We start from the raw sequence: 115,343 nt of genomic DNA, 5'->3' as shown, positions 1-115,343 counted from the left end.
TCAGGTCGTTTTTGTAGAGTTCTTCTATTTCGTGAAGAAAGCAGAACGTGCGGCTCCTGGCAATGTCATTTTGAAAATCTTCGAGCTTATTGAGGGAAGCATGCTGGCTCCCCAGTACTTTGGAGCTATAGTCTACCATCACGGTCACGCGGTAATCATCCAGCGGAAGAGCAGCAATCTCTACTCCCAGACTTTTGTCCTGATAAAAGATGCTTTCCGGGATTTCATAAAAGTTACGCTGGGCGTTTTGCTCTTCGATCCCCACTTTGAGGAAGGCGTCCACGAAAGGCCCCGCGCTTCCATCCATGATCGGCGTCTCCTGACTGTCCAACTGGATCAGGATATTGTCTATTTCCATTCCCACCAATGCCGCAAGTACATGCTCTATGGTTTGAACCCTTGCTCCATCTTTTTCCAGCGTTGTTCCCCGGTTCACATCGATCACATAGTCCACATCCGCTTCTATGATAGGTTGGCCTTTGAGGTCGGTACGTTGAAACTTTATGCCATGGTTGGGTCGGGCAGGTTTGAACGTAATGTTTGCCGCCATACCTGTATGTAGTCCCACTCCTGAGAGGGTTATTGGCTTCCTGATGGTCTGTTGGTAAACTTTCATTTTGGGCTGTTGGGGGTCAAATTTAGGATTTTTTGCTCAAGTTCCTGAATGCACGCCATCAGCTCTGGAAGCTTTTTGTAAATGGCGTATGATTTCAGGTACCCATGACGATCCATGGCTGGCACACCAAACAGAATTTGATCAGATTTGGTGCTTTTGGTAACCCCCGATCGGGCGCCGACTTTGGTATGATCGGCTATGTGAATGTGCCCCACCGTACCTACCTGCCCACCGATCATCACGTGCTTGCCCACCTTGGCAGAACCTGAAATGCCTGTTTGGGCAGCAATCACCGTATGCTTTCCTATTTCCACATTGTGGGCAATCTGTACAAGGTTGTCGATTTTCACCCCATCCTCAATGCGGGTGGTGCCGAGGGTAGCACAGTCAATGGTGGTATTGGCCCCGATATCTACATGGTTGCCGAGCTCCACATTTCCAGTTTGCGGGATGTTTTGATAAGAACCATCCGGCTTGGGGGCAAATCCAAACCCGTGTGAACCGATGACCGCCCCTGCCTGAATGTTGCAATAAGCTCCGATGATGGTTCTTTCGTAGATCTTAGCTCCGGGATAGATGATCGTGTGATCACCTATGGTGCAATGGTCCCCAATGTGTACCTGAGGGTGTATTTTCACATTCTTCCCGATGGTGACATGGTCGCCTATGTAGGCAAATGCACCGAGATAAAGCCCATCAGAATGTGAGAAGTCTGTTCCCAAATGTACAGGAGCCTCTATTCCGGTCTTCTTCAGGATAGTGAGTCGTTGGTACTCTGCCTGCAGCGCAGTGAAACTCAGATAGGGATCATTCACCCTGATGAGGACTGTTTTAGTCGATTGCTTGGGTACAAAATCCACGCCTACAATCACCGCGGCAGCATGTGTATTATATAAATGCTGTTCATATTTGGGGTTGGCCAAAAAAGAAACAGAATCGCACTGAGCGTCCTCCAGACTAGAAATGCCCAGAATAAGGATATTCGGATCGCCGGCTACTTCTCCATTCAATATCTCCGCAATTTGACCTACCGTTAAATTCATAAGTGTGGTTTTACACCTGGCGTTCAGACGGGTAAAGATAGGTTTTTGGGGAAGCAGAGATAGTATTTCTTCACGATTTTGCTCATGGCTTTGATGTTGGGTAGATCGGTAGCCTGAGCCACGTCCACTACCTCTCCACTCTTCATCAGGATATTGATGCTGCCGCCTTTGGCAATATAGGCTGCATTACTGATGGAGCCCTTTTGGATAAAATACTTAGCCTCCTGGGCAGAGTAGCCCTGTGCGAGTAATTGCTGCAGGACCTGATCGATTTGCTCTGAGCTGAATTTGTCATTGGACAGCCGAATGCCGAAAAGCCTGCGGTTGAGCAGATCATTGCTTAGTTTGCTCAACACCACGTCATCATGAGACTGCCACATTTTGATGGAGCCCCACACATCCATGTCGTCCAGCATGGCAAATACATCCAGGAGGTCTTTATCGTCGAAGAACTCCTGCTGGGTGATGTTGCGCTCCAGAAAAATCCTGAAGGCAGGCGTTGCGGGAATATCTTTCCCACTTTGAGTGAGTTTCTTAGCACGCTTAATCAGCGAGATGAGCATGGCCTCTGCCGAAACAGCCGTTTTGTGAAGGTACACCTGCCAATACATCAGGCGACGGGCACTGAGGAAGTTTTCGATGCTGTAAATCCCTTTTTCTTCTACTACCAACTGATCGTTTTCGACGTTCAGCATTTTGATGATCCGCTCCGCACCTATGGTGCCCTCGTACACCCCGGTAAAGAAACTATCGCGCTTCAGGTAGTCCAGCCGGTCCACGTCCAGCTGGCTGGAGACCAGCTGATGAAGAAATTTCCGATGATATTTTCCCGTAAAAATCTGCTTGGCCAACTCCAGTCGGCCGCCAAATTCTTTATTGAGTTTATCAAAAATCCAAAGCGAAATCTGCTCATGCTGCACGTCTTTAAATAAACTGAACTCCAGGGTGTGAGAGAACGGCCCGTGCCCAACATCATGCAAAAGGATGGCCACCAGCGCAGCTTCATACTCTGCATCAAAGATCATGACCCCTTTGCTACGTAGGGTGTCAAGGGTTTTTTGCATGAGGTAGGTAGCCCCTATGGCATGGTGAAACCTGGTATGCAAAGCACCCGGATAAACAAAGTCTGTGAGACCGAGTTGTTTGATCCTACGCAATCTTTGAAAATATGTGTGTTCAATAATATCAAAGACCAGTTCGTTGGGTATATTGATAAACCCGTACACGGGATCGTTTAAAATTTTCTTTTTGTTCAAATTGAAAAAGCGGTTTGATATTTGTTCACTTACGTCAAAAATAGATGAATGCAGAAATATAGAATTTTATGGGCTGATGATGAAATAGATCTCCTCAAGCCACACATCCTTTTTTTAAGTAACAAAGGATTTGAGATCACTCCGGTCAATAGCGGATCGGATGCACTGGAGGAAATAGATCATCACACCTTCGATTTGGTTTTTTTAGATGAAAATATGCCAGGGATGTCCGGTCTGGAAACCCTCAATTACATTAAATCCACGCACCCGAACCTGCCAGTGGTCATGATCACCAAAAGTGAAGAAGAACACATCATGGAGGAGGCCATCGGTGCGAAAATAGCCGATTACCTGATCAAACCACTGAACCCGAATCAAATACTCCTCTCGGTCAAGAAAATTCTGGACAATAAGCGCATCGTATCTGAGCATACCAACCAAAGCTATCAGCAGGAATTTCAGAAGTTGAGCATGACAGTGCAGGATCTGGATGATTTTGAGGGGTGGGCAGATCTCTACAGAAAGCTGGTGTACTGGGATCTGGAGATTGATAGTACAGATGATAAAAGTATGTTGGAGGTGCTGAATACTCAGCGCTCGGAGGCCAATCAGCGGTTTTCTGACTTCATCGTGGACAACTATCGCGATTGGATCACCGATCCTGATGTGGACAGGCCTTTGCTTTCTCATCAGGTACTCAAGAAGAAGGTATTCCCTTTACTGAAAAGTGAAAAGCCGGTTTTCCTCATCGTCATAGATAATCTCAGATTTGATCAATGGGAAATATTGGAACCCGAAATATCGGAGTTATTCAATATTGTGAACAAAGACTACTACTATTCTATATTGCCAACTACTACGGCTTACGCCAGAAATGCCCTTTTTGCAGGACAGATGCCTCTGGATATTGCCAAAAATCATCCTGACCTGTGGGTGGGTGAAGATGATGAGGATGGAAAGAACCTCTATGAGGAGCAGTTGTTAATGAAAAATCTGGAGAAAGAGCGTCTTCAGGTAAAAGCCAGCTATCACAAGATCATCAAGGCCAGTGATGGTAAGAACCTCACGGACAATGTGAAAAACCTGATGAAAAATGACTTCAACGCTATTGTATTTAATTTTGTAGACATGCTGTCGCATGCCCGCACAGATATGCAGATGATCCGAGAGCTGGCTCCAGATGAATCAGCGTATCGGTCTATCACCAAGTCGTGGTTCTCACATTCATCGCTTTATGACCTTTTGCGCTACTTATCGGGTAAAGATGTGAAGGTGGTGATCACCACGGATCATGGGACCATCAGGGTGAAAAAACCCTATAAAATAGTGGGTGACAGAAACACCAATACCAATCTGCGGTATAAAGCCGGGCGAAATCTTGCCTTTGAAGAGAAGGGAGTACTATTCACCAGAGACCCCGATGAATTCAGGTTGCCAAAAGTAAACGTGAGCACAGCCTTTGCATTTGCGCGCGAAGATTTTTTCTTTGCCTATCCAAATAATTACAATTACTACGTCAACTTCTATAAAGACACCTTCCAGCATGGTGGGGTGAGCATGGAGGAGATGATCATACCTTTGGTAGAGCTGGCACCTAAATGAAAACAATTTTAATTAGTGAAGAAGGGGAGTTGAATGCTGTGGCTGATGCATTGCTGCCACTGCTCACAGCGCAGCGCATCGTTTGCTTCAATGGAGAGATGGGAGCGGGTAAAACCACCCTCATCAAGGTGATCTGTGAGCGTCTTGGTGTACAGGATCCTATGAGTTCGCCTACTTTTTCCATTGTGAATGAATACCGGGATACTGAGGATGACCCCATTTATCACTTTGATTTTTATCGGGTAGAAAAGCTGCAGGAAGCGCTCGATATCGGAGTGGATGAATATTTTTATTCAGGAGATATTTGTCTGATAGAGTGGCCGGAGATGATAAAAGAATTGATACCTGAAAATCACCTTGAAATAAGTATTAAATTAGTGGGAGACAATGGACGTGAAATAACCATAGCTTCACATGGCGGATAAAATGAAATCGGGTTTTGCGGAATTAGCCCGTGAGCGGAGCATGTACCCACAAGAGGCACCTGCAAAGATTAAGAGAGGATCAAAATCATTGTTTATAGGGGTACCTAAGGAGATTTCGCTACAGGAGAGCAGAGTGACCCTCAAGCCAGAATCAGTGGAGGTGCTGGCTGCCAACGGACACGAAATCTGGGTAGAAGCAGGAGCCGGGAAGTCCGCGCATTATTCAGACAGAGAGTATAGTGAAGCTGGTGCTAAAATTGTAAACTCCGCCAAGGAGGTTTTTAAAGCCAATATCATTTTGAAAGTGGAGCCGCCCACACTGGAGGAAATAGAATACCTCAATGATGGAGCTACCATCATTTCCGCATTTCAGTCGGGTCGCCAATCAGTAGAATATATTCATGCACTCAATGCAAAGAAGATCACTGCCATTGCCTACGAGTTCATCGAAGACAAAGTAGGGGGGCTTCCGCTTGTGCGGGCCATGAGCGAGATAGCCGGTAGTGCGGTGATGCTCATCGCGGCAGAATTGCTCAGCAATACCAATGGTGGGCAAGGGGTGATCCTGGGTGGGATCACAGGTGTGCCGCCAACTCAGGTGGTCATCCTGGGTGCAGGTACCGTGGCAGAATATGCCGCCAGAGCTTCCATAGGGCTCGGTGTGGATATCCAGATTTTTGACAATCATATTTATAAGCTGAGGCGAATCAAACATGCTCTTGGGCAACAGATTCATACGTCTACGATTGACAATGCTACACTGGAGGGCGCCATTAGCAAAGCAGATGTGGTAATAGGCGCCATACGTGCTGAAAAGGGTAGAAATAAGTGTGTCATCACAGAAGAGATGGTGGCTAAGATGAAATCCGGTTCGGTCATAATAGACGTGAGCATTGATCAGGGAGGCTGTATCGAAACCAGCGAGATGACCAGCCACAAAAAACCGACCTTCAAGAAACACGACGTGATCCACTACTGCGTGCCCAACATTGCTTCCAGGGTATCACGTACAGCTTCCATAGCCATTTCAAATATTTTCACACCTATTCTGTTGCACGTGGCAGACGCAGGAGGGGTGGATGAAATGATCTTCAACCACCCCTGGTTTATGCGAGGGGTTTATACCTATCGTGGTAGCATTTGCAATATTCACCTGGCTCGCAAGTTCAATTTGGGCTATAAAGACCTGAACTTGCTGATGGCCGCCAGGTTCTGATTTAGCGCTTGATGAATTTGATAAGTTGAGCACCTCTGCCTTGAATAGAGATGAAATAGATTCCCGGGTTCAACGCTGAAATGTCGAGCTCCATCAGTTCCTGACTGATAGGGAAATTGGCTATTGTCTTTCCTGATACATCTGACAGGCTCAGCGTATGAGAGATATAGTCTTTCCTGAGCGATACCCTCAGAAGCTGATCAGCCGGATTGGGCCAAATACTCATTTCCAATTCACCTCCCATATGTAGAGGGTCACAGTTTCCTACTACTATGACATTCACTACTTCAGAGGTCTCATTCCCCGATAAATCAGTCAAGGTTACCGTGATCTCCTGGGTGCCAATGTCATCACACCCAAAAGTTTCTTTAGAGAGTTTGATCTGATCCAAACCGCAATTGTCCGAACTTCCATTATCCACCGCTTCAGGGGTGAGGGTGGCTGTGCCCAGGGGATCTAGCTGGATAGTAAGACCTTGAAGAATGGCCGTGGGGGCATTGCGATCCAGAATGGTAACAATGGTGCTACCTACAGTAGTATTACCATCTTTGTCCGTGAGAGTGATTACCACTTCGTTATTTCCTAAATCATCACAGGTGAAAGTGTCCTTACTGAGGACAAAACTTTCAATGCCGCAATTATCGGTGCTGCCATCATCAATGTCCTCGCTTGAGATAGTTGCGGTTCCGAGATCATTTAGGTCTAGGGTGAGTTCTTTCAGGTGAGCTGCAGGAGCCATTTGATCGGTCACGGTCACCAGTGTGGTGGCTGTGGTTACATTCCCGCTGGCATCCTCCAGCGTTATCGTGATTTGGTTTTCACCGAGATCCTCACAGGTGAAAGTGTCCTTACTGAGGATAAAGCTTTCAATGCCGCAACTATCGGTGCTACCATCATCAATATCCTCGCTTGAGATACTTACGGTTCCCAGATCATTTAGGCTTAGGGTGAGTTCTTTCAGGCGAGCTACAGGGGCAACTAGGTCGGTTACGGTCACTAGTGTGGTGGCTGTGGTCACATTCCCGCTGGCATCCTCCAGCGTTATGGTGATTTCATTTTCGCCAAGATCCTCACAGGTGAAAGTGTTCTTACTGAGGATAAAGCTTTCAATGCCGCAATTATCGGTGCTGCCATCGTCAATGTCCTCGCTTGTGATAGTTACGGTTCCGAGATCATTTAGGCTTAGGGTGAGTTCTTTCAGGTGAGCTACGGGGGCCGCTAGGTCGGTTACGGTCACAAGTGTGGTGGCTGTGGTCACATTCCCGCTGACATCTTCCAGCGTCACGGTGATTTCATTTTCACCGAGATCATCACAGGTGAAAGTGTCCTTACTCAGGATTGAGCTTTCAATACCGCAATTGTCCAGGCTTCCGTTGTCCAGGTCTGCAAATGTCATTGTGGTCAGTCCATCGGCTTTCAGCTCCACTGTGGCTGTTTTCAGCGAAGCGATAGGGGCCAGGGTATCAAGTAGGGTTACCTGTATAGGTGCCTGTGTGGAGTTACCACTGTGGTCTTCAGTGGTAACGGTAATTTCCTGAGTACCCAGGTTTTCACAGCTGAATTCGGATTGGCTGACACTGGTGCTCATAATACCACAGTTGTCAGAAACAAGGGCCATAGACTGATCCAAAGTGATGATGGCGGCACCAGCAGCATTCAGATATAAAGTGAGCGCACCATCCTGCACTTTTGGACTTAAGGTATCGGCAATGCTGATAGTAACCTGCTCACTGGTGGTGTTGTCATGGGCGTCAGTGGCCGAAATGCTGACTTCCTGCGGGCCCACGTCTTCACAGTAAAAGTTTCCCCGTTCCATGCTCATGGTTATGGTTCCTGAATAGGGGTCATAGCTTTCTCCTGCTATGTTATTGGCTGTGAGCGTAACTGCCCCTGTTGGATCCAGGTAGAACAGGGTGTCCGAAGGAATAAGAATTGGGGGAACATCGTCTATTACCGCCACTACTAAGGTATTTTCGAATGTTCCCCCGCCGCTATCACTAACCTGAATGCGGATAAAATATTCACCAGCCGCCAGATGAGCATTCAGGATGATTAGGGCATTTTCTTGAATTTTGAACAGTGAGTTATGCGTACTGCCTTCACCCTCTATCAGGGTGTAAGTGTGCAGGTTATCTGCGTCAGCATCTTCTGTGCTTAGAAGACCCACTTGAGTATTTTCTCCCGATGACTGCAATACGATTGTATCTGACAGCCTGAGGGCACTGGGGCTACGGTTAGGGTTGATGGTATTGAGCCAGTATTGGGTGAGTGCAAAGTCCGAGCTGATTTCATTTAGCCCGGTGACTAGCACGTCCAGGTCACTGTCGCCATCCACATCGGCCCATTTGGCAACACCGAAGGTCACTTGGGGTAGATAGGCTTGGGTATCAGTGAAGCCATCACCGTCATTTCTTAGTACAGTGGAGATGTACTCGGAGTTGCCAGTATCACCTACCAGGAGGATATCAAGGTCACCATCATGGTCATAATCTCCCCATTCGGCATGTCCAAAGCTTACGCCCGGAAGAATTGCCTCTGTGTCCACGAAAGTGTTATTCTGGTTTTGATAGATGATGGTTCGGGGGGTTAGATCAATGTTTCTGCCAGCAGCGAGCAGGTCCAGGTCGCCATCGTTATCATAGTCGCCCCAGTTCAAGGCAGACTCAGAGAGGCCCTCCAGGCTTATTGTTTCAGAAAAGGTGTTGTCAGTATTGAGGTAAATGATGGTGTAAAGAATAAACCGCCCGTCACCAGATAGTGCCAGGTCCAGATCACCGTCATTATCATAATCGCCCCAGGCCAGGTCTCCATAGGATACTCCGGTGAGGGGACTATCAGTGTCCACGAAGATGCCGTCATCGTTACGGTATATTTTACTTATTTTATCGCTAGACGCTGTGATGCCTGATAGTGCCAGGTCCAGATCCCCATCTCCGTCGTAATCGCCCCAGGCCATCGCCCCGGATGAAACTTCAACTATGTTGGCTTCTATGTCTACAAAGGAGCCTTCATCATTTCGATATATTTTACTCGAGCCGCCCACTGCCAGATCAAGGTCTCCATCTCCATCAAAATCACCCCATTTGACGGGGCCATCTTCCGCCATTTCCAGTCCGGCTTCTATATTGGTGAATACACCCTCATCATTCCGGTATATGCTGATGGTGGCTGGCGTTCCGGTGATTACCAGATCCATGTCTCCATCCCCATCATAGTCACCCCAATCTGCTTCGCTGAAGAAGAGGTTGGGAAGTATAGCGGAGTTGGCACTATCCAGAACAAACTCATCAATGGGTATTATGTCGTCAACCACCTGAATGTTGAAGGTATCTGTAAGTGTAAGCTCCCCATCAGTCACGCCTATGATGATCGGGAAGGTACCGGCCCACATATTGCGTGTATTGTTCACATACAATTGATTTTCGGAAATGTGAAATGCGCCATTGTAGATTCCGGACGCTTGCGCATTGTACACAAGGCTAAAGGTGAGTACGTCGGAGGTGTTGAGGTCGTGGCTTGATAAATCACCTATGAGGGTGTTTTCTCCTGCAGATAGATTGACTTTAAGGTTGCTGAGGTGAAGGGAATCCGGACCAAAGTTGGGGTCGGTGCTGTTCACCCAAAACTCGGAAAAGGGGGTTGAAAATTCCTCACTCAGGCCGGTGATGAGTACGTCCAGGTCAAAATCATTGTCATAATCTGCCCATTTTACTTCACCGTAGTAGGTGAGGGGAAATTCTTCGCTCAACGCATAAAAAGTGCCGTCAATGTTTTCGTAAATTCTGGCGATGGAGGTTCCCTGACCGGTGGTGTCGCCGGCGATCAGGATGTCCAGGTCATCATCTGCATCAAAATCACCCCACTGGACGGAGCCAAATAAGGTGCCTGTAATGGGTGCTTCTATATTGATAAAGTTGCTGATGTCATTTCTGTAAATGAAGCAAACCACGTCCAAATCCACTGTTTGCCCGGAAATGAGGAGGTCAGGATCTCCATCCCCATCATAGTCTGCCCAATCCTGATAGGCATTCGTAAGGCCAGTGAAAGCAAACTCTGTGTCTGTGAATGTGTCATTGTCATATTGATACAATCGAGCCTCTATGTTAAAATACCCATCACCGCTAATGAACAAATCAAGATCACCATCCAGGTCATAGTCAACCCAATGGACCGTGCCGGCGATTTGTTCCAGGTTGGTCTCTGTATCCACAAATACACCATTGTCATTTCTATAGATATAGGCGTCATTTTCAAAGTCGATATTGCTACCGCTCATGGCTATGTCCAAATCGCCATCTGCGTCATAGTCACCCCATCTGGCATCACTGTATCCGGTTTGTCCAATCGGAATGAGGTTGGCTTCAATGTCCTGAAAAATACCGTTAGTGTTCTGATAGATGATAGACAAAGGCCCATTGTCACTCATTCCGGTAATCAGGAGGTCAAGGTCACCGTCTCCGTCAAAATCGCCCCAGTCCATAGATCCTCCATAGAATGGGGCGATTTCTGCTTCGATATTCAGCAGTGTTCCGCCCTCGTTTCGGTATATTTCACAGGTATTTCCTGCATTAGAAATTCCATTGATCACCAGGTCTTCGTCTCCATCCTGGTCGTAGTCCCCCCAGGCGATGTTGCTGAATCCGACATCCGTGAGTGCGGAAGAGAGGCTTTCTGATTTTGTGAAGGTTTGTGCTGTGGAAAAATTGAGAGCGATCAATACGCTAACAACAAGTACTGAGTATTTCATGATCTGGCTATTTGGTTTGGTGAGACAAACCTCTGAAGATCATGGTGGGGTGGGTGTCAGTTTTGTTGCAAAGACTTCCGCTTTTGTAGCAAAAGGGGTATTTATTAGGATTTTCCTAAGAATTGATCGGTTTTTTACCCACCTCACCAGGGGTGATTCCGAACTCCTCCCGGAAGGAAGATGCGAAATATCCCGGACTGGAGAAGCCGGTCATATAGGCGATTTCAGAGACATTCCCAGCTTGCTTTTTCAGTAGGTCGAGCGCCCTTTGCAGTCGCATGGTTTTGATCATTTTCTTTGGAGACTGCCCAATGATGGCTGTGAGCTTGCGGTGGAGCTGGCTCCTGCTCATGCCAATGAGCTCACCGAGTTTTTCTACTGTAAAGGTGTCATCAGCCAGATGCTCTTCCATGAGGCCGAGCACTTTATTGAGAAACTGTTTGTCAAGTGATGGTACGTCCAGGTCGTCAGCTTTTGTGATGAACGTATTGGAGAATTTATTTTGGATCTTCCTGCGGTTGATCAGCAGCGTGGAAATCCTGGCCATCAGTTCTTTTCTGTCAAAAGGTTTCACCACGTAATCATCTGCGGTAGATTCCAATCCCTTCACCTTGCTGGATGAGTCCCCCTTTGCGGTAAGCAGTACGATAGGGATATGACTGGTAAGTTCATGGGTCTTTAGGATCCTGGTGACTTCTATTCCATCTTTTTCGGGCATCATCACATCACAAAGGATCAGGTCGGGAAGTTGCTGCAAAGCCACGTCTATACCCTGTTTACCTGTTTCGGCAGTGAGAATATGGTAGGTGCCCTTCAGTAGATCCGTCAGATAGGCCCGGATCTCCTCATTATCATCGATGATAAGTAATCGGTCCGCCTCAGCGGGTTGGAGATCGATAGGGCTGCTTGCATCATCTGTGCCAAGCGCCACGGGGGATGTCTGGTGGTTAACTTCAGTTTGTTCTTGGATACTTGCTTCAGGGAAGTCATGCTTTCCAGCAGGCAAGGTGACCTTGAAGGTTGAACCGGAACCTGATGTGCTTTCCACTTCGATAGAGCCATTCAGACGATCCACCAGAGCTTTTACAATGCTCAGCCCAATGCCAGAGCTCCCTTGCAGGTCGCTCTCGGTATGATAAAACCGCTCAAAAATGTGCGCGAGCTGATCTTCAGAAATGCCACGTCCTGTGTCCGCCACGGTTAGAACGGCCTGTTCGTGACTGTTGGTTTCCAGTCGCACTATGATGCGTCCTCCATCAGAAGAAAACTTGAAGGCATTCCCAATGAGGTTGATCAAGATTTTCTCAATGCTGTCCTTGTCAAACCACACCTGGGTAGACTCCTCGGGTGTTTCCACAATCAGGTCTATTTTCTTGACCTCACTCAGGGCTTCAAATGAGCTGGCTATTCCTCTAACAAAAGCGCTCAAGTCTGCCTGAGCCATGTGGAGGGGCAAGACTCCTGCTTCCAGTTTAGAGATGTCCAGGATTTGTTCCACCAGATTCATCAGGCGTTTCCCATTTTGATCAGCAAGCCTTAGTTGTTTAAGCTGTTCGTCGGTGAGGTTGTTGCCAAAGTCTATCAACTGGCGCACAGGTCCGGAAATGAGGGTAAGAGGGGTTCGGATTTCGTGAGAGATGTTGGTGAAAAAACGCGTCTGCAGAGCATTTACTTCCTTGATCTGCTCAGATTGTCTGGTGATCAGTTCTTTGTCGTGCTCCAGTTGCTGATTCTTTCTATTGATCACACTCAGGTAGTATTGGTTGGTGGCATAAAAAACCTGAAAAATGAGCAATAGCATCAGAAAAAGAAAAACAGGGTTGTAGTTAAATTCTGCATCTACCTGCTGGTTGATCAGTTTTGGGAGGTGAAAAGAAACCAGGCCTGCTACGAAGAAGAAATAAATTTTCAGTTTGCTGGTGAATAGCATGACGGCTGAAACTGACCAGATCAAAAAGTAGTATTCGTAGGAAAAGAGGGGATTGATAAAAGTGGCCAGCACAAAAATGATGCTCCAGGTGATCAGGTGGAAATTGAACCTGCAAAGTCTGAAACTCCATTTGAGGAGAAAGAGGTTTCCAATCATCAGGGCAATCAGTCCTAAATCAATAAAAAAGGGTTGCCGGTCAAATGGCCTGATGTTTACAATCATTCCCAACACACCGGTGAGCACGGTGACCATGTGGCCATAAATGAGGTACTTGGCTTTGCTGGATACCACCCAATCGGACGTGTCGAGTCTGTCGGGTAGAAAGTATTTCAATAGTTGGTTGACCATGGATGCATGTGGGTTTCAGGCGAAAACAGTATATGCAAGGTCAAATATCATGATTAATCCTCAAATGGATTGATAAAACAAAGAGGGGCCACACTTCATTGTGGCTCCTCTTTCTCTACGGATGATTAACATTAGTCCTGGCTACCCAGAGACGCTATGCTAGCCTCTAATGACGCAATTTTGGCTTCAGCATCTGCCAGCTTTTTCTTTTCCATGGCTACCACCTGCTCAGGTGCTCCGCTCACGAAACGTTCATTGCTGAGTTTTTTCTCTACCGAATTTTTGAACCCTATCGTATATCCCAGCTCTTCTGTTAGCTTCTTGCGTTCAGCTTCCACATCGATTTGCTCAGTCACCGGCACAAATAACTCATGCGACTGTACTACAAAGCTGAAGCAGTTGTCCGGTTTTTCTTCCGTGAAGTCCAGGGATGACACATTGGCCATTTTCTGAATGGAGGCAGAAATCTGTTCGAAAAGTGCATGGTCGGAGGTATTGACCATCAGGGCAAGTTCTTCTTTCGGAGAGAGCCCTTTGCTATTGCGCAGGTTCCTGATGTTGGTGGTGATTTCAAATAACAAATCACCTGAAGTCAACACACTTTTGTCAAAAGGCTTACTTTCAGGCCATGCCGCTTTGATCAGACAATCGTTTTCGTCTCGCTCCTGTATGGTGTGCCAGATCTCTTCGGTGATGAAAGGCATAAACGGGTGCAGCGTCTTCACCACCAGCTCAAAAAAGGCGATGGTTTGATCATAGGTCTTCTGATCTATGGGCTGCTCAAATCCCGGCTTGATCCATTCGAGGTACCAGCTGCAGAAGTCATTCCACACCAGCTTGTAGGCTGTCATGAGGGCGTCAGAAAGGCGATACTTGGAGAAGTGATCCTCCAGCTCCTCTTTGGCGGCATAGAAACGACTCTCAAACCATTTGGCCGCCAGGGCGTTTTCCTCACTTTGAGGCTGATCCACTGTATTCCACCCTTTCACCAGGCGGAAAGCATTCCAAAGTTTGTTGGAGAAATTTCGACCTTGCTCAACCAGCTTTTCGTCAAAAAGCAGATCATTTCCGGCAGGAGAGGAGAAGAGCATCCCGGTGCGAACACCATCTGCTCCATATTGCTTGATGAGATCCAATGGATCTGGGGAATTACCCAGCGACTTGGACATTTTCCTTCGCTGTTTGTCACGTACTATACCGGTTAAATATACATTTTTGAAGGGTTTGTCACCCTTGTACTCATAGCCGGCAATGATCATTCTGGCTACCCAGAAAAATAGTATCTCGGGGGCAGTCACCAGCGTGTCGGTAGGGTAGAAGTAGTCCAGCTCAGCGTTTTTGCCGTTGATCACCTTACCAGTTTCTTTATCAAAGCAGTTCTCATTGAAACCATCAAACACCGCCAGAGGAAACAACCACGAGGAGGCCCAGGTATCCAATACATCTTCATCTTGCTTTAGGTCTGATGCAGTCAGTTGCTTTCCGGACTTTTCACAGGCCAGGATCACCGCTTCTTCCAGCGACTCAGCCACTACATAGTCCTCTTCTCCTTCGCCATAGTAATAAGCGGGGATTCTCTGTCCCCACCATAGCTGTCGGGAGATACACCAGTCACGTACATTCTCCATCCAGTGGTTGTAGGTGTTCTTAAACTTTGGTGGATAGAGGAGTATTTCGTCTTCCATCACCACCTTGTGGGCGGTGCGGGAGATTTCTTTCATTTTGATGAACCACTGCAGGGAAAGCTTGGGTTCCACCACGGTGTTGGTACGCTCGGAGCGACCTATTCTGGTGACGAAATCCTCTTCCTTAAGCAGAAACTCCGCGGCTTTCAGGTCTTTTACGATTTGCTTTCTCACCACAAACCGATCCACGCCCACAAACTTGTCGATGCCACAGTTTTCATTGAGGGTGCCATCCAGGTTGATGGTGTCTATCACCTCCAGTCCATGGCGCTGACCTATTTCATAGTCATTGGGGTCGTGGGCCGGAGTTACCTTCAGGCAGCCTGTACCAAAGTCCAACTCCACATAGTCGTCCCCGATGATCGGAATCTCACGGTTGACAAACGGCACAATGGCCTTTTGGCCAATGAGATGAGCATGACGCTCATCCTTGGGGTTGACAGCAATGGCTGCATCACCCAGAATGGTTTCAGGGCGCACCGTGGCGATCGTCACGAAATCATCAGAACCAGCAATTTTGTATTTCACATAATAGAGTGTGGCATGTTCGCCGCCCTCTTTGTAGATCACTTCTTCATTGGAAAGGGCAGTCTTGGCCTCACAGTCCCAGTTGATCATTCTAAGGCCCCGGTAAATAAATCCTTTCTTATAGAGGTCATTAAATACCGAGATCACGGCTTTGTAGTAGCCTTCATCCATGGTGAAAGAGGTGCGGTCCCAGTCGCAGGAAGCTCCCAGTTTTTTGAGTTGCTCCAGGATGATGCCTCCATATTTTTCTTTCCATTCCCAGGCATATTTGAGGAATTCATCGCGAGACAGGTCACTCTTTTTAATGCCTTTTTCACGAAGCATGGCCACTACTTTAGCTTCTGTAGCGATGGAGGCATGGTCTGTACCAGGTACCCAGCAGGCTTCTTTACCTTCCATTCGTGCCTTTCTGATGAGGACATCCTGGATGGTGTTGTTGAGCATATGACCCATGTGGAGCACACCAGTGACGTTTGGAGGGGGGATCACAATGGAGTAAGGTTCTTTTTCAGGATTTACCTTGGCTTTGAAAAAACCTTTTTCCATCCAATGGCTATACCATTTGTCTTCTGTTTGTGCCGGGTCGTATTTATTAGAAATCTCCATCGAGAAGTGTCGAATATTTTGATATATGATTTAAAGAGCGCAAAGTTAATTCTTTAATTGGAAGGAGAAACCGGGTTCTGCGCCATGAAAATATTTTTGAACAAACTAAATCCGATAATTCTTTATGTTACGTACGTTAGTCAGATTTCTGCAAATGGAATCTTTTAAAAAAACTGAATCAATCAACCTATTTTAAAAAGATATGATAACTAACCCTGCGATTACCCACCGTTCAAATTCACAAGTTAGACAAGAGGAAAAAAGAGATGTAATGTGGAAACAGCTACTGAGCCTCACATTGCTTTATGCTTCTGTCATTATTGGCTGGATTGCATATTACAACTATCAGCCCAAGCTTCTGGAAGCATACAATTTCACTGACCTTACTTTATTCCTATTTGTGGTGCAAGGGATCATTATGGTTATTACACCGATGATTGCGGGACGTCTGGGAGACAGATTCCGTGGTAAGGCGGGTAAACGTCTTCCGATCATTTCAGCGGGTGTGAGTTTTGCAGCTATGATTTTCATGGCCACAGCTTTTACCTTGTATACTGAACCAGGGCCTGTTTTCAAATGGATCCTGCCGGGACTGATTACCCTTTGGTTGTTTTCCATGGCGCTTTTTACCAGTCCGGCTATTTCTACTATCGAGCTCTTCGTTCCGGTGAAGAAACTACCAACCGCCATGGCAATGCTAACCATTGTCTACGGGTTGTTGTACTCTATAGAGCCCATTATTGTAGATATTATCGATTTTCTGGGCGCTCCTCTGACCTTTGTAGCTGGTGGTGTTGCTGTGTTTTTTAGCGGATTTTTAATGAGGAAAAACACCAAAATAATGGTGGATGTTCCCAAGAAGACGGAGCTGGCCAAATCTGACTATACCTATGCATTCGTGTTGGGAATTGCTTTGGGCCTTGCTACTACTTTGCTATTCAATATGTTCCCGGATTGGTTTGAGGCGAAGAACTTCCATTTATTTGGGATATCGGGTAATGGCGCCGTATCGGTAATTCTGGCCGTGGTGGCCATCTTGTCCCTTCCGCTGAGTAAGTTTACAGAGAGCCGGTCTATTTATTTCACCATCCTCCTGAGCATTCTGGCCTCCTTTGCAGTGGTAGCAGGTATTTATTTCACAGACAATTACGCACTGCTGGTGATCCTTATTTTACTCTTCGCCATGTTTTATAGCATGATGTCCGTAAGCTTTTTGCCATTGGCACTTACAGTCATTCGTGACCAGCACAAAGTCTTCGGAGTGGGCGTGTTCTTTGCAGGGTTCGAACTTCCCAACGGTATTTTGGAAGCCATCTTAGTCGCACAGGGTAATTTCTAAACGGCTTTTTTGATAAGGCATTGTAACCTTATATCATTGCATCTGTTAATTCAAACAAACAACAGGATAGCATGATAAAAGCTAACAACCCCCAATTGAAATCATGGATACCCACCAAGGCAGATTCTGACTTCCCCATTCAGAATCTGCCTTTTGGTATTTTCAAAAATGGAGATGATCACACCGGCGCGGCCTCTGCCATTGGTGATTTTGTCATCGACCTGAAAACCCTTTACGATTTGGGATACTTCGATGGGCTTTCGCTGCCCAAGGAAGTGTTTTCTAAAAACACACTCAATGAATTCATCGGTCTTGGAAAAGAAACCACCCGTAAGGTAAGAGAGAGGCTCTCTGACTTACTGGAAGTCTCCAATACTGAGCTTCAGCATAATGAAGCCGTTCGGTCTTCCGTCTTTATTCCCATGGATCAGGTGCAAATGCTGTTGCCGGTACATATTGGAGACTACACCGATTTCTACTCCAGCGAACAGCATGCTTACAACGTTGGTTGCATGTTTCGTGACCCGGATAATGCCCTCATGCCCAACTGGAAGCACATTCCCGTAGGCTATCATGGCCGGGCTAGCAGCATTGCCGTTTCGGGTACCGACTTTCATCGGCCCAAAGGACAGACCATTGCTCCTGATGCCCAGGCTCCGGCTTTTGGTCCCACCAAAAGACTCGATTTTGAATTGGAGATGGGTTTTATCACCGGGAAGGCCAACCCACTGGGTGCCTCTATTCCAGTGGCTGAAGCCGATGAGTATATTTTTGGTTTTGTACTCTTCAATGACTGGTCGGCCAGGGATGTGCAGAAATGGGAGTATGTTCCGCTGGGCCCCTTTTTAGCCAAGAATTTCTTCTCATCAGTCTCACCATGGATAGTTACCATGGATGCTTTGGAGCCATTTCAGGTGCCTGGTCCGGTGCAGGACCCGCAGGTGCTTCCTTACCTGGAGCTCCCAGACAGAAAGAATTTTGATGTAAACCTCAAGGTGTTTATTCAGCCGGAAGGGTCAGAAGAAAAGCAGGTGTCGCATTCCAATTTTAAGCACATGTACTGGAACGTGAATCAGCAGCTGGCACACCACACTGCGAACGGTTGTAACATCAACGTAGGGGATTTGTATGCCAGCGGAACCATCAGTGGGCCTACCCCGGAAGCTTACGGAAGCATGCTGGAACTGGCCTGGATGGGAACCAAGCCCATTCCAATGCCCGATGGTACAGAACGTAAATTTATCCACGATGGTGACACGGTGATCATGCGCGGATATGCTGAAAAGGATGGTGTGCGCATAGGTTTCGGTGAAGTAAGAAACAAAGTTTTACCTACACTTTAGCACCATGGCAAAGATCAAACCTTCTGACGTCTCCGTTCCTGAGTTTCATCAACTCCTGCTGGGGACTATAGCCCCCAGGCCCATCGCTTTTGCCAGTACGGTGGACAAAGAGGGGCACGTCAACCTGAGTCCTTTTTCTTTTTTCAATGTGTTCAGCGCCAACCCTCCGATATTGGTCTTTTCACCTGCCAGAAGGGCTCGGGACAATTCCACCAAGCACACCCTGGAGAATGTATTGGAGGTACCTGAGGTAACCATCAGTATTGTGAACTACAGCATGGTGGAGCAGATGTCGCTGGCCAGCTCGGAGTATGACCGTGGAGTGGATGAATTTGTGAAATCAGGCCTGACCGCCGTGGCTTCAGACACCGTGCGGCCACCACGAGTGGGGGAGGCTCCTGCCGCTTATGAGTGTAAAGTGATCGAGGTGAAACCTTTGGGTGAAAATGGTGGTGCCGGCAATCTGGTGATCTGCGAAGTGCAACTTGCGCACATTTCAGACGATATTTTCTTGAATAGTAAAATTGATCCTTTTAAATTGGATGCTGTCTCCCGTATGGGGGGTGATTGGTACTGCAGGGCTCAGGGAGACGCACTTTTCGAAGTAGTAAAACCAATTAAAACCAAAGGAATGGGAGTTGATAACATACCGAAGAGCATTAGAAACAGCAAAGTACTCACAGGCAATCACCTGGGTAAGCTTGGAAATGTCGAAAGCATACCCTCCGAGCAGGAGGTGAATGATTTTGCCAATGAACCCGAAGTGAGTGCGATTCTCCAGTATGTAGACCATGAGCCCGATCGCATTCAGGAGGAGCTTCATAAGCTTGCAGCCCAGCATCTGGATGCAGGTGATCCACTGGCTGCATGGAAGGTCCTTTTGCAGGAATACTAAGCCAGAGTGGGCTTTTTGAAAGTTTTTGCCCCTCACCATGTGATTAACACATTGATCTTGGTGGATTTACCCCTTATTAGGTAGTGCGATTAACAAGGGAATTGCGGAAGTTTACCGATGTATCTTCCGGAGTCCCTGAAACAAGCTATTAACCGGTTGTTTTTTAGCAACTGTGGCATTTCGGGTTTAATTTTAGGAAGATGTTTCTTAGCGAAACTTGGAGGTAAAATTGGCGAAATGAAAAAACTTTTACTTACTGCACTACTGGGCGGTGCAATGACCTGCCTTCAGGCACAGGATGTCAGGTTTACACAGTTCTATCAGGCACCGGTCTATCTCAATCCCGCTTTTACGGGAGCCTCTGGCGCTGCAAGGGCCGGGATCAACTACCGCAAGCAGGGCAACTCAGAGGAGGCGGCTTATACTACCTTTTCTGCCTATGCCGATTATTACTTCAAGGATTTTTATGCCAGTGCGGGACTCCTTTTTATCTCTGATGAAGATGCGTACAGTGGTTATATTTCTCAGACTGTGGCCGTTCCATTGAGTTATGATTTTTCTATCAACAAAAAGGTGACCGTGAAGCCGGCACTTCAGGCTTCCTATACCCGTCAGGGGATCGATTTTAGTAAATTTCTTTTCTCAGATCAGATAGATTCGGATGGCAATGTGAGTGGAGGCGGCACCTCAGAGCCACTGGCTGTCAACGACCGCATCAGCTTTTTTGATGTCTCGGCCGGAGTGCTTACCTATGGCGCTAACTGGTGGTTTGGCTACTCCATGCACAATATGCTGGAAAACAACATCTCTTTCGTGGAGGGCGGAAACGCCACCCTGCCCATCAGATACTCCGTACATGGGGGTGTGAGCGTGAGCCTGGCCGAAAAGGGCCGAAAGTCCAGGTCAAAGCTGAGAAGATTCGTGATGCCCACCTTCAACTACGTGGCTCAGGGGGGCTTTAGTCAGCTGGATGCGGGAGCCATTCTGCAGTATGAACCAATCCTCTTTGGAGCACTTTACCGGGGGATACCCAATCCATTTAGCGAGGGTGAATACTCCGCAGTTTCCTGGATCATCGGTGTGACCAAATTTGATTTCTCTGTGGGCTACAGCTATGACATGCCCCTCAATAACAGAATCAATCCGGGAGGGGTGCATGAAATATCAATTTCGCTCCTGTTTGATCCCTCTGATCCCAATGCTACCCCACGCTCCGCCAAGCGTCTGAAGTGTCCGATCCCATATTAATACCAAACCAGATCATGAAGAATTTATTGACTGCAACCATCGTTTTTCTACTCTTCAGCTCCTCTGCTGTGGCTCAAAACTGGAATATTGGACTTACAGCGGTGAACGAAACTTGTTTTGGAGCCAATGATGGAGAGATTGAACTTGTACTGACCGGGAGTGGGGTTTCCGGATACTCTTTTACCTGGGAAGTGTTTGAATCAGCTGACCTGGTCACTCCTTATGCCTCCGGTACGGTGGATAATCCTTTTGGGACCAATGTTATTGATGGTTTGTTTCAGGACGACTGGACAGTGACGGTGACCAGAAGTACAGCTAATACGCCCAAAACCAGGACTTCCTCCATTACCGTAGGCGGTTCCGCATCCCTTCTTTCAGTCACCAAAACAGTGCTGGATCAAAACTTGTGTAATGGAGATGCCTCAGGGTCAGTGCAGATATCAGCTACCGGAGGGACTGCTCCCTATGAATATGGTCTTGGTATAGGGGCTGGAGCCACTTCACCCTCCTATTCTGGGGGTTACACCGACAATGGAGGCCTGTTTGAGAGCCTTGCGGCAGCTACTTATGTGGCTTTCGTGCGGGATGCCAATGGATGCGTTAAGGCGAATACTTCAGGAGACTTTCAGATTACCCAGCCGACGGCTATTTCTATTGATTTTGATACGGTCAATGCAGATTGTAACAATCAAAATGGTCAAATTATCATTAATTCTATTTCAGGAGGTACTCCTTATTCAGCAGGGGCCGGTTTTCCACTGAATTTTGAAATTGAATGGCAAAATGCGGACGACGCTTCAGTGATTGCTACCAATGTGTCAGCCATTACCGCCCTGGACTCAGGCTCTTATCAGGTGATCGTCACCGACAAGAATGGCTGCACGGGAAGTACGCAAATGGATATCTACAAGGGATTCAATTTTGTGGTCAATGACCAGCAGGATGTGACGTGTACCAGTGACAATGATGGCTCCATACAGGTGAGGTTGGATACTGACTCGGAAGATGATGAGACTCCTTTTGAACTGAGAATCTACGATGGAGACATGACAGAAATTACCCTGATGCGCCAGACTGGGGTGGGTGTAGGAACGGCCGACTTTACGGGGCTGGGGCCGGGTACTTATACGATCAGAGCCTTCGGTCAGACAGGATGTACTTTGGATGTAGAAACTACATTGGCAGAACCTCTAACTCCCCAACTGGTAAGCGCCACACAAACACCGGTGATTTGTAAAACCGATGCCACCGGCGCCATTACATTCGTAGTGACCGGCGGATCAGGATCTTACTCTTACTCGGTAGATGGTGGTGCGAACTACTTTACTACCCCCACCATTAGCAACCTGACGGCCGGAGTGTACGATCTCTGGATCAGGGATTCCAACGGATGTCCGGTGGATGTGGCTGATAAAGAAGTGACAGAGCCAATCAAACAATGGGGGATGTCGTTTGTCAGTACCAGTAATGTCTCCTGTGCCGGAGCTGGTGATGGATCATACACTTGGGAGTTTGATACAGGCTTGGATACAGATCCGATAGTGGAGCCGGAGAATATAGTCTGGGTAGATGTGAATTCGACGGATACCGTGGCTACTGGTGTGTTTTCCAAAACGGATTTGGAAGAAGGGGAGTATCGCATTGACGTCACTGCCAATTCGGGATGTTATCGTTCATTGACCTTTGATATAAGCGAACCGGCAGTGTTGGCTATTAGTGGTGTATCGCCTGAATTTTTGTGTCCTGCGGATCTAAGTCCAGACCCTACGGAAATCAACGTAACTGTGACCGGCGGAACCACACCTTACACTTTTGAGTGGAAAAGAGATGGTGGCGCTTTGGGGGCAGAGTCTGTGACCGACCTGGCTACCAGCTCCAAAATAGAAGATGTCACCAATGATCACGTGTATTCTTTTCATGTAACCGATGCGGAAGGTTGTACCACTTCCAAGTCATTTGATGTGACCATTCCTGATCCCATTAGCAGTCAGCTCGTGTCTGAGACAGATATTGCTTGTAAAAATGAGACCACCGGCGCTATCGACATCACCGTGACCGGTGGGACGCAGACCAGTGGTGGATCTTATTTTTTCAACTGGGCTAAGAACGGCTCGGCCGGATATGCCAATACGGAAGACATCAGCAACCTGGGACCTGGAACTTACCAGGTGACCATCATCGATGACAATGGGTGCGAGAAAATCGACCCCAATACCTACACCATCACCGAGCCAGCCACTACCTATTCACTATCCGGCACCATCACTGATGTGGTGTGCAATGGCGCCAATGATGGGAAGATTGTGGCGCTCTATACGCCAGAATCCGGTCACCCAAATGTGGCCAGCGTTTCCTGGACGAAGGACGGAGCGGCTTACCCGGCTGGCGATGGCATGACGACCATTACGGGATTGGCCCCGGGTACCTATGTCATGACCACTATAGATAATACATATGCTTGCTCCAAGTCCATATCATTTGATGTATTGGAATATCCTGTGCTGAGCGTAAATCCTACTGTCACCCAAAACGAATGCTTTGGTGATGCAAATGGAGTCATAGACATTAGCCCGAGTGGTGGGTTGGAGCTAGGTACTTTCATGGTCAGATGGACTCGTAATGGGGTGGCTCAAGCCGCATACAACGATCTGCTGTCTGTTTCCAACCTGGATGATGCGACCTATAAAGTCACAGTGACCGATGATCTGGGCTGTGCTAAATCGTCCACCATCGTGATGGCCTCACCAGATGAGCTGATTGCAACTGCTGAGATTGTCAATGTGGCCTGCAAAGGCGAGTCTACTGGGTCTATCGATGTGACCATTACCGGCGGAGTAGCTGCGGGAGGCACGTATGACCTGGTCTGGACCAAAGACGGGAGTTCTTTTGCACCCATCACGGAAGATCTGTCCAACCTGGCAGCGGGGGTTTATCAGCTGACCATCACCGATGACAATGGTTGTGTCTCCGATCCTTTTGATTTTACCGTCACTCAGCCTTCCACAACCTATAGTATCTCAGGGGTATCTACTCCGGTTACCTGCAATGGCGCCAATGATGGTACCATTGACATTACCGTCAATCTGGGCTCACCCACGCACCCCAACCCCACAGACATCACCTGGACCAAAGACGGGGTGTTCTTTGTGTCCAATACCCTCGATTTGAAACAGGGCAACCTGGAGCCAGGCACCTATGAGTTGACCACCGTAGATACCTACGGATGTTCCCGTTCGCTATCGTTTGACATAGTGGAGTATCCGGAGCTGGTGATGAATCCTACCATCACTCAAAATGAGTGCTATGGTGATGCCGCGGGTTCCATAGAGATTGACCCCTCTGGAGGCTATCTCGGCAGCAACGTCAGCTATTCCATCCGATGGTATAAGGATGGCACTGCTGTACCTTCCAAAAATAACCAGACCAGCTATACGGACTTAGCTGATGGGGTATACCGCGTGGTACTGAGTGATTACGCCGGGTGTTCCCTGGATTCTACCATCACTCTGGAAGCTCCGGAGCCAGTTTCAGCCACCGCCAATATTCAGGAAATTAAGTGCCGCGGGGACGAAACAGGCTACATCGCCCTGGACATTACGGGGGGCACTTCTCCTTATGTTATCACCTGGAAAGAAAATGATGCCAGCGGCGCATCATTCAGCAGTGCCGATTCCATTTTTGATTTGGCACCGGGCAGTTACTTTGTCACCATCGAGGATCAGAACGATTGTGATCCATTCACGGCCACTTATGTGATCACGCAGCCAGCCACGGATTTCAATATTTCGCTTGATCCTACACAGATCAAATGTACAGGGGAGAAAAATGCGGCAATATCCCTGGTGATCGACGCTGGTGCCGGGCACCCCGATTCGTATAACCTCACATGGTATAAAAACGGAGAGGTGCTGAGTAGCCAGACGGGTGTGGGTGAGTCAGGCATTGTGCCTATACAAAATCTCGGGCCGGCCACCTATTCGGTACTTGTGACAGATGCCAACGGTTGTGAGCGGTCAGATGAATACACCATCACGAACCCTACTAAAATCTATTTCCGCCCTGAGATCTCCAATGTCACCTGCAATGGCTACAGCGATGGATCCATTACACTTGACCCTACAGGAGGCTATGGAAATTACACTGTTTCCTGGAAGAGTGAAGCAGCCGGTACGCTATCTGATACTGATTTTGACCTGGGGGATATCCCTGCGGGTAAATACACCGCCACCCTGACGGATAGCGAAGGGTGTAAGCTGGATACGATCATCTTCATGGATGATCCACTGCCTATCGTCTTGGCGTCTACCATTAAAAATACCTCATGTGTGGGTGGGGCTGATGGTGCGGTGACCATCACACCGAGCAATGGCACACCGCCTTACAGCTATCGGTGGTTGCTGGACGGGAAGCTCATTAGTACTGAGCAAAACCTGACCAACCTTGAAGCAGCTACTTATGAGTTGATCATTACCGATCAGTTTCAGTGTCAGTACAATTCATCTGATTTTACAGTTGCCGATCCGCCTTCCGAGTTTTTCATAGAAGGTACCATTACCCGGGTGACCTGTCATGATGATTTCAATGGGGAGATCGATGTAGAAGTGGAGATCACAGGTGAGCCTGATCTGGATTACTCGGTGTATTGGGAAAAGAACGGTGTACTTTTCTCTCAGAACACAGAGGATCTGAATGGAATAGGAGCCGGGACTTATGAGATTTTCATTGAGGATGAGTATGGCTGTATTAAAAGCAAAACGTTCAGTCTGGAGAATCCTGATGAGCTGGCGTTTGTCTTCGACATTGTAGATGTCTCCTGCTTTGGGGGCAATGATGGCAGTGTGTCGGCTCAGGTGAGCGGGGGCTACGGTACGTATCAGTTTAGCTGGCAAAAAGATGGTCTTCCCTTTAGCTCCACCAGTTCATTTGCCACCAACCTGGAAGCGGCCTTCTACAAAGTGACCGTTACAGATCTGGAAGGTTGTGCGCTCACGCGCACGGTGGAGGTGGCTCAGCCTGATCCATTCAGGATAGCAGTCACTTCTGTGAGTAACACCTGTGCCACCCCTTATGATTCTGAAATTGATGCCACCGTGACCGGGGGAATCATGCCATACAGTTTGCAATGGCTGAAAGACGGACTTCCTTATTCCAAAGTAGAGGACCTGACGGGCATTCCTGCTGGGGTTTACCAGCTCCTGGCTGTGGATAGCAACTTCTGTGAGACGTCTTCCGTGGAGGTGACTATCACTTCACCGGAGCGACTGGGTGTGGATGTGATCACTCAGAAGAATAACCTCTGCCCGAATACGGAAAACGGAGCCATTACCTTTCAGGGGACAGGCGGCTCTTTCCCGTATACCTATTCGTTTGATAGCGGTGCATATGCTTCCAAAAACAACTTTGTGAACCTGGCAGGACGTAAGTACCTGGTGAGTGTACTGGATGATGTGGGCTGTACGTTTGATACCCTCCTGACCATCGATACGGACTATGAACTGGAGGCGGAGTTTAGCCTTGAAACTGAAGAATTTGCCATCGATTTTCCGATTACCCTTACCGATGAGTCACTGGGTCAAGGCATCGTGAAGTGGTTTTGGGATTTTGGAGATACCCGAGCTGATGAGAACCAAAACACCACCGTGACCTACACCACGCCAGGCGTCTATGTACTGAAGCTTACCGTGGAGAATGAAGTGGGCTGTACCCTGTCCAAAAGGGATACCCTTGACATTGTGCGGGGATATAATTTTGCAGTGCCTACGGCCTTTACGCCCAATGGTGATGGCAGTAATGAGAACTTCCGTCCGGGCTTCCAAAACGTAAAGGCCATGAGCATGCGGGTGCAGGACAGAAATGGTCTCCTCGTCTTTGAAAGTGATGAGCTCTCAGCTTCGTGGGACGGTAAGTTTAATGGCCGTCCGGTACCACAGGGTCCATACTATTACGAGATCAGCTATACTGCCAAGTCTGGAGTGACCAGAAAGCACACCGGGAAGATCTTTGTGCTGAGGTAGTAGAGGGACCCTTGAGGGCCTTCATCCCATTTTTGAGGAGCGGAGCGAGTCAAAATATCGGAATCTCAAACTATAAAGGAGACTCCAGCCCTCCACTGCGCTGCAGCTGGATGACGCCACAGACTCATCATGATTGCTTGAAAGTTGATTCAGGTTTTAGCATCAGATATGTAACACCTGTGTGTCATCGAAGCTGAGATACCTTCTTCCATTTCTGTCTGGCCAGAACTTAGAAAGTAGTAATTCGTATATTTCCAACATGGTAACTGTTATAAAAAAGGGCTCACCAATACAGGAACAACTTAAGAAGCTCAACGAAGTGGTATCAAAGGAGCACAAGGGTATTTCTACCTCTAAATACAGTGGTATCCTTAAAGGTAAAATTGACCCTGTTAAGTACCAATCTGATCTAAGGGATGATTGGAAATAAGCTGTTTGTTGATACCAATCCTGATTTATCTTTTGAATGGAGATAAGGAAATTACACAAATTCTTGAAGGGAAACAGCTGGTAATATCTATAATAACAGAACTCGAGTTACTGGCTATTCCGAATTTGTCAGACAGTGAGCACAGACGGTAATCGAAGAACTCATTGGTGAGTGTCAAATAATTAATATCAGCTCAGGTATTAAGAAGGGAGCAGTTGAATTTCGTAAGACCAGAAAACTTAAATTACCAGACGCCATTATAGCAGCTTCTGCTTTCTATAGCAAATTGCCTCTGTTAACAGCCGATAAGGCATTTGACAGAATTCAGGAATTAGATGTAATTATATATTCGGCAGAATAAAAAGGAGTTGGCGGGGCATCACTCCTTCGAATGCGGGGGTGCCATCGCTATCGATCCCGCTGGCCATACTGGAGATTCCAGCACCCCACTGCAGCCGGAATGATGCCACGGGTTGTAAACTCTCAGTAAGTGATGCCTGTTTCTAATCAACTACAGATTTATCCAATGTAACTTTACGGTGTTTAAGCAGCAAAGTACCCACTCAAATCATCGTGTAATGACACCCGATTACGATCAAATCATCAATGAAATTTACAATGAGCTGAAAGATGCTTCGGATGAAGGGACGGTCGCCGACTATATTCCCGATTTGGCGCACATTGACAGAACCAAGTTTGGTATTTGTCTGACTACTTTAGATGGCGAACAAAACAAAGTAGGGGATGCCGATGAAAAATTTTCCCTTCAGAGCGTGACAAAGGTGCTGTCACTGTCCCTGGTGTTCAGTCAATTGGGAAATAAGGTTTGGGACAGGGTGGATGTGGAGCCCTCCGGGAATGGGTTTAATTCGATCATTCAATTGGAGTATGAAAATGGTTTCCCCCGAAATCCATTTATCAATGCCGGAGCGATTGTCATCGCCGATATGTTGGTCAGCTTGCACAAAGATCCCAAGGCTGTCTTTCTGAACTATATTCGGGGGTTATGTGGCAATACGGACATCCAATACAATGAAAAGGTGGCTTTGTCTGAAAAAAGTGTCGGCTATGGAAACTATTCTCTGGCTTATATGATCAAATCCAAGGGGAACCTGGTGAACGATGTGGATGAGGTGCTGGACTTTTATTTCTGGCAGTGCTCCGTAGAGATGACCTGTGCAGAACTGGCACAGACCTTCCTGAACTTTGGAGAGACAAACGTTCCATTTGGCCATGGGAATTATATGCTCACGGCAAGTCAGTCCAGAAGAATGAATGCGCTCATGCTTACCTGTGGGTTCTATGACGAATCGGGTGAGTTCGCTTTTGAGGTGGGACTACCAGGCAAGAGTGGGGTAGGTGGCGCTATTGTGGCACTCAATCCTTTGAGGTATTGTGTAAGTGTATGGAGTCCTCCTTTGAATGTAAAAGGGAATTCGTATAAAGGAATGAAAGCGTTGGAAATGCTAACGACCAAATTAGGCAGATCCATTTTTTAGTGGATTTGGTCTCGTTTCCTTCTTCTGGCGGCAAGTCTTTGTGGGGCTCACGTCCTATTTACCGTCATTCCGGTTTTTGAGGAGCGCAGCGATTCAAAATACCGGAATCTCAACCAACGAAAGAGATTCCGGCCTTCCGCTACGCTGCAGCCGGAATGACGTGTCTGGCTCGTTGGTGTGATTGTGCGGTCATTTGGGGTTTGGGTTATCAGGGACTCAGTTCACACTTCATTTTAGTGTTTGTTGTGTGTCGTTGCTCTTTTCTGTCCTGTACTTTTTTTTGGTTTACGCTTATACTCGGCAATAAACTTGCTAATTTCCTCTCTGTCCTTTTCGGTTAGGGGTTCACTCTCAATTATGAAATCCACACCCTTTGGTTCCTTTATAAAGCTCATATCTTCTACGTTTTAAAATATTTCTCTACCAGTTTCTTTGAAGCATCAGTGGGTATAATCATTTTATGTCCTCCAAAATGATACGCACCTAAAGTTGTTTCATAATGTTTGATCAACTTGGTCTTAGCGGTGAATGCCACAAAACCTTCATGACCATGTCGAAATGAGAGTTTACAGGCATATGCAACCATGTTGCCAGGGACTCCTTCGTATAGCTTGCCTTCTCCTATGTTGAACGGCGCACTTTCAAGCAAGTTCATATAAATATGATCACTTTCAATAGTTAAACTCATTAAACCTTGGATCACCGATGGGTTATTAACAATCGTCAGTTTGAAAACTTCTCGTGAGTTATCCATCAATTCTGTATGCCAACTGAAGTTCCATCCTGCCTTCTTAGTTATAATTTTTAGATCGTTTTTCGTCAATCTGGAAACTTCTGTTTGAAAGCTGTCTCCTGAAATTCTATTGCGAATAGAATCGGTCAAGTCATCAATCCAAAAATCAAGTTTTTCCTGTCCCATTGCCATTGAGTAAATTTAACAATTCTGAAGGGAGAAATATACTTATTTGGTTGGAACCAAACTTGACACACTTAATGTAACACTCTCTGTTAGGCTTCTGTTAATTTGTTCCAAAAAGTTGTTCAGTGCTAGGAAAAGCGGGTTCGCTGCTGGCTTCTTCTTGTTCGTTAAGCTGTTTTCTTATTACTAAGCTCTCTCGGTATTCCTGTGCTTCGGGCACTTTGGTAAATTCGATTTCCTCGTTGTTCTCACGAACTACATCAGCAATTTCGTCTAAAGAAATATCAAAATACTCTCTTCTTTGATTTACTAGGTTAAGTCGCTTGTGGTTAAACGTCTTGTGCAGCTGGCTTTCCAACTCCGGAGCATTTTCGGAGTAAATCATGGCATGAACATCAAATCTAAATGGCACAGATGCACCACCGAGTTCATAGACTCTGTCAAGTGGTTCCAAACGTCTTGTCATTCCTATTTTATATATGTTTTCACCAAATGAGCCGATATTGGAGATTACATAAACATGACCTGATTTTGTCTGTTGAGCCATTGAAATTGCTCTTTCGCTTTTTTCCTCTGCGGCTTTTAGCTTCTCTTCCATTTCGGCTAATTGAGCTTCATATTTTGTTCTCTCTTCTTCCGTGGATTTTGCAACTTCTTCTTGGGCTTTGGCCATGGCTTGTCTTAACAATTTTTCCTCTTTTTCAGCCTCTTTGATGGCTCTTTCAAAATCCCTTTGTGCCTTTTCCTCTTCACGCATTAGCTCTTGAATTCTTCGCTGCTCCTCTTTCTCTTCATATTTTTTCATGTGGTATTCATAAGTGAGTCTTATTTCCTCGATTTTTAGATCAAAGAATTCTGGTTGAATATGAATATCATTTGATTTATTCAGTCTATTGATAGCAGCAAAAGTCTTTTCAATTCTCTTTTCTGACTGTTCTATGTTATTCCATTTAACCTTTGCCACCATTGAATCACATTCGCCGTTAAACGCTCGTGTGGTCAATTGGATTGCTCGCCGAGTCATGATCTCTCCTTGTTTTCTACTTGTTCCAACTGACCAATCGGTGAAGCATCTCACTGCGATCTCATTTTTAATAAGTATCTTTTGTTTCTCCTTGTTTTCAAGCAGCTTGATCTTGTAGGTTTCAGAAGTGTCAAAGTCAAAATGAGGTTCATAAACACCAAATTCTGCTAAATCCAAAGTGTCTTTTAGTAGATTGTTTTCGCGAGTTAATTCGTCAAATACGTCTTTTGCACTATGGTACTTGGTTTTTAGTTCTTCAAGGGAGTTTCTAGTTTCTTCGATACGCTTTTTGAATTCTTCTTCATCAACCTCAAATTGTTTGTTCCTACGTTCAATCTCTTCTTCGACATTAATAATGCCTCCATATTTGGATGTTAGTTCATTCAGTGAGTTCTCAAGAAGTTTGCTGGATTTAATTCGTTGAAAAAGTAGATAAGCAAGTAGAATAGAAACCGTCAAAGTAAAAGTGACGATGATAAGAAGAATAGAACTCGTTTCCATGCGGTAGTAAATATGAAGCCTAACAACTGATCAACAATCACCCGCTGTTACTGTGTATATGCAGTTTAATTATCTGACTTGGGCCACCAGCAGGAGTAAGCGGTTACCATCGGGGCAGGCCTTTCAGTTTGGTACAACAAACTAGTATTTCTTCACGTGATTTGCAATAGCTCGCCCGGCACGGGGTAGGGCTCACGTCTTATTTACCGTCATCCGGTTTTTGAGGAGCGAATCAAAATACCGGAATCTCAACCAACGAAAGAGATTCCGGCCTTCCGCTGCGCTTCAGACGGAGTGACCTACCTGGCTGGAGACAACTCTAAGGGCGGAAGTTTGATGGGTTTTTAGGACACTTGTGTTTTTTGTCCAACATGCCATTATTTAAAAGCAAAAAGAATCACAAAGACGATCAGAATCCCAATCATATGATATGCGCTGCTTATGATACCATACATAATTGGCTTAGGGATGTTGGGATTGATAGCGATGTTCATTGTGTTGGCAACCAAATAACCAATCCCAACAAGCACAGCCAGTGCCATAGCCGAACCATAACTATCGATAGGAAGTGCTGACATCAATAATGCTGAAGCAATGGTAATGACCAATGTGCATAGAGCAGGTCCTACGATGAAAATAGGAGCTGGTTTCTCGGGCATGTTGTTCTCCTTGCCGAGAGAAATCGAGTAAGGTTTCTTGAAAAATACGGTAAACCAAAGCCCACCAAGCATAAAGTACGGAACAAAAGCAGCTACAACAGATAGCCAGCTTACGGAAGAAAATAAATCCATCATGTCTTTTTTTAGTTTTAGCAAACATAGAAGACGTATGTGACAGCCCTATGTCAGGGGTGGTTTAGGAATTAATGGTATTTATCAAAATACTCCTGGAGTGTCATATCATGAGGGGTGAACTTTTCCGAAAGCACTTGCATTTTGGCGATCCGATCCAGTCTGAAATACCTGAATTCCTCTCTTTGTTGACACCAGGCGATGAGTAGCCAGTTATCTGTACTTAGCAAGGCAAAAGGTTCTATGATTCTTTGAGATTGCTTGTTTGCTTCGTTTACATAGTCGATTTTGACCAAGCAGTGATTTGTCAGAGCATGTTGTAAGATGGTGAGGTTGTTACTCGTTCTTTCCGTGTTTAGGTTCAGTTCGTTTCGGGTTCTGTCTGAAAGTAAATTGGCTTTGTCCTTCACCTCATTTTTGAGGACGGCTTTAATCTTTTGAATAGCTTCTGTGTACTCTTTAACCAGTGAAGCATCTTTGTTTTTGAGCACCAGTTGTTCTACGAGGATTAATGCATTGGCTTCATTCTCTGTGAACATGACGGGAGGTATTTTGTATCCTTCCATTAGTTTGTATCCTTTGCCTTCTTCAGTGAAGATTGGTACACCTGCCTGTTCCAGAGCTTTGATGTCTCGATAGATGGTTCGGATGCATACACCAAATTTTTCAGCAAGATTTGGTGCAGTTAATAAACGTACAGTCTGTAGTTGTGTGAGTATTGCTGTTAACCTTGAAATTCTCTTGATGTCATTGTCTATCATCTTCTAAAGCTTCGGGTTGGCTCATGTCTTATTTACGGTCATTCCATTTTTGTGGAGCGAAGCGATTCAAAATACCGGAATCTCAACCAACGAAAGAGATTCCGGTCTTCCGCTACACTGCAGCCGGAATGACCTACCTGGCTGGAGACAACTCTCAATAAGGGCGGAGTGCCTGCTGTGATCTTTTTTTATTCGTTTTCAAGCCGAGATATTTTCTGCTCCAGCCGTTCGATTCTAGCTTGTTGAGCCTGATTTTGCTTGTTTTGTTCGATTAAGTAAAGAGTTAGCTCCTCAATCTTTTGTAGAAGTTTAACATTCATCTTACCAAGGTTGATACCGTTCTCGGTTACTTCTGCTTCACTCGGAATTTCAGGAAGATGGCCATGTTTTTTTATGTGTTGTTCGACTTCTTCAAGTGTTCTGAGTTCGTAATCATTCTCAAAAACAAAATCTGACCATCCAGTTGCTTCGACTTTGATTTCTCTTGCACCGATTGAACCTTCAACAGCCATTTGATGAGATCCAATATCTTCCGTACCGATTCCAATTTTTTGCTTAAAAAACATATTGCCGTCTTGATGAACTTTGTATACCATCAAATCCGTATTGGATTGATTATTTGACCATAATTCTAAGTCATTTAAGTTTCCAGCTCCAGTTCCTTTATAGCGCCAGTAAAAACCATGCGTCGTTCCATTGTGACCTATATGAAAATCTATATCTAGATTATCACCAATCAGTCTTAATGACTTACCACTTGCACTTGACATTATGTCTAATCTAGACTGAGGACTAGTAGTTCCAATACCAATATTCCCCAAATTATTTATCATTAATTTGGTATTGCCATCAATTCTAAAATTATGACTATTAACTCCAATCATACCTGATAACTTTCTACCATAATATACATCGGTACCATTCCAATAAAGCAGTTGAGTGGGCCCATTCTCTCCGACAATTGCACTCCCTGAGCTTAAAGGAATATCTTGCGAAAAAAGGGTCAATGGTAATGTAAGAGTAGATAGAAGTAATATTTTTTTCATGATTTTATGGGTTGAGAATATGCTTAAAAATACGGCAGTTGATCATAACAACCACCCGCTGTTACTGTGTACATGCTGTTTAATTTATCTGATTAGGGCTACCAGCGGGAGTATGCAGTTACCATCGGGGCAGGCCTTTCAGTTTGGTACAACAAACTAGCATTTCTTCACGTCATTTGCAATAGCTCGCCCGGCACGGGGTAGGGCTCATGGTACTGTTTAGCCCTATTTTACTTTCTGAAAATCGATGGTCTTCAGCATGGATTTTACATCCTTATCCGGCAGGAAGCTGATCTTGAGACTGTCTATGTCTCTGGAAGTCACCGCCTCTGGGGTGTCCTGGCCTTTGCTCCGGGCATGGATGCTAAATGTCCCCACACCATCCAGTCGCACATTCATGCCACTGCCCAGCAGCTCGGGGATGATGGCTCTGAGGCTTTCGAAGACCGCCACTACATCGGCGCCACTCAGGGTGGAGTTCTTGCTGATCCTGTCTATAATCTTCCGGGTGTTGGCCACCTTCCGTTTGGTGAGCACAGGGTAATATTTGGTCGGTTTATCCCCGGCTATACCGGCGGGTCTTTTGCTGACTACTTTATAGTTGATGGCCATGATAGGTAGAAGTTGTTTGGTTTTATACCATGTTTTATCCAATGGTAAGCTATTGCTTTCTAAAAAGATACGTATCTAAAATAAAAAAGATACCTATCTTATTAAAAAAAGATATGTATCTAAATAATAAAAAATACGTATCTTTTTACTCTTTCTTAGCCTTCTGTAGAGTGATTCATAGGCAGCTTTAGGGTAAAAACACGGTTTCTTTAGGATAAAAGGGGGTGTGGATGACGTAACGCCGGACGGAGGAACTCCAGGGACTACCATGCGGCTTGCGGGACGGCCTACTCAGAAGTGATCATTCCTTGTGCCAATTGGCCAGTGGTATTCGCTTATGGGCCATACTCCGGAGTGATGTAGCAGGCCAGGGCAGGCATTGAAAATAGGTCAACTAATTATCACTTTTGGTGCAACCAAAACCAACCTTTGCCAGTTTGATAACAATATTTTAATTTGCAAAGGCATTCTGAATAGTTATCTTGGTGTACTTTTGCCGCTTCGATGATAAAGACATTGATCAAATATCTTCTATCTCTGTGTATCCTTCTGCTGATTGGCCATGGTCAGCTGTATACACCTATCGATGACAATACCTTCAACGAAAGTTTCAGTGAGTTTGACAGCCAAACACTTGGCGTCCCATACCACGAGCAGGGTTTAGTTTTTGCTCCTGCGACATCTGCTACCAAAAAAGAGGTGGCTATTATGGATGCTGCGGAGTATGAGGAAAAGGAGGATGAAAAGACGTCTTCCCGAAAACACCTCGGACCCAACAGCCATTATGCGAGCCATTTTTACACCCAGCTACCCGGGGACTATTTTCGCTATCTCAAGAAAAGTCTGGCGCTTCGCAACTATTTCAACTTCTTCTCATCCTATGAGTCGCTCAATATCCTGCTCTGCGTGATCAGGATATAATACTTGTTTGGGTTTTCTAATACCCAAAATCCCATCGGTTACTTCTTACAATGCTTTGCCTTCTTTGGATTCATCCAAATGAAATGTGTGCTTGTATCTATTACACCGTCCAAAGAATCAATAATACCTTCTTAAAAAAGTTAAAAACTAACATGAATCGAATTTTCATTCTCATGAGCTTCTGTACAGTACTGCTCTACACAAGCTGTGAATCGCACAAAGAACATCACCACGAGGAAACTAAATTTTTGGTCACCAGTCCTATCCGAATGGACACCTCTATCACCAAGGATTACGTATGTCAGATCCGATCTATCCAGCACATAGAGCTGCGGGCTTTGGAAAAAGGCTACCTGCAAAACATCTATGTTGATGAGGGGCAGTTTGTGAAAAAAGGCCAGCTAATGTTTCAGATCATGCCCAGACTATATGAGGCCGAGCTGAGAAAGGCACAGGCTGAAGCCAGTTTTATCGAAATAGAATACCAAAACACCAAGCGGCTGGCAGAGAGCAATGTAGTGGCTCCCAATGAGCTGGCCCTGGCCGCAGCGAAACTCGAGAAGGCGAAAGCTGAAGTGGCTTTGGCGGAAGTTCACCTCAGTTTCACCCAAATCAGAGCCCCGTTTGATGGCATCATGGACCGGTTTCATGTGCGGCTGGGTAGTCTGGTGGATGAGGGAGAGCTGCTCACAGAGATTTCCGACAACAGTGCGATGTGGGTATATTTCAATGTGCCGGAGGCTGAATACCTCGATTTTGAATCCAATGTGAAGGCTACCGAAAAGACTGTGGTAAAGCTCCTGATGGCCAATAACAAACTGTTTGCGCACGAAGGAGTGGTAGAAACCATTGAAGCGGAGTTCAATAACGAAACAGGCAACATTGCCTTCAGGGCTACCTTCCCAAACCCCAAAAGGCTGCTGCGACATGGCGAAACGGGCAACGTGCTCATGACCACCCCGCTCAAGGGGGCGTTGCTGATCCCTCAGAAATCTACTTTCGAGATCCTGGATAAACGATACGTTTTTGTGGTGGATGAAGAAAATAAGATCCGCTCAAGAGCAATCAGTATTGTGGCTGAGATGCCGCACATCTATGTGATCCAGGATGGTCTGGATGAAAACGACAAGATACTTCTGGAAGGTCTGCGTCTGGTAAGGGAGAACGACGAGATCAGCTATGATTTCATGGAGCCCCTGTCCGTGATATCAAATTTGGAGCTGTATTCTGAATAATTGGAGACCTAAAAAACAGAGAAAATGTTTAGTCAAATCATACATAGGCCGGTTTTTGCCATTGTCATTTCGGTCATTATCGTTTTTGTAGGTTCACTGGCCATCAAACAGTTACCTATTTCGCAATTTCCCCAAATTGCCCCGACTACCGTAAGTATTTTCATTGCTTACCCCGGATCCAGTGCCGATGTGCTGGTGAAGTCTACACTGATCACCCTGGAAAACTCCATCAACGGTGTGCAGGGTATGAGGTATATGGCCACTGATGCTACCAGTGCAGGAGAGGCCACCATTAGTGTCATTTTCGAACCGGGTACGGATCCCAACCAGGCCGTCATTAGGGTGAAGACCAGGGTGGATCAGGTGATGCCGCTGCTGCCGGAGCTGGTACAGCGAGAGGGCGTCATTATCACTCCTATCCAGCCCAGTATGCTCATGTATGTCAACCTCTATAGTGAGGGCGAGGACATGGATGAGAAGTTTCTGTACAACTACGCCAACGTGAAAATGATCCCCGAAATCAACAGGATCAGCGGGGTGGCCAGGACACAGATATTGGGTAGCCGTACCTATGCCATGCGTATCTGGCTCAATCCGGATCGCATGCGGGCCTACAATATTTCCATCGATGAAGTGATGGAAGCCCTGGGTGAGCAGAGTATCATTGGCCGCCCGGGAAGGATCGGTCAGAGCTCCGGTATTGCTGCTCAGTCGCTGGAGTATGTGCTTACTTACAAGGGCCGATTCAATAAACCCGAGGAGTACGAAGGAATCATTATTCGTGCCAATGCAGAGGGCGAAAGCATTCACCTAAAGGACATAGGCTGGGCTGAGCTGGGTAGTGAGTTTTTCGATATCTACTCCAATCTGGATGGTCATCCTTCGGCCGCCATTGTATTGAAACAAAACTACGGGAGTAATGCCAGTGAGGTGATTGAAGATGTGAAAGCAAAGCTGGAAGAGATGAGGGCTGATTTTCCTCCCGGAATGGATTACAAGATCAGCTATGACGTCTCTAAATTCCTGGATGCCTCTATCGAGCAGGTGACACATACGCTGCGTGATGCATTTGTGCTGGTAGCCCTGGTGGTATTTCTCTTCCTCGGCGATTGGCGATCTACCCTCATCCCGATTCTGGCCGTTCCGGTATCGTTGATCGGAGCCTTCTTTGTGATACAGATGTTTGGGCTTTCCATCAACCTGGTTACGCTCTTTGCACTGGTACTGGCCATTGGTATAGTGGTGGATGATGCCATTGTGGTGGTGGAGGCCGTCCATGCCAAAATGGAAGAAGAGAACCTGTCGCCGTACAATGCGGTGAGGAAAGTGATGGGGGAGATCAGCGGAGCCATCATCGCCATTACCATGGTGATGGTATCAGTGTTCCTGCCTATTTCCTTCATGACAGGTCCCGTGGGTACCTTTTACCGACAATTCTCCATCACCATGGCGAGTTCCATCGTGATTTCGGCCTTGGTAGCGCTCACCCTCACACCGGTGCTCTGTGCTATTCTGCTGAAAAACAACCACGGACAACCGCGTAAGAAAAACCTACTGAACAAGGTGTTGGATAAGTTTAATAGCGGGTTTGACAGGCTGACCGGAAAGTATACAGGTCTGCTGCGCGTGATCGTGAATAAAAGGGCGCTCACTTTCGTGATCCTGTTCGTCTTTGGTCTGGGAATCCTCTTTGAAAATCATATCCTGCCAGCTGGTTTTATTCCGAGTGAGGATCAGGGCACCATCTATGCCATTATCCAAACCCCTCCCGGGGCTACATTGGAAAGAACCAATCAGGTGTCTCAGAAACTCCAGAAAATTTGTGAGGAAATAGAGGGTGTGGAGTCCGTGTCTTCTTTGGCGGGCTATGAGATCATGACCGAGGGGCGGGGCTCCAATGCAGGTACCTGTCTGATTAACCTGAAGACCTGGTCTGAACGTGAGCATTCCGTGACGGAAATCATGGAAGAGCTGGAGGAGAAATCGAAGGGCCTCGGGGCCATTGTGGAGTTCTTCGAGCCGCCGGCCATCCCTGGTTTTGGATCTTCCGGTGGGTTCTCCATGCGATTGTTGGACAAAACCACCGATACGGACTATCAGGAGTTTGATAAAATCAATAAGCAGTTCATGGATGATCTGAGCAAGCGACCTGAGCTTACCGGTCTGTTTACCTTCTTCGCTGCGAACTATCCTCAGTATGAGTTGGTGATAGACAATGAGCTAGCCATGCAAAAAGGGGTTTCGATCGGGAGCGCCATGGAAAACCTCAACATCCTGATAGGCAGTACCTATGAGCAGGGGTTTATTCGTTTTGGACGTTTCTTCAAAGTATATGTCCAGTCTGCTCCCGAATTCAGAAGACTTCCTTCTGATATCCTGAAGCTCTTTGTCAAGAATGATCATGGGGAGATGGTGCCTTATTCTTCATTTATGAAAATAGAGAAGAAGCAGGGCCCCAATGAAGTGACCCGATACAATATGTACAATTCGGCAGCTATCCGTGGATTGCCCGCAAAGGGGTATACCACTGCTGAGGGGATTCAGGCCATCCGTGAAGTGGCCAGCGAAACCCTGCCTAAGGGCTACGACATTGCCTGGGAGGGACTTTCATACGATGAAGCCAGAAGGGGGAATGAGTCCCTTTACATCTTCATTATCGTTTTGGCCTTTGTTTATCTGGTGCTGGCAGCGCAATATGAAAGTTTCATTCTGCCCCTGGCTGTGATCTTTTCACTTCCGGTAGGGGTGTTTGGTTCCTTTTTCATGCTGAAGCTGATGGGACTTGACAATGATATATATGCCCAGATCGGATTGATCATGCTGGTAGGTTTGCTGGGAAAAAATGCCGTACTGATCGTGGAGTTTGCCGTGCAGAAGCACCGACATGGAGCCACCATTTTTGAGGCGGCCATTGAAGGTGCGAAGGTCCGTTTCAGACCGATTTTGATGACCTCATTTGCCTTTATTGCGGGATTGATTCCATTGGTGATAGCTACTGGAGCCGGAGCCATTGGCAACCGCACCATTGGATCCTCTGCCCTGGGCGGGATGTTACTGGGAACCATTTTCGGGGTAATCATTATCCCGGGCCTTTATTACATTTTCGGAAGTCTGGCGGATGGTCGTCAAATGATCCGTGATGAATACGACAGGCCTTTGTCGGAAGTACCTCAACACAAAAAATCAAATGAAAATGACCACAGCGCTTAGTAAAACGATTTATAAATATTTAGGAATAGCCTCTTTTGTGGTAAGTGTTACGGCTTGTACTCCTGACCTGGCGATGAAAAAAACCGCCAATACGGCACTTCCTGAGGCTTATAAAAGTTCTCAGGACACCACCAATACGACTACCAGAATTAATTGGCGGGAGTATTTCACCGATCCAAATCTCATCGCACTGATTGATACAGCCCTTAATAACAATCAGGAGCTGAACATCACCCTGCAGGAGATCGAGATCGCCAGAAATGAGGTCATGGCAAGGAAGGGAGAGTACCTGCCCTTTGTGGGGCTGGGAGCCGGTGCTGGCGCTGACAAGGTAGGTCGATATACGCGAAACGGGGCATTGGAAGCCAACAATGACATCAAACCCGGCAAGGAGTTTCCTGAGCCGCTTGGCGATTTCATGGTAGGGGCTTATGCCACCTGGGAGCTGGACGTCTGGCGAAAGCTGCGCAATGCTAAAAAATCTGCTTATACGCACTACCTCTCTACTGTGGACGGCAAAAACTTCATGGTTACCAACCTCATTGCCGAGATTGCGAATTCTTATTATGAGCTCCTGGCACTTGACAATCAGCTGAGGATCGTGCAGCAGAACATAGACATCCAGAGCAATGCCCTGGAAATCGTGAAGCTGCAGAAGGAAGCGACCAGGGTGACAGAGCTGGCCGTGCGACGGTTCGAAGCGCAGGTGCTGGACACCAGAAGTCTTCAGTACGGCATTCAGCAGCAGATCATAGAAACTGAAAACCGGATCAACTTTCTGGTGGGTAGATATCCCCAGCCTGTACTCCGAGATTCGGAGGTTTTCATCGGGCTGATGCCTGATAGTATTCAGTCGGGCATTCCGGCACAGCTACTGGAAAACCGCCCCGATGTGCGGCAAGCAGAGCTGGAGCTGGAATCAGCGAAGTTGGATGTGAAGGTGGCCAAGGCCAGGTTTTACCCGGTTGTTGGGATCACGGCGGGTATCGGCTACCAGGCGTTTAACCCTACCTACCTGGTGAAAACACCCGAGTCACTGATCTATTCGCTGGCGGGAGATCTGGCAGCCCCGCTGATCAACAGGAATGCCATTAAGGCCACTTATTACAATGCCAATGCGAAGCAGATTCAGGCCGTTTACAATTATGAGCGGACCATTTTGAATGCCTACATAGAAGTGGCCAATCAGCTCTCCAATATCAATAACCTGAGGAGCAGCTACGAACTGAAAGAACGTCAGGTGCAGGCACTTACCGAGTCGATTGAGATCTCCAGCACACTCTTCAGGTCTGCACGGGCAGACTATATGGAGGTGTTGCTGACACAGCGCGACGCGCTGGAGTCCAGATTTGACCTGATAGAGACCAAAATGCAGCAGATGCACGCCTGGATCGATATCTACCAGGCCCTTGGTGGCGGCTGGCGCTAATCAGGTAGCTATTGGTTAACGTTTAAGGTAGAAAGCCATTTTGCATGACTGCAAAATGGCTTTTTGTTTTCATGCTAATGGGTATATCCTTCTCAATAGCAAACTATTTGTCCCTTGAGACAATGGGGTTGTGTACAGATGACTTTGTGAAACGGTTTGGAATCCGGTAACTTGTTAGAGCAGGTGTAAGTCATAAGCTCAGCTAATGAGTGTATAATATTTATAAATATATGTAATCGCATATTTGTCTATAAGTAATAAATCTTTAATCTCTCAAAAATGGAAAACAGTAAACATTCAGGTGCATCGGTAGGCGACATGAACGATGCAAGCAAATGCCCCTTTCATGGCGGATCATTGAAACAGGGAGCCGGTGGTGGTACTTCCAACCGCGACTGGTGGCCTAACCTATTGAAGTTGAACATACTGCGTCAGCACTCTTCTCTGTCCAATCCTATGGGTGAGGATTTTAACTATGCTGAGGAGTTCAAAAAGCTGGATCTTAAAGCTGTGAAGAAAGATCTGTTTGAGTTGATGACCAAGTCCCAGGACTGGTGGCCGGCAGATTATGGTCACTATGGTCCGTTCTTTATCAGGATGGCATGGCACAGTGCGGGTACCTACCGCATTTCAGATGGCCGTGGCGGTGCCGGATCCGGCACTCAGCGATTTGCCCCACTCAACAGCTGGCCGGATAATGCCAACCTGGACAAGGCGCGTCTATTGCTTTGGCCTATCAAACAGAAGTACGGCAAAAAGATTTCATGGGCAGACCTAATGATTCTGGCGGGTAATTGTGCGCTAGAATCCATGGACTTTAAAACATACGGTTTTGCAGGAGGCCGTGAGGATGTATGGGAGCCCGAGGAAGATGTGTACTGGGGATCTGAGTCCGAGTGGTTGGGAGACAAGAGGTACACCGGTGATCGGGAGTTGGAAAACCCTCTGGGAGCGGTGCAGATGGGACTGATCTATGTGAACCCCGAGGGACCTAACGGAAAACCTGATCCAATAGCTGCCGCACGCGACATCAGAGAGACTTTTGGCCGCATGGCCATGAATGATGAAGAGACCGTGGCACTTATCGCTGGCGGACACACATTTGGCAAGACACACGGAGCTGCCGACCCAGGCAAGTATGTGGGTCCGGAGCCTGCTGCGGCGGGCATAGAAGAGCAGGGGCTTGGCTGGAAAAATACATTGGGTAGTGGGAGTGGAGTCAACACCATTACCAGTGGTCTGGAAGGCGCATGGACCACCACACCTACGAAGTGGAGTAACAACTTTTTTGAGAACCTCTTTGGATTTGAGTGGGAGCTGACCAAAAGCCCGGCCGGAGCACACCAGTGGAAGCCCAAAGGTGGAGCTGGAGCGGGTACTGTGCCAGATGCACATGACCCATCGAAAAGCCACGCCCCATTTATGCTGACTACTGACCTGGCCTTGAGAATGGATCCAATTTATGAACCCATCTCCCGACGGTTTTATGAGAACCCCGACCAGTTTGCAGATGCTTTTGCAAAAGCCTGGTATAAGCTGACGCACCGTGATATGGGGCCTCTGGCGCGCTACCTGGGGCCTGAGGTGCCTTCAGAGGAGCTAAGCTGGCAAGATCCTTTGCCCGCCGTGAAGCATAAACTGGTGGATGATAAAGATATCGCTGCACTAAAAGGTAAAATTCTGGATTCCGGCCTCACTGTGTCACAGCTGGTGGCTACGGCATGGGCCTCGGCTTCCACTTTCCGGGGCTCGGATAAGCGTGGTGGAGCCAATGGCGCACGCATTCGTTTGGCACCGCAAAAGGATTGGGCGGTGAATAACCCTAAACAATTGGCGGCAGTGCTCCAGAAGTTGGAAGGAATCCAAAAGGAATTTAACAGCTCCCAGTCAGGGAAGCAGGTGTCTCTGGCCGATCTGATCGTGCTGGGTGGTAGTGCCGGCATAGAGCAGGCGGCTAAGAATGCCGGTCACTCGGTTACGGTACCATTCACTCCCGGGCGCGCTGACGCCACTCAGGAACAAACAGATGTAGAGTCGTTTGCCGTGCTGGAGCCAGGCGCAGATGGTTTCCGAAATTATTTTGAACCGAAACATCAAGCCTCTGCAGAGGAAATGTTGGTGGATCGTGCACAGCTATTGACGCTGACTGCTCCTGAAATGACTGCTTTGGTAGGAGGGATGCGTGTGTTGAATACGAACTTTGATCAGTCTAAGCACGGGGTATTCACCAAACGACCTGAGACCCTCACCAACGACTTCTTTGCTAACCTGCTGGACCTGAGCACCACATGGAAGGCCACATCAGCTTCAGAAGCTGTTTTTGAGGGACGTGATCGTGCCACAGGGGCTGTGAAGTGGACAGGCACCCGGGTAGACCTGATCTTTGGTTCTAATTCTGAACTGAGGGCCATCGCTGAGGTGTACGGATGTGCGGATTCTGAGGAGAAGTTTGTACAGGACTTTGTAAAAGCCTGGACCAAGGTGATGAACCTGGATCGTTTCGATCTGGCGTAGATTTCAGAAGAGATTATCGTACTATGGAATGCAAAAGGTGACCAGGAAACTGATCACCTTTTTTGATGCCATGGGGATTGAGAAGCGATCATGCCAAGGGGGTCTGTTGAGTCTTTCTGCCTGGTTTGACAGGTGAATGACGCTTTTGATTACCCTTGGGGCTCTATGTGGATGGATACGTGGCCTAGCGTGGGGATCTTTTCACACAGGGTGTCTTTCAGCAGGTGAGCAAGATCGTGGCCTTCAGTGACGCTAATTTGACCATCTACACGGGCATGTAGATCTATGTGATATTGCATGCCGGCTTTTCTGATCAGACACTTTTCTGTGCTCAGGATCCCTGGAACCGTCAGGGAAACTGCTCTGATTTCTTTTTGGAGGTCATCATAGAGGTGTTCATCCATGATCTCACCGAGGGCAGGTCGGAAAATCAGGTAGCTGTTGTACAAGATGAAAGCAGAGGCGACAAGTGCTGCCCAGTCGTCGGCGGTTTCATAGCCCTTGCCGAAGATGATGGCGATGGAGATACCAATAAATGCGGTCACGGAAGTAATGGCGTCACTGCGATGGTGCCAGGCATCGGCGCGAAGCGATGAGCTGTTGGTTAGCTCACTCTTTCGTATGACGATGCGGTAAGAGACCTCCTTCCATACGATGATGCCGCCCAGTACAATCAATGTCCAGGGTTGGGGCACCTTATGGGGTGTTTGGATGTGAAGAATGCTTTCGTAAGCAATGATGGTGGCAGAGGTGACCAAAAAGGCCACCACCAGAAAGGTGATAAGGGGCTCTATCCGACCATGTCCGTAAGGATGGTTTTCGTCGGCGGGCCTGCGGGCATACTTGAGCCCGAAGAGTACCAGCAAGGAGGAGAAGATATCAGTGGTAGACTCAATCGCGTCTGCTATGAGCGCATACGAATTGCCAAAAAAACCGGCCAATGCTTTGATGATCGCAAGGCTGGTGTTACCAATAATGCTGAAATAAGAGGTTTTGATAGCTGTTTGCTCGTTGTCCATGCCGAGTATGGTTCCCACACGGTGCTCCATGCACAGCGCGCCTCGAAGCTAAAGTATTTCAGGTTTTTTAATGAAGCTTTTTCCCGGGTATTGGGTAAAGAGCTGGGCTGTGGCTTTCCAGGCCAAAATTTCGAATGCCATTAGAGGGTGACCATTAGAGGCTTTGTTCCCAACAGTGTACCTTATTCATCTCTCAAGGCCTCCACTGGGTTTTTTGTAGCCACTTTGACCGATTGAAGCCCAATGGTAATCCAGGAGATGAGTAGTCCTGCCGCACCGGCCAGAGCGAAGACCCAAAGATTGATGGATGTTCGGTAGGGGAATTTGGACAACCAGGTATCCACGAAATACCAGGCAATCGGGCTGGCAATCAAAAAACCAATCACTATCAATTTGGTGAAGTCTCTGGAAAACAGTGTGACGATTTGCAGGACACTTGCACCCAGCAGTTTTCTGATACCTAATTCTTTTGTTCTTTTCTCTGCGGAGAATATCGCTAAACCATAGAGTCCGATACAAGCGATGATCAAAGCCATAAGGGTGAAGGCATTCATGATTCTTTTTACTCGTTGTTCGTTTCTAAAGCTGTTTTCAAACTCCTGATCCAGAAAGCTGTATTCAAAAGGGAAATATGGATCCATATTCTTAACCTCATCTCGTATGGAGGCAACAAGTGCACTCATCTCATTGGTCGAATGGATTGCATTGGGATCGATTCGCAGAGAAAGCACCGATGGGCTTGTGCCACTATCGGGAAGGTATTTGTTGTCAATGTGATAGATGACCAGGGGTTCAACCTGATGTTTAGGACTTTTGTAATAGAAATCTGCGGTCACGCCTATCACTTCCATTTTCTGGCCATTGCTATAAATGTACTTCCCCACGGGAGACTCTTTTGAATAGTCTTCTGGAGTTCCCCAGCCTAGCATTTGTACCGCTTCCGCATTCAAAATCACTGAATGATGAAGGTCGGTAACCATCGTTTCATTAAAGTTGCGCCCTGTGATGAGCGCTACATCCAGTAAATCAAGATAAGGTGCATCCACTTTCATTCGGCTTACCTCCATTTGATCCTTGTCCATAAGCCTCGCACTTATGAGGTTTCCACGCATGACGTTTGGGGGTGACTGATGGGCTTCTCCCACCAGTTGGATGCCGGTCTGGCTCATCAATGTGTTTTTTAGTACCTGGCTATCTGCGCTGAATTGTTCAACATTATGCAGTTGAAGTACGTGCTCTTTATCGTACCCTAGATCGAACTGTGTCATATAATTCAATTGCCTGGCGATAAACACCGATCCAATGATCAGGCCGATGGAAATGGTGAATTGGAATACAATCAATGCATTGCGGATGCCTTTTCCGCTAATTCCCATGCTCAAGATACCCTTCATGCCATTGGCGGGTTGAAAAGAAGAAAGATAAAGGGCAGGGTAGCTCCCGGCCAGGAGTCCAAGAAAACCACAAAAAACGATGATGGTGATCAAAACGATCGGTTGTGATAGCTGCTCGAAAAGGTTGATCGATTTACCGGAGAAGTGGTTGAAACTGTCCAGGAGTACGCCTGTGAGGGCAATACCTACCAGTGTACTGATGACGACAAGGAAGAAGGCTTCAAATAGAAACTGTGCAATGAGTGCCTTTCGTTGAGCTCCAAGGGCCTTGCGAATGCCCACCTCACGGGCACGGTTGGAAGATTGAGCAGTGGAGAGGTTCATAAAATTGATACTCGATAGTATCAAAATTAATAGCCCTATGGCCGTAAATGAGGCAATGGTGCTCCGCTGACCCAGCGGCCCCAGAATGTTTCCCATCGTGTTGGACCCTAAGTACACATCGCCGATGGGCTGCATGAAAAGATCCCATGATTTATTGTCCGCATGCAATTCGTCAAATGTGAGCCCGAAGATTCTTTGCAAGGTGCTGGCTGCCCATTTGGGAGGGATGGTTTTGAGTGCGGATTCCAGCTGTGCTGCATCAACGCCTTTTTTGAGCAGGGCATAGTTTGCAAAAGCCGTCCACGTCCATAGTGATTCGTTTTGTGTGATGTCAATAAAACTGGCGGCAGAAGCCACCATATCAAACTGGATATGTGACTGATCGGGAATGTCTTCAATAATGCCACTGATCGTGAAATTCAGCGGTGTGTTATCCTCTTCTTGCCGGCCTTCCAAAATTGTGCCGCGCAGTTGAAGGGTTTTGCCTAAGGCTGATTCTTTCCCAAAATATTTGATTGCCGCTTTCTCAGTGATGACGATTTGGTTGGGTTTGGAAAGGGCAGAGGATTTGTCACCCTCAACCATAGGGAATGAAAAGATCTTAAAAAAATCAGCATCAGCGATCAGCAGGTCGTCTTCCAGGAAACTGTTTGGTTGACTGGCTTCATCCAGTGATGTTACCACAAATCCTTCGGGGTGCAAGATCCTGGTAATGGCCTCTATCTCCGGTACATCGGCTTTTAGCGCCAGCGCTACATTGGGGCCTGTTGTGGGCATTTGGGAAGCCCAATCCCCCCAAATCATGGATTGATTGATGCGATAAATTCGATCCGATTTTTCATGGAAGGCATCGAAGGCATACTCGTAGTGCACATACAACCCGACCAGCAGGCAAACCATCATTCCTACGGACAGACCAATTATGTTGAGTAAGGTGAAACTGGTTTTTCTTGTGGCCATTCGCCAGCTCACCTTCAGCATGTTGTAAATCATAGGTGTTTCAATAATTCATGGCTGTTTTTCAATAATGGTGCCAAGGCAGCGAAACCTCTCTAAGCGGTTATTGAGTGCTTTTTATGCAATCAATATACTGTTTATTGTCCGAAAATGACCAGTCCGACTTTAAAAACGGCCACTTGAGGGATTGGAGTATTGACGTTTCACGGGAGCTTTGTCTTACCCTTCGACGGATGGAATAGCGTATGTGGGCATAAAAGGACTAGCGGAGGATTGCTTCGTCCCGATAGTCATCGGGCCTCGCAATGACGGTACGTTGTATTACGTCATTGCGAGAAGCGACCATAGGGAGTGCCGAAGCAATCTTCCTTCAGTTGGAGCTTCCCATCTGATTTGCCAATTGATTTCTTATCGAGAGTCTGCTGAATTATAGAAGTAAACACGTAAACCTTTCAGAGCTTTACGTCGGATTGCTTCACCCGATAGTCATCGGGCCTCGCAATGACTTCACCGATTATCATTTGCACGTGAGGGAAGGGATTGGTGAGCAATGATTTCTCTGGGAGCTTTGTCTTACCCTTCGACGGAGCTCAGGGTGACAAAGCATTGGAAACTGGCGAGTCGCGGAATGGACGGGATGTCATGCAAATTATGTAATTGCTTATCGGCCGTCTCCCCTTTGATGAGCATAGGCATCCAGTAAAGATTCTCTTAATAACCGCTTTTTTATTCCATCAAGGGAAATTGGCATTACAATCAAACAAGCACTTAAGTAAAACTTGCCAGAATTTGTGTTTTTCATGAATTCCGCGCCAATGTTTGGAGTATTGTCAATTATTTGGTTTGCTAATATTGAGATTCCGATAAATTGAGATATACGTTGAATGGCAATAAGGGCTTTAGTCTGCCTAATTTCACTATTGGTAATCCCGCTTGTTTTCAAATCATTTTTAACATTCTTGAAATTCAAATTTTTGAAATCATGAGTGTCATAGGAGTAATATTCTCTTACCATTTCCTGAGGAAACTCATTGGACAAACCAAAAAGCAGTTGATCTTGGTATAAATTTAAATTCCCGGTTTTATTTTCAATATGCTTCCATTGAGTGAATTGAATGCCCTGATTTTGTTGAAATACTCTAAGCATTATGAAATTGCCATTTTGGTCGTATCCCTTAATGAAGTCAATTTCATCTAAAGGGATTATTTTCCCAATCTCGCTATCAATCCTGACGAATGGCTTTTGCGAAAAAGGGAAAGGGTTTAGCTCTAGCCACGTAACAACACTCTCTGCACCCTTTGATTGAAAGATTATACTGTTCCTCTGAGAGAATGCAATAATTGAATTTGTCAGAAGGAATAAATAAAAGACTATTTTCACTCTTTAAGTTTTTAATACCAGATACGGCCCCCCACTAGGTTTCAAATATCTCTAAAGTTTCGGTTTTATCCTGTCTCTGTAGGTTTTTTTACCAAGAGACTTAATTCACCCGATAGTTATCCGGACTCGCAATGACTTCACCGATTATCATTTGCACGTGAGGGAAGGGATCGGTGAGCAATGATGTCTCTTGGGAGCTTTGTCTTACCCTTCGACGGAGCTCAGGGTGACAAAGCATTGCCAACCTGCGTGCCGATTGTCATCTATGGTAGGTGGTTACAAACCACTGTGTTGAGGGATGGAATAACGTTGTGGGCATAAAAGGACTATCGGAGGATTGCTTCGTTCCTATAATTATCGGGACTCGCAATGACGGTACGTTGTAGTACGTCATTGCGAGAAGCGACCATAGGGAGGCCGAAGCAATCCTCTTGAGTTGAAGAGTAAGCTTCCCATCTGATTTGCCAATTGATTTCTTATCGAGAGCCCACTGAATTTATAGAAGTGAACATGAAAACCTTTCAGCTTTACGTCGGCTTGATTCACCGATAGTTATCGGGCCTCGCAAATGACTTCACCGATTATCATTTGCACGTGAGGGAAGGGATTGGTGAGCAATGATGTCTCTTGGGAGCATTGTCTTACCCTTCGAGGGAGCTCAGGCTGACAAAGCATTGCCAGCCTGCGTGCCGATTGTTATCTTCGGTAGGTGGTTAAACCACCGTGTTGAAGGATGGAAAAGGGTATGTGAACAATACATTAGGGACTAGCGGAGGATTGTTCTACGTCCCCGATTGTCATAGGGTCATCGGGCAATGAACGTAACTGCACGTCATTCCCGTGCATGCGGGAAGCTTATCTGGTTGTGCTTTAATGTATTATGAGGGCTGATAGCTTGTTTGTTGGTCACTCATACTTGTTTCGATGGGGGAGAAGCCAACAAAGGCGGATGAGTAGTTTAAATTATATTAAAGTAGCTTCGGATCATCAGAAGGTTATGCTCATCAAATTCATGATTTTCTAGAAGTTCAATTGCTCTGTCTCGATAATCATTGTCTCCAGTTATTAAGTATGCTCTCCTAAAATAGTCTATGGATAACAGAGGTTTTGCATTAAGATTCTCTGCCATTATTCCATAATACTCTGCTTGATCGAAGGTTTGATCTAGGAAATTTTCAAACTTTACTATGAAGTCAGTCCCATAGCTGATGTATTCAGTTCGAACAAAATCGGAAGGTACTCTGAATCCTCTTGTTTTGATGACGAGAGTCTCTTTACCAAGTGCATTCATAAGACCTATTTCATAATATATATTGGCTATAGTAGTCTGTTCCATTGTTTCAGAAACCACAGCTATTCCTAAAGGAACCGATAATGCCAGTTTCCAAATTTTGGTATGAAAGTCTCTTCCGGTAATGTGAGAGTTGGCATCCAATGAGTTAATAGATCTGGATGTCAGGGCTTCATTTATTTGATCGAGAATGGTTGTGAGTTCATTTGATCTTGTTCCTCCTAACTGAGTCATAATGAAAGCACTTCTCGGATTATATCTAATCCACTGAGTCAGAACATCATTGTCAGTCGGGTTGTAATAGATCATTAATTTCTCTTACGAGCAACGGCAACTCCTTTGAATGGCCCTTCAGATTTTTTATGAGCAACTATTCTTCCCTTCTCACGATCAATTTTGACGTACTTCCCAGTTTTTGGATTTTTGACTTGTACTATTTTTTTCTTGTCGCTCATGCCTACAAAATAATTTATATCTAATCTACAAACAAAGCGCTGGTAAAAATAGTGTTTGAATAATTCATTTTTTTTTGGATGTACATACTAATCAACATGATGAGTGTGCGCATCTTAGGTTATTGAGAGGGGCTGGTAAATCCCGACGGGTACATGCAAGGTGTCATAAAACATCGTGCGAACCTTGTTCCTTTATGTTATTTACTAAGTCGAAATCACTCTTTGATGAGTATGCCATAAATGTCACCTGTCTGCTTCTCATTAACTATATTCGCAAAAATGGAAGTTTGATTCGGAGTGGTTTTGTACCGAAGAAACCTTGAAATCACTTAAAAACTCCCTCATCTCCTAGTTGAGAATGAAATTCAAGATAGTCACCTATTGATGGGACATCCGCTAAACTATTGACAGGGGTTAGCGAATCAAGAAGTGGTCTTGCGTCATCTGGTCTGGAAATCCCATCTCCCTGCTGAAAATTGATTGTAACAATTGTTTTCATTTTGAATAGTTAAATTATTATTAGGGTGAGAAACTTCAGAATATCCATTTCTTTCACCCCTCCAAAATAACGGAATAATCCATCCAAAGCAAGCACCAAAATTCAGCATTCACAGAGTACGGTAGTTGACTGACCGGGCACAAAAAAAGCCCGCTTCCCTCCCGCGATCTATGGCGGGAGGGAAGCGGGCTGAATCAAGGTCTTTTGCTGAGAGTTTACTTCGTCAGCTTATAGGCCACCACCTGGTTGCCAAAGAAGGTAGGCACCAGCAGGGTATTGGACTTGGCGATAAACTCTATATCTGCTGCGTTGGATCCGTCTTCACTAGTGTCCAACAGCTTGGTGGTTTCACCCGCTGCAGTTATATAAAACACCCGGCCATGCCAGCTGGAGACCAGGTAGTCTTCGCCTGTTTTCTCTATCCCGTCGCCACCCTGTAGTGAGTCTGCTATTTGTGTGATGGTGCCGGAGGCATAGTCTATGGTATTGAAGATGCCCTTGCCGAAGGCCACCATCATCATCTGGTCACCATCATCCAGCAGGCCATTGGGTCCGCCAATCTCCGCATCTTCTATCCACAGGGAAAGCTCCCCGTCGGCTGACAGTTTGTGGATCCTGTTGGCACCAGAGTCGGTGAAGTACAAGTTGCCTTCATCGTCTGTGGTGATGTCATTGAGGAATACCGCATCGGGTACGTTTATCTTCTGCGTGATTTCTCCGGTAGTCACGTCTATGGCCACGATATCATCTATATCCGTCACATACAGGGTACTGCCGATGAGCCCCAGTCCTTTGGGTGCATCCATGCCGGTGACCCACTGCAGTTCTATGATGGAGCCATCTGTTGGAGACACTTTGGCAATAAATCCATCTTCATCCCGGGCATCTGGCGGCGCGCCGTTGATGCAAGAGACATAGAGTACGTCGTTGGTTTCGTCATAGATGACTGACTCGGAGGTGGTGAGTAGCGTATCGGTAGCCCAGAGCTTTTCCAGCCCCAAAGTAGGTTCGGCTATTTCTGAGGAGGCCGTTTCGCCCTCATTTGATTTTGGCTGACTGCAGGCCACCACGAGGAGCGCCAGTGCCAGGTAGATAGTTTGTTTCATGATCATAGGTGTTTTGTAGGTTTTGTGGATGAACAAGCGGTGTATTTGCAATGTTTGGTTTCAATTTACTGATTTTAACCATTCAAAGTAAAATTCAGGGGTTCATGGAAGAGAATTTTAGTCTCTTGAAAAAAATGAGCAAATTCCGGAAGCAAAAATGAAAAGCACTATGAAGAAGTACTATGGTTTATTGGTTTTGGGAGGGTTGATGGCCTGTGAAGGTTCTCAACAGACCACAGAAAAGGTTCTTGTGGATACGGTGGCTATGGCCAACCATGTGCGGATCCTCGCTTCCGATGATTTTCTGGGAAGAAAACCTTTCACGGAAGGGGAGACCAAAACCCTGGCCTATTTGGAAAATGAATTTAAAAGTTACGGACTGGAGCCTGGCAATGGTGATAGCTTCTTTCAGGAAGTGCCTATGGTAGAGCTCAATGCAAGCCCTTCACCTACACTTGAGATTAGCGGTGCTAATGGTAGCGTATCACTCAATGTAAGTGATGAGTTTGTGGCTTATACAGAACGAGTGGAGGAGGTCAGTGCCCTGGAGAACTCTGAGTTGGTGTTTGCCGGCTTTGGTGTGGTGGCACCTGAGTATGGCTGGAACGACTATGAGGGACTGGATGTGAAAGGAAAAACAGTGATTGTGCTGGTAAACGATCCCGGATTTGGGAGTGGCGACAGCACTTTTTTCAAAGGACAGACCATGACCTACTATGGTCGTTGGACTTACAAATATGAAGAAGCTGCCCGACAGGGTGCAGCAGGGATATTCATCATCCACGATACGGCACCTGCAGGATACCCCTGGTTGGTGGTGAGAAACTCCTGGTCGGGCGCGAGCTTGTACCTGGATCAGACTGCTGGTCAGTACAAGCCTTTGGTACAAGGATGGGTCACCCGCGAGGCGGCCATCAAGATCTTTGAAGCCTCAGGTAAGGACATGAAAAACTACGTGGAGAAATCGCGCAGTGCAGATTTTACACCTACAGCGCTGGATATGACAGCCAGTGTTACCATCAAAAATGAAATCAAAAGAGCCTCATCCAAGAACGTAATTGCCATGGTGAGGGGAACAGAGAAGCCCGAAGAGTATGTGCTCTACACGGCTCACTGGGATCACCTGGGCGTAGGCCAGCCTATTGATGGAGACAGCATCTATAATGGTGCACACGACAATGCCTCTGGTACTGCTGCGCTTTTGGCCATCGCCAAAGCATATGCCTCCAATCCCGAGAAGCCTAAGCGTAGCGTGTTGTTTTTGGCAGTAACTGCCGAGGAGCAAGGACTTTTAGGTTCTAAATATTATGCAGAGAATCCGATCTACCCACCAGCGCAGACGGTGGCTAATATCAACATGGATGGGCTGACCTATTATGGCCCCATGAAGGATTTTACGGTAGTGGGCTATGGACAGTCCGAGCTTGATGACCTGGCGGGAGCCATCGCTACCCAACAGGGGAGGTACATCATGCCTGACCAGGAGCCGGGCAAGGGGTATTTCTTTAGGTCAGATCATTTTCAGTTTGCCAAAGTGGGTATCCCGGCCATGTTTGCCAGTGGTACCTACGAGCACATGACCAAAGGCGTGGAGTATCTAGAGGAGATGTCCAATGAATACCTTACCAACCGATATCACCGACCTGCAGACGAGTTTGATGCATCCGAGTGGCGCTTTGCAGGTATGCTGCAAGATGCCAGCTTGTTTTATGAGCTGGGTTGGCAGTTGGCCAATTCGGATCAGTGGCCCCAGTGGAAAGAAGGTTCCGAGTTTAAAGCCATCCGTGAAGGAAATTAGTGGATCAAGAGATCTGGCCTCTGGGGCCTAGCTCTACCACTTCCAGATTTTGAATTTTACCCTCCTGTATCTCCAGACGCAGGAGGGTTTTTATTTTGTGAAAGCCATGCTTTCCGGCGGCTCCGGGATTGATAAAAAGCAGGTTGTTGGCCTTATCCGGCTGCACTTTCAATAGGTGCGAATGTCCACATACCAGCACATCGGGCTGATGGGTCTTGATTAGGTCACGCACCCGGGGATTGTAGCGAGGCAGACTCCCGGCAATGTGCGTCATGAGGATTTTCTTTCCCTCACGCACAAACACCTGGTCTTCGGGGCTGGCAGCTCGCACATCGTGCCCATCTATATTGCCGAATACGGCCATGGTGGGCTTGAAGGCTTCCAGCTGCTGGAGGACATCCAGTGTGCCGATATCTCCGGCATGCCAGATCTCATCGCATTGGCTGAAATACTTAAAGACGGACGGGTCCAGGTAGCTGTGGGTATCTGAAATGATGCCTATACGCATGTTGATAAAAGATTGAACTGCAAGTTAGATAGGAAAAGACAAAGCCGGTAAAAGCTTGCCAATGAGCAAACCTTTTACCGGCTTTTGTAATAAATAGGATTTGTTACTCCACAGTGAGCGTGAGCGCCACCTGATTAACGAGTCCGTCACGGTTGGTGACCGTGAAGGTGAAAGTGCTGGTCTGACCACTCAAACCTTCTACTTTCGCGCTATAATCATACTCAAAATTATCACCATCACTGCCAGACAAGTCCTGAGTGTACACTGTGGAGGCGGTGCCGCCATCCACAGATTTGGAAATATTAAACTTCTTGAGAACATCCTTATCCTCCGTTTTGGAGGCGGTGATGCCTATGACTACATCCGTGCCCGCAGGCAGGGTGGCATCGGTACTCACATAGTTGGTAGCGGTCTTGAAACTAATTTCGGGAAGTATTCCCTCATCCTTTTCGCAAGCGCACAAAAAGGTCACTATAGCCGTCAAAGTGGCCATTATCCATTTGTTTTTCATGTTGATTTGAATTAATATATTTGATTCAATAAAGTAAACTATCGGTTCATCATGACCGTAACAAGTGTGAATCCGGGGGCGGAGCGTCTACTTCCCCGTAAAGAATCGGTAAAGGGGTGGATATGTAGGGTGAGAATGGCCGGATCACCACGTGATGAAACGTGAGAAAAGGCGGGGTTTGGAAAAACTGGTGAAGCTTTCTCAGGGTTTTGATGAGCAACGCCTGGTGGTCTGCTGACCGACCCTGGGCTTTTCTCAGTCTGTCCTCTTTATGGTCGCGTTTACATTTGACTTTGATACGTCCATCTTCTGTGGACATGCTCATCACATCATACATGTGACCATCCAGCACAAATTCCCGACCCGGCTTTTCCCAGTGAATATTAGTTCCATGTTCAAAATAGAGTGTGACCACTTCCAGTGATTCCTGATGGTTGCTGATTCTGCTGATTTTTTCCCATTGCGTGATCCTGTGCCACTGCAGTGCTATGTATGGCGCAATACTCTGGAACATCCAAAGGCTGATGATCAGTAGACAAAGGATTCGTGTTTTCAAAGGCGATCGTTTTGACGTTCGAAGGTTATTTTCACGATGAAGGATATATTCCGACCGCTGTTGAGTAACCCGAAATATTTGAATCGGGAGAGGTGATCATAATAGGCTTCATTCATCAGGTTTTTCCCGGATAGGCTTATCTGATAGCGATGACCGTTTCGTTGAAAAGAAGTGGAGACGCCTGCATTTACCAGCCAGTAGGCTGGTGTAGAAAGCTCCTCCGGCGCTGCCTGGTTTTGTGCAAAACAGTGCGAGGCCTCTGCATAGAATTGAACAGGCAGTTCCTCCCATATAGAGGCACTATACCGAATGCCGGGTGTGAGTTTCTTCGCAGGGGTATAAGGTGTGTAATGTCCGTTGGAAGTTTTGCTCATCATGCCCTCATAGGTCAGGCTCAGCTGGAGTGGGTCAGAAGGTGTGAGCCTTATGGTGGATTCGGTACCATACTGTATGGCATCCTGCTGACGATACCTGTACACCGGAAATCCATACCACTCTTCGTTAGTGGGAGCCAAGTAGACATAATTGAAGAAGTGGTTGTAGAATGGACTGATGGAAAGGCTGACCCATTCTCTATGGTAGTTGGCCACAAGATTAAGAGCCAGGTTTTGTTCATTTTCTAACGCCGGGTCACCGATCTCATACGTGAAAACACCCTCATGGAGCCCGTTAGAAGAGAGTTCGGCCAGGTTGGGAATCCGCACTCCTGTGGCTACATTCAGTTTTATGTTGAATCGGGCAGATGGAAAGTAAGTGATTCCGCTGAATAGGTTGTAATACGGTGCAAATTTCGAAAAGGGGCGGACTTCCTGCTCAGGGCCGTTCACGTTTGGGGTAAAATACGTTTTGATCCATTTTTCTCCCAGCCCAGCTCCATTTTCAAGGATGAGTCCCGGCCTCAATACCGTTTCAATAAACGCAGAGAGGTTGGCTTCCTGTAGGTAGGCATCGGGTACAATCTTGCGTGCACCGAAATTGGTATTGTCTTCAAATGATCCCAGGTGTGAGATGATGAGTCTGCTACGAGTAGAGACTTGTTTCTCCAGTTTCAATAAATACTGAAAAGTCAATAAATGCATATTTAGACTGATTTTACCACTGCCTTCGTTTTCCATCCGTTCGTTGGACTGCACGCCCACGTTGATGCTCAACCTGTTATTGTTTTTCAGCTGGAGCTTATTTTCGGAAGAGAATATATTGAGCAGCACCATATGAGCCGGGTTGTTCCCGAGATCTCGACTCCAGCGCTTATCTGTTTCTATGAAGCTATAGGCATCGTTGAAGATGAAGCCGAATCTGTTGTAGGAGCTCATGAAGTTGTTAGTAGAGGTCCAGCGGTTTCTCTGGAAGCCGTAGGTGCCCTTCAGATAGTATCCATCGAACCGACTGTTTAATACCCGATCTTGATGGCCATCGGTGTAGTCCGCGTGATTTTGGCTGCCAATTCTGAGTCGCCACCAGCTCGAGCCATTGTTCACTTTGTAACCTGCCTGTACCATGCCGCCTAGTGTGTTGGAGTTGAGCCGGAGGCCTATTTCTGATTGAGACTGGTGGAGCGCAGGTTTTTTTTCTTCAATCAGGTTAATGACTCCACCCATGGCTTCTGACCCATAGAGCACACTCATCGGACCTTTGATTAGCTCTACTCTGGAGAGCCCAAAGTCAGTCAGCCCAAGCCCATGCTCTTCCTGCCATTGCTGGTTGTCGAACTTTAGTCCTGATAGCAGTACTAGGGTTCTGTTGCCATAGAGGCCGCGGATGACTGGTTTGGAGATGCCCATTCCCGTGGTGAGCATGCTCACGCCCGGTGTTCTGGACATCAGTTCCGTCAGGTTGTGATGACTATAGCTCGTCAGGGTGTCCAGACCTATCGATGTGATGTGAATGGAGGTTTCGCGCTCAGGAATCTCCTGATAGGCCGTGATGGTGAGGTCCTCAAGTAGAATAGTTTGAGTGGAATCGGGCTCTTGCGCCTGAGCGAAACACATACCAATAAGTAGCAGGAAGGAAATGACTCCTCTCATCAGGGAAATGTAACTGCTAACTACAATTGATGCGGCGTGTCAATGTTAGCTTGTTTGCTATCGTAACCTGGGGTACCGAAAATCTTGGTCGACTTTTCTGTACTTCCGCAAGTATAACATTCGCCTATTTTTAGTCCAATTGTAGCGGTGATTTTGTTTGAGGGAAAATTTAATGATCAGTGCTGAGTGTAAGCTATTCTTTTATCTGCTTTGCGGGGTCTCTGAACTTCTTCTTGCTGTTTCTAAAATCCATTTTAAGTCCGATCATCAACCAGTTATACCGATCATCGGCATCCGGTACCAATCGATTGGCGTAGGTGATTTGAAACCCCAACCCCCGTTTGCCGGGCACCTCCGAGCCGATCCCGATGACTTTAGCCGCCGGGTAGTTGGTGAAGGAGGTGAAGTCCACATTGACTCCCGCCATTCCATAAAACTTTTGGCTCCCAAAGAGCAAGTCATATTGCAGCCCGAAAGGTCGTAAGGCTCCACCATAAAGTGCCGCATCACCTGAAAAAGTGAAGTTGCCATTTTGATAAAACTGATGCTTCAGATCTATGACGGCTCCAGGCAGGTACACCCCGTAGAGGGTCACACCCAGTTCGTTTCCTTTGCCGAGGCCTGCCCGATAACTGATGATGGGCTGAAAGCCAAATACTTCTCCATCGTCACTGGCCAAAATGGGGTCAACTACCAGTCCGTAGGTCCAGGATTGCTGCTCTTTTGGTAAGGCGACAGGGGAGGTCATCCTGTTGTGCATCACACAGCCCCCAAGAAAGAGAAGGAAGGGAAGAGCCTTTAAGCATGCAGAAGTTCTCATCGCGTAGATCAAGGTTATACAAAATAACGGATTGCTTTGAGATTTCCTATTAATGGGAGTTGGTGAAAAGGTCACTGATGTTAAAAACGAGTGGTGGTTTTGTGACCAATCCGCATCGGTAAAGTGGCGATTCATTCATTTATTAACACTTTTTAACAGGTTTTTCGGCTTGACATAAACAGGTAGGAATGTTATACTTGCGGGCGATATTATTAAAGTTCTTAGTGATTATTAGTTAGATAATTCTATGATTAATTCAATGAACCTATGTCAATAATAGTAGAGAACCTTACCAAGAAATATGGTGAGCAGAAAGCAGTGAATGACATATCGTTTGAGATCAAAACGGGCGAGGTAGTGGGTTTTTTGGGTCCCAATGGAGCCGGAAAAAGTACCACTATGAAGATCATCACTTGCTTTATGGCACCGTCTTCCGGAGATGTGCGGCTGGATGATGACTCCATCCACACCAATCCAGAAACGATCAAGCGGAAGATTGGCTATCTGCCAGAGAATAATCCCTTGTACCTGGATATGCCTATCATCGACTATCTGCGTTTCACAGCGGAAATTCAAGGGGTGCCGAAGGGTGCTATTGCCGGACGCATCGGAGAGATGATAGAGCGATGTGGCCTGGATCGGGAGAAGCATAAAAACATCAATGAGCTGTCTAAGGGATACCGTCAGCGAGTGGGTCTGGCGCAAGCGATGATCCATGATCCTGAGGTGCTTATTCTGGATGAGCCTACTACTGGTCTTGATCCTAACCAGATCGTGGAAATCAGGAAGCTGATCAAAGACCTGGGCAAGGAGAAAACAGTGATTCTGAGCAGCCACATTCTCTCCGAAGTGGAGGCCACCTGTGATCGCATTCTCATCATCAACAGGGGTAGGATCGTGGCTGATGGTACTTCAGACACACTCAGAAGTCAGTCTCAGGGGCAGGAGTTGTTAAAGATTCATGTGGAGGCTGATCCTGCCAAAGTAGAGACAGCTGTCAGAGGGCTTCCTTCTGTGGAGAAGGTGATGCCGCTGGATGGCAAGGCGGGCTGGTTCAATGTGCAAAGCAAGCCTGACCTGACTTCCAGGAAGGAGATTTTTGATCTGTGTGTACAGAATAAGTGGTATCTCATGGAAATGAGCGGTCTGGAGACCAGACTGGAAGATGTATTCCAAAAACTAACGAAATAACTATGAGCAAAGTCTGGATAATAACAAAACGAGAACTTGCGTCATTTTTTGATTCGCTGATTGCGTATGTCATGATCGTCCTTTTTCTGGGACTGAGTGGCACTTTTACCTGGCTGGTGGGCACCAATGTGTTTTTAATCAATCAGGCCAGTATGCAGGTTTTTTACAGCATCGCTTTTTGGTCTTTGTTTTTCTTCATTCCGGCCATCACCATGCGGATGATCGCTGAAGAAAACAGGGCCGGCACCATAGAATTACTGATTACTAAAGCGGTTTCAGATAGCCAGATCGTCTGGGGAAAGTTCCTGGCCTGTTTCATCCTGGTGATCATTGCACTGGTTTGTACACTGCCTTATTACATCACCATTTCTCAGCTGGGCAACATTGACGATGGAGCCGTGCTGGGAGGGTATTTGGGACTCATCCTTCTTTCTGCCAGCTACATCAGCATTGGACTTTTTGCAAGTAGTATCACTCAAAATCAGATTGTAGCCTTTCTGATGGCCATGTCCATTGGTATTTTCTTTCAGTTGCTGTTTGATGTGATTGGAGGATCCGTGAGGGGCTTCTTCGGTGCGCTTTTTAGTTACCTGAGTATGAGTACACATTTTGAGTCCATGAGCAGGGGAGTGGTGGACAGTCGGGATCTGATTTACTTCTTTTCCATTATTGCATCGGGCGTGATTCTCTCACAAGTGATGCTTTCTAAAAGAAACTGGCAATCATAAACACATTTAGAGATGAACCGAAAAAACATAATTATACAATTGGGTATTGTGTTGGCGATCATCCTGGTGGCCAATCTGATTTCCAATGAGCTTTATTTCAGACTCGATTTCACCGAGGACAATAGATACACCTTCAGCGAAGCGACCAAAGAGGTCATCGATGAGCTGAATGGGGTGATTACGGTCAAAGCCTATTTTTCTGAAGACTTGCCGCCTCAGCTCATGAAGAACAGGCAGGATTTTCAGGATCAGTTGGTGGAGTATGAAAATCGTTCGCAGGGTAACATCGTTTTCGAATTTGTAAACCCCAATGAAAATGAGGAAGCTGAGCGCGACGCCCAACAAAATGGGGTGAGTCCGGTAATGATCAACGTGACCGAGCGGGATCAGGTGCAGCAGATGCGTGCCTACATGGGCGCTGTACTAAAGATGGATGACCGCACAGAGGTAATTCCCCTTGTGCAGCCGGGGGCGGCCATGGAGTATGCCATTACTACTGCTATCAAGAAAGTGTCTATAGCGGATAAGCCAAAACTGGGACTGATCCAGGGCTACGGTGAGCCTACCTTACAGGCCCTCCCACAATTAATGGATCAGCTCTCAGTGCTCTATAAGGTAGAGCCATTTCGGCTGAGGGATACTGCAGCAGTGCCGGGGTATTATCGGGCGCTGATTTGGATTAATCCCAAAGACTCTGTGAGCACGGGTGACTTTGCCAAGCTCGATCGTTACCTCAACCAGGGTGGAGGGATTTTCATAGCACACAGCTGTGTGGAGGGAGATTTGCAACAGGGCTTACTCTCTAAGACGACCGATGTAGGCTTGAAAGGGTGGCTTGGCCGGAAAGGGTTAGTGCTGGGTGATCAGTTTGTGGTGGATGCACAGTGCGCTTCTGTAAACGTGCAGCAGCGTCAGGGATTTTTCACCATCAATTCGCAGGTGGAATTTCCTTTTTTTCCCATGGTCAACAATTTTGCTGACCATGCCATTACCAGTGGACTGGAGTCCGTGATGTTCCCTTTTATAAGTCCTCTTTCTTTTAGCAGTTCTGACACCTCATGGGCGCAGGTACCATTGGTCTACTCTTCGGAGAACTCCGGTCTGATCACACCGCCATCCTACATCGATATTCAAAAAAAGTGGGCACAGCGGGATTTCCCTCAGGGTGCACAAATACTGGTAGCTGGTCTTGATAATGGCAAAGCCAGAGTGGGTGTGGTTGCCAATGGTACTTTCTGTGTGAATGGAGAGGGACAAAGGCCTCAGCAGCAGAATCAGGACAATATTAACCTGGCATCCAACATGATCGACTGGATTGCAGATGATACCGGACTGATTGATCTTCGTACCAAAGGGATCACCTCCAGGCCGCTGGAGAGCGTAGAGGACAGTAGCAAGGCCATGATTAAGTATGGTAATGTTTTTGCCCCAATTTTGCTGATATTGATCTATGCTTTTATCAGAAAGCAAATGAATCAGCGAAAGCGCCAGAAGTGGATGCAGGGCAATTATGAATAGAACTTGAATTCATGAAAAGGAAAAAACAATTGTAGCATGAAAGGAAAGAAAATAGTGAGGTTATTGGTGGTGTTGGTGGTGCTGGTAGGTGTGTTTTTGGTGGTGAAATATACCGGCAATGCCGGACGCAGCAAAACCTTCCGGTCCAGCCTGGTGGAGATAGATACTGCCAAAGTGAGTAAACTGGAAATTCTGAGTCCTGGTGACACTACGGTGCTTACCAGAGAGTCAGGAGAATGGAAGGTTAACCAGCTTAAGAAAGCTGACAAAAACACTGTCAAGGCATTGATGAACAACCTGAAGCAGATCAAGCCCAGCAGGCTGGCATCACGCACAGAGGACTCCTGGAAAGATTTTCAGGTGGATGACGCGGGTACCAGGGTGATCGCCTATGAAGGATCAGACAAAGTGCTGGATATCATCCTGGGTCGCTTCAATGTGGAGGGGCAGCGGTCGTTCTATTCATACGTCAGGCTCAATGAGGAGGCAGATGTGTATGTGGCGAAGGATTTTATGAAGATGAGCGTTGGCACAGGTTCTGCTGACTACCGCAATGATGACGTGGTGAGGTTAGTGAAAGATTCTGTTTCCAGCATTGCTTTCAATTACCCGGACAGCGCTTTTACATTGGATAAAGTGGATGGAAAGTGGCAGCTTGGTGAAATGGCTGCGGATTCAGCTTCCGTTGCAAAGTATCTGCAGTCCTTGACATTTGTTAATAGCAAGAACTTTGCTGAGCGCAGTGGAGCACCTGTGCTTTACGACCTGGTGATTGGCTTAAATGGTGGGAACGATATTCAGGTGACGGCTTACGGTAATGATCAGTTTAGCTCTTCGTACAAGGAAGATGAATACTGGCAGGACTCTGCCGTGACCGACAAGATTTTCAAGGGAAAATCTTATTTTCTGGGAGAGTAGCGCACAATCATTCAACAAAAAAAAGGCCCGGATCAGCTTTGCTGATCCGGGCCTTTTTTAATCCCCTCCATTGAAGAGATCAGTAGAAACTTGGCTTTACCGTGGTGGTGTTAGGGAGCACTCTGCAGTCATCAGGATATATAGGCAATACTGCGATCCTGTCCAGCATGGAGCTCTCGATGGTTAGTGTATCCAACGCCACATCCGAAGCATAGAAATAACCCACTACCAGCTCGTCAATATCATTAATGTTGATAATATTCCCCGTGATAGAGGCCGGCGGTGGATCGAAGATGTCACCATCAATACTCAATTGGTTTTGTATCAATTCATAGAACTTATACGCTCCAAGTGACAAAGAATATCGTTTAAGCGTCATCACATACTTATCTATAAACCGATACCCATTATCCGAGAGGAAAAACAGTTTAGCATCGGTTTCATTATTTCCCAGAGGGAATGATGAAATGATAATGCTGGTATTTTCCTCATATTTATAGCAATCTGCACAGCAGTCTTTGGGTGCTGGTACAGGACCTCTTCGTGTTGGGCGCTCATAGAGTTCAGGAAAGGTCTTGATGTAGTGAGTACCATCATAATCCCATAAGTAAAAGTTGGATGTGTTTTCCTGCTTTTCATAATTCGCGTAAACGTCCACTCCAATTTTGTAATTGAGTATATCATTTTCATTGAGATATGGATACTCATTGTACACAGTGTAGAGCGTGTCCAGTACATTCACAGACTCCACAGTCTCCGGTGTGGAATTATAGATCTTGTCACCAATTTCAATATTAAGGATATAGCTTTTGCCGATTACCGCCTGAAAATCAGATGGGGTAGCGTACAATCCGTTTCCCTGAAAGGTCAAAACGGTAGTGTTTCCTTCATTGTCTCTAATGGCTACATCTGCGCGATCCACCGGGGTGATTACGCCTTCAAAAATACTTCCGTATTTGGCGCTTTTGGTGATGTAGATCAGATGAGGCCCTGGCTCTGTGGTGATTCTTCCCTCTACCACCAGGACTTCCTCAAAAGAGTCGGTCTTGACGTCCAGGGGATCAACACAGGCATTCAATCCGATGATGGTGACTAGTGTTAATATATATGTTAAGTTTTTCATCTTCTATTCAAGACTTAAAGGTAAAAGGTAAATGAAATCGATGGGAACGGAACCCCGAGTACTGCCAGCTGGTAGGCCTGAGGAGGACTTCCTACGACATCCTGTGTAAATACTGAGAATGGATTTTTTCTTCCATAAAGATTATAAACGGAGAAGTTGAATTCTGCATTCTTGTTTTCAAAGACATAAAACTTCTTCGTGAAGGAGATGTCCAGTCTGTGGTACAATGGAGCTCTTTCTGTGTTTCTGTCAGTGTACAAGGACAGAACACTGCTTCCGTATTCAAACTTACCCGCCGGGTAGGTGATAGGCTGTCCTGTCTTAAAAGTGAAGGTGGATGAGAATTCCCATTTCTTAGGCAGTTGATAGATAAGCACGTTCGTGAAATTGTGTTTTCTGTCGTAGTTGGCAGCATACCAGTCACCGCCGTTGATGGTTTCAGTTTTATAAGGTCCTTCGATCTTTCTTAAACTTCGGGAGTAAGTATAACTGATCCAGCCTTTGAGCCTCCCACCAGAATTCTTTTTAAGGTACAGCTCGAGTCCGTATGATCTGCCCTGACCTGAGTTGAGCTCTGTTTCTATGTGATCGTTAAGGAACAGCGCTGCACCGTCCTTATAATCTACCACATTGTCAATCTCTTTGTAGAAGCCCTCTATCGAGGTTTCAAATTTGTTTTTGTTAAAATTCTGGAAGTAGCCCAAGGAGAGTTGCTCGGAAATCTGTGGTTTCAGGTAGTTGTCACTGAGTTTCCAGATATCATTTGGAGCAATGGTCGTGGTGTTGGAGATCAGCTGAATGTACTGATACATCCGGTTGTAGCCCAACTTGATCGAAGACATGTCGGAGAGGGTGTAACGTGCCGTGAAGCGAGGTTCCCAACCAGAGTAGGTCTGTATGGATTCATTGTCACCGAAGTGTAGCGAGTCCACGATGGTTTCTTCTATTCTTTCACGATATGGTTCGTAATAGTAGATCGTGTGCCCTCCAAGATAATTGTAGGTATTGTACCGAATTCCTCCGGTTACTGACAGCCTGGGTGTGATCTCGAAAGAAGCATCCAGGTAGTAGGCAATTTCATTGGCCTTTTCCTCCTGAACTTTTTCTGCGTTAATTGTGCTCGTTTCAGGGTCGTTGGGTTTTAATTCCCCGGGCTGAAGCATCGTCCGGTTGAAATTTACACCCGCATTAAGGGAAGCCTGATCATTGAAAATATACTCCAGGTCCAGGTTGAGAATCTGATTGTTGATCTCAGTATTGAGCTTGTAAGGGTTGACCAAACTTCTGTTTTCAATGGTATTGGAGTAGGTGCTCAGGGCTCCTGTAGCCTTCAAGCTGAATTTATCACTGAAGCTGTGATACCAGTTGGCAGCCTGATAGAAGTTGACCCATTGGTAGACTGTGTCACCAGCCAGATTGAAGTTATCAGAACTCTTGTAAATGGAATAAGTGAGCTTATTTCGGTTGTTCAGTTTGAGGTTGGCGATTACGTTGAAATCATAGAAACCTGCAGAACTTTCCCGAATATCCGGATCGTCAAATGCTTTAAGTGTGTAGTTGAGATAAGATCTTCTCACACTACCCAAAACCGAAAGTTTTTGTTTGATGATGGGCCCTTCAATGGCCAGTTTAGAGCTTACCACGCCAATCGATAGGTTGCTCTTCCAATTGTCGTAATCTCCATCCCGATACTTCACATGAAGTACTGATGAGGCACGACCACCATATCGTGCTGGTACCCCACCTTTGTAGAGAGATACATCGTCCACCACATCTGCATTGAATGCGGTATAAAAGCCGAATAAGTGAGCGGGATTGTAAATAGGTACATCACCAAGAAGGACCAAATTTTGATCTGATCCACCTCCACGTACGTTGAAACCCGTGGAAAGCTCAGAATTGGTACTAACTCCGGGAAGCAGGGTGAGTGATTTAATCACATCTACTTCACCCATGACCATGGGAAGTTCCTTAATAGACTCTATAGAGAGCGAGTTTTTGCCGATATCTGTACTCTTCACATTGGCATCTCCCTTACTGCCGGATATCACCACTTCGTTCAGCTGTGTCATGGCTGGCTTAAGGTACAGTCGGAAGTTACCAGAGCCCAGGACCCTGGCTCTGAAGGTACTCACTTCAAAACCTACCGAAGTAGCCTCAAGGATGATTTCGCCCTTTGGAGACCTGAGTCTGAACTCACCGTTAATATCTGTGACGGTAGCTTCCTTTTCTGCAGGAATGGAAACGATCGCACCTATGATGTCCTCACCGGTTTCCTTGTCCATGAGTTTACCGTAGATATATCCCTTGTTGCCGGAGAATTCCTTTCCATTGATGGTGATGATATCCTGACCCACTGCCGTCATGGACAGACTGATGAATAAGGTCAATGCTAAATATTTTATTTTCATTTTCTAGTCTAGTAAGTCAGCGAAACAAGAGCCATAGGATGGGTTTTTTCGATTACCATATTCAATTGAAATAACTATTGCTTAAAAGTAAACGGTTGGTACTTCCAGAATTCGGTAGTTTCAGTACTGGAAGCACCTCTGATAACGTACAGGTCTCCACCTTCCGTAAATTGAATGTCGGTGGAAAGTGATGCCATTCCTTCAAAATTGTTCTTTATTAAGACTTCACCGTTTTCCAGATTCAATTGGTACATGGTTGATTGGAATGGGAAAAGGCCGAATATCAGGAATTTACCGCTGAGGAAGTAGGCAGCACCCGATTGAACATTCATGCTCAAATCAGTGAATTTAGTGAACTCCAGTGTAGAAAGATCATACATCCAGACCGTGTTGTCCTCAGTGTTGAAGAGGTAGATTGAGCCGTTGAAATAAGCATTTGGTATTGTGGTGTTGATTGCAAAAGGTAGCTGGCCCAGGTAAGACCATTCGCTATCAGCATAGCGCCAGATGGCCTCTCCACTGTTAATACCACCCAACACGATCAAATCCTGATCGACGTAAAAGGCCAGAGGTTTTACGCCCGAAGCTGGTGTTGACCCAAGATCCGTAATGGTGCCATCGCTTTCCAGTTTACCAAACTGATCAGTGAGGGTATATATAAACCCTGAGAACCCTTCAATGATGCGTGTAGCACCAGCGCCAAAAAAGCCATTGGGCGTGTAGAATGCCCCTTCTACAAAGTATTCTTCGTCCGCAAGTGCAGTAGGCGCTCCCCAGCTATTGGCTGTAAAATCATAGTTGTAGATGTCACCATTTTTTTCACTCTGAGAAAATGCACCCAAGTAAATGGATGCCGAGTTGCCATTGTACCTTACGGCTGCATTGGTCATTCTGCCAAAGGGAAGTGCGCTCAACTTGGTCCATTTGCCAGTTTTATACTCAAATGTATCGACCAGTACCTTTCTTCCATCAAAATTGGCATAAACAGGTACACGATGGTCTGTTTGATGTTCAGGAACTTCTATTTTTAACTTATAACCACCAAGTCTTGACTTAACAACGGCTGTAGTTTCACCAAAAAGAATACTCATCTCAGTCGTGAAGTTGGTGCCGATGATTTCAATCTGATCACCTGATTCTCCGTAAAGTGACGATACAGTATTGACGGAACCTTCAAAGGTGCTAATGCTTCTGATGTCACTGTAGAACTTATTATTGCCGGAGATGACAAAGGCACGGTAGTAATAGGCTGTTTTTTCTTCCAGCAGGTTGAACTCCGAGAAGAATAAACCAACCGTCTTTTTCTCTCCCAAAGAAACTACCTCGGGAGCAGAGAATGTCTCATCTTTCGAAAATTCGAATCCATGATCGCTTGCGGTACCTTCCAGAGAATAGAGTCGTCCAAGAAGACGAATGTCATTGCTTGATATGTAAATCACATCCTCTAAGAGCACCACTGTTTCTGAGTCGGTGATTTCATTGAAAAAGCAGCCACTGAGTGAACCGGCTATAAGAAGTGCGTAAATTATTTTCTGCATATATTTTATTTGGAAAATGAAGAAAAACCAGAACTAAATAAGGCGAAATCGTAACTTTCTAGAACAATCACCTTTGTAAAAACCACTACTTATTTGTGAAAATATTTCAACGAAATTGGTGTTTTTTTATTTCTGTTCTTTCTTTTCCGTTAAAAAACGGCAAGGTAACTAATTGCACTCTTCAATTCAACCGAACATGAACTCATCAGGTTGGAATTATTTAAGTGGTAATTTTTTGGGATGAATGCATTCAACGGGATGTACTTTAGGAGAAATAGACCGTTAGAAGTACTTTGAAAGAACTATAGAATCCCGATTTTGGTTTAATTTGATACATTTGAGTTGTTATGAAAAAGTTGATGAAGAATCTGTTCGTTTATCTGATCCTTATCCTTTCGGGGAGCATTGTTCATGCCCAGGAGATTGAGTGGCTAAGTTTTGAGGAGGCTGTGGCCAAATCCAAAGAAGAACCTCGCAAATTGCTGATAGATATCTATACAGATTGGTGTGGATGGTGTAAGAAAATGGACCGGGATGCCTATGCAAATACTCACGTGGCAGAATACATCAGTAAGAACTTCTATGCCGTGAAATTCAATGCTGAACAAACCGAATCCATCGAATTTGATGGCCATACCTTTAAGTTTATTCCTCAGGGCAAACGTGGAGTCCACGAACTGGCTGCGGCGTTGACCAACAACAAACTCAGCTATCCCACTACGGTTTTTATGGATGAGAATCTCAGAATCATCCAGCCAATCCCGGGGTATATGAATGCTAAATCACTGGATCCTATTTTGAAATACATTGGTGGCGACAAGTTCAAAAACACCAAATGGGAAGATTTTCAGAAGAATTATCAATCTTCTTTGTAGAAGATGCAACCCCTGGGATTCTGGTGAGTCCTTAAAAGAAAAACAACTCATATGAAAAGAATAGCCTTAACCTTGTTGGCGGCCCTGACCCTTTTTTTCGGGATGGCCCAATCCACCAGAAACCTTTCTTCTTTTTCGGAAGTAACTGCCCAGGAAGGTATTGATGTGTTTCTCACAAAAGGAAGCAGTGAATCCGCACGCATAGAAGCAGATGGTATCTCTGTGGATAAGGTGCTTACTGATGTATCCGGTGGCACCCTGAAAATTCACCTGGAAGGTGATAACCATAGAAATGTAGATGTGAAGGTATATGTCACCTTTGTAGACCTCAGCGCATTGAAAGCCTCTTCGGCAGCCTCTATCAGGGTAGAAGGGATGGTGCAGGCCAAAGGTGATTTCGAGATATCATGCAGTAGCGCTGGTGACATCAAAGTGGCTGTAAAGGCAGATCAGGTGGAGGTGGATGCCTCCAGCAGCGGAGATGTGGACCTGGAGGTATATGCAGATGATATCGACATTGAGGTGTCGAGTGCAGGAGAAGTGAACATATCAGGAGAGGTGAGAAACCTCGATGGTAGTGCGAGTAGCTCTGGAGATATTGATGGTTATGACCTTGTGTGCCAGGATGCAGACTTGAGAGCCAGCAGCGGTGCGTCCATCAAGGTGACGGTGAATGGTGAGCTAACGGCTCGTGCCAGCAGTGGTGCCAGCATCCGATATCAGGGGTCTCCCAAAAACACCAATAGCGATAGCAGCAGTGGAGGCTCGGTAAAAAGATCTTAAAAGTTAAAATAGATTGATTTCTATTGATTCATAGCCCGCTTTATCAGCGGGCTATTTTTATTTGTACCTATGAATAAATTAATACTAGTCTTGGGATTATTCCTTTTGGGCTGCGCCAGTGAGGAAGTGAAGCGCGACCGATTTTTTTTGCAGGGAAACATTGCATTGAAAGCACGCGAATACGATAAGGCTGTAGGGTTTTATACTCAGGCCCTGGCCGTTGATAAGGATTTTGCCCGTGCTTACAACAACAGGGGGGTGGCCCGCATAGAGGATGATCACGCCTATGAAGCCATTCAGGATTACAACATGGCCATTTTGCTGGACTCATCTTATTATGATGCCATATTCAATAGGGCTTATGCCTATGAGCGGGTGGGCAGAACTGAGGATGCCCTCTCAGATCTGATGATTGTGAAGAAAGCATTTCCAGACTCTGCTTATGTGTATTTCTATGAGGGATTGCTTCACTCCAGGCTCAGGGCGTATTCGGCTTCCATGGGCAGCTTCCAAAAGGCTTTGCAGCTAGATCCGGACAATCAGGAGACCCTGATCAATATGGCCACGCTTTACTATTTTCAGGAGCAAATGGACAGTGCCAAAGCCCTCCTGAATGAGGTACTGCTGAAATATCCCAATGAGGCCAGCGCGCTGAACACGCTCAGTCAGGTTTATTTAAAGGAGGAGAATTATCAAAATGCCCTGACTACCGTGAACCAGGCCCTGAATATTCAGCCCTCAGAACCCTATTTCCTGAATAACCGCGGACAGATATACCTGGAGATGAACGAGCTGGACCTGGCCGCTATGGACATCAACAGGAGCATTCTGATCGATCCTTCCAATGCCTGGGCCTACCGGAATAAAGGAATCTACTTTTTGAAATCAGGAGATCCGGAGCAGGCCATTCGCTTGTTTCAGGAAGTGATCAACCGGCCTGAATTTGTGGATGAGGTGTATTCTTTTCTTGGAAAAGCTTACCTGGAACAAGATCAGCTAGCGCAGGCATGTGAGTCATGGCAGCAAGGCATCGATAATCATGAGGCATCCTCTCTGAGGCTTTGGGAACTCAACTGTCGCTAGGTTTAATCCTCTTCCGGCTCCTTTAAGAAGATGAGCTGATAGAGTGAAACCAAGTGACTGAATAATACGGCAGGTACCACAAAAAGAGGCAACAATACATAAGGGAAATAGAAGACGGCAATATTGGGTTGCTCGTACACCGCAGGGTCGTAAAAATAGGGGGTAGCCAATATGGCCCGTGCCACAATGTTGACCAGCAGCCCCAAAGCCAGCAGGTTCCAGATGATGGCAGCTATGTTGCTTTTGCTTTTGAGGCCCACCAGAAAAAGCCCGGCAAATGGTGCTGAGATGCCAGAAAGGATGTCAAAGTTGACCCCCTCGAAAGTCATGGACTCTGCTACCACTCCATTGATGAAAAGCCACCAAAGTACAATCTCCACAGGTACCCGAATAATGTGAATATAAGTGAGCGTAGTGATGGGCATTTGATTCAGGAAATTTCTTGTGGCCGGAATCAAAAACAGACTGATGATGAAGATGACCAGGATCAGTACCATCATGATCAGCCGGGGGGGCATGGCTTCATAGTCCTGAAAAAAACCATTGATGGTCATCAGCGAAGTGACAAATATCCAAACGGCCATAAAAGTGATCGCAAAAAGGGGAATATTGCTCTTGGGACCAGCGGCTGTCAGTATTGCGTAGTAGATAAAACCAAAGGAGGTGAGGACACAAGCAAAAAAAGTAAGGCTGATGTAGATAGGTAGGTCGTTCATTAGTCAGGTAGTGTGTACAGCAATATAAAAATTCTTTAAGGAAAAGAAAATGACTATTTCGCCTTAGTGGTCAATGTTAGGTTTAAAGGAGGTGTTTCGATGGGATTGTTTGAGAACCAATAGGTTATCTCATCCCATGGCACTGGCCGATGAAATTTTAGTTTTCAATAAATAAAATACTTTTGCCAGGATGCAGGCGCTTATCAACAAACTAAGGATCAAACTCAATCAACCACTGCCCGGTGCGCAGGCACATAATCTGATGAGCCCAAAACTCTCTACCGGGAATCGGGTAAATTTCAAATTTGATAAGGCGCCAAGAAAGGGTGCTGTGTTGATCCTTTTGTATGAAAAAGAAGGTGAGATATGGTTTCCAATGATTCAGCGGCCGCTTTATGATGGGGTACACAGTGGTCAAATGGCCTTGCCTGGTGGCCGGTATGAGGAGACCGATGGTGACCTGAAAGTTACGGCGATGAGGGAGACCCAGGAGGAGATAGGAGTGGAGCCTGGACAGGTTGGCGTAATAGGACATTTGAGTGAATTTATGGTTTCGGCAAGCAATCATTTGATTGTACCTTATGTCGGTTTTTCAAAAGAGATTCCCCGATTTATACCAGACGAGGTGGAAGTGGACGAAATCATTGAAGCTCCTTTGTCGCAGCTCCTGGACAAAAGCAGGCTCAAGGAAAAGGAAATCGTAACTGCCCACGGGTACCGCCTTCATTCCCCATATTTTGATATTCAGGATAAGGTGGTCTGGGGAGCCACAGCCATGATGCTAAGTGAATTTGCAGCAATAATAGAAGACCTATGAATGAACCCCTATTGACCAATGATGCGGTTATTTTTGGCATCATCATGCTCATCCTCGGTTTTGTCTTTACGACATCCTCGAGTGAAAGCACCTTTTGGAAGAAGTTTTATGCCGTGGTGCCCGCCCTGCTCATGTGCTATTTTTTACCCTCACTTCTGGGGACTTTCGGGATCATAGATCCGGGCGCCTCGCGACTTTATTTTGTAGCGTCACGGTATCTGTTGCCGGCCTGTCTGGTCTTACTCACCATCAGTGTCGACCTGAAGGAAATTGTAAAGCTTGGCCCGAAAGCGCTGATCATGTTTTTTACGGCCACTGTGGGTATTGTGCTGGGTGGCCCTTTTGCCATCCTGCTTTTCTCCTACATAGCACCAGAGCTGGTCTCGGCTCCTCCACCCAATGAAGTATGGCGCGGCATGACCACCATTGCTGGTTCGTGGATCGGAGGTGGGGCCAATCAGGCGGCGATGAAAGAAGTATTTGAGGTAAATGGTGAGCTGTTTTCGAAAATGGTGGCAGTGGACATCATTGTTGGTAACACCTGGTTGGGTGTACTGCTGGCCGGTATCGGGTATTCTAAATACATCGATAGAAAATTGAAGGCAGACGCTTCTGCCATAGAGGCCATGAAGCAAAAAATGGAGGCTTTTCAGTTGAAAAATGCCAGAATACCTACGCTCACTGACTTGATGAAAATATTGATGATCGGGTTTATCTGCACGGGAATAGCCCATTTCTTGAGTGATTGGATTGCTCCGACCATCAGTGAGCATTTTCCATTCCTGGATAAGTACAGTCTTACCTCAGGGTTCTTTTGGATCGTCGTTATCGCCACCACATTAGGGGTGTTTCTTTCCTTTACCAGGGCCAAGGAATTGGAGGGTGCAGGTGCGTCAAAAATTGGAAGCGTGTTCATTTATATTTTGGTGGCCACCATAGGCATGCACATGGACATCATGGCGGTCTTTGATGATCCAGGGTTGTTCCTGGTGGGGCTTACCTGGATGCTCTTTCATGTAATTCTGCTGACCATTGTGGCTAAGCTGATCAAAGCGCCGTACTTTTTTGTGGCGGTGGGGAGTACTGCCAACGTAGGTGGTGCTGCGTCTGCTCCGGTCATAGCGGCTGCCTTTCATCCGGCATTGGCGCCAGTAGGTGTTTTGCTGGCAGTGTTGGGCTACGTGCTGGGGACTTACGGAGCTTATTTGTGTGGCCTTCTGATGGGGGCTGTATCACCATGATGGAGCAACGTCACATCACGTTTCAGCATACCACGCCATATGGAGTGCTCAATGAGCTCACCGAAAATACCCGGCGCATATGGTTGGTATTTCACGGCTATGGACAACTTTCCAGGTATTTCCTGCGCAAGTTTGAAGGCTTGAATCCGGAAGAGAACTACGTCATTGCGCCGCAGGGTATTTCCAAGACCTATCTGGAGGGGTTTAGTGGCCGGGTGGGGGCCAGCTGGATGACTAGTGAGGACCGACTCACTGAGATTGCCAATCAGAAAGCATACATCGATGCAGTGCTCCGTGCCCACCATATTGACTGGATAGATAAACGGCTGGTTTACTTTGGGTTTTCTCAAGGGGTGGCTACCATGTGCAGATACGCAGCACATGCCAAACTGCCATTCGAGCAGATGATTCTCTGGGCAGGCACATTTCCCCCTGAGCTCGAGCGCGTTGATTTTGATTTTTGCGACCCGGACGTTTCGGTGAAATATTTTACGGGTTCCAATGATCCTTTTTATCAGGCAGGGATGAAAGAGGATCAGGTCAGCAAAGTTCGGGCTGCGCTCGGGGTGGAGGCAGAGGTAAGGGAGTTTGAAGGCGTACATGAGGTGAAGGCCGACTTAATAAATGCGCTTTGAGTGTGCGAAAAAGAACACATGGTGTCCTATTTTAGTGCAAGTGTTGGTTTGCTTGTTTTTTAAAGAGTACATTTTCAGTCAGTTAACTTTTTGGTATCACGTTTGATGCCTGTAGGAAAATCACGGAGATCATATGATTAAGCTTAATGAAGTAGATAAATACATTGAGTCCAAATACCAGCGGGTATTCATTCTGAAAGGGATCAACCTGGAGATCCAGGCAGGAGAGTTTGTGAGTATCATGGGGCCGAGTGGCTCGGGAAAATCTACCCTCATGAACATCATCGGTATGCTAGATAAACCATCGCAGGGGGAGTATTACTTTCTGGATGAGCCTGTTCATCTTTTCAGTGAGCGTAAGACTTCCAGAATACACAAGGAGCATATTGGTTTCATTTTTCAGGCTTATCACCTCATAGATGAACTCACCGTGTATGAAAACATAGAGACCCCGCTGCTTTACCGTGGGGTGAAGCGTAAGGAGCGGGCCAGTATGGTGGCCGAGATGCTGGATCGGTTCAACATGGTGGCTAAAAAGGATTTGTTTCCGGAGCAGCTGTCCGGAGGCCAGCAGCAGCTGGTAGGTGTGGCCCGGGCCATCGTGGGCAAGCCCAAATTACTTTTGGCAGATGAACCCACTGGTAACCTACACTCATCTCAGGGTGAGGAGGTTATGGACATGCTCAAGCAATTCAATAAGGAAGGGATGACCATCATTCAGGTAACCCACAATGAGAAATTCGCTGAATATGGAAGTCGTGTAATCGAGCTGGAGGACGGTGCACTGAAGCGTTAAAACCAACAAAATTTTTTTAGTGATTTTTACAAAAAATTGCGGTTCTTTAGGAGACCAATGACTAACCTAAAAAACCTCCTGCTGGTATTTTGTAGCCTTACCAGCCACCTGGTAGTTGCTCAGAACAGTTCTTCAGATCTTCTGGAATATGAAATTGTTTATTCTGCCTTGCCCTGGGCTAATCTCAGCGGAGGATTGGATCAGGGATTTGTCTATATGGACAATGCGGATGTAACAGCCAAACTCAATATCAATGAGTTGTTTGATTGGGAGGAGAGCCTGTCTATCTTCTTTTACGGACTGGGAAATCATGGCGGTCAGGCGACCGATTATATGGGTGATTTTCAGGTTGCCAGCAATATCCAGGCTGCACCCTCCTGGAGGTTGTTTGAAGTCTGGATTCAGGAAAATTTTCTGAATGATCGGCTGTCTGCACTTTTTGGTCTATATGATCTCAACTCGGAGTTTGATGTTTTACGGCCCGGCACCATATTTATCAATAGTTCATTTGGGATAGGAGCGGAGTACGCGCAGAGTGGCCTCAATGGGCCCTCCATCTTCCCTATATCCTCTTTAGGCCTGAGGTTAAGTTCTTCCATTACCGACCAGTGGCGGGTCAGATTGGCGATTCTTGACGGAGTGTCTGGCAACCCCGCTGACCTTAAATCGAACAGAATTGCGCTCTCTAAAGAGGATGGAGCACTGATTGCCATGGAACATTCGGTTTACCTGTCATCAGCTGTTCCAGACAGGATTAATCGAAACTATACCACCAGAAGGAAAAAAGTGGGGCGCGACCGGGATATCCCAACAAATGATAAAATAAATGTAGGTGGCTGGATGTATACAGCAGAATTTCCGGAGATTGGGGATAGTACCTTTTATAGGCCCAATTGGGGAGCCTATATCGGCGCACAGAAGTATTGGTTTTACTCCAAATACGACGACAGGTACCTCTCTATGTTTGTTCGGTATGGTGTGGCCAATGATCGTATAAACCGAATTGGGTCGGCCATTTCAGGGGGGATAGTTTTTGCAGGATCATTGAGTGAGAAAACGGATTATGTTGGCCTGGCATTCTCTACAGCCGTCAATGGCAAAGCACGACTTGAGCATTCACCTGAAGATGAGCGTGCAGAAACGGCATTGGAATTAACCTACTCGTTTCCATTAAGGACGTGGCTTACCATTCAGCCGGATGTGCAATACATTATCAACCCCAATACCGATGCCTCGATCAAAAACTCCCTTGCTATTGGCTTATTGATCCAGGCATCGTTAGGCGGCGCATGGTAGCTATGGTATGATCGGAGCTCTTTCAAATGGCATTGATGGGTCAAAGAGGTATCTGTAGGTTCTGGAAGTTTGCACCTTTTTGAATCCAAGTTTTTGATAAAGGTTAACCACTCTCGGGTTAAAGTCTCCGGCCCAACCGATCTTCAATGTTTCATATTTACCTTCAGGCACAAGCTTTTGGTGGATGTGATAGAAAAGTAACGCTTCCAAACCTTTGTGTTGAAACTCCGGGATAAACCCAATAACGGATCCGTAAGCCACTTTGCACATTTTCATGGTAAGCCCTATTTTGAGCTGCAACTTTTGAATGATTCCGAATCTGCCTCGTCTAAAGTTTCTCAGAAGCGTGTTGAGTTCAGGAATCATGATAATGAACCCAATAGGTCGATCATTGTGATACAAAAACCATATCAGGTCTTTATCGATCACTGGTTTCATGGTTTTGAAAAGTGAAAGTGCTCGTTTGGCTTTCATTTCCTTAAAGTTGTCATGGGTTTTCCAGCCCTGATTGTAGACTTCTCTGAAATCATCGGCGTATTTCTCGATGTTGTTCAGGTCTACATTTTCACAGTGATATTCCTCACGCTGCGCCAGTCTCCGGCCAAATTCATAGTATCTGGGGGAGAGCCCTTTTTTGAAGTCATAATTGTAATAATACTGCTCAAAATAGGTCTGAAAGCCATACCGCTCAAAGAACTCTCGATAGTAGCTTGGGTTATAATTATTGCGATACAGGGGAGGTTCATATCCTTCGACCACCAGGCCCCACCATGCATTGTTTTCCCCAAAATTGATCGGGCCATCCATGGCACCAATGCCAAACTCCTTTAGCCAATCTCTACAGGTGTCAAAGAGTGAGAATGCAATGTCCTGTGAGTGAATGCATTCGAAAAAACCCATGCCTCCGGTTGGTTGCTTAAAACTGTTGGCCGTTCGGAAATTGACAAAAGCCGCAACTCTGCCAACACAAGTGTCTCCACACATTGCGATCCACCGGGTGATGATGCCGTGGCTATGAAAGCTGTTTTTATTTGGATCAAATACCTGCTCAATGTCTTTGTCCAAAGGCCTGATCCAATTCTTGTCTCCCTGGTATACCTTCTCGGGAAGCTGTAAGAACCTTTCAATATGTTTAGGTTCTGATACTTCAATAATCTTAATCTTGTTGTTCATGGCTATAGTCGTTTAGAATTCGGGCATTGCAACGGTCAGATTGTTTTTGCTTCTGGATTTCAATAGTTGGAGGTGTGCATTGATGGCGTCAATGAGGGTTTTATTTTCATTGTAGCCTATGCCGTATTCCTTACAGGTGTTTTTCAGGATTTTCGTGAGTGGTGGATAATGAATATGACAGATGTTTGGGAAAAGGTGGTGAATCACATGATGGTTAAATCCTCCATATAAATGGGTCAGCAGCTTGCTGTCAGTGGCAAAATCTGTAGTGGTGATGAGCTGGTGCATGAGGAAAGAGTAGGGTAACTGACCAGTTCTATCAGGTTCCGGAAATTCGGCATGCTCACCTACGTGCGCAGAAGCCAGCGCAATGGCTACTGTATAGCTTGCAGACATTTGCATGACCATAAATCCGAGAATGACCTGATAGAACTCAAGGGCAAGAAGCTGGAAGGGGACCAGAATCATCATGGTGAAGTAAATCAGCTTGCCCAGGATTAACCTGATCAGTTCCACCTTGCGGTGGTAGGTTAGGTGGTTATTAGGTGGAGTATTGATAAAGTCTTTGAAGTCTCTGAATAGGAGCCAGTGAAGGGAGTAAAACCCATACAACACCGGCATATAGAGATGCTGGTAGCTGTGAAGTCCACTGAGAGGGGAGTTGGGGAAGATGCGTACCAGAGCCGATTGCTTGATGTCAGCGTCATGGTCGGGAACATTGGTGAAAGCGTGATGCGAGTGCACATGACGAAGTTTCCACATGTAACCATTGGCGCCCAGTGCATCAAAGGTGAAGAGCATCAGGTCATTGAGTTTCCTGTTTCGGAAAAATGCCCTATGAGCTGCATCATGGGCGATATTGAGAGCAATAAAGATCTTCAGCATACCCAAGACCACACAAAGGATGAGGTATAGGTCAAAAGCACTGGTATGGAGTAAAGTGTAGTAGGTCAGTGCATAGGCGCCGATGAGCACAATGGCTTTGGCGTAAGCCACATCTTCTGCATAAATGGACAGCTCATTGCTTTTGAAATAATGCTGAATGCGTACTCTGAGTACTGCAAAGAATTCTGCGTTTTCTATTTGATTGTATCGAACCACAAGTGATAGACGTTGATCACGATTCGAACTTCCGCAACTTTCAGGTGTGGTCAAAATTGAAGTTTGAAACAACAAACGGGTCGAGTTGCAAATTTTGCAACTGCGGTAAGAGCGGACTCGGGAAATGCGGTGAGAATCACGAATGCGACAGCTATTGAGCAGATATTTTGCATTCGCCGATCTTACCTCATCTCACCTTTTGTTCGAAAAGGTCGACTTTCTGATTCATCTTATGAAAAAACTTGAGGCGTTCTTTTTCAGAGGAGTTACTAATAGGCACAGACTTTTGCAGGATGTTTTTGATGTACTGCTCTATGTTTTCACAAAACGCATGATCGGTGGTGTTGAGGAGGTTGAGCATGTTATACGTCTTCATGACCATGCGCCGGTTACCCAGAGAGAAAAAGACCGTGTTGTCACCAATTTCTATTTCATTGTAGTAGAGATCAAACTTACCATTGATCAGGCGTTGGGAATTATCCGGATGCATTTTATGACCCTCTTCAGCTTCTTTGTTGATGATTGTGAGCAGGCTCCTGATGTCATCGACAAGCGTCCTAAACTGATCTGAGGTGATCATGTTCGTTTCATAGCTATATTCAATCTGACGCAGGGTAATGTTGATCGTTTCGTCACTCCATATTTCCAGTGAAGGGATTTGCTGATAAGTGTTCCAGATTTCGGCACATATGTCAAGCATTTCCTTGCTGATGACATTGGGGCCATACACCTGATTCATCAGGGAAGGTTCTTTCAGGATGGTGCGCCGCCAGAAGAATGACTTGAACCGTGACAGCTCAGGAAATCTGAAGTAGTGAAAAGGAGGGATGTCTTTTGCCACATAAGTCATGTGGTATGATTCGTCTTCCTGGATCATTTTCACAGAAGCCAGCACGGATTTCAGAAAGTCCAGATACCCATAGTTGACGTTGAGCATGCGCTTATGGAACAGCACCGTATCCTTAGAGAGGTTGAAAAAAGTATCCAGAGAAGCACCAAAATGCTGGCTTATTTTTCTGATCTCATTGAATGTGAGTAAGGTATCTCCGCGCATCCTGCGGTAGGCACTGTCCTTACTGATGTCCAGTAAAGTTTCCAGCTCCTCTACAAACTTCCCCTCTGGTTTCTGGGTTTTTACCCACTCCAAAAAACTGATTTGTATGTCGCGATCGCTATTCATAGGTGCTCATGAGACTACAAATTACGACAAAATAGGATATTGGATTAGAAAAAACCCTTACTTCCGGCGGCAGCTTCTGCCTGCATCTCTTCAGAGAGCTCCTTCCCCAGGTACCGATCAATGAAATGATGCGCCGCGTAGATGAGTGGAGTAAGTGCAACCGCAACCACAAATTTGTAAATGTAGTTGATGGTGCCGACGGAAAGAAGCTGTGGGATGCTCCACCGGCCGTTCTCAGGAGCCAGCACATAAAAGGCGATTCCGAGCACTACAAAACTATCAATGAACTGTGAAATGAGGGTGGAGCCGGTGGCCCGGAGCCAGATCATTTTCGATCCCGTGTATTTTCTCAACTTCTGAAAAATGTATACATCCAGCAGCTGTCCGATGAGAAAAGCCACCAGAGAACCTGCGATAATGCCGAGGCCTTGCGTGAAAATGGTTTTGAAGGCGTAGTTGATGTTGAAATAATTACCTTCAGCGTCCGTGCTATTGATCTCCTGCCAAAAGGCGGCCGGGGGTAGGAGGGTAATGATGTAAATGACCAGAAATGCATAGGCGATACATCCTGCAGCGATATAGCTGAGTTTCTTCACTCCTTTTTTACCGAAATACTCATTCACCACATCTGTGGTAATGAAGACAATAGGCCAGATGATCACTCCGGCGGTCAGGTTAAAGTCCAGCACTGATCCGCCAAAGAGCGGAATGCTGGCCGGAGGCAGGCCAAAAGTGCCTTCCGCTGAGAATATTTTTACGCCGATCATCTCAGCCAGAATGGCATTGGTGAGAAAGATACTCGCCAAAATGATGAATAGGTGCTGTTTTTTACTTTTCACTGCTTAGTGATTTACTACAAATCGTTTCCCTTCTTCAGCCAGATAAGACTCCCTGAAAACCGATCTGGCTTCTGAAAGTAACGGATTCAGGTCACGATATCGGGTAGAGAAGTGCCCCAGTAGCAACTGCCCCACATGGGCCTCAGAGGCCAGCTGAGCCGCTTGCCTGGCAGTGGTATGGTAGGTGTTTTCAGCCCGATCTTTCATGTCATCCATAAAGGTAGCTTCATGATAGATCAAATCCACATCACGGATCACATCCACCAGCTGGGGGATGAGTTTGGTGTCTGAGCAGTAGGCGTAGCTGTATGGCTTTTTGGGAGGGAGCGTAGCCAGACTGTTCTTATAAAGCAGGGTGCCGTCTTCGTTATAAATGTCTTCGCCGTTGCGCAGTGCATTGGCCTGGTTGGGGGCGAGCTTTTTATCCACCACCAGTTTATTGATGCCCCGCTTCTTGGGCTTTTCTTTGAAGAGATATCCCGAGCAGTGTATCCGGTGATTGAGCGGAATGGTGGTGATCGTTAGTTTGTCATCTTCATAGATCACACTGCTGGTTTCGGGTACCCACTCATGAAACTTGATGTCATAGGACAGTCGGGTGGCCGAATACTTCAACTGCAAGGTGATAATGTCGGCCAGGCCAGGTGGTCCATAGATGTGCAGGTCTGCCGTGCGGCCATACAGGTGCAAGGTGGAGACCAGCCCCATGAGACCATAATAGTGATCTCCGTGAAGGTGGGAGATCAGGATGTGGTTGATTCTGGAAAGTTTGATTTTGTAGCGCTTGACCTGCAGTTGGGTGCCTTCCCCACAATCGATCATAAAGTATTTATCCTGTACCCGCAGTAGCTGGGAGGTATGATGTCGGTTGTGGGCAAAGGCGGCTGAATTTGACCCTAATATTTGAAGTTCTAACGCCAAGGGTCGTTATTCTTCTCCGGCCTCTCTCAGGCCTCTTTCAATGTCATTAAACATCACAGCGTCTATCGCCTCTTCCACTGTAGGCAGGATGTCTATCACTTTGTCCAGCTGACTGATGCTGATAAGCTTCATGACATGCTCATTGAGTTTACACATCACAAAAGACCCTGTGTCCTTGAAGAGTCTGTTGCCCACCAAAAGGGCACTCAACCCTGATGAATCAGAGTATTTAACCACTTCCATGTTGAGGACGATGTTCTTCACACCTTCTGCCTGTAGGGTCACAAATTCTGACTTGACCTCAGGAGCGATGGTGGAATCCAGTTTTTCTTCGTCTATTTTAAGAATGGTATATTGATCCTGTCTGTCTATCGAAAATTTCATAATGATTTTAGGGTATTGTTAACGTTTGTGTCTATTCTCTTGATGATGTTCTCCACGGTGTCCTTCACAAAGTAGCGCCCGGTGATTTGCTCAAAAAGCTCGATGTATCTTTGAGAGACGGAATCTACAAATTCTTTTGTCATTTCCGGGATTTCTTGACCTTCCTTTCCCTGAAAGCCATGGCTGATCAGCCACTGCCGCACAAACTCTTTGGACAGTTGCTTCTGCTCTTCACCCTTGCTCTGTCTGGCTCCGTAGCCTTTCAGGTAAAAGTACCTTGAAGAGTCCGGTGTATGTACCTCATCTATGAGTATGATTTCTCCATTGTATTTACCAAATTCATACTTGGTATCTACCAAAATGAGGCCCTGCTCAGAGGCCAGTTCTGTGCCTCGTGCAAAGAGCTTGTAGGTGTACGCTTCCAGCTGGGCGTAGTCCGCCTCTGAAATGAGACCCTGTTTGATGATTTCTTCTCGGGAGATGTCTTCATCATGGCCCTCATGAGCCTTGGTAGTAGGCGTGATAATAGGCTCAGGAAGCCTGTCGTGCTCTTTCAGGCCCTCAGGTAAAGGCACCCCGCAAAGGGACCTTTTTCCATCCCGGTATTCTCTCCAGGCATGTCCTGTCAGGTATCCTCTGATCACCATTTCCACAGGAAAAGGGTCACATTTCCGACCAATGGTAACGTTGGGATCTGGCACCGAGATGACCCAGTTGGGTACTATATCTTTGGTCTTTTCCAACATGATTCCTGCGATCTGATTGAGCACCTGCCCCTTGAAGGGGATGGGCTTCGGAAGTACCACATCAAATGCGGAAATTCTATCAGATGCCACCATTACCAGTTTGTCCTGAACGGTGTAGACATCCCGCACCTTACCGACGTATTTGTCTGTTTGTCCGGGAAAATTGAATTGAGTGTATTTGATACCTTGAGACATGGGCGACAAATATAGCGATCAATATTGAAAATAGAGTGTGATCGGACACGTCAAATATGAGAACCTGAGCTCGTTAAATGGCTGAATTTCAAAGGGGGTTGGTACTGATCAGCTGTCCATGCTGGTAGACCTCCTGACTGACAGGTTCACCCTTCCGATCATAGTAGCGCCATATTCCGTTGCGTTTGTTTCTTACATATTCTCCCTCGTATTCTTTTTGTCCATTCTTCTGATAGCGCACAAAGGAGCCCTCCAGTCGGTTGAGCTTCCAGTGTTCGATGGTTTGAATGTCTCCATTTGGAAAGTAGGTCCTGGCTTCTCCCTGTTTGTTTCCAAAGCCATAGGAGGTTTCGCTGATGATTTTACCTTTTTCATAGACCACTCTCTCCCCATGGAGCTTTCCATTCTGATAATTCTCCAAAAGGAGCGGCCGACCCTTCTCGTCATAGCTGATCCATTTGCCGTTTGGCAGGTCATTGAGCAGCTCTTTTTCTTCCAGTAAATCACCCTTGTCGCTATATTCTCTAATCTTCGCGTTCAGGCCTTTGTTGGTGAAAATCCCCTCATATTTGATGGATCCGTTTTCGTGATATTCCAGGTTTTTGCCTACCCGGTAGCCGTCGTTGTATTTCAGGTGCTTTTGAAGGCTTCCGTCTTCATAGTAAGATTTGAAATCTCCGGTCAGGGTTCCGTTTTCGTATTTTCCAAGGGATTTGAGCTGACCATTTTCATGGTAGTATTTAATAAATCCGGATCGTTTTCCTCGTTCATTGAGGGCTTCCATTTCCAGTTTTCCGGAAGGATAGTAAGTCTTGTAAAAGCCATCCAGCAGGCCGCCGACATACTGAGCCTCGAGTTCCAGGTTTCCGTTTTCATAGTAGTGTCTGGTGGTGCCATTAGGCTTGCCATTGGCGTAGTTGACCTCTTCTTTGATGCCGCCGGAGGCATAGTATTCAGCCACCAGGCCTTCAGGTTTGCCGTTTTTGAAGTGGGAGGTTCCTTTGAGCTTGCCTTCGGTATCATAGAGCCTCAGCTCGCCCACCAGGGTATCATTCAGAAAGGTCGCTTCCTGGATGATGACTCCATTGGGATCAAATATTTTGGTCACCCCCTGGCGGAGGTTATCGGTGTAGGTGGTTTCGCGTTGCACGCTGCCATCTTCATAAAAGTTGTAAAATGTGCCTTCTTTGCTACCATCCACAAATGTGCCCGTGACGATGACTTTTCCGGAAGGACTGTACTGCTTGTAGTCGCCATGGATTCGCGAGGAGTCTCCCTCCAGAATGTAGTAGATTTCTTTGGTTTTGGAGGGATCATTGGGGTAGGGGACGATCACCTTGGTCTGTCCAAAGGATGGCATGCAGATCAGAAAAAATCCAAAGAAAATAAAGAGTCTTGCCATGATAAAAAAAGCCTTACGCTTTCACAAACGTAAGGCTTTCGGGATTATTTATTTTGAATTAAACTTTCTCTATGACGATGGCTGACGCTCCACCACCACCATTGCAGATACCAGCCACGCCTATTCGGCCGTTGTTTTGTGCCAGCACCGAATGAAGGGTAGTAATGATTCGTGCACCAGAGGTACCAAGTGGATGGCCCAACGCCACAGCACCACCGTTTACATTTACTTTTTCAGCATCCAGTCCAAGTTTTTGGTTATTGGCCAGGGCCACTACCGCGAAGGCTTCGTTGATTTCGTAGAAATCCACATCGCTGGCGGTGAGTCCTGCATGTTTGATGGCTCGGGGGATGGCCTCCGAAGGAGCAGTAGTGAACCAAAGGGGCTCCTGAGCGGCATCTGCAAAACCAATGATTTTGGCCAATGGCTTCACACCCAGTTCATCGAGTTTCTTTTTGCTCACCAGTACCAAAGCAGACGAACCATCATTGATGGTGGAAGCATTGGCTGCTGTGACCGTTCCGTCTTTGTTGAATACCGGACGGAGCGCAGGAATCTTATCAAAACTCACATTTTTATACTCTTCATCTTCGCTCATGATGATGGGGTCTCCTTTTCGCTGAGGGATCTCCACCGGGATAATTTCATCCTTAAATTTGCCGGCTTCCGTGGCTGCAGCTGCCCGTTTGTAGGAGTTGATGGCATATTCGTCCTGAGCCTCTCTGGAGATGTTCATCTCTTTGGCCGTATTGTCAGCACAGCTACCCATAGGGAACCCATGATAAGCTTCCCAAAGGCCATCATGCATCAATCCATCCAGCATTTGTCCATGACCGTATTTATATCCAAATCGAGCTTTGGGAATGTAATAGGGGACATTGGACATGCTCTCCATACCACCTGCTACTACCACGTCATTGATGCCGAGCATGATGCTTTGGGCACCAAACATGACCGACTTCATGCCAGAGGCACATACTTTATTCACGGTAGTACAGGGTACATTGTAGCCAAGACCTGCACCTATGGCCGCCTGCCGTGCCGGGGCCTGCCCTAAGCCAGAGGAGATGACATTTCCCATAAACACTTCATTGACCTGGTCGGGGCTAACTCCTGCTTTATCCAGTGCACCTTTGATGGCCTTGCTGCCGAGCTCCACGGCTGTGAAACCAGACAGGCTTCCGCCAAAACTGCCGATGGGGGTACGGACGGCTGATATGATGTAAACTTCTTCCATTTTCTTAGTTTGAGTTTTTGGGTTGTTTATTTATGTTAGGGTATTTTATTCATTGATCAGCTTGGCTCTGTACTTACCAGTCGGGTTTGCCACTGTCCGGTTGCTCGGTGGCCTTTCTTTTTTGCTGCTGTATATACTGAATTTCGTTGTTCTTCATGGCTTCCAGTATCATTCGGGCCTTTTCCTCACTGATGTTCATATCCTCCAGTTTTTGCTTGGTACTGGGGTTCTGATTTTGCTGATCTTTTTCTTCTTCTTTCTGCTCGCCTTCCTGCTCCTGTTCTTTCTCTTCGTCTCCTTTTTGATCGTCCTTCTGCTCAGAGTCTTTCTGCTCCTGGTCTTTTTGCTGCTGCTCCTGATCTTTTTGATCCTGATTTTCCTGGTCTTCGTTTTGATCTTCGTTCTTCTCCTGGTCTTTCTTGTCCTGATCTTTGTTTTCGTCCTTGTTCTCTTGATCCTGATCTTGTTGTTGCTCTTTTTGTTGGTCCAGGAGCTTTTTCACTACCTCATAGTTGTATCGGGCTTCTTCGTTTGCCGGGTCTGCTTTCAGGGCAGCCTTGAGGTACTGTAGTGACTCACTCAGGGTGGCAGGGGTTTTGGCCATCACGCCCAGTTGCTGATAGGCGATGGATTTTAGCTTTTTATCGTTACTGGAGGCTACTGACTGATATTTGAGTTTGGCATTGGCCGTGTCACCCAGGGCATAGTAGCTGTGGGCAAGATTGAGTCCCACAGTGGGATCATCTACGCCTATGGAGTCGTACAGAAGCCTGTAATTGGTCGCTGCCACATCATATTGGCCATGCTCGAAAGCTACCTCAGCCTTATTCTTCAGCCTATTGATCCGTGCAATCTCCGTCGGATCGGCATTGATAAAGAGTAGTAAGAGTATCAAAAACGCTTTCATATCCTGATTACTTTTACACTTATGAGGGCATCGAAAAGCATGAGCAAGAGCGCTGCCATCAGGAAATAAAAATATTTATTGGATTTGGTATCCACCTGCTTGCTGTCTCTCAACTCGCCTTCTATGTCGTTGATGGAATTGATCAAACGGTCCACATCGTTTTTGCTGTCATTGATCTCGAAGTATTTACCTCCAGTATCCGAGGCTATTTTCTTCAGCGATTTGGTATTGATCTTGCTGACCACTTCTTCTCCCTGGTTGTTTTTCTTATACCCTCTTCTGGTCATTATTTTACTTCCTCTTTCGGTACCAACACCCAATGTGAACAATTTGATTCCAGAACTTTCAATTTCTTCCGTGATCTGCTCTGTTTCTTCCCCAAAGTCTTCTCCGTCACTGATGAGTACGATGATCTTTGACTTCTGGCGGGCCACGGTGTTCTCTTCGTCTGTGAGTTTTTTCAAGGCCATTTTGAGGGGTGGGCCAAAATCCGTACCACTATTGGGTACCAGGTCGGTGGTCAGGGCCTGGATGAAGAGGTTGAGCGCATTGTTGTCATAAGTGAGCGGACATTGCATATAGGCTTCGTTGGAAAACATGATCAGCCCTATGCGATCCGAACTAAAGGCCTCTACAATATTCTTGAGCTCAAATTTCACCTTTTCCAGGCGCGTGGGCTGTATGTCAAAGGCATTCATGGACTGACTAAGGTCCACGCAGATGAACATGTCCTTACCGATGGATTTGATCTCACGGGTAGAGTCTCCAAAAGAAGGGCCCAAAAGGGCGACCATCATCAGCGCGAAATAGACAGACCTGAGTGTGAATTTGATGAGCCATTTGCTAATGGGAGTGCGCATAGAAGCTCTGATCCTGAGCAGTCTGATGACATAAAGCAGGTAAAGAAGTGCGAAGATCGCAATAAGTACAATTTCAAATGTGTCGATTGAATAAGCCCAAGTCATATGCGGCCCCAAAAATACATAAGCAGTTGGTATTGCCCAATGTGAGGGTATTTCATTTAACGATTTTTAAGGATAAGTGGTATGTGGATATTTTTAATTGATCATGATTAGAATTTTTATTCTGAAATACTATATTTGCAGTCCTTTTCAGGGGGCTCACGGAAATCAGGAGAGATGGGTGAGTGGCTGAAACCACATGTTTGCTAAACATGCGTGCGGGAAACCGTACCGGGGGTTCGAATCCCCCTCTCTCCGCACTTTTGAAGTGAGTCTTTCTGAAGGGAACTTAATGCTAGAAATAGTAGGAGGGTTCGCTAGCTCAACTGGATAGAGCGCCTGCCTTCTAAGCAGGGGGTTCCAGGTTCGAGCCCTGGGCGAATCACAGTGAAGAATTGAGCACCTATGACGTTGTTGTAGGTGCTTTTTTTGTGCATTTTGGTCTGAGTTCTAATCATGCAGTGATCGGATCAAGCAATATTTGTGTGGGGTGACACTATATAATTATATTTTGTAAAATCGAACTAATCCACTTGAAAGTAGAAAGCAAAGGCGTAAAGGAGGGCGGGCCATCCAAGGCAAGTGTGAATCATTTTGACTCCAAAAAGGATCCTAAAAAAGTGTAACCCAGATGAGTCAAAATGATTTTTTGCGTTGGTGCCTTTTCTTTTGCTTCGTTTTCTTTGGGCAAGCAAAGAAAATGAAGGGTATGTTGCAAATCAATTAGATTGAGGGATGTAAGGTATCAGGTAACTACATCACCATCCATCTTTAATGCAATCTCCCCCAGGAATTCCGCTTGATCCCAAGACAGCCGTGCAGTGCTCCAAGATGGCTGTGCAGTGCTCCAAGACAGCCGTGCAGGGTTCCGAGATAACCGTGCAGTAATTCAAGAAGGCCGTGCAGTGCTTGAAGACAACTGTGCAGTGCTTGAAGACAACTGTGCAGGGTGTTCAGACAACCGTGCAGGATGCTCGCATAGCTAACAATGGTTTGTTTGAGATGGGAAATCTGCTACATTTGAAAGCGTTACAGGCGTATAACAACCATTGGTGGTTGTTGGTCGGTTGTTAGGGCAATAGTATTGCCGCAATTTGAATATGTAAGCCTTTCAATGGGACGAAATAAAAAACCAGTTAAAAAACGTCAAAATAGGACAGCAACACCGACTAATTTAGCTCCTAAAACAGAAGCGAGAAAATGGTTAGGATTATTTCCAAGACGATCAAACTATAGTAGTAATTGGTTTTGGATTCTATCAATATTTGGAACATTGATTCTTTTGATATTTTCATTTCCCGAAAAGGTGAAACAAATCAATGAGTTTCCTGAATATTTTGGGTACAGATCTACTTATGAGTTACTTAAAGATACTGTCATTTCAGATCAGAGTGAGCAAAATTCTATTAATCTTAAAGCAGTCGAAAGCGAAGTAGGTCGATTAAAAAAAGAGGAAATTAGTGAATTATATAGTGCATTGGAGGAACTTAAGAATGATGTGAGCTTATTAAAGAAAAATGGATCAATAAGTGATTCAGATTTCAATAGAATTCAAGATTATCTATCGAGAACTGGCGGAAAGGATGCTCTAGAAATGAGTAAGAGTCTAAACTCTCGAAAAGAGCATAATGTGAATCTAAGCTTGTCGTCGACAAGAAAAAACCAAGAACTCCTTAAGATAATTAATGGTTTATATTTCTTAGGTGGCCTAGAGAGACAGGTTCTGTCTGATAAAGACATTCTAGTTGATGAACCTTGGTTAAATACGTTTATAAGCCCGGTAATTACTCTTAATACTGACTTTCTTGATCATTACATTTGGTTGTTTCAGATAGATGAAACGGTAATTAAGAAATATGGAGATGAAATTTTAGGGAACGAACGTCTGTCCATACTCTTTCAACAAGATAGCATCTTAGGTTCTGGTCACTTTTCTATGAAACGAAAGCACGGAAGTGGGCTCTCAAACGATTATGGTTCATTTCCATTTTTTATTACTGCCATCAGTTTAAATCCTGTTAAATCTTCATCGAATGTTAGAAATATAACCTTTGATATTTTATTCCTGATCAATGATGAATTGATAAAAAGAAAATTGACAATCGAATCAATTTTAGATACTAATATAGTGTACGCTTCTTCCGGCTTTTTAAATGAAAAAGGAGGAAAATATGTAGGAAGAAACGACGGAATGTCATTTACGAAAATACCATAAAGGGTAGGATAAATATGTTTCTAACAAACACTATCATCCATATGCTAACTGAGCTATTTTGCAAAGGCTGGTGCGATGAGATACTTATATAGATATTTGAAAAGATCAGCTTACGGATGATAGTCGTTGTGCTTAATTAGAGAATGGCGAAAAAGGATCGAAAAATAGTTATACTAGGGGCAGGTGCGTCCATCGGATCAAAGAGGTTCCCAATCAGATCCTCTCATGATCAATTCAGGGACACTATGCCATCCGCTGAAAACTTTTTTTTTGACCTGTTTAAGGTTAATAATCCCGAGAATAAGTATCTCAATTCTCTAAACTTCCTCGGCTTGACTTATGAGGGTTTGCATGACTTAATTGTAAGATCTTGGAACATTAATAATGATGGATTTGACCCAAATGAATGGAAAGGAGTAAATATTGAAGAAGTGATGACGTTTTTTGAGGTTGGTTCAAACATGCACCCCAAAGGTTCCAACGAGCAAAAAATGTTTAATAAAGCTCAAGAATATCTATTGAGCTTCCTCAACCCCTTTATGCCAATGATCTGCGAGGATCAACATTGCGAATATCTGCTGCAAGTCTTTTGGCAACTAGATAAATCTGATTCCATCATTTCTTACAACTGGGATACAATTGCAGAATTCACCTTACAGGAAGCTGCACGAATGAAAAGAGGTGAATTAGCACAACTAAGGAACTACGCAAAATTGCTTCGTGAAGAATCAATAAATCCAACTGAATACAGAAGCAGAGGAATATTACTCAAACTTCATGGATCATTTAATTGGATGATGTGCGAAAACAAGGAATGCCACAGTTTCAACAAAATAGCCGCTCCGTTTCAACCAAGAAAGTATAAACTCTTAAAACTCAGAGAAACATGGAATTGCCCAACATGTGGAGGTAAACGCCTAAAGCCTTTAATTGTGCCTCCAGTGAGTAACAAAATGATTCACAAAAATTCCTTTCTTAAAAATCAATGGATGATAGCACGAGAAAAGTTAATAGATGTAACAGAACTTATTTTTATCGGGTATTCATTTCCGCCAACAGATTATTATACCGAGTGGCTTTTCAGACAATTAAATTTTATCGAAAACAGACACCCTCTTAAAGTAACAGTTGTGAATCCAGAATTTGGGAAAAGAAACACATACGTTACAAGAAGATATAATAATATTTTCAAAGGAGCCGAAATAACTGGTTTTAAAACCCTGAAAGATTACGTAAAAAACTAACCACAACATATGCTATGAATGAATGGGGTTTCATCGGTCAGGATATTTTCGTGGGGATTGGAAGATTCGCCGGCAAGTTTTAAATTTAAAATAAAGCGTGGCTATGTGCGAGACGAGAGGTTAGAGCTCCCGATAGCTATCGGGACTAATCCCCACTCATCATAGCCAGAGCGTTGCAGCCAATTAAAGCAAAATGAAATGTCCATAACAAAAGAATCTGAATTAATAGGAATGCTGAAAATTAGTGAGGTGGTTGGAACTACACTAAAACTGATGAGAGAATACGCTAAAGTCGGCATGTCAACTAAAGAGCTTGATGAATATGGAGGAGAAATTTTAAAGAGCTATGGCGCTAAATCTGCACCATACGAAACTTATGGATTCCCTGGTTACTCTTGTATAAGTGTAAATGAGGAAGCGGCTCACGGAATACCATCCGAGAAAAAAATACTGCAAGAAGGAGATTTAATTAATATTGATGTTTCGGCAGAACTCAATGGTTTTTGGTCTGATAATGGAGGTTCTTTTATACTTGGAAAAGACATTCACCATCACCAACCTCTTGTAGATGCTTCTAAAAACATTTTACGCAAGGCAATAGGCCATATTAAGGGCGGAGTAAAAATCTCTGAAATTGGATATTTGATAGAAACAGAAGCTAAAAAGTCAGGCTTTAAAGTAATTAAAAATCTAGCTGGTCATGGGGTTGGTAGAAGTTTACACGAAGAGCCGGAAAACATTTTAAATTATAGAGTGAGAACCAATCGAGAAAGGTTTAGAAAAAATACTACCGTCGCGATAGAAACCTTTATTTCGACAAAATCTACTGTTGCTGTAGAATTAAATGATGGCTGGACTTTAGTGGGGAACAAAGGTGGATATGTAACCCAACACGAACAAACAATACTTGTAACTGATAACCATCCAGTCGTTTTAACAGAATCGAATGGAATTTGGGATTAAATAACTGGCTGACACAGTTAATGTAACATATCCGCGGTTAGGGCAGTCCGTCTGCCTGATCCCTGATAGGTGCCTACCTGTATAGCTAACAATGGTTTGTTTGAGATTGGAAATCTGCTACATTTGGTAGCGTTACAGGCGACTAATAGCCGTTGGTGGTTGTTAGTCGGTTGTTGACCACCATTACTGAACTGCATGAGAAAACTATTCAAAGTTGAATTTATCGGAAGCCTTGCTTCAATAGTAGCCCTGGGCTTTTTTGTATATTATCAATTCATTTTTGAAGCTGAGGCGGTTCTAGAACTGACAACTCTTAACAAAGAAGAATTAACTCGAATTCCTACTGACAACAATCTTCAAGTACAGTATTCATTTAACGGTGAATCAGTAACTAATCTTTGGAAGATCAAAATAGAAATCAGAAACGTCGGTGGAAAAACAATAATTGGTAAAGAAAATGTTGGAATAATTATTGATCCATTACCATTAAAGTTTAATGAATCAAATCAAATTTTCGGTGTTGAAATTAGCAACAAAAATTTTCCGATACAGCTTCTTAGGGTTGACTCCCTGAACTTCGGACTTTCATTCAAGCAGTGGAAGAATAACGAGTTTTTGGAACTTAGTGCCTACATCGGTAATGATGATCTTTCCAATATTGACGGCATAACAATTGATGAACGTGATATTATTAACGGCAAAGTCATTCTTTCAGAACTCAAGAATACCGAAATAGCCATTGAGCCAAGAATTATTGATAAACTCCCTATCAGTATCAAAAAGACCGCATGGTGGCTTATGGTTATCGGATATGTTTTGTTTTTTATCACCTCAATCTGGGAATCCAGTAACCAATTGAAGTCTGAAGAAATTCGATCATCCAAACTTGCCACAATAGCATTTCTTATATTAATGTTAATCATCATGATAGCATTTTTCACTCCTTTACTATGGATAATTGAAGCGTAACGGTAGTCAACAGTCGCTAGCACGAATGCGCCTCCCGATGGCTATGGGGAGTGCTTTCTGGCCGATTTCAGTGCACCTAGACCGTGATAGCTGCCGCTGAGATATTCCAGTTCTTTCTACCTATTTCGGCTCGCAGGAGTTTTGATCCTTCTGAACGCAGTGCTTTCTACAAACTTTGGAAGCACCGGCAGATTCATTAGTTTTATCGGAACTTGCCAGGCTCGGGGCGCACTCCTGCTAGCTTGGCGCTGTACCTCATTGACTGACACATGGTAAAATTGAAACAAATTAGTCAACTCATTCTAATATTTTGCTTGTCATCATGTTCAGTAAATCGGCAAACTCTTCGTAAAGACTCAGTTGTTAAGAAGCATTTCACCTTTAACGAAATAGAAGATTTGGCAGTTGTTCTAAATACATTTGATAGCATAATGGTCGGAACAAATAAACTGGATAAGGCCACAATTACTGAATATCAACACAGAGTGATGTTAACGATAAATCAGGCGGTTGAAGAAGGAAGTTGCTGAGAGTTTCTGATTTCACCCAAAATGGTAATTGAAATATTGAATTCTATTCCTGAGGCAACCTTCGTAAAACTTTTCAAAATCTTGAGAGTATCAGGTAACGAAAAAATTAGACTTTACTTTTGGCCTAGAACCATAGAGATGGAATCCACATACAGACAATTTGCATCAGAGATTATCAATCCTAACATCAATAAATACCTTCAAAATATATCAGCCGCAGGAGATGTGAATTTAAACTTAACTCATCAGTTTTATTCACAAATTGATTTAACTGATGACAAGCAGAGGCTATTAATGGCGATTGATTTCATATCTTTTACCATACAGAATCACGTGGAGATCAATCGAGTATTTGAAGTGGCCGAGCAAAAATCAAATTTAAACGAGGTACAACATTAGCAATGAATGAATGGGGTTTGATGGTTAGGATATTTTTGTGGGATTGGAAAGTCCGCCACAAGTTTTAAATTTAAATCAAGGCCGGGCCGCGTAGGCGTGGCTATGTACGAGACGAGAGGTTAGTGCTTTCTAATCCCCACTCATCATAGCTGAGCGTTATAGGTCATCGGCTCCTGAGATCATGGACAGAATTACTAACTCAGACACACATTTTTTACCCTTAGCCAACAATAGCAAGGTTCCGCTTGAGAACCTTGGATTTGAGCTAACTGCTGAAGACAATCATAAATTCATATTTGAAGACAAAAATGGTATTGTGATTCAAATAGTATATCAAAGATATGATCCTCCTGAAGTATGGATTAAGAGGGAAACTGATAGCGAAAGTATTCGACTAGACAATTTCACGGAACGCTTTTTCAACTCAAACACCCCAATCTGGAAACGGAACCTTGATATAAATGGAAACTTCAACTACTCGAGTTTTGACTTTTTTGCTGACTTCTTGACTGCTTACCTAACGGAACTCGTTGAAAAGGGAGATTTTGTTAGTGAAATCAACGACTGGTTCGAACGAACTTATAGAACGAATTAGAAGACCTATAACAGACGCTGATCGGGCATATGCCTCCCGATGGCTATCGAGAGAGTTTTCCGGCCGGTTTCATTGCAACTCGACCGTGAATCTGCCGCTGATATACGGCAGTGTTTTCTACCATTTTCTGCTCGCAGGAGTTTTTTAACTTTCGGAGCGCAGTGCCATTTGGAACCGTTGTGAGCCTCGGCAGATTTCACTATTTTGCTTCTTTGAGCCAGTGGGGCACACACATTGCCATACATAGGTGTTACATGCCATTACTTAATCGATATGTCGGTAGAATTAGATAAGAAACAAATTCGGAAACGAGCCAAAGAAATTCTGAAAACAGGTATCCCGAAACAAGAAGCCTACGAACAATTAGCAGAAGAATTTCAAAACAGAGCTGCAACGGCTAATGTTATCCGAAGACTACCTTCAGCCTTAGCACTTAAGAAGTACGGAATCTGGAATCATGTATTATTAGGATTGCTTATTCTAACTGCCAGTATCTTGTTACTGGTCAATCCATCATTCGGAACAGCATTGTGGTATGGTCTGCTCATAATTGCTGTTGCTAGAAAAGCAACAAGGTTTTATTACTGGGTAACAATAATGTCGGCTTTAGGGGTAATTGGAATCATCGCAGCAGTTTTAATGAACGAAGCAACAACTGAAGGCTGGATACGGATTGGTTTCTTTCTCGCTCTAGTAATTCCGTCATGCATCCTTCCAATATGGCTTATGAACAAACTAACTCCAGCACCAGAAGAAGAACGGGAGTATTATGAAAACGAGAACGGGGAACAACGGAGTTGGATGAAGCCTGTATTCAAAGAGTAAAGCGTGTAAACCTTGCAGTTCAGCTTGCCCAACCCCTCCAAAATCTAAACAAATCTGATTTTAGGGAAGCTTACCGGGCGTAGAGCACGCCCGGTTCTTTATTCAGTTAAGATTTCTTAAAATCTGTTCCACGGGATGCCTGCCAGCATCAGGAGGAGCGCAGCTCCAAAGAAAATGGCCTGAAGCTTGAATTTTTTAGCAGCATCCGCAGCTTTTTTTGATTTGCTTCTGCCAATCTGTGCCACCACCACTGCCAGCACCATCATGCTTGCGTGCTCAACAGCCCAAAACCTCAACTCTGCATTTTTCATAGCTCCACCAAAGTTGCTCAGGGCACTCTCGGTAATAGGGCTCAGGAAAAAATAGAGAACCAGGCCCAATAGAAGTTGAAGGTGCATGGTGCCCACAAAGGACGCTGCAAAAATATTGTCCGTCTTTCCAAATGCACTTTTTCCACCAAGTCCCATTAAAGATTTTACAATCACAAAGATGGCCAGTGCCAATGCGATCCATCTAACGGCTGAGTGAATATGAAGAAAGGCTGTATAGGTATTCATTGAGAGAGATATTAAATAGTTGAAAGTATGTGAATGCCAAAGATAGGTTGACTTTTTGAGTGCCTTAAAGTTCTGATTAAAACTTTTAATACGCACCGAGACCTTCTTCGTCTGCCGGAAGTATGATTTGGTCTAATGAAATTTTTATTTCTATCTGAGATCACTTACTTTCAATTTATGGTTTCTGCCACCAGGCAGGAATGCTCCCCTTCATCGCCTGAATAGCGAGTCCTTTTTTTAAAGGCTCGCTTTTTTTTGTTCGCGCTGCGCATCCAGCTGTCCCCGGATGTAGCTGATCACTTCAGGAAAGGCAATGATCTTGTAATGTCCCAATCCTTTGGTTTGCACAAAATGAGCGTTGGGGAAGGCCTCCCTGAGTTCTTCACCCCGCTGGTAGGGGACAATATGGTCCTGGTGGTCGTAGATGAGGTGAACGTTGATGTTTTGCAGTTTCTCAGCTTTGTCCCGCAGGTCAAAATACTCCACGGGCTGTGCGTAGTTTTTTTCCACCAGTTTACACATCTCCTCATACACACTGTCCTTATACCCTAGCTCCCTGATGGTATCGTGGAAGAAGTACCTCACAAACGGCGGAGAGGAAAGCACGAAAAGCTGTTTGGGTTGCAGCGCAGGGGAAATCTCTGAGGATAGAATACCAGCTGCCAGCCCACCCAGGGAATGACCGATGAGCGCCTCATAAGGTCCATTGGCCAGGTAATGATCTTTGAGGATATCGCGAAATTCAGGTAGGGCCGTGTGCGTACCCTCCGATTGACCATGGGCCGTCATGTCGATGCCTTCTACCACATAGCCTGCCTGTACCAGGGATTCTATCATTCGCCTGAAATCGGCTGCCTTGGAGCGCCATCCATGGCATAGCAGTACTTTCGGACCCGTGTCGCCCCACTGATAAGTGACGACCTTATGCTTTCCGTAATTGACCTTTCTGGCGGTGGTATTCTCTACCAGCTCCTGCTGAGCACTGGTGAATTTCACCTTACCTGGCTTGGAAAAGTAATGCCAGATGATTTCGGAGGTCTTTTCAGGGGCTATGTGCTGGAGGGTAAAGAGTCCTTTCTTTACCACTTCCATTTTCCAGTTGGTCTTTGGGGGGCGTTCTGCAGGTCTGCTGGTGTCCTGGATACCAGCGTCTATGTATGTGGTCTGTGTTTTCATTTTAAATATACCGATTGGTATTTATATGTTAAAGTCTATTTGCTGATGGCGTTGATTTGCATTTCCAGTCCCTGGCGGATGAGTTCGAAGGACTGCTTGTTGCCCTCCACCCGGGAGATAAGGATGGCTCCGGAAATGGTGGAGTAAAACATACTCGCATAAAGATGAGCGTCCACTCCCTCGCGGATCTGACCCTCCTGAAGGCCGCGGGTGATGATTTGCTGAAGCGACCCCTTGATCATGGCAATGGTGCCAACGGCCCGGGTTCTGAGCATCGGGTGGTCATCATCGGCTTCCACAGAAGTGTTGATAACAGGGCATCCGCCTGCTATAGGCGGGTTTTCGATGTATTTGGAATAATAATTCAGGATGGCTTTTAACTTCTCCGGTGCAGTAGGTGCGGCCTTGATGTGCACCCTTAGATCGTCGAGTACCCGCCCGATGGCATATTCAAAGGAAGCTACCGCCACGGCATCTTTGTTTTCAAAATTGCCATAGATAGCACCTTTGGTCATCCCGGTGGCTTTGGTGATGTCTGAGAGTGAGGTGGCTCTGTATCCTTTTTGATTAAAGATGGATATGGCCTTGCTCACAATCAGATTTTTGGTGGTTTCCGGATTTCTCATGATGCAAATATACCGATCGGTATATTAATTTCAAAATCTGGATAAAAGTCTTCATCTGAGATGACCTGAGTCATATTTTTTATGTGATATGGGAACTAGCTTGACCCCTAATTCATTTTCAGTATAACCCCCACTGCTATGAAAATAGATTTGCGCAAGTACCTGGAAGAGCGAGATCAGATGCACCGATCTTTACTTAGAGATGGGCCAGTGCTCACAGTCTCAAGGGCCTATGGTTGTGAAGCCAATAGGCTGGTGAGGTTGTTGATTCATCGCATCAATGAGCTTGGGCCCGGTGCCCTCAAGAAACACCCATGGAAGTATATCAGTAAGGAGGTTATAGATGAGTGTGCCTTTGAGCTGGGGATTAACCCCCATGATGTTGATCAGCGAATACTGGCGCACTCCACAGACGGTATCAACGGCTTGCTGGCAGGGTTTGCACATCACTATGAAGTGTCTGATCGTGAGATCATGTCGAAGGTCAAAGAGGTGATTATCAACTACGCCAAGCGGGGAAATGTGATATTGGTAGGGCGGGGAGGAAGCATGGTCACTGAGGGAATGGATAATGTGTTGCGTATTCGGTTGGAAGCACCCCTCAAATGGAGAGCCCGGGTCATTGCCGGCAAGCTGGGCATAGGCGATGAAGCGGCCTATGATCTGGTACAGCACATGGATGAGAACAGGGTGCGTTGGATGGAGCATTTGACCGGGCGTACTTATAATGAACACATGTTCGATCTGGTGATCAACGTTGAGAAAATGTCTGACAAGGAAACCCTTGATGTTATTTTGCAGGTGATGAAGCACCGGGGGATGATCCCATCCCAGCCATTGGAAGGCAAGAGTCAAAAATTCAAAGTGAGCTGAATAGGAGAGTCTTCCTCTGTCATTTTCTGGAAGTTGCTGATGCCTACACCCAGGAGCCGGATGCCTTCTTCTCTGATCAGACTCTGATCTGTCAGCTGATGCACCGCCCGTGAGAGTTGCTCTAAGTCAGTGACGTTTTCTTCCAGCGAAATACTTCTTGTGATTTGCTTAAAGTCGCCGTACTTCACTTTGATGGTGACCGTGCGGCCATGGGTGCCGTGTTTAGAATACCGTTCGAAGGTCACAGCAGCGATTTGGTCCAACTCAGCTTTTACCTCTGCTATCCGCATCAGGTTGTGCTCAAAGGTATGTTCTGCGCTGACAGATTTTCGTTCCCGGTCAGGTTTTACGGGGCGCTGATCAATTCCCCTGGAGATGTTGTAATAGTAGGCTCCCGATTTCCCATATCGTAGAGTCAGGTCAGCCAGGGACTTTTTGCGAAGGTCGCCTCCTGTGAATATTCCGGCGGTTTTCATTTTTTCTGCGGTGGCTTTTCCGATCCCAAAAAATCGATGAATGGGCATTTTCCTGAGGTACTCGTCTGCTTCTTCAGGAAGGATGACGAACAGACCATCCGGCTTATTGACATCAGAGGCAGTCTTGGCTAAAAACTTGCAATAGGAAATCCCAGCTGAGGCGGTAAGTCCGGTTCGCTCTTTGATCTTAGCTTTGATTTCTCTGGCAATAACCGTCGCAGAAGTAAGACCAGGCTTGTTTTCAGTCACGTCCAGGTAGGCTTCGTCCAGACTGAGGGGTTCTATCAGGTCAGTGTATTCCTGAAAAACATTTCTAATCTGAAGAGAGATCTCCTGATACCTTTCGAACCTTGGTTTTACAAAAATGAGGTGCGGGCATTGACGGGCGGCAATGGCCGAGGGCATGGCTGATTTAACCCCGTATTTTCTGGCTTCATAACTGGCAGCTGCCACTACCCCACGTTCTTTGTTGCCTCCCACGGCGATTGGTTTGCCCTTCAGCTCGGGATGATCATGCTGCTCCACGGAGGCAAAGAAGGCATCCATGTCTATGTGTATGATTTTTCTGATCGGGTGATTCTCCAAAGCAATTAGGGTGTGATAGCCTTTACGGTATACGATGTATTGTGATTCGTTTTTGACCAATATAACTCATTGTATTTTTTCACATAAAAAATGAAAGATCGAAAACAGTCTTTTGGGTCAATGGTTATCTTAGCTAAAACAATCACTCAATTATGTCTCAAGTAACATTAAAAGGCAATCCTGTCAATACCGTGGGAACACTTCCCGCTCAAGGAGTAGAAGCTCCGAATTTCACTTTGGTAAAGTCCGACTTATCCGAAGTTTCACTTTCAGATTATAAGGGAACCAGGGTCATTTTAAACATATTCCCAAGCATTGATACGGGTACTTGCGCCACGTCTGTTCGTCAGTTTAATCAAAAGGCATCAGATCTCGATAATACAGTGGTGCTTTGTATCTCAAAAGATTTGCCATTTGCTCACAATAGGTTTTGTGGAGTTGAAGGAATCAAGAATGTAGTGAGTCTGTCTGCATTTAGGGATAGTAGCTTTGAGAAGGCTTATGGTGTGGGTATGGTAGATGGCCCACTGAAAGGACTGGTAGCACGCTCTGTGGTGGTAGTGGATGAAGAAGGTAAGGTGGCTTACACGCAGTTGGTTGGTGAGATTGTAGACGAACCGGATTACGAGTCTGCTTTGAAAGCACTTTAAAAAATTGATTTAAGCAAAAAGGGAGGCCATCATTTTGATGGCCTCCCTTTTTTTATCACATCAGAGTAGTTCGCTGGCAGGTATGGGCTCGGGAACATAGTTGTCTATGGGTTTGAGTGACTGCAGGTAGGTGAAAATAGCTGTGAGATCCTGATCTGAGAGCTCTTTTTGGTTTTCCCAGGGCATGGGAGGCATAATGGGACGACCTTTTTCGATACCCATGTGCTGACCTGTTCTCATGGCTTTGATGAACACTTCCTTACTCCAACCTTTGATGCCTGTCTCGTGGGGGGTGAGGTTTCGGGCAAAAGTCATACCCCATGGCCCGACAGCAGCTGTCAGGTCACCACTGAAAAGTACCCAGTAGCCAGGACTAAGGGCACGCTTGTCAATTTCGGGAAGAGAGGAGCCCTCTGGGTGCCCGGAGAATGCTCTGGATTCATCAAAGTGCATTCCGGTTTCATTGAAAATTTTAGGGGAATGGCAATCTCTACATCCTCCTACTGTGACCAGTAGCTTACCATGTTCCAATAATTCGGCAGTGGTGGGTTCCGCAGGTATCGGTGTGGTTTCCTGTGGAGTGGAGCACCCAATCACCGTGATGAGTGCTACTAAAAAAATAGTCTTTTTCATTTGTCAAATGTTATTATCGAAAAAAAACATTGACCCATGATGACTGAAAAGGGTTGCAAGCCAAATGATGAATTTAAGCAACCACGATCCTTATTCGATTACCGCAGATTCACAAACATAGGTGGGAATGATCCCCCGAGAGTTGATTCTCATTTCTGCATGTTTGGCCAGGGTGTTTCCGGTGAGCACCAGCACCGTATCAAGGCCAAATTTGTTTCCACCGATGATGTCTGTGGAGAGGGTGTCTCCCACCATCAGGATTTTGTCCTTGTCGGCTATTCCCCCCTCAGCAATGGAATGCTCATAGGCGAATATAAACATCTGGGCATCTGGTTTTCCAAATCGGATGAAGCGCTTACCCACGATATCTTCCACCATATTGGCCAGTCCGCCGATGGCAATGGCCACTTCAGACCTGGAAACAGGATAAGATTTATCCGTATTACAAACGATCGTTGGAATATTGACGGCACGCAAAAGATTGATGGTCTTATTGATGTCATTGGCCCAGTCAAATCCTTCATCATCCAAAAAAACCAGGGCGCTAATGTCTTCGGCATTCTCCAGGTTGAGGTCTGCAATGGATATGGTTTGGAGGCCCAGGGTTTCTATGTAATGGGCAGATCTCGCCGTGCCCAGATAGGCCACGGTTCCTGATTTGACTTTGTACTGCAGGTACTCCCGTGCCAGCATGCCGGAGGAGACTATTTTGTTTTTGGTGATGGATTTGAGCCCGCGCTCCTGATAGTCCTGAGCTAACTCCCGCGGACCTCTGGAGGCGTCGTTGGTGATGATGAAATAGTCGATTCCGTTTTCTTCCAGAAAGCGAAAGGTGTTTTCAATTCCCGGTATGAGTCCACGGTGATTTTTTAGTACTCCGAAAGCGTCGAAAAATATGGTTTTGTAGTTACCAGCTATTGATTTGAAAGGTGTGATGTCCATCTTTTACAGGTCTAGGGCTTTGAGTAGTTTTTCTTCGTTGAATGATTTATCCAGGGTAGGGAAGTATGTCTCGTGGGCTTCAAACTGAAGTCGGCTGGCATAGAGTTCATGAAAGAAGTACCGACCATCTTTGATGACGTAGTTGAGGATAAAGAACCGGTACGTTTCCTTAATGATTTTAATTTCCTGTGCGGTCAGCGGATACACCTTGTGGTAGGCCTTCAGAAAAGTAATGAATCGGTCTTCCATTAATGGATCCACCAAATAGCTGAAAATGGTGCGGTCGCCGATGGTGGAGCAGACCCTACTGAAAAAGTAAAAGTCCATTACCCGCGTACTCATCCTAAACCAGTCGTAATCCCAGCGGCTGAAGAACCGATAGTCTTTATTGATGGAAAAATTACCAATGTTCCAGTCTACAAAGACCGGAATGGAAGGCATTTCCGAAACGCCTATTTTATCACAGTTTTCCAGAAACAGTGCACACTGTTTTTTGATAGAGTCTACATGCCCGCGATGTTCAAACTTGCCATGATCTGTTTCCAGTATTTCCAGCAAATGATCAATGTCGTTTTCTGTTTGTTTGAAGGTAGGGGGCAGCGTGTTTTTTACCTTGTTGCAGGCTTTGTGAAACTTCGCCAGTTCCTCCCCCAGGATGATGATTTGGCTATCAGATTGCTTTCTTTCCGGCTTTTGATCGATTTGGATGGGATTGTAAAAGACCACCCAGGCATCCAGCAAGCTGTCCTTGTGACGGTAGACATAGAGCTGTCCGTATTTGGTAAGTGACTTGGCCAGGAAGTTTTCGAAGGGCGCGTGCAGGTTGTTGGCCAATGCATTGATGATGGTGTGGTCTTCCACAAAATGATCAAAGCGTCCGAAATAGGAAAGCTTCGCTATGATGATGTCTTCATCCTCGAAACGCACCCGATAGACATGATTGGTAGACACCTTAGCACTGATGTCTTCTATGGTTTTTATTTTTCGGGAGCTGTCGTATTCATACCAGGCATCCTCGATGATTTTGATAAAGTCAATGTTTTGATACATGTGTCAGATGATTTCGAAATATCTTTTTAATTCCCAGTCGGTCACCTTTGCGGCAAACTGACGGCATTCCCACTCCCGGGTTTTCGTAAAGTGGTCGACAAAAGGAGCTCCGAACAGTTCTATTGCAAGGTCGGAGGATTTCATGGCCTGGGTAGCTTCCTTCAGGTCTGCTGGGAGCCGGCCGTTGGATAGATCCTGATAGCCATTTCCCGTTGTGGGTGGAGTGGTAAGTTTGAGTTTGTTTTTAATGCCATACAATCCGGACGCCAGGGCAGCGGCCATAGCCAGGTAGGGGTTGGCATCTGCGCCGGGGACCCTGAGTTCTACTCTGGTGGCCTTTTCCGAAGGGTTGATCACCCTGAGGGCAGTGGTACGGTTGTCCAGCCCCCATGTGAGTGTAGTGGGTGCCCAGGCGCCTTCCACCAGCCGCTTGTAGCTATTGATGGTGGGTGCGTACATGGGCAGGATGTATGGCAGGGCCAGGAGCTGACCTGCCATGTAGCTTTCCATGGTGGAGGAGATTTGATGCGCTCCTTTGGCATCATGAAAAATATTCTTCCCGTTTTTCCAAAGGCTTTGGTGAATATGCCCACTGCAGCCCGGGAGGTCATGGTTCCATTTGGCCATAAAACTGGCCATGATCTGGTGTCGGGCGGCAATTTCTTTAACGCCGGACTTGAAAAGTACCGCCCGGTCTGCGGCCTCCAATGCACCTGAGTACTCAATGGCTGCTTCGTATACTCCGGGTCCGGTCTCTGTATGCAGACCTTCCAGGGGCACTTTGAAATCATCTAATAGTGTGAACAGGTCATTGAAATATGGACTCTGCTGTGAAGCTCGTAGGATTGAGTAACCAAACATGCCCGTGGTAAGTGGGGTAGGTGATTGCCCATTTTTAGCGGCCAGGGTATCGGAGGTTTCCTGAAAGTTGAACCACTCAAACTCCTGGGAAAACCCGGTACTATAGCCATCTTTTTCCGCTTTTTGAATGACTTTTCTAAGCAATGACCTGGGGCAGGCCGGATGATTGGTGATGCTGAAATCGCCCAGAAAAAATGGGATCTGCTCATCCCAGGGAATGTTTCTGAACGTTTCCGGGTCCAGATGGAAAGTAGCGTCGGGATAGCCTGTATGCCACCCGGTGACCTCAGCATTGTTGTAGGCAGCATCCATCATGTCCCAACCGAAGACCACATCACAGAATCCCGCACCTTGCTCCAGAGTACTCAGGAGTTTTTCTTTTCTGATGATTTTACCTCTGAGCACTCCATCTATGTCTGTAATGGCAATTTTGACCCTATTGTCTTCACTTTGATGAATGCGTTCGAGTATTTCCTTTTGGTTCATAGGAATGCGTTAACAGGTGTGTCAGTCAAGCTGTAAGCCTAAGTTATCCAAATCTTCAATCATGCGTTCCAGCTTCTGAATAATTTCTTTATCGCTCAATTCGTCACTTTCAATGAGCGAATCCATTTCGGTGTAAATGCTGATTTCGTATTCTTTTTTAGCCCCTTCGGCAAATACCAGTGCATGCTTTACATGGAGCATTCCATATTTGAGGGCCAGCTTGGCTTTGCCTAGCTCATGAGACTCTACAAAGTGCTCCGAAATTTTCAACTCCGCATACGTGAGGGCATTCAAGGCTTTTACAGAGGCTTCATTGAGTTTTTTAACATCAAAAATCTCCCCGCTCATGTCTTGTAGGATCTGTTCGAGTTGAACAACGGCCCGATCCACTTTTTCCTTGCTTTCGGGCTCCAGGTCCTGTTCTATTTTTTTGATGGCCTCTATAGCATTATAAAGATGCATAACACTTCTGCCGTGAGCATCTTCCTCAAAATAGGTTCTGGAATTGGACAGCAAAATGTCGGGTTCAAGGGCTTCATCCGTTAGCCCGGCAGGCTGGGTGTGCTCTATGAGTGTGCCCACACCAAATAAAACGCCAAATGTACCAATCAGAAAAAGGATGTGTCCGGGTGCTTTCAAATTGTTGTTATTTTGATGTAATGTCACAAACGCTGTAACAGATTGTAACATACTTCAAACTTACAAGGGATGAAATCGTTTTAGACTGTTAATTGGTGAAAATTATGCAACAACTTGATCAGCAATACTGGGAAACCCGCTATCAGAATGGGCTTACGGGCTGGGATGCGGGTGCCATTACCACTCCACTTCGTGAATATTTTGATCAGCTGACCGACAAGTCTGTGAGCGTGTTGATTCCGGGTGCGGGAAATGCTCATGAAGCTGCTTATTTGTTTGAGCTGGGCTTTAGTGATGTACACGTACTGGATATCTCCGAGTCTGCATTGCGTCAATTTCAGCTTAGAAATCCTCTCTTTCCAAAGAGCCACATTCATCAGGGGGATTTTTGGGCACATGAGGGCAAGTACGATCTGATCATCGAGCAGACCTTTTTTTGTGCAATTGATCCTGTGCTGCGGACTGCATATGTGAAGAAAACAAGTGACATACTAAGATCAGGAGGGAAGCTCGTGGGGGTTCTATGGAATCATCCAATGGGTGAAAATGAACCTCCTTTTGGAGGATCGGAGGCAGAGTACATCGAACTTTTTTCTGAGTGTCTTGAAATCAATGTATTGGAAACTGCTTATAATTCTATCCAGCCCAGGGCGGGCCGTGAGGTTTTTATTAAAATGACTAAAAAGTAATGGATTACATACTGATAAAATATGTTCACTTCATCGGGGTTTTTGCCGTGGTGGGCAGCCTGTTTGCTGAGGCTATTTTGGTGAAGCCCAGGATGACCAGGGCGGAGTTGTTTTTTCTGTCAAAGGTAGATGGTGTTTATGGCATAGGGGCACTGGTGGCTGTAGCGGCTGGATTGTTGCTGTGGTTTGGGGTGGGCAAGCCAGCCGGCTTCTATACACAAAACTGGATTTTCCTGACTAAGGTTGGCTTATTCAGCACCGTAGGGCTGCTGTCAATATGGCCCACAGTGTTCTTTTTGAAGATGAGGAAAGGAGATCCGGAGGAGGTAGTGAGTATCCCCGGACTCATTCGTCTGATGGTTCGTGTGGAGGTGGCTCTGCTGGTGGTAATTCCTGCGTTGGCCGTGCTTATGGCAAATGGAATTGGGGTTTATTGAGGCTTTGGCAGGATAAAACCCAGGTAGTCATGATGGTGCGTAAAGCTGATGGGTAGCTGCTGATGACTGAGTACAGGAAGATTTTTTTCGTCAGTACGAACAGCCACTTGTAGCTGGTGGTGTAGTTTGATGAACTGAATGGCCATCGCCCGCACTTCCTCAGAGGGCGATTGAGTATTTCTTTTTAAGATTTGATGGTAGCAGGGCTGGTTTTCGCTGTGCACAATGGCGTAAATAATTGATTGATTCTGAAAGATATTTCCCCTGAGTGTTTCTGATTGAAAGGAGAGCGCATTATCATGCGGTGAAATAGAAACTGCTATTTTTTTGGGTTCAAAAGGGATGATCTGCCTTTGTGCTTTGAATACTGCTTCTTTGGCGGTCCACAGCAGCCAGAAGCTGTGCGGGTGATCGGGAACGTGATCGTCAGGGTGGGAGATGAGGCGCAATGCTCGGTGGTCCCTTGGCTTGAGCAGTGGATCCGAAAGGTCTACCAGGTCAATACCGACCATCATTATTCTACCAGTATGTCGTGTTCCATTGACCACACCATACCCGTTTTGCCGTCATCCGCCTGCTCATGGATATAGTCTATGGGGACGTCTTCTTTGAAGAGTTCGTAGAAAATTTCCCAATGTTTGTCAAAGCCCATAAAGCCTTCGTAGGGTGGGTCATTATAGAGTTCGATTCGGAGTTTATTCTTGCCTTTTCTTAGTTCATCAGTAAAGCCAAAGGAAATGTCTTCATCCTTTTTCTCAGCGCCTACTCCACTGTCAAAAACTAACTGGTTGTTCAAAAAGACTTTAACCTGATTGTCAATTTTGTAAAACTTAACCCAGTTTCCCTCGATTTCACTGGCATCGATGGTGCGTTTTTCTTCCTCCGCAGTGGGAAACTCCCCGCTGCTTTTAGAGAAACAACCTGTGAGCATGATTGGGATAAGAATAAAAAGAAGTGATTTGATTACAGTGTGCATAATATGGGTTCTTCATCAAAATAAATGCCAACATGACCAATCGGTTGGTCATGTGGCCTTTGATGTTGATTCAATGAGGGTCGGCTAGCCGGCGATCTTTTCAGAAATGATATCGAGGGCATCACCCACAGTATCCATCTTTCCGATGAAGTCATCCTCGATCATGATGTCGAATTTTTCTTCAATATCCAGAACGATATCCACCAGATGGGCCGAGTTGATCATGAGGTCGTTAATCAGGTCTGAGCTTTCCGAGATTTCGGTAGTCAGTTCCTTTTCGTCTATGTAAGGGTCTATTATCGCTAATAGATCCTTCTTGATTGCTTCTCTATCCATATAAATTAGTTATTCATTTTTCGTAGTACCAAAACGCAATTAAGATCTCCAAAACCGAAGTTTGCCTTGATAACGGTTTTTATGTCCTTTTTGATCAGCTTTGATGGTATTTTTTCCAGAGGAACGAGTTTTTCGATCTCCGGGTGAATTTCTTCAACATTCAGGTTGGGATGAATGAATCCTTCTGCCAGTTGTAGTGCGCTGGCTACCAGTTCGATGGAGCCTGCCCCGGCTACACAATGCCCAATCATAGACTTGGGTGTATTGATGTAAGGGAAATCGTCTTTTGGTAAATTCAGGGCTGTGCTCCAGTTAATCACCTCATAGGGGTCTCCCTTGGTAGAGGTGAGGTGTCCTGCGATCAGGTCGATTTCTTCAGGAGCCACGCCAGAGCGTTCCAGTGCTGTAGTGATACAATCTACCACCGCTTGCGGGTTTTGAGCGGTCATGGAACCACCATCGGTCTGCCCGCCAGAGTTAACTTCTCCACCCAGAATTTCGGCATAGATTTTCGCTCCCCGCGCTTGTGCCGCTTCCAACGTCTCGAGTACAAGCGCTCCGGAACCGCCACTGGGTATAAAGCCTGAACTGGTGGCACTCATAGGCCGAGAGCCTTTTTCCGGTGCTTCGTTGGAGTCACTACAAAGCACCCGCATAGCATCAAATCCGCCCCAGATGTACCGGCCGTCTCCTTCAGAGCTGGCACAAAGCATGCGTTCCATTTTGCCAGACTGGATCATTTCGAAGCCTTGCAGCACTGCTTCACTCCCGGTGATACAGGCCGAGCTGTTGGAGAAAATTCGTCCCCTTAGTCCTAATATGCTGTTGAGGTATGCCCCGGCACCACTACTCATGGACTCCGGTACCGATCTTGATCCTAACTTACGGTGATTTCCCTGGTCTATCGGATAGATCTTGTGTTCGATGAAACTATCCAGGCCAAGCGCTCCAGAGCCTACCAGCATACCTGTTTTGCGATCATATCCGCCAGGTTTGATCTCCAGGCCTGCGTCGTTCCAGGCCTCCAGTCCGGAAAGACAGGCATAAATGACCGCATTGTTTTTTACTTTTTGAGCTACGAAATGGGGGAGGTGTTCATCTTTATATTCCTGAGTCACTGGAGGTTTCCCTCCCAATTGACACTTGAAGTTGATTTCACCCAGGTTTTCGTATCGCTTAATACCGGATTTTCCCTCTTGCAGGGCCTTTCTAAACTCGTCTACGTTCAGGGCATTTGGTGCTACTACGCCCATCCCTGTTATCACTACTCTATTCTTCAAAATAAAAACCTGTGTTTAAGATATAAGGCAAGAAAGAACCCGTACCCCACTAAAATAAAGGTGCAAATTTATAACAGTTTGTGCAGAGTGAAAGGGGTGTTTGCTCAAACCCTTTAAACGATGGTTTTGGTGAAACATCTCCGCCGGATTTCTTCGTCTTTGGCAGATTCATATTTAGTCAGGAGATTGTTCACATTTTTGTTGTCTTCAAGCATCTGCCCACTAAAAACATATTTGATTTTGTGCTTCACAAAGGCCTCGTAGAGTGAGCTCCACAGCAGGGCATGAAGGCCCTTGTTTTGATACTCCTTTTTGGCAGCTACAAGGAAAAAATCAACCGTATCGTTAAAATAGAAGGCTTTGAGGACATGCAGGAATCCAAAAGGGTAAAGGGAGCCCTTGGCTTTTTTGAAGGCTTTGGAGAGTGATGGAAAAGTAACGGCAAAGCCGATCACCTGGTCTTCTTTATCATTGACCAAGGCCACCATATCTTTCACTACAAACCCGAAGTACTGATCTATAAAATACTTGATCTGCTTTTCCGATAGGGGATAGTATCCATACAGGTGACTGTAGGACTCATTCAGGAGTTCAAAAACCTGATCAGCATATTTGAGTATTTCTTTTCCTGATTTGAATTTTTTGATTTGCATCCCATACCTGCGTCCAATGAGGTCTGCGGCTCTGTTGAGGTCTCCCCCTATGCCCGGAGGTACTTTGATCCGGGTTTCTGTCCAGTCTACCGCTTTTTCGAAACCCATGTTTTCGAAGTGGTCCTGATAATAAGGATAGTTGTATAATGTGGCCTGTGTAGCCATTTGATTGAAACCGCTGATGAGCGTGCCTTCAAAATCCAGGTCGGTGAATCCCAGCGGGCCATGAATGACCTCTAAATCCTCACTTTTTCCCCATTCCTGAACGGTGTCTATCAGCGCTTTGGAAACATCATAGTCATCTATGAAATCAATCCACCCAAACCTGATTTTCTTTTCTTTTTCGGCTTCTGCACCATGGATGATCCCGGCCACACGACCAACGGCTTCCCCATCTTTGTAAGCCAACCAAAAACGCCCCTCAGAATGCTCGAAAGCAGGGTTTTTTTCCTTGGATAAGGCACTAAGTTCAAAATCCATCACCGGGGGCACGTATGGCGCCACTCCTTTGTAAAGTTTCCACTGAAATCTCACAAAGTCTTTGAGTCCTTTTTTACTGGTGATTTCCTGTATCTCTATGGGCATGGCGTTAAATTAAATCTTTTTCCAGGTAATAATCAATGGCGCTTTTGAATCCATCCTCCAGTGAATACTGGATGGTCAACGGGATTTCATTTCGCTCTTTTGAAAAGTCGTAATCCCAGTCTTGTGAAATTTCGGAATAATGTTCTCTTGATAGGGTAGGCGTGCGGTTTAGGTTGCGATCTATTACGTCCGATATGGACAGTAGCGCCTTCACTACCGGGCGTCCCACCCGCAGGTTGATGCACCTTTTATGCAATAGTTTTTCGAGCGCCTGTTTCAGGTCTTCGTGCTGATAAACATGTCCGTCTTCCAGATGTACTGTTTGATTTTCATGTTTCAATGAGCACTCGAGTACGTTTTCGGCCACATCACTTGCGTTGATGAGGGTCATTTTATGGGCTTTAGGCGTCATGGACGGATAGAGCCCCAGTTTCACCGCTTTGATGAGCGGAACAAACTGAACATCCCGGGCACCGTAGATGCCGGTGGGCCTGTAGATCATATATTTTATCCCGGAATTCTTAACCACTTCCTCAGCCATGAGCTTACTGCGACCATAGTTGGATGCAGGCCCACCATTACCCACAGGCCCTTTGGCGGCCAGGGAGGAGATATAGGCCAGCCTGCCTGAGGGTTTCAAAATATCACATTGCCGGATGGCGTCTATCAATCTTCTGGTAAGGTCCACGTTCACTTTTACATACCTATCGAGGGTATATGATTGGATGAGACCGGCATTGTGAATGATCAGATCCTGAGCTGGAAGGTCTTTGAAAGCGGCTGCAATGCTGTCGACTGAATCATAACTAACCTCTACAACATGGTATCCATGTAAGTGCTCCAGGTTGCTCAGGTTTGCGCCCGGGCGAATGAGAATACTCGTTTCGAAACCCTTTTTCAAAGCCTTCTCTACCAGATGGCTTCCGAGAAAACCATTAGCACCGGTAATGAGAACTTTCATTCTTGATTAAGCTGTTTGGAATAGATCCACCTCTTTGGCAGCCTGAAACAAGATCTCAGCAGCACGATCTATTTGCTCATGTGTATGAGTGGACATGATAGAGAACCTAATCAGTGAATCTTCAGGAGATACTCCCGGAGATACTACAGGATTGACGAAAACACCTCTATCAAAAAGCATTCGAGTGAGTTTGTAGGCTTTCAGGTCATCCCTTACGAAAATAGGTACAATAGGAGTCTCTGAAGCACCGGTATCAAAGCCCAGCTCTTTCATGACCTTCAGGGTGTAGTGGGTATTGTCCCAAAGCTTTAATCTGTGAGAGTCATCAGTCTCCATGATGTCCAGAGCGGCTAATGCCGAGGCAATGGATGGAGGGGTGATGCTAGCTGCAAAAATCATCGACTTGGAGTGATGCTTCAGGTAGTTGATGGTGTCTGCATCGGAGGCGCAGAATCCACCCAATGCGGCAAAAGACTTACTCAGTGTACCACCAATAATGTCTACATCGTCTGTCAGACCAAAGTGGTTGGAAGTACCGGCACCATTTTCACCGATCACGCCAATGGCATGTGCACAGTCAGTCATCACTGCAGCGTTATATTTTTTGGCCAACTTCACGATTTCAGGAAGCTTCACGATGTTGCCCTCCATGCTGAAGATGCCGTCCACTACGATAAACTTGAAAGCGTCTATTGGCACTTTGCTCAGCTTCTGCTCCAAAGACTCCATGTTGTTGTGCCTGAAAATCACCGATTGAGCCGGAGAGAGCTTAGCACCTTCGAAAATGGATGCATGATTAAGTCTGTCCAGAAACAGGTAGTCGTTTTTGCCGGCAATGGTTGGTAGTACCCCGATGTTCACCTGAAATCCGGTGCTATAAAGTGCTACCGCTTCTTTGTTGAGAAACTTGGCCAGGCGACCTTCCAGCTCGGTGTGCATATCGCTGGTACCATTCATATATCTGGAGCCTGAAAGGCTGGAACCGTATTTTTTGATGGCGGCAATCGCTGCCTCTTTGATCTTTGGATGTGTGGTGAGTCCCAAATAGCTGTTAGAGCCAAACATCAGGACTTTTTTGCCTTCCACCATCACTTCTGCATCCTGTCCCGACTGAATGTTTCTGAAAAAAGGATAGAGGTTTAGGGCTTTTACTTTCTGTGGTTCCTGATAGGACTGATATCTGTTTTTTAGGATGCTACTCATTAAAATCTATCTTCAGAAATTCTGGGTTTGTAACTAATCGGTAAAAGTACCCAGAAATGATTGAAAATGTTCAACGGCCAAATGGTTAATTGTGTTCACAAATTGAGAGTATTTGCATTTAATACTTCAGTGATTTTCAATGAATACGATTGTTTGTTGGGAAATTGAGCGGATTAGGTGGCAATGATTACTCTTTTGGAAATGATTGAAGCAGATGAAAAGTATCCGATCAATTGGGCCCTGGCGTTTCAGAAAAGACTTCTGCATACCGCCGTGCCATGGTGTCCCAGCTTCTTCCTTTTGTCATTGTATTTGTTTTAAACTCCTGAGCGCTCGCCTTTAATTCCTCAGGATGATCCATGAAATAACGGATTTTTAGTGACCACTCTGAGGCATTTCCGCCCTCTATCAGGTATCCATTGATCCCATCTTTTACTGCAGAAGGTATCCCGTCTACATTGGCGGCCAGGGTAAGGGTGCCTTGAGAAGCAGCTTCCAAAGCGACCAGTCCAAAACCTTCATAATCACCGGGGATTTCAATGTTAGGCATCACGAAAAGGTCACAATGTTTGATGATTTCGAAGATTTTAGCTCGCGAGTGTGTAAACTGAGAAAGGTAAAACACCCGGCCCTCAAGTTTCATTTCTCTGATGCTGTCATTGACGGCAGTATCGTCTATTTCCGCGCCTACCAGCAGCCGGATTTTTTCAAATAATCTGCCGGGGATGAGCCGTTGGATCCACCTAAATAATTTCTCCTGAGGGAATTTCCTGGCGATCACCAGATAGACAGCATTCTCTGGAAGGCTGGGATAGACATTTCGTGTGAACCAATTAAACCCCTTGCGTGGGATGGCCCTGCCCAGAGAGCAGATGAGGAATTTACCCTCCAGGTTTGCCCCGATTTCATGCCCAAACTCGCTCCTGAAGTTTGGGTTTTCGGGCTCCTCCTGAAAATTGATGTCTACTGCGTTTTCTATCAAAGTCAGTTTTTCAGGCTTTACACCCTTCTTGAGACACAAGTCAGTAGTGGGGCCGGAGACGGTTATTATTTTGTGATACTGGTTGAGGTATTTCCGAATCCATCCTTGATAAAATTTGGATGGGAAGGTAACGTCCAGTCCATGAATGGTTACATACATGGGCACGCTGGTAAGAAAAAGCAGCGGGGTGCAGATGAGGGCCATGAGCCCATCATTGACATAGATACACTTGATCTGAGGATTCCTTTTGAGTCTGATCAAAACCCTAAATATCACCGTTAGGAAAAAGAGGCCTCGTGGGTAGTTACTTTTCCAGATGACTGGATGGATGGTATGATTTTTTTCAAGCTCCTCAACAAGTTTGAAGCAATGGGTTTGCATGCCACCAATAGATGGCGGATACTTGTGTGAAATAACTAAAATCTCCATTTCAGATACAAAAGAAGCTTTTTTATTTTACAAATTGAGGCGAGGGAAGAAGTGCTACTTTTGCCTGTAAATTAATACCTGATGTCAAAAATAAGGATAGCTTTTTTTCTGGATGTAATGAAGGAGGATTTTGATGGGGTGAGTATCACCATGCATCAGGTGATCAACCGTATCCCGAAAGAGACTTTCGAGCCCATATTTATTACCCCACAACCTCCGGAGAAAGACTTTAAGTATCCTGTGTACCAATGCCCATATCTTAATATCCCATTTAGCAACAAAGACTACAGACTTGCGTTGCCCGGGAGAATGAAGGAACTGACGGATATTCTTGATGACTTTGATCCGGACATTTTGCATTTCAGTTCGCCGAGTGGCTTAGGTGGATTCGCGGTGAAATATGCCCGGCGAAAGCAAATCCCTGTGACCACTATTTATCATACACACTTCCCCAGTTTTGCCAACTATTACCTCAGATACATTCCTTTTGTTGAAAAGATCACCGAACCGATCGTGTATAACTTGTTTTGGCTCTATAGGGGAAGTACCAGGGTCTTTGCCCCTACGAAAAGCATGGAGGAATACCTGCTGGGAAAGGGAGTAAAGTCCGATCAGTTGAAAATTTGGGGGCGAGGTGTGAATACTGAACGCTTTAGCCCTGAGCATAGAGATGACCTGCTCTGGCCTCAGCTTCCAGAAGGGTGCAAAAAGGTGCTATTCGTAAGCCGGCTAGTCAAGGAAAAAGAGCCTAAAACATTGATACGCCTGTATAATCTTTTTCAGGAACGAAGACCTGAAATAAAAATGGTGATCACAGGTGAGGGCCCCACCAGGGCTAAGCTGGAAAAAAATATGCCCGAAGCGCTGTTCACGGGTAAGCTCACCGGGCTGGACTTGTCCCGGGCGTATGCCTCAGCGGATATCTTCGTGTTTCCTTCTACTACGGAGACTTTTGGAAATGTGGTGCTTGAGGCATTGGCCTCTGGTTTGCCGGTGGTAGCCGCTGCTGAAGGCGGCCCCAAAGACATTATCCAGGACGGAGAAACCGGAGTGCTTGTAGAGCCTCAACAAGAGGAGGCCTTTTTCGCCGAAATCGTGAAGCTGGTGGATGATGCCGCTTATTACGAGCGTGTCAGAAATGCTGCATTGGCCTATGCCAGGTCTCAAAACTGGGAGAGTTTGTGCCGGGAGCTTTTCAGTACTTACACAGCCCTTGTTCAATCAGCAGAGGGAAAGTAAGCCTTCTTTTCCACCATCCAGCAGCGCTTTGGTTTCTTCCAGATTCTTACGGTTGCCACATGCTTCCTCATAAAACCCTTGCATCTGAGCAGTTCGGGAATCTACATTGGAGGAGGTTATGTGATAAAGAAATCGGTTTTTCTTCATCGGTTTGGGTACCCACCAAAGTGGTTTGTGAAAGTACCTTTTTGGTAAAACTACCTGTTGCTCTTGATACTCTGGCTCCACACAGTTCCAGTATACCAGCTGATTTCTTGGATGAATATCGTTGAATTGCTTACCATCGTTGTAGGCAGCATCAATCCATCTAGCTATAATTTTGCGCCCGGTTTCATCATTTCTTACAATCACAAAGCCAGCATTCGGCTTCTTTTTTCTACTCAAGGAGAAAGGTGTATCTGCGGCCATATAAATGGACGTATTGGGTCTTCCATATTTACCAACAAAATAATCGATGGTACGGTCTGGTCGCATGATGACCGTATCCGCATCCAGAAGGATTACATAGGAATCCGGTCCCTGAGGACTATTAGCCAACACCGTTTTGAGGATATCGATCTTGGTCCAGTTGATGTGTAGGTCGGAAATGGTTTTGGATCGTTGGATCTGGAGGTGATACCCGTGGGCCAGGGCATAGCTGCGGGCAGATGCCGCACTGAAGAGTGCGTATCTGTCGATGTTTGGTGTGGCCAATTGGATGATCGTAATGTCAGGCATTTGAGGGTTTTATAGCAGAAGTACCATGCTGGAAAGCGATAGCTGTTCTGATGAGTCTGCAAAAATGCATTTATTTTACTGAAATGCCAGAGCCAGTCATGGGGTTATTCTGTGCTATGTTTGCTGAAAGCTGATGAACAAACCTATGTTTTCAATTGTCGATTGCAATAATTTTTGGAGTCCGTCCGGTGGGGGGGTGAGGCGGTACCATTTGGAGAAGATGGCGTTTTATAAAGATCGACAGGATGTAAAGTATTCGTTCGTAATGCATGACAGTGAAACATGGACTGAGCAGATCGGGGAGAATGCTTTTATAGAACACCTGAAGGTGCCAAAAGTGTATGGCAACTGGGAGTATCGGTATCTGACCAGAAGTGCACCCCTGGAACCGATACTCAGCAGGATTAACCCTGATGTGATTGAAGTGGGGTCGCCTTATTTCATGCCGGGAATTGTGCGGAAGATTGTCC

The 115,343-nt window shown here is 45.9% G+C and carries 97 protein-coding genes and 2 tRNA genes (2 of these 99 cut by a window edge); 43 read left to right on the top strand and 56 right to left on the bottom strand.

Translation table 11 applies throughout. The features are described from left to right. The 3 genes in view from ACHKAR_RS18735 to ACHKAR_RS18725 are tightly spaced (at most 23 nt apart) and all read right to left on the bottom strand, a layout consistent with a single transcriptional unit that may run on beyond the window. Positions 1–616, bottom strand: the 5' end (the start) of a protein-coding gene (locus tag ACHKAR_RS18735; protein ID WP_395418938.1) for a bifunctional UDP-3-O-[3-hydroxymyristoyl] N-acetylglucosamine deacetylase/3-hydroxyacyl-ACP dehydratase. Its footprint begins 779 nt before the window's first position; 616 of the gene's 1,395 nt are visible here — the first part of the coding sequence; the start codon lies at positions 614–616; the stop codon falls past the left edge of the window. Next, positions 613–1,659, bottom strand: coding sequence for a UDP-3-O-(3-hydroxymyristoyl)glucosamine N-acyltransferase (lpxD, locus tag ACHKAR_RS18730; RefSeq protein WP_395418937.1), 1,047 nt, complete (start codon positions 1,657–1,659; stop codon positions 613–615). The genes ACHKAR_RS18735 and lpxD overlap by 4 nt, the downstream gene beginning before the upstream one ends. 23 nt (positions 1,660–1,682) lie before the next feature. After that, positions 1,683–2,915, bottom strand: a complete 1,233-nt coding sequence (locus tag ACHKAR_RS18725) for an HD domain-containing protein (RefSeq protein WP_159581225.1) — start codon at positions 2,913–2,915, stop codon at positions 1,683–1,685. 48 nt (positions 2,916–2,963) lie between these two features. On the opposite strand from ACHKAR_RS18725, the gene porX reads away from it, so the two are divergent. The 3 genes from porX to ACHKAR_RS18710 are packed head-to-tail and all read left to right on the top strand — an operon-like array spanning position 2,964 to position 6,158. After that, positions 2,964–4,517, top strand: coding sequence for a T9SS response regulator signal transducer PorX (gene porX, locus ACHKAR_RS18720; protein WP_159581223.1), 1,554 nt, complete (start codon positions 2,964–2,966; stop codon positions 4,515–4,517). After that, positions 4,514–4,942, top strand: a complete 429-nt coding sequence (gene tsaE, locus ACHKAR_RS18715; RefSeq protein ID WP_395418936.1) for a tRNA (adenosine(37)-N6)-threonylcarbamoyltransferase complex ATPase subunit type 1 TsaE — start codon at positions 4,514–4,516, stop codon at positions 4,940–4,942. Before porX ends, tsaE begins: the two co-directional genes overlap by 4 nt. Then, positions 4,932–6,158: an alanine dehydrogenase gene (locus tag ACHKAR_RS18710; protein WP_395418935.1), complete on the top strand. Its 1,227-nt coding sequence runs from the start codon at positions 4,932–4,934 to the stop codon at positions 6,156–6,158. Before tsaE ends, ACHKAR_RS18710 begins: the two co-directional genes overlap by 11 nt. Before the next feature lies 1 nt (position 6,159). Here the strand turns inward: ACHKAR_RS18710 and ACHKAR_RS18705 are convergent, their stop codons facing one another. From ACHKAR_RS18705 to ACHKAR_RS18695, 3 genes are all read right to left on the bottom strand, one after another. Next, a complete protein-coding gene (locus tag ACHKAR_RS18705) occupies positions 6,160–10,905 on the bottom strand; it encodes a T9SS type A sorting domain-containing protein (protein WP_395418934.1) in 4,746 nt (1,581 codons plus the stop codon). Positions 10,906–11,020: 115 nt separating this feature from the next. Beyond that, positions 11,021–13,183, bottom strand: a complete 2,163-nt coding sequence (locus ACHKAR_RS18700; protein ID WP_395418933.1) for a hybrid sensor histidine kinase/response regulator transcription factor — start codon at positions 13,181–13,183, stop codon at positions 11,021–11,023. A 131-nt stretch (positions 13,184–13,314) separates the two neighbouring features. Continuing rightward, the gene (locus ACHKAR_RS18695; protein ID WP_395418932.1) at positions 13,315–16,002 is read right to left on the bottom strand and encodes a valine--tRNA ligase; all 2,688 of its coding nucleotides are present in this window, start codon (positions 16,000–16,002) and stop codon (positions 13,315–13,317) included. Positions 16,003–16,273: 271 nt separating this feature from the next. Between ACHKAR_RS18695 and ACHKAR_RS18690 the strand changes: the two genes are divergently transcribed. The 7 genes from ACHKAR_RS18690 to ACHKAR_RS18660 all read left to right on the top strand — a co-directional run bounded on the left by ACHKAR_RS18690 (position 16,274) and on the right by ACHKAR_RS18660 (position 28,770). Next, positions 16,274–17,341, top strand: coding sequence for an MFS transporter (locus ACHKAR_RS18690; RefSeq protein ID WP_395418931.1), 1,068 nt, complete (start codon positions 16,274–16,276; stop codon positions 17,339–17,341). A 71-nt stretch (positions 17,342–17,412) separates the two neighbouring features. Then, complete coding sequence (fahA, locus tag ACHKAR_RS18685; RefSeq protein WP_395418930.1) at positions 17,413–18,684, top strand: fumarylacetoacetase; 1,272 nt, start codon at positions 17,413–17,415, stop codon at positions 18,682–18,684. A 4-nt stretch (positions 18,685–18,688) separates the two neighbouring features. Beyond that, a complete protein-coding gene (locus tag ACHKAR_RS18680; protein ID WP_395418929.1) occupies positions 18,689–19,579 on the top strand; it encodes a flavin reductase family protein in 891 nt (296 codons plus the stop codon). A gap of 237 nt (positions 19,580–19,816) precedes the next feature. Beyond that, entirely contained in the window at positions 19,817–20,827 is a 1,011-nt protein-coding gene (locus tag ACHKAR_RS18675) for a PorP/SprF family type IX secretion system membrane protein (RefSeq protein WP_159581207.1), read from the top strand. A gap of 14 nt (positions 20,828–20,841) precedes the next feature. Then, on the top strand, positions 20,842–26,841 hold the full coding sequence (locus ACHKAR_RS18670) for a T9SS type B sorting domain-containing protein (RefSeq protein ID WP_395418928.1): 6,000 nt from the start codon (positions 20,842–20,844) through the stop codon (positions 26,839–26,841). A 581-nt stretch (positions 26,842–27,422) separates the two neighbouring features. Continuing rightward, positions 27,423–27,632, top strand: coding sequence for a PIN domain-containing protein (locus ACHKAR_RS18665; RefSeq protein ID WP_395419611.1), 210 nt, complete (start codon positions 27,423–27,425; stop codon positions 27,630–27,632). 217 nt (positions 27,633–27,849) lie between these two features. Beyond that, positions 27,850–28,770, top strand: a complete 921-nt coding sequence (locus tag ACHKAR_RS18660; RefSeq protein ID WP_395418927.1) for a glutaminase — start codon at positions 27,850–27,852, stop codon at positions 28,768–28,770. 400 nt (positions 28,771–29,170) lie between these two features. Here ACHKAR_RS18660 and ACHKAR_RS18655 read toward each other — a convergent pair whose 3' ends face one another. The 6 genes from ACHKAR_RS18655 to ACHKAR_RS18630 all read right to left on the bottom strand — a co-directional run bounded on the left by ACHKAR_RS18655 (position 29,171) and on the right by ACHKAR_RS18630 (position 34,424). After that, the gene (locus ACHKAR_RS18655; RefSeq protein ID WP_395418926.1) at positions 29,171–29,695 is read right to left on the bottom strand and encodes a hypothetical protein; all 525 of its coding nucleotides are present in this window, start codon (positions 29,693–29,695) and stop codon (positions 29,171–29,173) included. Between the two features lie 94 nt (positions 29,696–29,789). Then, positions 29,790–31,214, bottom strand: coding sequence for a DUF4041 domain-containing protein (locus ACHKAR_RS18650; RefSeq protein ID WP_395418925.1), 1,425 nt, complete (start codon positions 31,212–31,214; stop codon positions 29,790–29,792). A 377-nt stretch (positions 31,215–31,591) separates the two neighbouring features. Beyond that, on the bottom strand, positions 31,592–32,008 hold the full coding sequence (locus tag ACHKAR_RS18645; protein ID WP_395418924.1) for a DUF1761 domain-containing protein: 417 nt from the start codon (positions 32,006–32,008) through the stop codon (positions 31,592–31,594). 68 nt (positions 32,009–32,076) lie between these two features. Beyond that, complete coding sequence (locus ACHKAR_RS18640; RefSeq protein WP_395418923.1) at positions 32,077–32,766, bottom strand: helix-turn-helix transcriptional regulator; 690 nt, start codon at positions 32,764–32,766, stop codon at positions 32,077–32,079. A 188-nt stretch (positions 32,767–32,954) separates the two neighbouring features. Beyond that, positions 32,955–33,812 (bottom strand): hypothetical protein, encoded by an 858-nt coding sequence (locus ACHKAR_RS18635; RefSeq protein WP_395418922.1) that lies wholly within the window; start codon positions 33,810–33,812, stop codon positions 32,955–32,957. A 225-nt stretch (positions 33,813–34,037) separates the two neighbouring features. Further along, positions 34,038–34,424, bottom strand: coding sequence for an HU family DNA-binding protein (locus ACHKAR_RS18630; RefSeq protein WP_159581192.1), 387 nt, complete (start codon positions 34,422–34,424; stop codon positions 34,038–34,040). A gap of 516 nt (positions 34,425–34,940) precedes the next feature. On the opposite strand from ACHKAR_RS18630, the gene ACHKAR_RS18625 reads away from it, so the two are divergent. From ACHKAR_RS18625 to katG, 5 genes are all read left to right on the top strand, one after another. Further along, positions 34,941–35,345 carry a hypothetical protein gene (locus ACHKAR_RS18625; protein WP_395418921.1) on the top strand — a complete coding sequence of 135 codons (405 nt, stop codon included), beginning with the start codon at positions 34,941–34,943 and terminating at the stop codon, positions 35,343–35,345. Positions 35,346–35,497: 152 nt separating this feature from the next. Then, the gene (locus tag ACHKAR_RS18620; RefSeq protein ID WP_159581188.1) at positions 35,498–36,580 is read left to right on the top strand and encodes an efflux RND transporter periplasmic adaptor subunit; all 1,083 of its coding nucleotides are present in this window, start codon (positions 35,498–35,500) and stop codon (positions 36,578–36,580) included. Positions 36,581–36,604: 24 nt separating this feature from the next. Further along, positions 36,605–39,790 (top strand): efflux RND transporter permease subunit, encoded by a 3,186-nt coding sequence (locus ACHKAR_RS18615; protein WP_159581186.1) that lies wholly within the window; start codon positions 36,605–36,607, stop codon positions 39,788–39,790. Next, a complete protein-coding gene (locus tag ACHKAR_RS18610; protein WP_395418920.1) occupies positions 39,774–41,219 on the top strand; it encodes a TolC family protein in 1,446 nt (481 codons plus the stop codon). The genes ACHKAR_RS18615 and ACHKAR_RS18610 overlap by 17 nt, the downstream gene beginning before the upstream one ends. Positions 41,220–41,498: 279 nt before the next feature. Further along, positions 41,499–43,733 carry a catalase/peroxidase HPI gene (gene katG, locus ACHKAR_RS18605; RefSeq protein ID WP_395418919.1) on the top strand — a complete coding sequence of 745 codons (2,235 nt, stop codon included), beginning with the start codon at positions 41,499–41,501 and terminating at the stop codon, positions 43,731–43,733. Between the two features lie 149 nt (positions 43,734–43,882). On the opposite strand, the gene ACHKAR_RS18600 is transcribed toward katG, so the two are convergent. The 6 genes from ACHKAR_RS18600 to ACHKAR_RS18575 all read right to left on the bottom strand — a co-directional run bounded on the left by ACHKAR_RS18600 (position 43,883) and on the right by ACHKAR_RS18575 (position 52,159). After that, the gene (locus ACHKAR_RS18600; protein ID WP_395418918.1) at positions 43,883–44,782 is read right to left on the bottom strand and encodes a cation diffusion facilitator family transporter; all 900 of its coding nucleotides are present in this window, start codon (positions 44,780–44,782) and stop codon (positions 43,883–43,885) included. A 152-nt stretch (positions 44,783–44,934) separates the two neighbouring features. Continuing rightward, positions 44,935–47,463: an ABC transporter permease gene (locus ACHKAR_RS18595; protein WP_395418917.1), complete on the bottom strand. Its 2,529-nt coding sequence runs from the start codon at positions 47,461–47,463 to the stop codon at positions 44,935–44,937. Positions 47,464–48,088: 625 nt separating this feature from the next. Then, positions 48,089–48,808: a hypothetical protein gene (locus ACHKAR_RS18590; protein ID WP_395418916.1), complete on the bottom strand. Its 720-nt coding sequence runs from the start codon at positions 48,806–48,808 to the stop codon at positions 48,089–48,091. A 958-nt stretch (positions 48,809–49,766) separates the two neighbouring features. Beyond that, positions 49,767–50,333 (bottom strand): hypothetical protein, encoded by a 567-nt coding sequence (locus tag ACHKAR_RS18585; protein WP_395418915.1) that lies wholly within the window; start codon positions 50,331–50,333, stop codon positions 49,767–49,769. Positions 50,334–50,407: 74 nt separating this feature from the next. Then, entirely contained in the window at positions 50,408–50,554 is a 147-nt protein-coding gene (locus tag ACHKAR_RS18580) for a hypothetical protein (protein WP_395418914.1), read from the bottom strand. A gap of 714 nt (positions 50,555–51,268) precedes the next feature. Beyond that, on the bottom strand, positions 51,269–52,159 hold the full coding sequence (locus ACHKAR_RS18575) for an NHL repeat-containing protein (protein ID WP_395418913.1): 891 nt from the start codon (positions 52,157–52,159) through the stop codon (positions 51,269–51,271). Positions 52,160–52,328: 169 nt separating this feature from the next. Between ACHKAR_RS18575 and ACHKAR_RS18570 the strand changes: the two genes are divergently transcribed. After that, positions 52,329–53,957 (top strand): M28 family metallopeptidase, encoded by a 1,629-nt coding sequence (locus tag ACHKAR_RS18570; protein WP_395418912.1) that lies wholly within the window; start codon positions 52,329–52,331, stop codon positions 53,955–53,957. 4 nt (positions 53,958–53,961) lie between these two features. On the opposite strand, the gene ACHKAR_RS18565 is transcribed toward ACHKAR_RS18570, so the two are convergent. The 5 genes from ACHKAR_RS18565 to ACHKAR_RS18545 all read right to left on the bottom strand — a co-directional run bounded on the left by ACHKAR_RS18565 (position 53,962) and on the right by ACHKAR_RS18545 (position 58,376). Then, positions 53,962–54,465 carry a metallophosphoesterase family protein gene (locus ACHKAR_RS18565; RefSeq protein WP_395418911.1) on the bottom strand — a complete coding sequence of 168 codons (504 nt, stop codon included), beginning with the start codon at positions 54,463–54,465 and terminating at the stop codon, positions 53,962–53,964. Between the two features lie 103 nt (positions 54,466–54,568). Beyond that, a complete protein-coding gene (locus tag ACHKAR_RS18560; protein ID WP_395418910.1) occupies positions 54,569–54,976 on the bottom strand; it encodes a hypothetical protein in 408 nt (135 codons plus the stop codon). A gap of 49 nt (positions 54,977–55,025) precedes the next feature. After that, positions 55,026–55,532 (bottom strand): hypothetical protein, encoded by a 507-nt coding sequence (locus tag ACHKAR_RS18555; RefSeq protein WP_395418909.1) that lies wholly within the window; start codon positions 55,530–55,532, stop codon positions 55,026–55,028. Next, positions 55,529–57,556 carry a TonB-dependent receptor plug domain-containing protein gene (locus ACHKAR_RS18550; protein ID WP_395418908.1) on the bottom strand — a complete coding sequence of 676 codons (2,028 nt, stop codon included), beginning with the start codon at positions 57,554–57,556 and terminating at the stop codon, positions 55,529–55,531. The genes ACHKAR_RS18555 and ACHKAR_RS18550 overlap by 4 nt, the downstream gene beginning before the upstream one ends. Positions 57,557–57,749: 193 nt before the next feature. Next, complete coding sequence (locus ACHKAR_RS18545) at positions 57,750–58,376, bottom strand: hypothetical protein (protein ID WP_395418907.1); 627 nt, start codon at positions 58,374–58,376, stop codon at positions 57,750–57,752. Positions 58,377–58,643: 267 nt separating this feature from the next. Here ACHKAR_RS18545 and ACHKAR_RS18540 point away from each other — a divergent pair, with 267 nt between their 5' ends. Genes ACHKAR_RS18540 through ACHKAR_RS18525 form a run of 4 tightly spaced genes read left to right on the top strand, consistent with a single transcriptional unit; the run spans position 58,644 to position 62,731 of the window. Next, on the top strand, positions 58,644–59,567 hold the full coding sequence (locus tag ACHKAR_RS18540) for an ATP-binding cassette domain-containing protein (RefSeq protein ID WP_159581163.1): 924 nt from the start codon (positions 58,644–58,646) through the stop codon (positions 59,565–59,567). Positions 59,568–59,569: 2 nt separating this feature from the next. Then, a complete protein-coding gene (locus tag ACHKAR_RS18535) occupies positions 59,570–60,295 on the top strand; it encodes an ABC transporter permease subunit (protein ID WP_395418906.1) in 726 nt (241 codons plus the stop codon). A gap of 12 nt (positions 60,296–60,307) precedes the next feature. Next, positions 60,308–61,813 carry a GldG family protein gene (locus tag ACHKAR_RS18530; protein ID WP_395418905.1) on the top strand — a complete coding sequence of 502 codons (1,506 nt, stop codon included), beginning with the start codon at positions 60,308–60,310 and terminating at the stop codon, positions 61,811–61,813. Positions 61,814–61,849: 36 nt separating this feature from the next. Beyond that, on the top strand, positions 61,850–62,731 hold the full coding sequence (locus ACHKAR_RS18525) for a DUF4340 domain-containing protein (RefSeq protein WP_395418904.1): 882 nt from the start codon (positions 61,850–61,852) through the stop codon (positions 62,729–62,731). 79 nt (positions 62,732–62,810) lie between these two features. Here the strand turns inward: ACHKAR_RS18525 and ACHKAR_RS18520 are convergent, their stop codons facing one another. The 3 genes from ACHKAR_RS18520 to ACHKAR_RS18510 all read right to left on the bottom strand — a co-directional run bounded on the left by ACHKAR_RS18520 (position 62,811) and on the right by ACHKAR_RS18510 (position 67,803). Beyond that, positions 62,811–63,854 carry a DUF4249 domain-containing protein gene (locus ACHKAR_RS18520; protein WP_395418903.1) on the bottom strand — a complete coding sequence of 348 codons (1,044 nt, stop codon included), beginning with the start codon at positions 63,852–63,854 and terminating at the stop codon, positions 62,811–62,813. Positions 63,855–63,868: 14 nt separating this feature from the next. After that, positions 63,869–66,265, bottom strand: a complete 2,397-nt coding sequence (locus ACHKAR_RS18515) for a TonB-dependent receptor (protein ID WP_395418902.1) — start codon at positions 66,263–66,265, stop codon at positions 63,869–63,871. A gap of 74 nt (positions 66,266–66,339) precedes the next feature. After that, positions 66,340–67,803: an IPT/TIG domain-containing protein gene (locus tag ACHKAR_RS18510; protein WP_395418901.1), complete on the bottom strand. Its 1,464-nt coding sequence runs from the start codon at positions 67,801–67,803 to the stop codon at positions 66,340–66,342. A gap of 347 nt (positions 67,804–68,150) precedes the next feature. Between ACHKAR_RS18510 and ACHKAR_RS18505 the strand changes: the two genes are divergently transcribed. The 3 genes from ACHKAR_RS18505 to ACHKAR_RS18495 all read left to right on the top strand — a co-directional run bounded on the left by ACHKAR_RS18505 (position 68,151) and on the right by ACHKAR_RS18495 (position 70,544). Beyond that, positions 68,151–68,678, top strand: coding sequence for a thioredoxin family protein (locus ACHKAR_RS18505; RefSeq protein WP_221413295.1), 528 nt, complete (start codon positions 68,151–68,153; stop codon positions 68,676–68,678). 51 nt (positions 68,679–68,729) lie between these two features. After that, positions 68,730–69,461, top strand: a complete 732-nt coding sequence (locus ACHKAR_RS18500; protein ID WP_159581142.1) for a head GIN domain-containing protein — start codon at positions 68,730–68,732, stop codon at positions 69,459–69,461. Between the two features lie 69 nt (positions 69,462–69,530). Further along, positions 69,531–70,544, top strand: a complete 1,014-nt coding sequence (locus ACHKAR_RS18495; protein ID WP_395418900.1) for a tetratricopeptide repeat protein — start codon at positions 69,531–69,533, stop codon at positions 70,542–70,544. 2 nt (positions 70,545–70,546) lie between these two features. Here ACHKAR_RS18495 and ACHKAR_RS18490 read toward each other — a convergent pair whose 3' ends face one another. Beyond that, positions 70,547–71,260 carry a hypothetical protein gene (locus ACHKAR_RS18490; RefSeq protein WP_395418899.1) on the bottom strand — a complete coding sequence of 238 codons (714 nt, stop codon included), beginning with the start codon at positions 71,258–71,260 and terminating at the stop codon, positions 70,547–70,549. A gap of 190 nt (positions 71,261–71,450) precedes the next feature. Between ACHKAR_RS18490 and ACHKAR_RS18485 the strand changes: the two genes are divergently transcribed. From ACHKAR_RS18485 to ACHKAR_RS18465, 5 genes are all read left to right on the top strand, one after another. After that, positions 71,451–72,077: an NUDIX hydrolase gene (locus tag ACHKAR_RS18485; protein WP_395418898.1), complete on the top strand. Its 627-nt coding sequence runs from the start codon at positions 71,451–71,453 to the stop codon at positions 72,075–72,077. Beyond that, a complete protein-coding gene (locus ACHKAR_RS18480) occupies positions 72,074–73,318 on the top strand; it encodes a DUF819 family protein (RefSeq protein WP_395418897.1) in 1,245 nt (414 codons plus the stop codon). The genes ACHKAR_RS18485 and ACHKAR_RS18480 overlap by 4 nt, the downstream gene beginning before the upstream one ends. After that, complete coding sequence (locus ACHKAR_RS18475) at positions 73,315–73,953, top strand: alpha/beta hydrolase (protein WP_395418896.1); 639 nt, start codon at positions 73,315–73,317, stop codon at positions 73,951–73,953. The genes ACHKAR_RS18480 and ACHKAR_RS18475 overlap by 4 nt, the downstream gene beginning before the upstream one ends. A gap of 133 nt (positions 73,954–74,086) precedes the next feature. Next, positions 74,087–74,749, top strand: a complete 663-nt coding sequence (locus ACHKAR_RS18470; protein WP_159581132.1) for an ABC transporter ATP-binding protein — start codon at positions 74,087–74,089, stop codon at positions 74,747–74,749. Positions 74,750–74,806: 57 nt separating this feature from the next. Continuing rightward, a complete protein-coding gene (locus tag ACHKAR_RS18465; protein WP_395418895.1) occupies positions 74,807–76,045 on the top strand; it encodes a carbohydrate porin in 1,239 nt (412 codons plus the stop codon). Here ACHKAR_RS18465 and ACHKAR_RS18460 read toward each other — a convergent pair whose 3' ends face one another. From ACHKAR_RS18460 to ACHKAR_RS18410, 11 genes are all read right to left on the bottom strand, one after another. Then, positions 76,046–77,218, bottom strand: coding sequence for a hypothetical protein (locus tag ACHKAR_RS18460; RefSeq protein ID WP_395418894.1), 1,173 nt, complete (start codon positions 77,216–77,218; stop codon positions 76,046–76,048). It lies immediately after the preceding gene. 12 nt (positions 77,219–77,230) lie between these two features. Next, positions 77,231–78,373, bottom strand: a complete 1,143-nt coding sequence (locus ACHKAR_RS18455) for a fatty acid desaturase family protein (protein ID WP_395418893.1) — start codon at positions 78,371–78,373, stop codon at positions 77,231–77,233. 133 nt (positions 78,374–78,506) lie between these two features. Next, positions 78,507–79,499: a helix-turn-helix domain-containing protein gene (locus ACHKAR_RS18450; RefSeq protein WP_395418892.1), complete on the bottom strand. Its 993-nt coding sequence runs from the start codon at positions 79,497–79,499 to the stop codon at positions 78,507–78,509. A 44-nt stretch (positions 79,500–79,543) separates the two neighbouring features. After that, positions 79,544–80,338 carry a queuosine precursor transporter gene (locus ACHKAR_RS18445; protein ID WP_255465175.1) on the bottom strand — a complete coding sequence of 265 codons (795 nt, stop codon included), beginning with the start codon at positions 80,336–80,338 and terminating at the stop codon, positions 79,544–79,546. Positions 80,339–80,341: 3 nt separating this feature from the next. After that, positions 80,342–81,259, bottom strand: coding sequence for a ribonuclease Z (locus ACHKAR_RS18440; RefSeq protein WP_395418891.1), 918 nt, complete (start codon positions 81,257–81,259; stop codon positions 80,342–80,344). A gap of 6 nt (positions 81,260–81,265) precedes the next feature. Continuing rightward, complete coding sequence (locus tag ACHKAR_RS18435; protein ID WP_159581115.1) at positions 81,266–81,643, bottom strand: STAS domain-containing protein; 378 nt, start codon at positions 81,641–81,643, stop codon at positions 81,266–81,268. After that, entirely contained in the window at positions 81,640–82,584 is a 945-nt protein-coding gene (locus ACHKAR_RS18430; RefSeq protein ID WP_395418890.1) for a phosphoribosylaminoimidazolesuccinocarboxamide synthase, read from the bottom strand. Before ACHKAR_RS18430 ends, ACHKAR_RS18435 begins: the two co-directional genes overlap by 4 nt. An 88-nt stretch (positions 82,585–82,672) precedes the next feature. After that, entirely contained in the window at positions 82,673–83,986 is a 1,314-nt protein-coding gene (locus ACHKAR_RS18425; protein ID WP_395418889.1) for a toxin-antitoxin system YwqK family antitoxin, read from the bottom strand. A gap of 58 nt (positions 83,987–84,044) precedes the next feature. Then, a complete protein-coding gene (locus ACHKAR_RS18420; protein WP_395418888.1) occupies positions 84,045–85,223 on the bottom strand; it encodes an acetyl-CoA C-acyltransferase in 1,179 nt (392 codons plus the stop codon). A 73-nt stretch (positions 85,224–85,296) separates the two neighbouring features. Next, entirely contained in the window at positions 85,297–86,130 is an 834-nt protein-coding gene (locus tag ACHKAR_RS18415) for a hypothetical protein (protein ID WP_395418887.1), read from the bottom strand. Beyond that, a complete protein-coding gene (locus ACHKAR_RS18410) occupies positions 86,127–87,095 on the bottom strand; it encodes a vWA domain-containing protein (RefSeq protein WP_395418886.1) in 969 nt (322 codons plus the stop codon). The genes ACHKAR_RS18415 and ACHKAR_RS18410 overlap by 4 nt, the downstream gene beginning before the upstream one ends. Before the next feature lie 168 nt (positions 87,096–87,263). Here ACHKAR_RS18410 and ACHKAR_RS18405 point away from each other — a divergent pair. From ACHKAR_RS18405 to ACHKAR_RS18365, 9 genes are all read left to right on the top strand, one after another. Further along, positions 87,264–87,350 (top strand) — tRNA-Ser (locus ACHKAR_RS18405). 53 nt (positions 87,351–87,403) lie between these two features. Then, positions 87,404–87,477 (top strand) — tRNA-Arg (locus tag ACHKAR_RS18400). 729 nt (positions 87,478–88,206) lie between these two features. Then, complete coding sequence (locus ACHKAR_RS18395) at positions 88,207–89,307, top strand: hypothetical protein (RefSeq protein ID WP_395418885.1); 1,101 nt, start codon at positions 88,207–88,209, stop codon at positions 89,305–89,307. Positions 89,308–89,450: 143 nt separating this feature from the next. Beyond that, positions 89,451–90,551 carry an SIR2 family protein gene (locus tag ACHKAR_RS18390; RefSeq protein WP_395418884.1) on the top strand — a complete coding sequence of 367 codons (1,101 nt, stop codon included), beginning with the start codon at positions 89,451–89,453 and terminating at the stop codon, positions 90,549–90,551. A gap of 198 nt (positions 90,552–90,749) precedes the next feature. After that, complete coding sequence (map, locus tag ACHKAR_RS18385; protein ID WP_395418883.1) at positions 90,750–91,514, top strand: type I methionyl aminopeptidase; 765 nt, start codon at positions 90,750–90,752, stop codon at positions 91,512–91,514. A 195-nt stretch (positions 91,515–91,709) separates the two neighbouring features. After that, positions 91,710–92,483: a hypothetical protein gene (locus ACHKAR_RS18380; RefSeq protein WP_395418882.1), complete on the top strand. Its 774-nt coding sequence runs from the start codon at positions 91,710–91,712 to the stop codon at positions 92,481–92,483. A 551-nt stretch (positions 92,484–93,034) separates the two neighbouring features. Continuing rightward, entirely contained in the window at positions 93,035–93,412 is a 378-nt protein-coding gene (locus ACHKAR_RS18375; RefSeq protein WP_395418881.1) for a hypothetical protein, read from the top strand. Positions 93,413–93,593: 181 nt separating this feature from the next. Then, positions 93,594–94,007, top strand: coding sequence for a hypothetical protein (locus tag ACHKAR_RS18370; protein WP_395418880.1), 414 nt, complete (start codon positions 93,594–93,596; stop codon positions 94,005–94,007). A 273-nt stretch (positions 94,008–94,280) separates the two neighbouring features. After that, complete coding sequence (locus ACHKAR_RS18365) at positions 94,281–94,832, top strand: hypothetical protein (protein WP_395418879.1); 552 nt, start codon at positions 94,281–94,283, stop codon at positions 94,830–94,832. 116 nt (positions 94,833–94,948) lie between these two features. On the opposite strand, the gene ACHKAR_RS18360 is transcribed toward ACHKAR_RS18365, so the two are convergent. The 3 genes from ACHKAR_RS18360 to ACHKAR_RS18350 all read right to left on the bottom strand — a co-directional run bounded on the left by ACHKAR_RS18360 (position 94,949) and on the right by ACHKAR_RS18350 (position 97,191). Next, positions 94,949–95,389, bottom strand: a complete 441-nt coding sequence (locus ACHKAR_RS18360) for a hypothetical protein (RefSeq protein WP_395418878.1) — start codon at positions 95,387–95,389, stop codon at positions 94,949–94,951. A gap of 237 nt (positions 95,390–95,626) precedes the next feature. Next, positions 95,627–96,565, bottom strand: a complete 939-nt coding sequence (locus tag ACHKAR_RS18355) for an alpha/beta fold hydrolase (RefSeq protein ID WP_159581080.1) — start codon at positions 96,563–96,565, stop codon at positions 95,627–95,629. Between the two features lie 35 nt (positions 96,566–96,600). Then, positions 96,601–97,191, bottom strand: a complete 591-nt coding sequence (locus tag ACHKAR_RS18350) for a TetR/AcrR family transcriptional regulator (RefSeq protein ID WP_395418877.1) — start codon at positions 97,189–97,191, stop codon at positions 96,601–96,603. Between the two features lie 138 nt (positions 97,192–97,329). Between ACHKAR_RS18350 and ACHKAR_RS18345 the strand changes: the two genes are divergently transcribed. Further along, entirely contained in the window at positions 97,330–98,064 is a 735-nt protein-coding gene (locus ACHKAR_RS18345; protein ID WP_395418876.1) for a cytidylate kinase-like family protein, read from the top strand. Here the strand turns inward: ACHKAR_RS18345 and dinB are convergent. After that, positions 98,043–99,185 carry a DNA polymerase IV gene (dinB, locus tag ACHKAR_RS18340; protein ID WP_395418875.1) on the bottom strand — a complete coding sequence of 381 codons (1,143 nt, stop codon included), beginning with the start codon at positions 99,183–99,185 and terminating at the stop codon, positions 98,043–98,045. The two genes, ACHKAR_RS18345 and dinB, sit on opposite strands and share 22 nt — an antisense overlap. A 92-nt stretch (positions 99,186–99,277) precedes the next feature. Here dinB and tpx point away from each other — a divergent pair, with 92 nt between their 5' ends. Next, positions 99,278–99,775 (top strand): thiol peroxidase, encoded by a 498-nt coding sequence (tpx, locus tag ACHKAR_RS18335; protein ID WP_395418874.1) that lies wholly within the window; start codon positions 99,278–99,280, stop codon positions 99,773–99,775. 60 nt (positions 99,776–99,835) lie between these two features. Here tpx and ACHKAR_RS18330 read toward each other — a convergent pair whose 3' ends face one another. The 5 genes from ACHKAR_RS18330 to ACHKAR_RS18310 all read right to left on the bottom strand — a co-directional run bounded on the left by ACHKAR_RS18330 (position 99,836) and on the right by ACHKAR_RS18310 (position 104,386). Continuing rightward, a complete protein-coding gene (locus tag ACHKAR_RS18330; protein ID WP_395418873.1) occupies positions 99,836–100,408 on the bottom strand; it encodes a c-type cytochrome in 573 nt (190 codons plus the stop codon). A 90-nt stretch (positions 100,409–100,498) separates the two neighbouring features. Then, on the bottom strand, positions 100,499–101,350 hold the full coding sequence (locus tag ACHKAR_RS18325; RefSeq protein ID WP_159581065.1) for an HAD-IIA family hydrolase: 852 nt from the start codon (positions 101,348–101,350) through the stop codon (positions 100,499–100,501). 3 nt (positions 101,351–101,353) lie between these two features. Beyond that, a complete protein-coding gene (locus tag ACHKAR_RS18320; protein ID WP_159581062.1) occupies positions 101,354–102,400 on the bottom strand; it encodes an aminoglycoside phosphotransferase/kinase family protein in 1,047 nt (348 codons plus the stop codon). A gap of 3 nt (positions 102,401–102,403) precedes the next feature. Continuing rightward, positions 102,404–103,747, bottom strand: coding sequence for a glutamine synthetase family protein (locus ACHKAR_RS18315; RefSeq protein ID WP_395418872.1), 1,344 nt, complete (start codon positions 103,745–103,747; stop codon positions 102,404–102,406). 21 nt (positions 103,748–103,768) lie between these two features. After that, positions 103,769–104,386, bottom strand: a complete 618-nt coding sequence (locus ACHKAR_RS18310) for a hypothetical protein (protein WP_395418871.1) — start codon at positions 104,384–104,386, stop codon at positions 103,769–103,771. 104 nt (positions 104,387–104,490) lie between these two features. Between ACHKAR_RS18310 and ACHKAR_RS18305 the strand changes: the two genes are divergently transcribed. Both ACHKAR_RS18305 and ACHKAR_RS18300 read left to right on the top strand, forming a co-directional pair. Continuing rightward, the gene (locus ACHKAR_RS18305) at positions 104,491–105,075 is read left to right on the top strand and encodes a methyltransferase domain-containing protein (protein ID WP_395418870.1); all 585 of its coding nucleotides are present in this window, start codon (positions 104,491–104,493) and stop codon (positions 105,073–105,075) included. Beyond that, positions 105,075–105,512 carry a DUF2214 family protein gene (locus ACHKAR_RS18300; protein ID WP_395418869.1) on the top strand — a complete coding sequence of 146 codons (438 nt, stop codon included), beginning with the start codon at positions 105,075–105,077 and terminating at the stop codon, positions 105,510–105,512. The genes ACHKAR_RS18305 and ACHKAR_RS18300 overlap by 1 nt, the downstream gene beginning before the upstream one ends. Here ACHKAR_RS18300 and ACHKAR_RS18295 read toward each other — a convergent pair. The 8 genes from ACHKAR_RS18295 to ACHKAR_RS18260 all read right to left on the bottom strand — a co-directional run bounded on the left by ACHKAR_RS18295 (position 105,506) and on the right by ACHKAR_RS18260 (position 112,917). After that, a complete protein-coding gene (locus ACHKAR_RS18295; protein ID WP_395418868.1) occupies positions 105,506–106,027 on the bottom strand; it encodes a 4'-phosphopantetheinyl transferase family protein in 522 nt (173 codons plus the stop codon). The two genes, ACHKAR_RS18300 and ACHKAR_RS18295, sit on opposite strands and share 7 nt — an antisense overlap. Beyond that, entirely contained in the window at positions 106,027–106,488 is a 462-nt protein-coding gene (locus ACHKAR_RS18290) for a hypothetical protein (RefSeq protein WP_395418867.1), read from the bottom strand. Before ACHKAR_RS18290 ends, ACHKAR_RS18295 begins: the two co-directional genes overlap by 1 nt. A gap of 84 nt (positions 106,489–106,572) precedes the next feature. Beyond that, entirely contained in the window at positions 106,573–106,824 is a 252-nt protein-coding gene (locus tag ACHKAR_RS18285) for an acyl carrier protein (protein WP_159581042.1), read from the bottom strand. Positions 106,825–106,829: 5 nt separating this feature from the next. After that, positions 106,830–108,104: a beta-ketoacyl-[acyl-carrier-protein] synthase family protein gene (locus ACHKAR_RS18280; RefSeq protein ID WP_395418866.1), complete on the bottom strand. Its 1,275-nt coding sequence runs from the start codon at positions 108,102–108,104 to the stop codon at positions 106,830–106,832. Positions 108,105–108,217: 113 nt separating this feature from the next. Next, a complete protein-coding gene (locus ACHKAR_RS18275) occupies positions 108,218–109,342 on the bottom strand; it encodes a hypothetical protein (RefSeq protein WP_395418865.1) in 1,125 nt (374 codons plus the stop codon). Between the two features lie 4 nt (positions 109,343–109,346). Continuing rightward, positions 109,347–110,303: an NAD-dependent epimerase/dehydratase family protein gene (locus ACHKAR_RS18270; RefSeq protein WP_395418864.1), complete on the bottom strand. Its 957-nt coding sequence runs from the start codon at positions 110,301–110,303 to the stop codon at positions 109,347–109,349. Positions 110,304–110,309: 6 nt separating this feature from the next. Further along, positions 110,310–111,506, bottom strand: coding sequence for an aminotransferase class I/II-fold pyridoxal phosphate-dependent enzyme (locus tag ACHKAR_RS18265; RefSeq protein ID WP_159581030.1), 1,197 nt, complete (start codon positions 111,504–111,506; stop codon positions 110,310–110,312). 229 nt (positions 111,507–111,735) lie between these two features. Then, positions 111,736–112,917, bottom strand: a complete 1,182-nt coding sequence (locus ACHKAR_RS18260) for a glycosyltransferase family 4 protein (protein WP_395418863.1) — start codon at positions 112,915–112,917, stop codon at positions 111,736–111,738. A gap of 81 nt (positions 112,918–112,998) precedes the next feature. Here ACHKAR_RS18260 and ACHKAR_RS18255 point away from each other — a divergent pair, with 81 nt between their 5' ends. Continuing rightward, on the top strand, positions 112,999–114,156 hold the full coding sequence (locus ACHKAR_RS18255) for a glycosyltransferase family 4 protein (RefSeq protein ID WP_395418862.1): 1,158 nt from the start codon (positions 112,999–113,001) through the stop codon (positions 114,154–114,156). Here ACHKAR_RS18255 and ACHKAR_RS18250 read toward each other — a convergent pair. Further along, complete coding sequence (locus tag ACHKAR_RS18250) at positions 114,139–114,873, bottom strand: glycosyltransferase family protein (protein ID WP_395418861.1); 735 nt, start codon at positions 114,871–114,873, stop codon at positions 114,139–114,141. The two genes, ACHKAR_RS18255 and ACHKAR_RS18250, sit on opposite strands and share 18 nt — an antisense overlap. Before the next feature lie 220 nt (positions 114,874–115,093). Here ACHKAR_RS18250 and ACHKAR_RS18245 point away from each other — a divergent pair, with 220 nt between their 5' ends. After that, on the top strand, positions 115,094–115,343 hold the beginning of the coding sequence (locus tag ACHKAR_RS18245; protein ID WP_395418860.1) for a glycosyltransferase. It continues 836 nt past the right edge of the window; the window shows 250 of its 1,086 coding nt (coding positions 1–250); the start codon lies at positions 115,094–115,096; its stop codon lies beyond the right edge, outside the window.

Origin of the sequence: Marinoscillum luteum (assembly GCF_044005705.1) — a bacterium.
In the GTDB taxonomy this organism is placed as follows: domain Bacteria; phylum Bacteroidota; class Bacteroidia; order Cytophagales; family Cyclobacteriaceae; genus Marinoscillum; species Marinoscillum luteum.
This window is presented reverse-complemented; position numbering and strand designations above follow the sequence as displayed.

Bases quoted from the DNA above. Each gene is read 5' to 3' on its own strand.
- ACHKAR_RS18355 (WP_159581080.1), bottom strand. From the start codon at position 96,565: ATGAAAACACAGACCACATACATAGACGCTGGTATCCAGGACACCAGC.
- ACHKAR_RS18285 (WP_159581042.1), bottom strand. From the start codon at position 106,824: ATGGATAGAGAAGCAATCAAGAAGGATCTATTAGCGATAATAGACCCT.
- ACHKAR_RS18490 (WP_395418899.1), bottom strand. From the start codon at position 71,260: ATGAACGACCTACCTATCTACATCAGCCTTACTTTTTTTGCTTGTGTC.
- ACHKAR_RS18515 (WP_395418902.1), bottom strand. From the start codon at position 66,265: ATGAAAATAAAATATTTAGCATTGACCTTATTCATCAGTCTGTCCATG.
- ACHKAR_RS18305 (WP_395418870.1), top strand. From the start codon at position 104,491: ATGCAACAACTTGATCAGCAATACTGGGAAACCCGCTATCAGAATGGG.
- ACHKAR_RS18530 (WP_395418905.1), top strand. From the start codon at position 60,308: ATGAACCGAAAAAACATAATTATACAATTGGGTATTGTGTTGGCGATC.
- ACHKAR_RS18300 (WP_395418869.1), top strand. From the start codon at position 105,075: ATGGATTACATACTGATAAAATATGTTCACTTCATCGGGGTTTTTGCC.
- ACHKAR_RS18525 (WP_395418904.1), top strand. From the start codon at position 61,850: ATGAAAGGAAAGAAAATAGTGAGGTTATTGGTGGTGTTGGTGGTGCTG.
- ACHKAR_RS18550 (WP_395418908.1), bottom strand. From the start codon at position 57,556: ATGAGAGGAGTCATTTCCTTCCTGCTACTTATTGGTATGTGTTTCGCT.
- map (WP_395418883.1), top strand. From the start codon at position 90,750: ATGTCCATAACAAAAGAATCTGAATTAATAGGAATGCTGAAAATTAGT.
- ACHKAR_RS18495 (WP_395418900.1), top strand. From the start codon at position 69,531: ATGAATAAATTAATACTAGTCTTGGGATTATTCCTTTTGGGCTGCGCC.
- ACHKAR_RS18450 (WP_395418892.1), bottom strand. From the start codon at position 79,499: ATGAATAGCGATCGCGACATACAAATCAGTTTTTTGGAGTGGGTAAAA.
- ACHKAR_RS18425 (WP_395418889.1), bottom strand. From the start codon at position 83,986: ATGGCAAGACTCTTTATTTTCTTTGGATTTTTTCTGATCTGCATGCCA.
- ACHKAR_RS18330 (WP_395418873.1), bottom strand. From the start codon at position 100,408: ATGAAAAAGACTATTTTTTTAGTAGCACTCATCACGGTGATTGGGTGC.
- ACHKAR_RS18345 (WP_395418876.1), top strand. From the start codon at position 97,330: ATGAAAATAGATTTGCGCAAGTACCTGGAAGAGCGAGATCAGATGCAC.
- ACHKAR_RS18575 (WP_395418913.1), bottom strand. From the start codon at position 52,159: ATGAAACAAACTATCTACCTGGCACTGGCGCTCCTCGTGGTGGCCTGC.
- ACHKAR_RS18660 (WP_395418927.1), top strand. From the start codon at position 27,850: ATGACACCCGATTACGATCAAATCATCAATGAAATTTACAATGAGCTG.
- ACHKAR_RS18500 (WP_159581142.1), top strand. From the start codon at position 68,730: ATGAAAAGAATAGCCTTAACCTTGTTGGCGGCCCTGACCCTTTTTTTC.
- ACHKAR_RS18475 (WP_395418896.1), top strand. From the start codon at position 73,315: ATGATGGAGCAACGTCACATCACGTTTCAGCATACCACGCCATATGGA.
- ACHKAR_RS18480 (WP_395418897.1), top strand. From the start codon at position 72,074: ATGAATGAACCCCTATTGACCAATGATGCGGTTATTTTTGGCATCATC.
- ACHKAR_RS18570 (WP_395418912.1), top strand. From the start codon at position 52,329: ATGAAGAAGTACTATGGTTTATTGGTTTTGGGAGGGTTGATGGCCTGT.
- ACHKAR_RS18465 (WP_395418895.1), top strand. From the start codon at position 74,807: ATGACTAACCTAAAAAACCTCCTGCTGGTATTTTGTAGCCTTACCAGC.
- ACHKAR_RS18395 (WP_395418885.1), top strand. From the start codon at position 88,207: ATGGGACGAAATAAAAAACCAGTTAAAAAACGTCAAAATAGGACAGCA.
- ACHKAR_RS18485 (WP_395418898.1), top strand. From the start codon at position 71,451: ATGCAGGCGCTTATCAACAAACTAAGGATCAAACTCAATCAACCACTG.
- ACHKAR_RS18610 (WP_395418920.1), top strand. From the start codon at position 39,774: ATGACCACAGCGCTTAGTAAAACGATTTATAAATATTTAGGAATAGCC.
- ACHKAR_RS18365 (WP_395418879.1), top strand. From the start codon at position 94,281: ATGTCGGTAGAATTAGATAAGAAACAAATTCGGAAACGAGCCAAAGAA.
- fahA (WP_395418930.1), top strand. From the start codon at position 17,413: ATGATAAAAGCTAACAACCCCCAATTGAAATCATGGATACCCACCAAG.
- ACHKAR_RS18655 (WP_395418926.1), bottom strand. From the start codon at position 29,695: ATGGCAATGGGACAGGAAAAACTTGATTTTTGGATTGATGACTTGACC.
- ACHKAR_RS18710 (WP_395418935.1), top strand. From the start codon at position 4,932: ATGGCGGATAAAATGAAATCGGGTTTTGCGGAATTAGCCCGTGAGCGG.
- ACHKAR_RS18470 (WP_159581132.1), top strand. From the start codon at position 74,087: ATGATTAAGCTTAATGAAGTAGATAAATACATTGAGTCCAAATACCAG.
- ACHKAR_RS18320 (WP_159581062.1), bottom strand. From the start codon at position 102,400: ATGTATCAAAACATTGACTTTATCAAAATCATCGAGGATGCCTGGTAT.
- ACHKAR_RS18290 (WP_395418867.1), bottom strand. From the start codon at position 106,488: ATGCACACTGTAATCAAATCACTTCTTTTTATTCTTATCCCAATCATG.
- ACHKAR_RS18700 (WP_395418933.1), bottom strand. From the start codon at position 13,183: ATGGTCAACCAACTATTGAAATACTTTCTACCCGACAGACTCGACACG.
- ACHKAR_RS18270 (WP_395418864.1), bottom strand. From the start codon at position 110,303: ATGAAAGTTCTCATTACCGGTGCTAATGGTTTTCTCGGAAGCCATCTG.
- ACHKAR_RS18315 (WP_395418872.1), bottom strand. From the start codon at position 103,747: ATGAACCAAAAGGAAATACTCGAACGCATTCATCAAAGTGAAGACAAT.
- ACHKAR_RS18260 (WP_395418863.1), bottom strand. From the start codon at position 112,917: ATGGAGATTTTAGTTATTTCACACAAGTATCCGCCATCTATTGGTGGC.
- tpx (WP_395418874.1), top strand. From the start codon at position 99,278: ATGTCTCAAGTAACATTAAAAGGCAATCCTGTCAATACCGTGGGAACA.
- ACHKAR_RS18640 (WP_395418923.1), bottom strand. From the start codon at position 32,766: ATGATAGACAATGACATCAAGAGAATTTCAAGGTTAACAGCAATACTC.
- ACHKAR_RS18505 (WP_221413295.1), top strand. From the start codon at position 68,151: ATGAAAAAGTTGATGAAGAATCTGTTCGTTTATCTGATCCTTATCCTT.
- ACHKAR_RS18630 (WP_159581192.1), bottom strand. From the start codon at position 34,424: ATGGCCATCAACTATAAAGTAGTCAGCAAAAGACCCGCCGGTATAGCC.
- tsaE (WP_395418936.1), top strand. From the start codon at position 4,514: ATGAAAACAATTTTAATTAGTGAAGAAGGGGAGTTGAATGCTGTGGCT.
- ACHKAR_RS18255 (WP_395418862.1), top strand. From the start codon at position 112,999: ATGTCAAAAATAAGGATAGCTTTTTTTCTGGATGTAATGAAGGAGGAT.
- ACHKAR_RS18615 (WP_159581186.1), top strand. From the start codon at position 36,605: ATGTTTAGTCAAATCATACATAGGCCGGTTTTTGCCATTGTCATTTCG.
- ACHKAR_RS18360 (WP_395418878.1), bottom strand. From the start codon at position 95,389: ATGAATACCTATACAGCCTTTCTTCATATTCACTCAGCCGTTAGATGG.
- ACHKAR_RS18325 (WP_159581065.1), bottom strand. From the start codon at position 101,350: ATGGACATCACACCTTTCAAATCAATAGCTGGTAACTACAAAACCATA.
- ACHKAR_RS18510 (WP_395418901.1), bottom strand. From the start codon at position 67,803: ATGCAGAAAATAATTTACGCACTTCTTATAGCCGGTTCACTCAGTGGC.
- ACHKAR_RS18635 (WP_395418922.1), bottom strand. From the start codon at position 33,812: ATGAAAAAAATATTACTTCTATCTACTCTTACATTACCATTGACCCTT.
- ACHKAR_RS18435 (WP_159581115.1), bottom strand. From the start codon at position 81,643: ATGAAATTTTCGATAGACAGACAGGATCAATATACCATTCTTAAAATA.
- ACHKAR_RS18420 (WP_395418888.1), bottom strand. From the start codon at position 85,223: ATGGAAGAAGTTTACATCATATCAGCCGTCCGTACCCCCATCGGCAGT.
- ACHKAR_RS18680 (WP_395418929.1), top strand. From the start codon at position 18,689: ATGGCAAAGATCAAACCTTCTGACGTCTCCGTTCCTGAGTTTCATCAA.
- ACHKAR_RS18545 (WP_395418907.1), bottom strand. From the start codon at position 58,376: ATGAGAACTTCTGCATGCTTAAAGGCTCTTCCCTTCCTTCTCTTTCTT.
- ACHKAR_RS18295 (WP_395418868.1), bottom strand. From the start codon at position 106,027: ATGATGGTCGGTATTGACCTGGTAGACCTTTCGGATCCACTGCTCAAG.
- ACHKAR_RS18650 (WP_395418925.1), bottom strand. From the start codon at position 31,214: ATGGAAACGAGTTCTATTCTTCTTATCATCGTCACTTTTACTTTGACG.
- ACHKAR_RS18410 (WP_395418886.1), bottom strand. From the start codon at position 87,095: ATGACTTGGGCTTATTCAATCGACACATTTGAAATTGTACTTATTGCG.
- ACHKAR_RS18350 (WP_395418877.1), bottom strand. From the start codon at position 97,191: ATGAGAAATCCGGAAACCACCAAAAATCTGATTGTGAGCAAGGCCATA.
- ACHKAR_RS18380 (WP_395418882.1), top strand. From the start codon at position 91,710: ATGAGAAAACTATTCAAAGTTGAATTTATCGGAAGCCTTGCTTCAATA.
- ACHKAR_RS18595 (WP_395418917.1), bottom strand. From the start codon at position 47,463: ATGATTTACAACATGCTGAAGGTGAGCTGGCGAATGGCCACAAGAAAA.
- ACHKAR_RS18560 (WP_395418910.1), bottom strand. From the start codon at position 54,976: ATGAAAAACAAATGGATAATGGCCACTTTGACGGCTATAGTGACCTTT.
- ACHKAR_RS18375 (WP_395418881.1), top strand. From the start codon at position 93,035: ATGGTAATTGAAATATTGAATTCTATTCCTGAGGCAACCTTCGTAAAA.
- ACHKAR_RS18620 (WP_159581188.1), top strand. From the start codon at position 35,498: ATGAATCGAATTTTCATTCTCATGAGCTTCTGTACAGTACTGCTCTAC.
- ACHKAR_RS18600 (WP_395418918.1), bottom strand. From the start codon at position 44,782: ATGGAGCACCGTGTGGGAACCATACTCGGCATGGACAACGAGCAAACA.
- ACHKAR_RS18415 (WP_395418887.1), bottom strand. From the start codon at position 86,130: ATGAAAGCGTTTTTGATACTCTTACTACTCTTTATCAATGCCGATCCG.
- ACHKAR_RS18275 (WP_395418865.1), bottom strand. From the start codon at position 109,342: ATGCCCATAGAGATACAGGAAATCACCAGTAAAAAAGGACTCAAAGAC.
- ACHKAR_RS18585 (WP_395418915.1), bottom strand. From the start codon at position 50,333: ATGACTCAGTTAGGAGGAACAAGATCAAATGAACTCACAACCATTCTC.
- ACHKAR_RS18705 (WP_395418934.1), bottom strand. From the start codon at position 10,905: ATGAAATACTCAGTACTTGTTGTTAGCGTATTGATCGCTCTCAATTTT.
- ACHKAR_RS18675 (WP_159581207.1), top strand. From the start codon at position 19,817: ATGAAAAAACTTTTACTTACTGCACTACTGGGCGGTGCAATGACCTGC.
- ACHKAR_RS18265 (WP_159581030.1), bottom strand. From the start codon at position 111,506: ATGAGTAGCATCCTAAAAAACAGATATCAGTCCTATCAGGAACCACAG.
- ACHKAR_RS18580 (WP_395418914.1), bottom strand. From the start codon at position 50,554: ATGAGCGACAAGAAAAAAATAGTACAAGTCAAAAATCCAAAAACTGGG.
- ACHKAR_RS18690 (WP_395418931.1), top strand. From the start codon at position 16,274: ATGTGGAAACAGCTACTGAGCCTCACATTGCTTTATGCTTCTGTCATT.
- ACHKAR_RS18670 (WP_395418928.1), top strand. From the start codon at position 20,842: ATGAAGAATTTATTGACTGCAACCATCGTTTTTCTACTCTTCAGCTCC.
- ACHKAR_RS18390 (WP_395418884.1), top strand. From the start codon at position 89,451: ATGGCGAAAAAGGATCGAAAAATAGTTATACTAGGGGCAGGTGCGTCC.
- ACHKAR_RS18540 (WP_159581163.1), top strand. From the start codon at position 58,644: ATGTCAATAATAGTAGAGAACCTTACCAAGAAATATGGTGAGCAGAAA.
- porX (WP_159581223.1), top strand. From the start codon at position 2,964: ATGCAGAAATATAGAATTTTATGGGCTGATGATGAAATAGATCTCCTC.
- ACHKAR_RS18535 (WP_395418906.1), top strand. From the start codon at position 59,570: ATGAGCAAAGTCTGGATAATAACAAAACGAGAACTTGCGTCATTTTTT.
- ACHKAR_RS18370 (WP_395418880.1), top strand. From the start codon at position 93,594: ATGGACAGAATTACTAACTCAGACACACATTTTTTACCCTTAGCCAAC.
- ACHKAR_RS18645 (WP_395418924.1), bottom strand. From the start codon at position 32,008: ATGATGGATTTATTTTCTTCCGTAAGCTGGCTATCTGTTGTAGCTGCT.
- ACHKAR_RS18430 (WP_395418890.1), bottom strand. From the start codon at position 82,584: ATGTCTCAAGGTATCAAATACACTCAATTCAATTTTCCCGGACAAACA.
- ACHKAR_RS18250 (WP_395418861.1), bottom strand. From the start codon at position 114,873: ATGCCTGACATTACGATCATCCAATTGGCCACACCAAACATCGACAGA.
- ACHKAR_RS18460 (WP_395418894.1), bottom strand. From the start codon at position 77,218: ATGAACAACAAGATTAAGATTATTGAAGTATCAGAACCTAAACATATT.
- ACHKAR_RS18695 (WP_395418932.1), bottom strand. From the start codon at position 16,002: ATGGAGATTTCTAATAAATACGACCCGGCACAAACAGAAGACAAATGG.
- katG (WP_395418919.1), top strand. From the start codon at position 41,499: ATGGAAAACAGTAAACATTCAGGTGCATCGGTAGGCGACATGAACGAT.
- ACHKAR_RS18565 (WP_395418911.1), bottom strand. From the start codon at position 54,465: ATGCGTATAGGCATCATTTCAGATACCCACAGCTACCTGGACCCGTCC.
- ACHKAR_RS18520 (WP_395418903.1), bottom strand. From the start codon at position 63,854: ATGAAAAACTTAACATATATATTAACACTAGTCACCATCATCGGATTG.
- lpxD (WP_395418937.1), bottom strand. From the start codon at position 1,659: ATGAATTTAACGGTAGGTCAAATTGCGGAGATATTGAATGGAGAAGTA.